Raw genomic sequence first — 115,343 nt, 5'->3', positions numbered from 1 at the left:
ACCCACCCTATACCGGAACCTTGTACAACCCGGGCGTCGGGGTTGATTACTGGATCTGGTCACTCACACTGGCATCTTTGGGCTCAACGCTCACCGGCATCAATATTGCTGTCACGATTTACAAAAAACGTGCACCCGGCATGAAACTTTATTACATGCCACTCTTCACCTGGACCGCGCTGTGCACCGCTATCATGATGATTTTTGCCATGCCACCACTCACCGTAGTGACGCTACAGCTGGCGCTGGATCGCTATCTCGACTTTCATTTCTTCACCAATGGTCTGGGTGGCAATCAGATGAACTTCCTCAACATGTTCTGGCTCTTTGGCCACCCTGAAGTCTACATCCTGATTTTGCCTGCCTTCGGTGTCTATTCCGAGATCTTCTCAACCTTCTCCGGCAAAGTTCTGTTTGGCTATAAATCATTGGTGTGGGCAACCATGTCGATTGCATTCCTGTCATTCTTGGTATGGCTGCACCATTTTTTCACCATGGGCCAATCGGGCCACATCAACGCGGTATTCGGAATTGCCTCCATGCTGATCGGCATTCCTACCGGAGTCAAAATCTACGACTGGATGTGGACCATGCTTCGCGGTCGCGTACGCTTCAGTGTCCCCATGATTTATTCGTTAGCGTTCATCTTTCTGTTCGTGATTGGCGGCATCACCGGCATCATGCTGGCCAATCCCATCCTGGATTATCAGGTACACAATACTGTTTTTCTGGTGGCACATTTCCACAATATGGCCGTACCAGGCGTGCTATTTGGCATGCTGGCGGGTTATACCTTCTGGTTTCCCAAAGCATTCGGGTTCCGCCTGGACGAGCGCTGGGGGAGAATTTCAGCGTATTGCTGGATTTTTGGCTGGATGGGGGCGTTCTTCCCGCTGTACATTCTGGGGTTGATGGGGCTACCGCGCCGCAGTGTTGCTTACGAACAGGCTAGCTACGTGCCACTGGAAATCGTGGCATTTGTGGGCGCTTTGCTGGTTGCGGCAGCGCTCATGGCGCTTGTCATTCAGTTATGGGTTTCAATCAAGCATCGTGAAGAAAACCGTGTTTTTGTAGGCGATCCATGGGACGGTCGCAGCCTTGAATGGGCCACATCAGCACCACCGCCGGAGTACAATTTTCCGGTTGTTCCCAGCATCAATGATCGCGATGCTTTCACGGCTGCCAAGGAATTTGGCGTCGGCTACCAGGAGCCCGATACATACGTCAATATCGAAATACCGCAAAACAGCGCAATGGGCCCGGTATTTGGTGGCACCAGCTTCTTGTTGGCATTCGGGCTGGTGTGGCAAATCTGGTGGCTCGTGATCCTGACAGGGTTAGTAACGATTGGCACCCTGGTGGTGCGTGGCTTTCAGCGTGACACCCTGAAAATTATCCCGGCAGAAACCGTCTGTCGGGCACATCGGCACTGGATTCAGGCCGCACGCTCGGCGCAGCCGATCAAGCGCAGCCAAGAGCATACGGCCGCGAACAAAGGGCGCGCCGCGCTTGAAACCGTAGAGGTGTCCACATGATCTCAGAGCTTTTCAAGCGCGTGGAGTTTTACCTTGACGCACGTCAGAACAAGGAGATCTTTATCTACCCGGGTCTGAACCTCGGAGCTGAACATTCGAATGTGCATACCCAGGCCGAAGCAACTGTATTTGGCTTCTGGGTGTTCCTGATGAGTGACGCCATTATTTTCGGAATGGCTTTTGCCACCTACGCTACCTTGCTGCAAGGCACTGCCGGCAGCCCCGGCCCGCGCGAGCTGTACCACTTGGGCCCCATCTTCATCGAAACGCTGCTGTTACTGACGAGCAGCTTTACGTTCGGTATGGCGTCAATCGCCATGAAATACAAGCACCCGACATCGCATCTGGTCGGCTGGCTGCTGGTCACACTGGTGCTTGGCGTAATTTTTCTGGGGATGGAGCTGGATGATTTCCGCACCATGTTTGCTGCTGGCGGCTTGCCCACGCAAAGTGGCTTTTTATCGGGTTTCTTTGGTCTCGTGCCACTGCACGGCTTGCATGTGACGGCAGGCTGCATTTGGCTGGTTTGCATGCTGGGGCAAATCGCCGTTCATGGCCTGGATAGCGAAACTAAGCTGGGGCTACTCAGACTGGCACTGTTCTGGCATTTTCTGGACATTGTCTGGATCTTTATTTTTTCGGTAGTTTATCTGGGGGGATTGGCATGAGTAAACCTGTTACCCGGATACCTGCGACTAACGCGCTCATGACTAATAAGCGACGTGATTTCATGTCTTATGTGTGGGGATTTGGCCTGGCGCTTATTCTCACACTGGTGCCTTTTGCGCTGGTGCAGTGGCAAGCCACGACACGTGGCTCGTTGTTAATAATCATCGCAGTGCTGGCAATGGTGCAGACCGTGGTGCACTTTCGCTTCTTCCTGCACCTCGGCCGCAAGCGCAAGCGTGAGGATCTGCTATTGGTCTTGTTTTCTACTTCATTACTGATCATCATGGTGGCTGGCACCATCTGGATCATGGCCAATCTTGCCGAGCGCATGACACCCATATAGCAATCAGCTGTCATGCCAGGTCTGCCATTTGCATGTCGATAAAATCAGTTTTTCTTGCCAATGACGGTGGAATAAATAACGTTTTCCATCGGATTGTTATCGGCTGGCAGACAGTCGGCGTGAGCATAACGAATCAGGCTGGGCCAACATTTGTGTGTGTAATCCAATGCTTCATCAGATACGCTGCGGTTCGCGGTTTACAGGTGGGTTTGCATGAGGGGTAGTTTAAGCAGTAATCTCCCTGAGTCTCCCCACATCGAAAAAGAAGATCAAACATGACACTCGATTCGGAATCATCTGCCGGTAACAGGCAAGGATCACGTAACGAGCAGGACACACCCCCCCGCCTCACTGCTGCTTTATGCCTAACTGCCCTGGGTGTGGTCTACGGTGATATCGCTACCAGCCCTCTATACGCGTTTCGCGAAGCGCTGCACAATATGGCGTCCGACTCAAGAACGCCTGAAAGTATCCTGGGTATCCTGTCATTGATTTTCTGGGCATTGATTATTCTCGTTTCGATCAAGTATCTACTAATTATCATGCGCGCAGACAACCACGGCGAAGGCGGTATTCTGGCTCTGCTGGCACTGTTGCGCCCCTGGCGCGGATCGTCACAACACCAGCGCAACGTACTGATTGTCCTTGGATTGTTTGGGGCGGCGCTGCTCTATGGCGACGGCATGATCACACCGGCGATTTCGGTACTCAGCGCCATGGAAGGGCTGGAAGTGGCAGCACCACAACTGACATCCTACATAATCCCGGCGACCACCGTTATTCTGGTGCTGCTGTTTTTGGTACAGAAGCGAGGTACCGCACGCATCGGCAGAGTCTTCGGCCCAATCATGCTGGTATGGTTTGCAGTAATCGCCTTGCTCGGATTGAGTGGGATCATTCGCTACCCGCAGGTGTTGATCGCGGTCAACCCCTGTTATGGGGTGGATTTCTTCATTGACAACGGCTGGATCGCTTTCCGAGTCCTTGGCGGCGTGTTTCTCGCCCTGACCGGCGCCGAAGCTCTCTACGCAGACATGGGACATGTTGGGCGAGCACCGATCCGGCTAATGTGGTTTGCCCTGGTACTGCCAGCCTTGTTATTTAATTATTTCGGGCAGGGGGCGCTACTATTGCTCGATCCGCATGAGGCGCAACCGTTTTTTCGCTTAGCGCCGCCATCATTCCTATATTCCCTGGTGGGCCTGGCAACGCTCGCCACTATCATTGCCTCTCAGGCGATCATTTCAGGTGTATTCTCGCTGACCCGGCAAGCGATTCAGCTTGGGCAGAGTCCACGGCTGACATTGGTGCAAACCTCCTCGGAGGAAATCGGCCAGGTCTACGTGCCTGCAGCAAACTGGTTCATGATGATTGCTGCCGTATGGCTGGTACTACACTTCCGTTCCTCGGATAATCTCGCGGGTGCCTTTGGTATCGCGGTATCAGGTACTATGGTGATCACTACCATTCTGGCATTTTTTGTGATGCGCGAACGCTGGCACTGGAACATCCTGACCGCAGTAGCAGTGACGGTGGGGTTCCTGATAATTGACCTAGCCTTCTTCAGTTCAAATCTACTCAAAATTACGGATGGTGGCTGGTTCCCGCTGGTCATAGCCGTGTTTATATTTACCCTAATGATCACCTGGCAGCAGGGACGCCAGCTTCTCGTGCAGCGGATACACAAGGAAACCGAGTCGTTCCAAGATTTTCTCCAGCGTATCGTGATTGATCCTCCTCTGCGTGTGTCCGGAACAGCGGTTTTCCTCACTATCCACCAGCACGATACACCGCCAGCGTTACTCTACCAGTTGACTCACAACAAAGTCTTGCACGAGCAAGTGGTCCTGGTTACCGTAATTACCGAGGAGGTGCCGCGTGTGCCGGCAGCAGAGCGCCTTGAAGTCATGGAGCTGTCTTCCGGTTTTCACCGCATCATTGTGCACTATGGATTCATGCAAAGTCCGAATGTTCCGGTGGCGCTGCGAGCATGTGAAACATTGGGATTGAAGATTGATCTCGACACCACGACCTATTATCTTAGCCGTGCCTCGTTGATCCCCACCGACGAACGCCCCGGAATGGCGCTCTGGCGAGATCGCCTGTTTGCATTTATGTCACGCAACAGCGCCTGGCCAACGGCGTTCTACCATCTGCCGCCAGAGCACGTGATCGAGCTCGGCATACAGGTCGAGCTGTAACACGGTATTATTTAGCGCAATGCATCCGCTCCAGGCGATAAAGCAGCAGGTAGTTGAGGTGTAGTTGCAGGAATGATCTAGGCAAGCAAATATGGCGATGTACAAGGGCCTCCACGCAGGTTTTGAGTCATCAGACAAATGCCGACAGGTTGGCTATACTCTGCAGCCCTAAAATACCAGCAACCCGGCCACAACTGTAATTACCCGAAATATTTGAACAAGGAGAATAGTGATGAGTGAAAGGCTTACCAAATCGGCCGCTCGTAATATTTTCTACGGCGGGACGGCTTTCTTCCTGCTACTTTTCATTGCACTTTCAATCCACACCCATCTATATATCGTCAACAGTTCGACTGATCAGGCAACACTCACGCCCTCTGTTGCGCAAGGAAAACGGGTATGGGAGCACAATGCCTGCATCAATTGCCATTCGCTACTGGGTGAAGGGGCTTATTTTGCGCCAGAACTGGGTAATGTCTGGGTACGTTATGGCGGACGTGAACATCCAGAAGGTGCAAGAATGGGATTGAAGGCCTGGATGAGGGCCCAGCCAACTGGTGTGCCTGGCCGTCGCCAAATGCCGCAATTCAATTTAAGCGAGCAGGAGCTGGATGATCTGATCGATTTTCTTGAGTGGGTCAGTCGTATTGATACACAAGGATGGCCTCCAAATACTGCAGGCTAACCCACCTGAATTACTATCACACGAAGGGAAATGCTCATGAAATATTCAACCCAGAAGCTTGCTTATCCATATTTCATCGCCGCACTGGCACTGTTCGCTGTTCAGGTATTAGCTGGTGTACTCGCCGGTACCGCTTATACCTTGCCCAACTTAATGGCAGAAAGTCTGCCATTCCACATTATTCGCATGATTCACACTAATGCCCTGCTGGTCTGGCTGCTGCTGGGTTACTTCGGGGCAGCTTATTTTCTGATTCCCGAAGAAAGTGAACGCGATATTCACAGCCCGAAAATTGCCTGGCTGCAATTGTTTATCTTTGTCTTCGCTGCACTGGCTGCCGTGGTGAGTTATCTGATGGGGATACATGAAGGCCGGGAGTTTCTGGAACAGCCTTTATGGGTCAAGGTGTTGTTAGTAGTTGCGTTCCTGTTATTTCTGTACAACGTCTCTATGACAGTCCTCAAGGGACGAAAAACCGTTGTCTCCACAGTTCTGCTACTTGGCATGTGGGGAGCGGCACTGTTATTTCTATTTGCCTTCTATAATCCGGACAACCTCGCGCTCGACAAAATGTATTGGTGGTATGTCGTGCATCTCTGGGTGGAAGGCATATGGGAGTTGATCATGGCCTCCATGCTTGCTTTTTTGCTGATCAAGATGACTGGCGTGGATCGCGAAGTGATTGAAAAATGGCTGTATGTGATTGTCGGCCTGGCGTTGTTCAGCGGATTGCTGGGTACTGGCCATCACTACTACTGGATCGGCACACCTGGTTATTGGCAGTGGATCGGCAGTCTGTTCTCGATTCTGGAAGTACTACCCTTCTTCGCCATGGTGTTATGGTGTTTCCACATGGTGTATCGCAGCGGACGCAATCACCCCAACAAGGCCGCCATGCTCTGGAGCTTGGGCTGTCCAGTAATGGCTTTTTTCGGTGCAGGGGTATGGGGACTAATGCACAGTTTCTCGTTCATAAATTTTTACAGTCACGGTACGCAAATCACCGCTGCTCACGGACACATGGCGTTTTATGGTGCCTACGTCATGCTTAACCTGGCTTTCTTCACCTATGCCCTGCCACAATTGCGCAACGTGCAACCATATAACCAGATTTTAAATATGTGGAGTTTCTGGGTGATGACTGCTTCCATGGCGTTCATGACCTTCACCCTGACGTTTGCCGGGGTACTGCAAACGCATTTACAACGGGTTATGGGACTGGGATTCATGGAAATTCAGCAGCAACTGGATTTGTTCTACTGGATGCGGTTGCTGTCCGGTATCGTCTTCGTTATCGGCGTAATCCTGTACATTTACGCCGCGTTGGGGCCTGTCAAAAACCAGGTGTCACCCTCCCTAAACTTGCGGGCAGCCAACAAATGAAACAGTTGTTAGCTACTCCGGGAATATAGCTGTGACAGCTGCTACGACAACAGATTTTCCATTTTATGTCCCGATCGGCAATGAATGTGAGTTGTTTGAAACCGCCTACCGGCAACGCTTGCCACTGTTACTGAAAGGGCCAACCGGCTGTGGCAAAACCCGCTTTGTCACTCACATGGCTGCCCGGCTACAGCGGCCGCTTTTTACGATCTCTTGCCATGATGATCTGACCGCAGCTGATCTGACTGGCCGTTTCCTGATCAAGGGCGGAGAAACAGTTTGGGTGGACGGACCGTTGACCAGCGCCATCCGCGAAGGCGGCATCTGTTATCTGGATGAAGTTGTGGAAGCACGCAAGGATGTAACAGTCGTACTGCACCCCCTGACAGATGACCGGCGCATGTTGCCGTTGGAACGTACTAATGAAGTATTGCAGGCACCAGATAGCTTCATGCTGGTCATCTCCTATAATCCCGGCTATCAGAACATTCTTAAATCACTCAAACCCAGTACACGGCAGCGGTTTATCGCCCTGTCCTTTGACTTCCCTCCACCGGAAATCGAACTGGAAATTATCACCAGTGAGAGCGGCCTCGCCAGAGAACATTGCACTGCACTGGTCAATCTGGCCACCCAACTGCGACGGCTGAAAGAAATTGATCTGGAAGAAAGTGTTTCCACCCGGTTGCTGGTGTACTGCGCCACGCTGATGGCGGCCGGGCTGGATCCTCTGCAGGCAGCACAAGCTGCACTGATCGAACCATTAAGTGATGAACCGGAAGTGCAACAAGGTTTGTTTGAACTGATCCACGCTACTTTCGGTTAAGCGCCATGTGGCAATGGCTGGAGCTGGAAGAACAAATCGGCCGTCTCTGGCACCGACTGGTTGGCCAATCTGAGAGTAGTTATCCACACTACCCTTCAGCCGCCGTTTCGCTGGAATCCATTCATGCAGCGTTGCGCACATTTTTTCATGGTATGGGTGGTGATCATGGCTTGTTACTGAGCGCCACAATGCCACAAACGGCACGCCATCGCTTGAGCTGGAAACAGCGCCTGGGGCATCATCAGGAAAAATTACCGTTGGCAGTACTTCGTCCGGAACGATTACACCTCCCAGACAAGATTGGCTTGTTCCCGGAAGCATCACTCAACCGGCAACTCTACTTCTGGTTAGTCGCTTTCTTTGCGGTGATGGATAAATCTGTCATGCCAGAAGATGATCCACTCCAAGCGGATCTTTATTTTCTCCAGCGTGCCTGGTTAACCAGTCTTGCTATCTGCCAACGCTATCCCGGACTGAAGAAAACCTATCAAATATTGTGTTCTCATTTACTGAGAACACGTCCACTCCGCTCACTCCCGGCACAAGAGCACGTTGTAGAATCCATCGTACTTGTCCTGCTTGGGCAGCCGTGTCTTGATCCGGCAGCAATCAACTTGCTTACACGTATCCAGCAACCTGAACTGGATTTTAGCGATCTACGCGCGGACAAAGGCTATCACTCGCTCCTGCCGGTACCATTATGGGGTGCGATAGAAGCGGGCTCACCATCAAGCACTGCCCGGACGTTGCCCGCTGATGAAGATCGAGCTGATCATGCTGCCAATCAGGAAGATCATCGTAGCAGAAAAGCCCAACGGAGAAAATTTGACCAGAGCGAGCGGGATGATCCCTTGTTACTGAATCGCTTTGAAAAACTGATCACCTGGTCGGAAATGGTGAATGTCAACCGACCGGTGGAGGAGGAGGATGAATCGACTGCACGGGAGGTGGCGGATTCAATGGAAGAACTGGCCGTTACCTCCCATCGGCAGCGTGCTGCCACGGTGTTGAAATTTGATCTCGATTTGGCACCGGAAGATACCGATCCGGCCAATCTCCTTGCGGAACTGACTTATCCGGAATGGGATTACCGTCGCAAGCAGTATCACGCTGACCATTGTCGAGTGCTGTGCCAAATAGCCAGTGAAACCGGAGAGCAATGGGAACCCAGTGATGGTGCTCGGCGGCAGTTTCGCCGAATTCGCCGCCAGTTCGAAGCATTACGCCCCCGTAGGGAAATTTTACGCGGCCAGCCGGATGGCGCAGAACTGGATTTGGATGCACTAGTACGCGCCCAGGCGGATCAGGCCGCTTATGGCATGGGTACAGATCGGCTCTATCTTGCTGCACGTGAACAAGCACGGGATCTGGCGGTCGCAGTGCTGGTGGATGTTTCTCTCTCCACAGACAGCTGGATTGGCGGACGGCGGGTGCTGGATATCGAGAAAGAAGCACTGGTTGCGCTGGCCACCGGCATTGCCGCTTGTCAGGATCGTTTCTCGATTCATACCTTTACCTCACGCCAGCGCCATTTTGTGCAAATAACGACTGTGAAAGATTTTAACGAACCTTTCAGCAGCCGGACATTGCGCTGCATTGCAGCATTACGGCCAGGGTACTACACCCGGATGGGCACAGCATTGCGCCATGTCAGCCAGTTACTGGCGCAACGACCAGAACGTCACCGCCTGATTCTATTGCTGACTGATGGCAAACCCAACGATCTGGATCATTATGAAGGTCGCTACGGCGTTGAAGATACGCGCCAGGCGGTTATCGAAGCCCGGCGGCAAGGGTTGAAACTGTTTGGTATCACCATCGACCATGAAGCACAAGCTTATTTTCCTTATCTGTTCGGCTGTGGTGGCTACGCCATCATCAATCGGCCGGAACGACTCATCAAAATTATTCCGGCACTCTATCGGCAACTAACTGGTTAGCTTGTATCTCACACAATAAAACTCTCCCGTACTGTGCAATCATTGTATCGATTCCCACAGGTTGATAGATTGGCGATAAAGCAGCAAACAAAGAATTTTCTAGTGGATAATAATGACTAAAAAATCATCTATCTGCCTATCACAATACTTTGAACGAATTGGCTATCAGGGTGTGGCAGAAAATACACTGGAAGTATTGCATGCACTGACCCGTGCACATACGCAGACCATCCCGTTTGAAAACCTGGACGTATATCTGAAAAAACCGATCCATCTGGAAACAGGAGCGTTGTTCAATAAATTAGTGCTGGCAAAACGTGGTGGGTATTGTTTCGAGCAAAATGGTCTGTTCTTACAGATACTGTTGCAGCTTGGATTCAATGCACGCCCACTGGCGGCACGGGTACGCCTGCGAGTGACCGATCGTTCAGAGATGCCAGCGCGTACCCACTTGTTGATCGGTATCGATCTGAATGGTCAGCAATGGATAACCGATGTCGGTGTAGGGGGTTATTCGCTGACACGAGCTCTGCTGTGGCAGGAAAATCTGGAGCAGGATACATTACATGATCGTCGTCGGCTGATCCATGAATCCGGACGCTGGTTCCATCAGGTTTGGGTGGATGATCGCTGGCTGGACATATATGAATTTGGGGGCGAGCAAATGCCGATCAGTGACCAGAAAGTAGCTAACTGGTACACCAGCACATACCCGGATTCAAGTTTTACGAAGCAGATCATGGTAGCGCGTGCTTTACCGGACGGTGGACGTCTTTCACTACTGGATGGAGAATTCAAACACCGCTATCCGGATGGCCGCGTTACAGCACACCGCGTAACACCCGATGAATTGAAGAATATTCTGCTGGAACAATTTGCCGTACGTTGGCCAGAAGAATGATAGAAAATCAATTTGACAGTTTGCTACATATGAGCAAGACAGTCGGGCAATCGATTCTCACTTACACCAGCTGTGCATCCACCGATATTCTGGATCTAGCCTCGCAAGCGGATCAACAGATCAACGTGTTGCAGAACATGAGCCGACAGGCAAGAAGGCAGAATCTAGCATAATGCACCTGCCGAATGCTTCTTTCATAGCTTGAAAACAGGGTGTTCGGAAATACTTGGCCATGATGGGATTTGTATCCATGAAGTAACGTGCCACATCTAGCATACACGCCCTGAATTCAGCCGCTGTAGGTGGCCAGCTGGAACGAGAAGTTTATACGTCGTTGACCTTGCGAAGGACTACGTGCACCCAGTTTCCCCGCGATTTCTCAAACAACTCAGTTGCCTTGTGTGAAAAGAATGCAAGCTTTGTAGCAATACGCTGAGCAACATTTCTCCTCGGTGGTAGAAGCAAGCGATGCCCACAATGGATACATGCTTCTTCCTGGTCATAGGTACCATATGGATTACCTGCGAAATCCATGAGGGCAGTCGAGAGCGAATTTGTCTGCGAAGTGGTTACACCGCAAAAGGAAATGGCTTCAACTGCGCAACTTCGGAACAATTCCGTGATCCGCTCCTCATCAAAGGAATTTACATGACCCCAAGGTGGATTTTTCCCCCCACAAGAGTAACAGGTCGTTCGCCCTACTCTGATGTCTTGTTTGTAGGGAACGCCAATCAGTATTTGATGACTGGCAACCCTTTCAATCTCTTGACAGACTTTATGCAGAACCGGCGTCGGCACGTGCTCCAGAACCTCTGCACAAAACACAAAATCAAATGAATTGTCGGAGAACTGTATTTCTGTTGCGTTTCCCTGAATACACTGAACTCTTGGATGGAAAATATTTGGTTCAGTTAGATCAAGTGCAACGACCGTTTCAAAACGATCCGCCATCAATAGTGAGAAATGCCCGTCTCGGGCCCCTATGTCCAACGCATTTCTTCCTGCCATTGGCATTAGACGAAGAAGGTCTGCAGTTCGTTGCCGTTCCAAAGAAGAAGCGCGATATTCAGCCAAGTGCATGATTATCCTCGGTTCATTACGATGTGTAACGTAATGTACAAGACATTTTGTCTGGTAACCCTGTCTATATCTAATGTCTTATAACTTTGTAACAGATCAACCAACATCTTGTGTGTAATCGTAAAGTGCGGTTTGGTTAACTGGTTGTTGAAAAGCCCCTGTAAAACCCAAGGGTAAGTGTCACAGGATACTCTGCCTCTCCCGCCTATTTCATTGATGTATCCTGGTCACCACACATCAGTACTATCCATTTGATCGTCTTTGCTACACTTCTCAGTTCTCAGTGGCCTATTAATCGTCTGACGGTATCTAGCAATAACTCGTTTTCAGGGTGTTCTTCCAGTGCTGTTTGCCAGATTTTTTCAGCATCCTGTTTGGCACCAGATACCCAGAGTAATTCTCCGTAATGTGCTGCAATCTCGGGGTCAGAGCGTGTATCAAAAGCAAGTTTTATATACTTAATCCCTTTTTTCGGATCGCCCATCCGGTAATACACCCAGCCCAGGCTATCCAGAATATAAGGATCATCAGGGGAGAGCTCAATTGCCTTCTGGACCAGCGCCAGTGCTTCCGGCAACTGCTCTCCTCGCTCAGCCAGGCTGTAACCCAGTGCATTGTAGGCATGGGCATTATCTGGTTTCAGCTGGATTAATTTACGCAGATCCCGTTCCAGCACATCCGGTTTGCCGATCTTGTCTGCCATCAAGGCGCGATCATAAAGCAGCTCGACCTGTTCTGGATATTTCCGGAGATAGGCATCCAGCAAATCATACGCCCCCCGGAAATCATTATTGTCTCGCAGCAACTGTGCTTCGGAGATCAGCAACTGTGTACGTTGCTGCTCATCCGAAACCTGGATCGTCTTCAGATAGCGTCTGGCAGCTGCCACGCCATCCCGTTTTGCCAGCAAATAGGCATAGCGCACATGCGCCGAAATATAACGATCTCCACTTGTCACCTTTCGGTAAGTATCCATTGCTTGCGCATCACGCTGCGAGATCTCATAGACACGTCCCAGATTGAAATGAATCGTATCAGCATCCTCGAACCCCAGTTGCAAGGCGCGTTTGAAATACTTTTCGGCGTTTTCCAGATCATCCAGCTCGGCGGATAACAGACCGATTGCCAGCGCGATATCCGGATTGGATGGATTGGCCTGCTCCAGTTTCTGAAATTGCTCACGCCCCCGATCAAATTCCTTTTTCTCCATCAGCATGCGAATATAAGCAATTCGCATATCATTAGCTCTGGGAAACCGATCAAGATACTGGTTGTAAAAAGCCTGTGCTTTGCCCGTATCAATTTTCTGCAGAATCTGTCCCTGGTGTACGGCGGCCATTTCCCATTCCGGTCGCAGCTTGAGCGCCTGGTTCATGGCTTCTGATGCCAATTTGAACTGATTGGCAACCCATGCAGCCTGTGAAACAGCAAAATGGGCTTCTGGCAGATCAGGGTACGGTGCTGCAAGCTGTCGAATGAGCTTTAGCACTGCCTCCTTGTCTGGATGGTGAAACAGAAGCTTGTTAAGCTGCATAAAAGCTTTATCGACGGTTTCCGGCTCAAGCACAAGCAGCCGTTCAATATGAGGGCGCACTTTATTCAGTTGGTTAGTTGCAACAAACAGCGCTACAGCTGCCTGATGCGCCTGTATGGAGTTTGGTTCCAGTGTTGCCCATAAATCGATAGCTTCCCGCGCTTCATCGAAACGTCGCGCTCGCAGTGCGATATCAGTCGCATGCTCTGCGATTCCCGGGTCACGTGTTTCCTTTGCCATCCGGATAAAACTTTCCACCGCAACGCTTGGCTGATTTCGCTGCAAAGCAATCTCTCCCTGCAGAAAATCAAAAAGAAGATCGGCAGTGAGTTCAGTAGCGGGCGCTGCATTCTCGGGCACCCCGGAATCACCCACAACTTTATTTCCTGTCTTGGGAAGCTGGGTACATCCCGCCACGCCCAGCAACGTTGCTAATAACATCGTCAAAATAACATTCATCTCGTATCGGCCTTCGGCAACTATTTATCTATACTAAGACTTTCAAGCAACAAGCCTGGTTCTTGTGATTACGGCATATTCAGCCGGTTTCAATATTATTTACTTAAAAAGATGATTACTGATCAGCCGGTTGATCCACAAAATTTTGCGGTGACGGATGGGTGTTTATATCCGGAGCAGGCTGATCGTGCGTAAATGGATTAAGTGAAACACTTGGAAATTCTGGCATCAAGGCATACTGCCCGGCACATTTTTTAGATCACCGGTCTGTTGCGCTCCCTGTCCTCCGGTGCCACTGGCAGCCAGGGTAAATTTCCAGCTCTGATAACTCTCGGCATTTTCAAACGCAGCATAATCCGCCGGGAAACCGGCCCGCTTGATTGGTACATCTGTCGAAAAACTGTAAATACCGATGATTCCTCCGCCCTCCTGCCTGATCAGACCCCAGTTGTGGCTGCCGGTCATCGGATCATAGTAAATTTTTCTAAGATGTCGTTTAACAACCGGAGAGCGCTCATCTTTAAGTAATTGTTCCAACGATTCCGGGTAGCGCCCGGCACCTCCCCCGGTAGTTTGGGAATCGTTGTAATAAGATTCAATCGCCCGCCTAAACTGACCTCCCACAAACAGTAATTCCTGCTCCTTCTCCCGCCTGGCCTCTGTTTGCCAGACCAATCCGGCTGCAGCCAGCATCACGCCCGCCAGCATAACAGCAAACAACATCCAGATATAAATATATCCCTGCTCTTCTCTGGTCTGTTTCATCACCATTTTTCATAAAACGTCCCGTCCAGCGCCTGCTTGTCAGAAATGGTATGTACATCAAATACGCCTTCCATTTCAGGATCAGGAGGCGGTATTTCCGCCCAGACATTTTCCTCAGTAATCGGGTCAACCGGTACCGCACGAATATAGCGATCCTCAACCAGCTGATTCAAATCAGCCGGATATTTGCCAGTATCGGCATAATATTTATCGATAGCATCACGCAAAATACCGAGATTCTGTCTGAGCACCGTTTCCTTCGCCCGATCAACGGATGTAAAGTAACGTGGCGACACAATGGTGAGCAAAATGGCAATAATTGTCATGACAACCAGCAGCTCAATCAGTGTAAACCCACGCTCACGCAACCGCATAAAATGTCCGTCAGGCTGATCTGTATAAACCAGATTATGACCACTAAAAAACAGCTTTGAACGATTTATGACAAACTCATCGGAAAATTTTACCATTGGTTATAAGGAATCCCGTTCAACCCCACCTTTTCCGACAATGAATAAATATCGTAAACATCGTCTCCTTCTTCGGGATGATCGGGTGAGCTGGCGTAACTGCGCTTACCCCAGGTTTCAGCAGCCATTACATCAGAATCAGGAAACAGGGGATCACGCGGCAGCCGGCGCATAAAAAAGATTTTTTTCTTGTCCGGGTCCTTGGTATCGTCTACTCCTATCTCCAGATCTTCCAGTTTGCGGGGATAACCGGTTTCATCAGCTTTCTTCTCCACCCGCCCTTCATCCGCCGCCTGCTTGTAGACATCAATCGCTGTACGAATCTGGCGCAACGCGGTACGCAGCGCCTGCTCCTTTTCCCGCTTAGCGACCATTTCACCTAGCGGCATTGCAGCAGAAGCCAGGATTCCCATGATCGCCACCACGACCATCATTTCGATCAGCGTAAAACCTCGACAAACCCAAAAATGACGACTTCCCAGAAATATTTTTTGCACGATCGTTTTCAACGATATCTTTATTGAATCCGGATGGTTGCTGTCGGTGGCACATCTACTTCAACCGCATGCCCGGTTTCATCTCGCACCTGCAGATTCTGTAACGTGATTTCAGTTGAACCCGGATTTGTACTGATCACCTTGAAACGTAATACTGCTGTCATTCCAGTAGGTTGATCCCGTCCAAATTTCAGGTTGCGCATGCCGGATTTTTCTCCGCCATCTATCAGCTCCAGCGCCTCCGGATCATAGATCAGGTTCAACTCACCAGATAGCATGGAATTCAATGTCACCAGCCTGACAGTGGCGGTAAATTCCCGCCCCATTGCCACGCTTTCCGGTGCCCGTAATGTCAGTGAAGGTGACGCAACACTTCCTGCCTGGGCGATAGCTTCTTCAAACGGATCAGATTCCGTTCCAGGTAATCCGGCAGATCGTACTGCTTGGCCAAACGCAGCATAGCCACCAGCTGATGCACTGCCCGAGGATTCCATGGCCAGTGATTGCGGAGCTGTTTTCCGGATAGTAACGGGAAGTTTTCCGGCAGCACTGGCTGTGCCGGAATAAAATTCACTCTCAAAATGGTTGGGCTGGACGACATTACGGATAATATGCGGCGTGATCAGCAAAATTATTTCGGTTTTATTATGTTTTCTGACCTGTTTGGAAAAAATATCCCCCAGTATCGGGATCTCGGTCAATCCGGCAATACCCGATTTTACCCGACTCAGATCGTCCTGAATTAATCCGGCAAGTACCTGTGTTTCCCCATCGCGCAGTTCCAGCACCGTTTCTGCAGTGCGCGTACCGATGACAATAGCTGTGGCCGCATTATCTCCCCCTCCGGATCTCTTCTCGCCCAGATTACTGCTGACCTCCAGTAATGCTTTCAGCGTTACCTCATTGTTAGTCCTGACAACTGGTTCAACCTCAAACTTCAATCCGACATCAATATAAGTCGCTGAAGCAGCTGACCCGACATTAGCAGTATTGGTCACGGTGAACACCGGCTCCTTGTTGCCGATATGGATTTTTGCTTTTTCCCGACTTTTAACGCGAATGCGGGGGTTGGCCAGCACATCTGCATTAGTCAGTGTCCTGCCAAAATCAATTTTTGCCTGGTTACTGATGGTGAAACTCCGCAGACCTTCGAATCCCGCATTCTTGATCATGCTCATTTTCACCACTGAATCAGCGGCCACCTGGGCAGGTGCACCCGCTCCGGGGATGGCGCTAAATGTCACTGAAGTAGGCATATTCGGCCCCAGCTCCAGTGTGTTGTCACGCTTCACTTCCAATACAACCACATCCAGCATCACCTCGGGATCAGGGAAATCATTGATTGCAACCAGGCGTTCCACTAACCGGATCATCTCCAGCGTATCTCTGATCACAAACAGGTTGAGTTTTTCGTTAACGTAGATATCACGCGCCTTGACCAGCCCACGGATCATAGCCACCATCTGTTTGACATCAGTATTGGCAACGTGGAAGCTGCGCACTACCAGCTCCTGATAGTCCTTTTGTTTGGCCGGCGTATCCGGATAAATTAACAGCGTATTGCTGTTTAACACCTTGTAGGCGAGCTGGTTGGTCAGGAGCAACAATTTCAGCACATCTTCAATGGAATTGTCCCGTACAAACATCGAAGCCGTTGCTTCCTGCTGAACATTGCGATCAAACACAAAATTGATACCGGCCGTGCGGGAAATAAGTTCAAATATGGCTTTCAGTGGTGTGTCACGAAACTCCATGGTAATCGGCTTGCTGAACTCGGAGATCAGGGATAACTCGGACGTCTCGGCCCGTGCAATCCGTTCACTGAGCGCCTTGATCAGCTGCCTGGCTTCGGATTGCATGGGATTATTTGCCAGCACCCCCCTTACAATTTTTTCCGCACCTTCCACGTCATGATGCGCAAGCGCTTCTTTTGCCTGATTCACCAGCACAATATGACGGCGCTCCAGCTCAACTGCTTCCAATCCTTCCCGGGCACGTTCATTATTGACACTGACACCCAGGACTCGTTGATAATCCAGTTCCGCCTGCTCCAGATTGCCTGCCAGCCGGAAGCTATCTGCCTCGAATAAAATCTGGCCAATGATGGAATCACGTTCTCTAGCCAGAGTCGCGCCCACTTCCCTGTTATCTGGTTCCTCACGTGCAGCTTGCTCCAGCTTGCTCAGTCCTGCTTCCAGCCGACCTTCTGCGATCAGTTGTTTTCCTTCCAGAAAGGAGAGATTTCGTGTCATTTGTGTTGCACAACCAGTGATCAATGCAAACAACAGCAGCACAAAAAAATTTCTCCCTCTATTCATGACACCCTTTATGGACAGCTCTAATTGATAAGCAGTGTTTGCCTGACACCCAAAGGAAGATAAATCAGTTCAACTGCATCTTCCTGAATCCGGTCAACCCGGTATTCCGCATTGATCCTTTCCCCCACACCGGCAACATAATTTTGATCTGCCTGGGCCAAAAATACTCGGGTTTTTCCTTCCGCAACCACTCGACCCAGATATTCAAACTGTAATGGTGGCGCAGAGGGCGCCGGTGGCTGCCGCCTGATTTCTTCCTGCCTGGATTGGAGAATTTGCGGGGTAAAAATGCTATCTGTAGCAGTACGTTTCGGCGCCCAAGATGTCACAGCAAATATATCATCTGCCCTGGCACTAAATTTTCGTTTCCCCAATTGATCGACCGGCAGTGTTTCACGGGTTTGCCCAACAGTGCGCTTGTCGCCTGAAGAACCAGATACCGGCTGTACTGCCTGTGCGACATCATTCACAACCTGCTCACTCTCATCATCAACCAGCAATGCTGCTAGTACAGTAGCCGCCAGAGCACCCCAGAGCATCCATTTCCGATAAGCCGTGCTGGCCATATCAGATCCCACAATCAGATTCAGCAACTGACAAGATACATCCTGTAGATAAGCGAGGCTGTAAGCACCGCACAATGCTGCAGCTCATCCAAGCAGCCATTTAATCAGCGCCTTCCTAATAGTCATTCAGATAAAGGTACATATTCAAGCGTGCCTCCACGCGGCCAGTCTGTACGGTTTCACGTTTAATCGTGATATCCGCCAGCGCCAGTGTTGGTATCACCTGCAACGCTTCCGCAATAAACGCACGAATCCCAGGGTAAGTTCCGCGCAATGGTAACTGAATCTCATAACGGATCAGTTTGGATTCTTTTTCCATTGTCAGCCGGTAATCGCTGCTGTTCAATTCCACCCCACCGTCTCGCGCAATCCTGTCAAGTTCACTGATCCAGTACGGGGAGGAATCACTGCGCGGAAGAAAATCATAAAAAACCTGCAAGGCTTGGCTATCACTCAACCCTGCCTGCTTCACAGAATCAGGTCGCTCCTGTTGTTGTACCGTTTGCACCCTGTTTTTCAGTTCCCTCAAGGTCTGCTGTTGTGGCAATACGGCCGCCATAAAAAACACCAGCGTCAGCACAAGCAGTCCCGCTCCTGTCTTGCCGACAGCACCCAGACAGGTAACGTGCCAGCGTATCCTGATCAGCCAGTTTTCTAAAATAATTCGTACCACGTTGCCATGATTGAAAAAACAATAGGGTGATACGGATCATCCTGCCTGGTTTTATAACTGGCCAGATACGTATTCCTAAATACCGGCTCCTGTTCCAGTGCCTGAACATATTCCACCAGGCCAGCAAGATTTCTCGCTTCGCCTGAAATACGGATAGCACGCCCGGATACATTGGGCTGCAGCGACAGCAGTGCAACTTCCTTACTGGCGGCCAGCTCCAGTGAATCAAACAACGCTTCCCAGGGAAAATTGAGCTGACGCAGAATATCATTTACCTGTTTGAGTTCCTGCTGTGTAGCTTTGTTGATACGCGCTATTGGCGTTCTGGGTTGCCTGGTATGCTTCTGCTGCTGGGTAATACGTACCTCACGCGCTTCCCAGTAAGTGATCTTCGACATGGTTTGCTTAAGCTGATAAACCGCGCTCAGCAGCAATGCAACGCCTAACAACAGCAATATATAACCGACCACCGGGAACCGCTGTCCGTGATAGGGGAAATTCAGCTTCAGACTACGCATGATGCTGCCTGTCATCCACCCTTTTTATCCACGGGAAATGTGCAGGTGCAGGATAGCTTTCATCCGGCAAGTGCACAAATTGCCAGCGAGAACCATGCCCATCAGGAAGTGGCCCGACCAGTTCGGGAGCAAACACATAAACCTGCTCTGTCAGTTGACCTGAACCGGACATGATCGACTCCTGTGCCAGTGCCGATAACAGTTCTTCCTCCAGATTCTCCACTATTCTCTGATTGCGTACACCGCGCCACACGCCATCAAGCGATGAAACCAGGCAGAAACGCCCCGATTCCACCAGAACAAACCATATCTGCTTGTCATTCAGCTGCTTTGACCAGTGATCCAGTGCCGCAGCAAGATAGGGCTCTATGTGCACAAGTAGCGTTTCATGACGCCGTGCCAGTGTTTCCAGTTCTACTTGCAAATCACGGGCAATGGCCGCGCACAATGTCCCGCCGTGGGGATCCCATGTGCCAAGGCTAAGCGCCCAGTTATCAACATGCTCACCATAGATTTCACGCATCTGGAAACCAGCATAAGCCATCAGCTCATCCGGATTCGCCAGTGAAGGCTGTGGTGCAATAACACCATAACGAACAAAGTAATTGGATAGCGTGATGCGCAGTTCAGCACCTCGTCTGAAACTGTCATCCACCTGCCCGATCATCTGCTCCAGCATTTGCAAGGGGACCTGCCACTGGCTTACAGCATTCGCCTGACCACAGGTACCTGACTGCCTGAAGCGCTGTATGGGTTTAATCCCACGGGCAAAACCCACCAGATTGACCCGGCCGGGTGCCAAGAAAACCTGCATACGGTTACGCCACAACCGTGACACGATTAGCCTCCTGTAAGCTGGTTTGCCCGGATTTCACCATATCCAGCGCTGCTTCACGCAAAAAATGGGTGCCATTCAACCGGGCAGCTTCCTTGATCCGGCGGATGGGTGCCTGCGCGATAATTAGCTCGCGGATTTCATCGTTCAACAGCAAGATCTCGGCAATGGCGCTGCGCCCGCGATAACCGCTCCCCCGGCAGTGCCCGCAACCTTTTGCAGAGTTGAAATCAAACTGCTCTGCCTGTTCCAGGGGAATTCCTGATTCTTCGATCATCTGATGATCCGGCTGCTCAGAAACCATGCAATTTGGACATAACAAACGTACCAGCCGCTGTGCCACGATACCGTTCAGCGCCGAAACAAAGCTGTAGGGATCTACCCCCATGTGCGCAAACCGGCCAATTACGTCAAACACATTGTTGGCATGCACTGTGGTAAACACCAAGTGCCCCGTCAACGCGGCCTGAATGGCAATCTGTGCGGTTTCAGCATCACGGATTTCTCCCACCATGATCTTGTCGGGGTCATGCCGCAAAATTGAACGCAGCCCTCGGGCAAACGTTAACCCTTTTTTTTCGTTAACCGGTATCTGCAGCACACCAGGTAACTGATATTCAATCGGATCTTCGATGGTGATGATTTTGTCCTGGCCGTGGTTAACTTCTGAAATGGCAGCATAGAGCGAAGTTGTTTTGCCGCTGCCGGTCGGCCCGGTTACCAGCAGCATGCCATACGGTTCCGCGCTGAGGCGGCGTATGCTGGCAATAGCAGTGGCATTGAATCCCAGCTGATTCAGTGTCAGCCCTTCAACATGATCGGTCAGTGCCTGACGATCCAGAATTCGCAGCACCGCATCTTCCCCAAAAATGCTGGGCATGATCGACACGCGAAAATCAATTTCCCTGCCCTGGATGGAAACTTTGAAGCGGCCATCCTGAGGAATGCGGCGTTCGGCAATATCCAGATCCGACATTACCTTGATGCGGGAAATCACCTGTTCAGCCAGATCCGCCCCCTGCATCGTACCGATGCTGGTCAATACACCATCAATCCGGTATTTGATAGACAGCGCACCCGGTGTGGTTTCAAGATGAATGTCACTGGCCTGCGATTTATGTGCATCGTACAGGGTTGAATGCACCAGGCGCACCACCTGGCTGGTACCTTCATGTATCGTTTTGAGCGACAACTCCTCAATCCCGGTTTGAATCAGGTTTTCCCGGGTAGAAGACAGAACATTGTCCATCGCCCGCATGTTCTGCTCCTGCTGAGCGAAAAAGGCAGCCAGATCTGCCGGATGTACCAGATACCACAGCGCATTGACCGGCACATATTCTTCCACCCAGTCACGCAGACCCGGCCGAAACGGATCACTGACGGCAAGCAGATATAATTGATCCGGTTTTTGCAACAATACACACTCATGCTTGACCGCCTGAGCAAAAGGCAACTTGTCAAAAGCCGGGTATAACGCATGCAAATCGCTCATGGAGAGCACCGGCATACGCAGCGCTCTACTTAGTGCAGCTATCAGTTCATCCGGTGTGCTCTGCCAGGTTTCTTCCAGCACCTTGATCAGCGACGTGCCATGGATGACAGCCTGTTCCTGTGCCTGGCGGAGTTGGGTTGTATCAATTACCAGTTGATCTGGCAGGGCGACCTGCGTCTGCGTCAATTGATACTCCCGGCCAGCTCAAAAATCGGCAGATACATGAGAATGATGATGCCGCCGATGACGGTTCCGATTACTGCCATCAACAGCGGCTCGATCAACTTGGTGGTCCACTCAACCCAGCGCCCAATTTCCTCATCGTGAAAATTGCCGATACGCTCCATCATGTCGCCCATCATGCCGGTACGCTCACCCACCCGCAACATACGGCTGCCCACTGCAGTAGTCAGTTCTGCACGCTGCATCGCACTGGAAATCGTGCTACCTTCACGAATCAGTGTTGCAGCAATTTTTACACGGGGACGAAAATGCGGTTGCAACAGATCACTGACCATTTCCAGCGCCTGTGTCACGGGAATCCCACCACGCAGCAGCATGCCCAATGTTTTATAGAAACGGGCAAGCTGGTAAACCCGCATCCGCTCGCCAATTGCCGGAATGCGCCATAGCGCTTGCAGCAGGTGTGCTCGAACCTGCGGTTGCGAAAGTGTGTAAAGCACTGCGGTCAGCATAACCGTTACAGCGCCTGCTAACATCCAGCCATTCTTTTGCACCAGATGCCCCCATTCGATTAACAGCATGGACATCCAGGGTAGATCCGTACCCATATCTTCATAGATGGCACTGAATTTTGGCACGACAAACACCAACAGAAAAATGGCCACCAGCCCCCCCAGCACCAACAGCAAAACCGGATAGATGGATGCACCCACCAGCTTCTTGCGAACCAGATCCATTTGCGACTGGTAAATGAGATAACGTGTCAATGCTTCTGCCAGATCTCCCGTTTGCTCGCTGGCGCGAATCGTGGCGACGTACAGCGGCGGAAATGCTTGCGGATGAGATTCCAGCGCACGTGAGAGTGTCATCCCTTCATGCAATCGCACCAATATCTGCTGCTGCAATTCGCGCACCGTACTGTCTTCTTCTTTTTCAACCAGGGTTTCAATTCCTTCTACCAGATTCAGGCCGGCTGTCAGCAAGGCAAGCAGTTCCTGGGAGAAATTGGATAATGGAAACCGCGAACGCGGCCTGGAAAGCAAACCTGAGAAATTCCGCCGGATATTCAGTACTACGCCACCCTGAGCGCTGATCTGATTGCGAACATCAGCTTCGCTGGCTGCCTCAAGCTCAAGCAACACAGCGCCCTTTCCAGCCAGTAAAGCTTTTACCGTGTAGCGCATCAACGGGATTGAATACGGCTACCAGTTGGTGATATCCGCATCTTCACCGCTACCACCTGGCTGACCATCCTTACCAAACGAGAACAAATCAAAATCACTCTGTGTACCCGGATATTTATACTGATAAGGCTTGCCCCATGGATCTGGTGGCAAACGTTTACTCAAATAGGGCCCCTGCCATTTCGGTTCGTTGGCGGGCGCAGCGAGTAGTGCGTTTAACCCCTGCTCGGTGGTGGGATATGTTCCGACATCCAGCCGATACTGATGCAGTGCCTTTTCCAGAGAATCTATCTGTGCCTGGGCCATTTTGACTTCAGATTTACCCACCTGTGAAAAATACTTGGGGCCAACATAAGCCGCCAGCAGGCCAATAATCACCATGACAACCAGCAATTCGAGCAAGGTGAATCCGCGTTCATAAACCACACGCAACCGGATGTTTGATACATGCTTCATATTTCGATGATCCTTGAATTTGGATTTTTCCGGAAAACTCTCCGGAAGAGCGTAAACAAGCACACAGACAAGCAAAAGAAACGTGATCTGAAAATCGGGGATACCAGCAAATTTAACGGGTTACCAACACAAAACCGGAAGTTGCATGATGTAAAGCGATGACAGTAGCATAATACTATCCTTGCAACCTTTCTCATCCCCGCATTTAATGACAATCGGGAATGGAAGCGCACCCCCCATTATCACAGCCAGGTTCTGACATTTTTGTGCTTAATATAGTAGAGTTGCGTTCCATCATGGTCAAGCAGGAAAATATGACATTTGTTCCCGGGATTAAATTACATCCATCAGCTCACTCGGAACGTCTACACACTTTCCGATAAACCTGAAAGACTCTACAGATGAAATTACAGTTTACGAAAATGCACGGGCTGGGAAATGATTTCATTGTCATTGATGCAATCAGCCAGCCAACCTCCCTCACTTCCCTGGATCCCACCACGATCCGCCGGCTGGCGGATCGTCATTTCGGCATTGGATTCGATCAACTGCTGATTGTGGAGCAGGCCAGGGAAGGAGGAGATTTTCGCTATCGTATCTTCAATGCCGATGGTGGAGAAGTTGAACAATGTGGCAATGGCGCCCGCTGCTTTGCCCGTTTTGTGCGTGACTACAGCCTGACTGACAAAAATACAATTCGCGTGGAAACCGCACGCGGCATTATCACGCCGACGATCGAAAATAATGGTGAAGTTTCCGTCAATATGGGGATTCCCCGGTTCGATCCGGCGCAAATTCCTTTTATTACGCAGCAGCGTGCCCTCACCTATCCGTTGCACATCAATGACAGGGAAATCAAAATTTCTGTCGTTTCAATGGGCAATCCGCATGCTGTACAGATCGTATCCGACATCGATTCGGCGCCAGTTACAAGCGAAGGTCCTTTCATCGAATCACATCCACTTTTTCCTGAAAAGGTTAATGCTGGCTATATGCAAATTGTGGATCGCACACATATCCGGTTGCGCGTTTTTGAAAGAGGAGTCGGAGAGACCCTGGCTTGTGGAACAGGCGCCTGTGCTGCAGTAGTTTGCGGTATTGCACGCGGTTTACTGGATCCCGAGGTGCAGGTAGCCATGCGTGGCGGCTATCTTCGTATCTGCTGGGAAGGAGAAAATCACCCGGTCTGGATGACCGGGTCGGCTGTTACCGTATTTGAAGGCACAATTGATCTGTAAACACCTCCTTGTTCTATCATGCGCACACTGATCACCTACATCATGGTCTTTCCAAGGCGCAGTGCATTCGTGCTGGTTGCGCTGCTGCTGGCGGGTGCCGCTGAAGCCCTCAGCCTGACTGCGCTGCTTCCCCTGCTATCCATCGCAGTAGGAGAATCGATTGATTCCAAAATGGGGCAGCTGGTTGTCAATATGCTACATGAGATCAGGCTGGAACCTACGCTGGAAACCATTCTGCTGGTTATCGTTGGTGGCATGTTCCTCAAGGGTGCCATTCTGCTGCTGACCAACCAGCAGGTCGGTCATACCGTCGCCCATGTTGCTACCGCGCTACGACTGGATCTGATCAAAGCGCTGCTTGCCAGCCGCTGGCAATACTATCTGCGCCAGCCCGCCGGGGCACTGGCAAATTCAATTGCTACCGAAGCCTATCGTGCCGCCAACGGTTTTGAGCACAGTGTTAATGTACTGGCGCTGGCAATTGAGGCACTGGTATACAGCATCGTGGCCTTGTTCATTTCCTGGGAGGCGACGCTGGGATCGCTGATCATCGGAGCAATCCTGTTTGTGGTATTGCACCGGCTGGTCAGGGCAACCAAACGCGCCGGTAATAAGCAGACTCATCTACTGCGTCATTTGCTGACCTATCTATCTGATGTGCTCGGCTCGGTGAAATCTCTGAAAGCAATGGCACGTGATAATGTGGCCGACGTTATTCTCCGCGAACAAACCCGGTTGCTGGAAAAAGCCACGCGTAAAGAAGTGACCAACCGTGCAGCTCTGCTAGCCTTGCAGGAACCCATTCTGGCAGCTCTGACCGCAAGTGGCCTCTACCTCGCACTGGTCATCTGGAAATTGTCCCTGCCGGAAGTCATGGTCATGGTATTTCTGCTGACCCGGGTGCTGGGATTACTGAATAAAACCCAGCGCCGCTATCAGCAGCTTGTGGCACAGGAAAGTGCCTACTGGGCCTTGCGCAGTGCTGCTGAAGAAGCGCGCATGGAGGCAGAAAGATCAACTGGTACATTGATACCGACCCTGGAACAGGGTCTGTATCTGCGACATATTGCCTTCAGCTATGAACGAAAAACCATATTCAGTGATTTGAATATAGAAATCCCGGTTCATTCGTTCACCGCTCTCATTGGTTCTTCAGGTGCAGGCAAAAGCACATTGCTTGATCTGCTCTGCGGACTGGCAGAACCGGAATCCGGTGAAATCCTGATTGATGGCGTATCCTTGCACAACATTGATCTGCGTCGTTGGCGGCATATGATCGGCTATGTTTCCCAGGATACGGTATTGCTACATGACACTATCCTGAGCAATATTCTCGTGGGTGATTCCGCTATCAGCACTGAGGATGCGGAACGCGCGCTCAGACAGGCTGGTGCGTGGGATTTCGTCAATTCACTTCCCGATGGGATTCATACTATTGTCGGAGAACGCGGCGGCATGCTGTCCGGAGGACAACGACAACGCATTGCCATTGCCAGGGCACTGGCGCATCAACCGAAACTGTTATTGCTGGATGAGCCCACCAGTGCACTGGACCCGGAAAGCGAACGTATTATCTGCACAACACTGCAAAATCTATCAAATGAATTCACGATCATCGCTGTTTCCCATCAGCCTGCTGTGATTAACGCAGCAAGCCGGGTATTCATTGTCTCGAATGGCAAAGCAGAATTATTGTCGGACAGCGGCCTGCCCGCTGTTACGGATTTGAAAGAAGGGATTTGATCCGATCAACTCGTATAGCATAGACCTGACGCTTGATCCGCATCGGCAAATCCGTATCTCCAGCATGTGATTGACTGAGCTGCATGGCAATAGCACCTGCATCGACGCTATTTGCAGCCTGTAGTGCCTTGCTTAAATGCTCCGCCTGCGGATAGGGTTGATCAGCAAAACCTGATCGGCCGTGAAAATCGCTGGCACATGCCTGCAGAAAAGCCTTGAAGCGCGCTTTTTTGCGATAGGCATCGGTTGCCTGCAACATATCGGCAATGGTGCCGGGGCGTAATTCCAGTGCCCGATGAACGTCGCCATGAAAACGTGCCACCAGTAGCGCCAGATCCCTGGATTCTCGCGGCACCCGGACACGCTCACACAAGTCCATGACCAGTTCCACACTGCGCGCTTCGTGGCCGATATGACGCGGCCATTCATCAGGAGGTGTCGTGCCTTTCCCCAGATCATGGGTTAATCCGGCAAAACGCACCTCAAGGGGGTATTGCTGCGATGCGGCATAATCAATAACCATCATGACGTGAATGCTAGTATCAATTTCAGGATGCGCATGTGCGGGCTGCGGCACGCCGAATAACGCATCTATCTCGGGCAAAATACGGGCAAGGGCACGACATTCCCGCAAAACGTGGAACATACGCGAAGGATGCTGCTCCATCAGGCCATTGGCTATTTCCTGCCAAACCCGCTCCGCGACCAGCGCCTCCGTCTCACCGGTATGAACAATCTCTTTCATCAGTTCAAACGTTTCCGGTGCGACCTGAAAACCAAAGCGGGCAGCAAACCGAGCAACCCGTAGCACTCTCACGGGATCTTCAACAAATGCCGGACCAATATGACGCAGGATACCTGCCTGCAAATCGGCAATCCCGCCAAACGGATCAATAATATTGCCGGCTTCATCTTTTGCTATGGCATTGATTGTTAAATCGCGCCGGGCCAGGTCTTCCTGCAGCGTCACTTCGGGCGTGGCGTAAATCGCAAAACCCTTGTACCCTCGGGCGATTTTTCGTTCAGTCCGCGCCAGCGCGTACTGTTCGTGTGTTTCAGGATGCAGGAATACCGGGAAATCCTTACCTACCGGACGATAGCCCAGGCGGGTCATATCTTCCGGCGTAGCACCCACCACCACATAATCCTGATCCTTGACAGGTAAGCCCAGCAGTTCATCACGTACTGAGCCTCCTACCCGATAAATCTTCATGTCCGATACATCAGCGCTTCGGTGCAACGATCCCGAGCCGTTGTTTCAGAGTTGGCCGATCAAGTTGTTCAAAATTACTGGCATAGTACATCGAATTGCTCAATACCACTTTGACATAGTCGCGTGTTTCATTGAACGGAATGGTTTCGGCATAAATTGCCCCTTCCAGAGGGTGCGTATCCTTCCATTGCTTTGCCCGGCCAGGTCCGGCGTTATAGGCAGCTGCAGCCAGCAGTGGTTGATCATCCAGCTGATCCAGCACATGCTTCAGATAATAGGTGCCTAACTGGAGGTTGGTATTGATGTCCGTGACCAGACTGGTATGAAAATCACGCACCCCCAGTTTGCCGGCTACCCACTTGGCAGTGGCCGGCATCAGCTGCATCAGGCCGATTGCACCAGCGCCGGATTTAATATCCGCGATAAAGCGGCTCTCCTGTCGTATCAGCCCGTATACAAACGCCTCATCCAGTTGCTGCTGTTGCAGAACAGGGCGCATCTGCTCACGATAAGGCGCCAGATAGCGCAAGTTGAAATCATGATGGCTAACCGTTTTGATTGCAGTATTGATTGCACGGTCATAAATACCATAACGCTGGGCCACTTTGGCCGCTGCCAGCAGCTGCGCATCACTGAAATGCTGCACTGTCCAGATCCACTCGCGGTTCGCCTCCACTCGCTGGTTCATCCGATACAGTGCCAAAGCTCGACGGATCCCTGGATTTTGTTCCATGCGATGAATTTCCCGAGGCTTGACCTGATATTCGGTGGCCGGGACGCTGAGCATCTCACCCAACTCTTCCCTAGCCATCTGTCCATAGAAACTGTGTTCATGACTCAAGGGAATCAGCAAAGCATTGGCTTCCACATTCTTTTTGCTGATTTTCAGCGCACGCGCACGCCAGTAACGCCAGACATCTTCCTGCTGCATGGCGGCAGGCATTTGGCTGATGCTGTTCAGTAAGATCTTCCAGTTTCCTTCACGCAGTGCTATCCGTGCTTTCCATGCATGTCGGGTTTCAGACAGTGGATAGGCATGCCTGCCCCGGGCGGCCTCCATGAACCAGTTCAGAGCGCGCGCATCCTGCCTGATTGCAGCCCAGTAGGCAAGATTTCCCATGAAGTAAGATTGATCTGCTTCAGGAAACTGTCCGCGAATTTTATGCCAGCGGGCAAATGCCTGATTGGTCTCGCTGCGCAGCAGGCGTAACAATGCGAACAATACGATTTCCCGATCCGCGCGGGATTTAAACGTTGCCTGTCGATCAAGGAAACGTCTGGCATCTTTGGCAGCAGCACCCAGTTTCTGTAAATCAAGCGCCTGCTGACGTGGCAGGTATTTGTTTATGCTTTTGGCCACGCCGGTATTGCCGGCTTCGAAAGCCAACCTGATCCGAGTCCAGACATCCTCCGCCGAGATTGCGCCGGCTCCAATTAATGAATCGAATACAGTCACGCAACTGGCTGGCATATCGCGCCCGGTAAACCAGAGTGAGCGAACCTCTGTGCTCGCTGTTTTATCTCCCGTGGCGAGCCGGTGTTGCAATGCATAACATTGCAAACTGTCTTCCCGGTTGACCAGCTTTGGGTATTCCTCGGCAAACGTCGTCCACTGCTGACGTTTGCCGAGAATCTGCAGCCAGTCTCCCCGCAATCTGTCTGCCACAAAACTGCCATCGTAACGAGCAAGAAAAGCCCTGATTGTGCCTGTATCCACTGTAGTCAATGATAGTCGCAGCTGGAAATATTCGGCATAAGGTGACAACACATGGCGCTTCATATGCTCGGCATATTCGGCAACCCGCGCCGCATTACCCATCCGGAATGCTTCCCGTATTTTCAGGTAATCCTCATCCCCTCCTGCAATAAGCAGTTGCGTCCAGAACACCAGCAATAACCCGGCAAGCACTTTACTCATGACCTACCCATCCATTTAAAACCATGATCAAGATTGAATCCGATAGTGCAATCAGCCGATCTATTTACAAACCGATTGCAGCCAACCCAGCCTACAGAGGAAACAACACATTCATGTCACAATAAGAAGGAGCATCGTTCATCTATTATTGCCAGAACCAATCCACTCAAAAAGATGCGCAGTACTTTTCGTGATCAGATAACGCCTTGTGCCAGCATTGCTTCCGCCACTTTCAAAAATCCGGCTATATTCGCGCCATCCACATAATTAACCACGCCGTCATTCTTCTTGCCGTACCCGATACAAGAACGGTGAATGGCGCGCATAATTTCATGCAGGCGCATATCCACCTCGCCACTTGTCCAGGAAAGCCGCATGGCCTGTTGGCTCATCTCCAGACCTGAAGTGGCTACCCCTCCGGCATTGCTTGCCTTACCGGGTGCAAACAGTATTTTTGCATATTGGAATCGTTCTATCGCCCCTGCAGTACAAGGCATATTTGCACCCTCAGCCACACAACTCACCCCATTCTTGACCAGTATCGCAGCATCATTATCATTCAACTCGTTCTGCGTCGCACATGGCAAAGCGACATCCACCGGTACATTCCACGGTTTTTCGCATGAAAGGAATTGCGCGCCCACTCTTTCGGCATACTCGTTTACACGCCCGTAAAAGCGATTCTTGACTTCAGCCAGAATCGCCAGTTTCTCCGGCGTAAAGCCGGCTTCATCCACCACCGTGCCACTTGAGTCGGAAACAGTGATCACCTTGGCTCCCAGCGACATCGCTTTGTCAATGGCAAACTGTGCTACATTTCCGGAACCGGACACGGCCACGCGCATGTCCTTCAATGAACGGCCGACATGATTTAGCATCTCTTCAGCAAAATAGACCAGCCCATACCCAGTTGCTTCCGGCCGCAGCAAGGATCCACCAAAACTCAATCCTTTGCCGGTAAACACGCAATCCGCCCGGTTAGTCAGTTTCTTGACCATGCCGGCCATATAACCAACTTCCCTGCCACCCACGCCAATATCCCCGGCGGGCACATCTGTATCCGCCCCGACATGCCGGAACAGTTCAGTTGCATATGCCTGACAGAAGCGCATGATTTCTCCGGGACTTTTACCCTTGGGATCAAAATCCGATCCACCTTTACCTCCACCCATGGGTAAAGTTGTCAATGCGTTTTTAAAGGTCTGCTCAAAAGCAAGAAACTTGAGAATGGAAAGATTAACTGACGGGTGAAACCGCGTGCCCCCTTTGTATGGCCCGATTGCGGAGTTATATTGAATGCGATATCCCCGATTGACTCTGACTTCGCCCCGGTCATCCACCCACGCTACACGAAATACAATCATGCGTTCCGGTTCGATCAGCCGGTCCAGCAACCCCTGCTCAGCGTAGCGGGAATGATCAACGATAAAAGGCCACAAACTTTCAATGACTTCTGAAACAGCCTGCAGGAATTCCGGCTGCCCCGGATTCCTTTCAGAAACATAATTCTTGAATTCCTCGATACTGCTGTATTTCATTTTCCATTCCCCTCAGTAAATAATATCCCAGGCAATCGCACAAAAAAAATCGGCCACCACATCCCCTGCATTGCACCGATAATCATCGCAAAATTTCACAGATTTAGGGAAAGATTACACACCATTTCTGAAATAATCCTGGAAGGGTAAAAATGTGTTGCTACAGACAGTAATCAGCGTTCATACGCCAGAGCAGGCGCCAGCCATCGCTCTGCTTTTTCCAGCGTCCACCCCTTGCGTCTTGCGTAATCTTCAACCTGATCCTTGCCGATTTTGCCAACCGCAAAATACTTGGATTCGGGATGGGAAATGTAAAAACCAGACACAGCAGCAGTCGGTACCATGGCAAAGGATTCCGTCACGATAATCCCACTCCGTTTTTCCGCTTCAAGCACAGCAAACAACGGTCCCTTCTCGGTATGATCAGGACAGGCAGGATAGCCCGGTGCCGGACGGATTCCCAGATATTGCTCGTCGATCAACTGTTCATTGTCGAGGCTTTCATCTTTCATATATCCCCAGAATTCCCGTCGTACCCGTGCATGCATATGTTCCGCAAACGCTTCAGCCAGACGATCAGCCAATGCTTTCAATATAATCGCGCTGTAGTCATCATTCTCAGCTTCAAAAGCACGTACGCGCTCATCAATACCGAAACCGGAGCTGACAGCAAACAAACCGATGGTGTCATCTATCCCGGTCTCTCGTGGCGCAATAAAATCGGCCAGTGCCAGATTGGGACGCCCCGAGGGTTTTGCCGTCTGTTGCCGCAAGGAATGCCAGGTCATGATCACTTTGTTGCGACTGCGGTCGGCATAAATCTCGATATCATCCCCGTTGACGGTATTGGCTGGAAACAGACCGATAACAGCGTTGGCTGCAAGCCATTTCTGCTCGATAATTTTTCTGAGCATCACCTGTGCATCCCGGAACAGGTTGCTGGCTGCTTCTCCGACGACCTTATCCTGCAGGATTGCCGGATAGCGCCCATGCAATTCCCATGCCTGGAAAAAAGGCGTCCAGTCAATGTACGGAACCAGTGTTTCCAGCGGATAGTTGTTAAGTGTGCGCAATCCGAGAAAACCCGGAGCAGGCGGTGTATAACGGTTCCAGTCGGTTTTGAATGCATTGGCCCGAGCTTCCTCGAAAATCAGCAATTTGGAAGGCCCTTTCTTATTTTTGTGCTGCTCCCGGTTCTTTTCCTGCTCGGCTTTGACCTGTTGGATGTAGCCATCACGCATATCCTGTGACATCAGATTACTGCATACGCCGACCGCCCGGCTGGCATCGGGTACCCATACAGTCACCCCGCTGTAATGGGGCGCTATCTTGACTGCTGTATGCACACGTGAAGTAGTGGCACCTCCTATCAATAAGGGAATGGTGAACTGCTCGCGCTCCATTTCTCTGGCGACATGCGCCATTTCCTCCAGCGAAGGTGTGATTAAACCGGATACACCGATCATATCGGCCTGCTCACGACGTGCTGTTTCCAGAATTTGCGCACTGGGAACCATGACACCCAGATTAACAACCTCAAAGTTATTGCACTGCAGCACTACTGAAACAATATTCTTGCCGATGTCGTGTACATCTCCCTTGACGGTGGCAATCACCAGTTTGCCCTTGGGTTTATTGTCGCCGGAAATCTTTTTCTCTGCCTCAATGTACGGCAACAGATAGGCAACCGCCTGCTTCATCACCCGTGCTGACTTGACTACCTGCGGCAAAAACATTTTTCCTGCACCAAACAGGTCACCCACTACATTCATGCCATCCATGAGCGGGCCTTCGATCACCTCGATCGGCTTGCCGCCCTGACTGTCAATCTCCTGCCGGATCAGCTCCGTATCCTCAACGATATAGGTATTGATCCCTCTGACCAGTGCATGAATCAGGCGTTGTCGTACCGGTTCATCCCGCCAGGCAAGATCTTCAACCTGCTCTTTTTTCTGACCCTTGAAATTTTCTGCGAACTCTACCAGGCGTTCGGTTGCATCAGGTCGCCGGTTGAGCAGCACATCTTCAACATGCTCCAGCAGATCAGGGGAGATATCCGAATAAACCCCTAACTGGCCAGCATTGACGATCCCCATGGTCATGCCGGCCTTGACCGCGTGATACAAAAATGCAGTATGAATGGCCTCGCGGATAGGTTCGTTACCACGAAACGAGAATGAAACATTGGACACACCACCACTGATCTTGGCGTAGGGCAGCGCTTCCCGGATGAGGCGGGTGGCTTCGATAAAATCAACTGCGTAGTTGCTGTGTTCCTCGATACCTGTGGCAATGGCAAAAATATTCGGATCGAAAATGATATCCTCAGGTGGAAAATCGGCCTGTTCAATCAGGGTATGGTAACTGCGGGTGCAAATATCCACCTTACGCTGCAAGGTATCCGCCTGGCCACTTTCATCAAACGCCATGACAATCACCGCCGCCCCGTAGCGGCGCGCCAGCTTGGCATGCAGCAGAAATTCCTCTTCACCTTCCTTAAGACTGATGGAATTAATGATTGCCTTACCCTGAATACATTTCAGGCCAGCTTCAATCACTGACCACCTGCTGGAATCAACCATGATCGGTAAGCGACTGATATCCGGTTCGGATGCGACCAGATTCAGAAAAGTCACCATCGCCTTTTGCGAATCCAGCATGCCTTCATCCATGTTGATATCGATGATTTGCGCACCGTTCTCCACCTGGTTGCGTGCGACCACCAGTCCTTCTGCATAATTGCCACTAAGCACCAGTCGGGCAAACGCTTTGGAACCAGTGACATTGGTACGTTCTCCCACGTTTACAAACAAAGAGCTCTCATCAATGCTGAGTGGCTCAAGGCCGGAGAGCCTCAACTTCTTGGGAATATCAGGCAGCTTACGTGGCGGGATGTTCTGCACTGCTTCTACGATAGCGGCAATATGTTCCGGTGTCGTACCACAACACCCGCCGACAATATTGACAAACCCTGATTGTGCAAAATCCTTGATCAACCGGGCGGTATATTCCGGGGTTTCGTCATAACCGGTTTCAGCCAGTGGGTTGGGCAGGCCAGCATTGGGATGAGCGCTGGTATAAACCTCGGAGACATTCGACAACTCTTGCACATAAGGGCGCATCAGTTCTGCTCCCAGCGCGCAGTTGATTCCCACTGACAGCGGGCGTGCATGTCGCACCGAATTCCAGAAGGCTTCCGGAGTCTGCCCGGAAAGATTACGTCCCGACGCATCGGTAATTGTGACCGATATCATTACCGGCAGACGCAATCCGTGCGTCTCAAAATACTGTTCAATGGCAAACAGTGCAGCCTTGGCGTTCAGGGTATCGAAGATGGTTTCGACCAGCAGGATATCGGCCCCCCCGTCAACCAGTCCGCTCACCGATTCGGTGTAACTTTCAACTAAATCATCAAATGTGATGGCACGAAAACCAGGATCATTGACATCCGGCGAGAGCGAGGCTGTTTTAGTCGTAGGTCCAATCACACCAGCAACAAAGCGAGGTTTGTCGGGCTGTTTTGCTTCCATAGCACGCGCTTCTTCACACGCCAGACGCGCACCTGCCACATTCAACTCATACACCAGATCCTGCATGTGGTAATCCGCCATCGACGGTGCATTCGAGTTGAACGTGTTGGTTTCGATAATATCGGATCCAGCTTCAAGATAAGCGCGATGAATAGCACGGATCACTTCCGGTTTGGTCAGGCAAAGCAGATCGTTATTGCCTTTGAGGTCATGCGGAAAATCAGCAAAACGCTCACCCCGGTAATCCGACTCACTCAGCTTGTAACTCTGGATCATCGTACCCATGGCACCATCCAGCATCAGGATACGTTCGGCAAGTAATTGCTTCAGCAAATCAGCACGATCAGGCATTGTCATAACAGCTCTTTAAACAGGAATTTTTAGTCAAAATAAACACGGCAGCTGTGCGTGCTCACTGCGGAAATGCGTCCAGTCGGTTACGCAAACGGTGCAGGGTTTCTTCTTTACCAATCAGCTCCAGCACTGCATCAATCGCCGGAGTTTGTGCTTCACCCGTGACCATGACACGCAGCGGCATCGCCAAATGGGGAAACTTCAGCTTATGTGAAGAAACGGTCTGCTTGATTTCTTGATGAATCGCTTCCCGCTTCCATTCAATCCGCGCCAGACGATCAATCAGGTATTCCAGAACCGGACGAATTTCAGCGGTAAAATACTGTATTCTGAGCGTTTCGGCAGGTTCGATGGTTTGAAAAAAATAAGCAGATGCGTCGGCCAGCTCTTCTATCGTGCTAACACGCTCCTTCAGCAGGCTGATAATCTTAAACAGATTCTCTTCTCCCGGCAGGCTGTATTTTCTTCCCAGCAAAAAGGGTGTAACCAGTTCCATCAACCGGACATCATCGGCAACTTTCAGGTAATGCTGGTTCAGCCAGGTCAATTTTTCCGGATTGAATTTCGCCGGTGAACGATTGATTGCTGCCAGATCAAACCATTCAACTAATTGTTCCTGGCTAAAAATTTCCTCATCCCCGTGTGACCACCCGAGTCGCGCCAGATAGTTGATCAAGGCTTCCGGCAGATATCCCTGATCCCGGTAATGCATCACGGATACCGCGCCATGCCGTTTGGATAAACGCTCACCATCTGCACCAAGAATCATCGGCACATGTGCGTATTGTGGAATAGTCGCACCCAGTGACTTGAGGATATTGATTTGACGAGGAGTATTGTTGACATGATCATCCCCACGGATAACGTGTGTAACACCCATATCGAGATCATCCAGCACTACTCCAAAATTGTAGGTAGGCGTGCCGTCACTTCGCATTAACACCAGATCATCCAGCTCATGATTGGCTACCGCGATCCGACCCTTAACCAGATCATCAAATACCGCATACCCCTCACGCGGTGTTTTAAAGCGTACTACCGGCGTGACACCAGCTGGTGGAGTCTGCTTGCTATCGCGCCAGCGGCCGTCATAACGCGGCTTCAGCCCAGCCAAACGCTGCTGCTCACGCAACACATCCAGCTCTTCCTTGCTGGCATAACAGCGATAAGCAAGTCCCTGCTTGAGCAATAGCTCCGCAACTTCCTGGTAGCGGCTCAACCGTTGCATCTGGTAGTACGGCCCCTCATCATAATCAAGCCCCAGCCAGGCCATTCCATCGAGAATCGCCTGCACGGATTGCTGGGTAGAACGCTCAAGATCAGTATCCTCGATTCTCAGAATAAATTTTCCACCTTGTTTCCGGGCAAACGCCCAGGAAAAAAGTGCAGTGCGCGCACCGCCAATATGCAGATAACCGGTTGGACTGGGAGCAAAACGTGTTTTTACCATCTGACTAAAATTAGAAGTTGTATACACAACCGTTTACGCGGCTGTTTCCATACCCGGAAATCCTTGCCAATTTCTCTGGTTGAAATATTTTTTTGAGCTGGAGCGCAAGAAGACTGGTAACAAAATGCTCTTTCCCGCAGCCTTTGTTTTTTTGATAACGATGCCATTATGTTACCATGAACGGCGCATTTCCCTGTCTCTCCGGATGGTTCGATTATCCTGGCATCTACTAACTTCGACCATCAATCCTGCAGGTGTAATCCGCTTATTTGCTTCATTATTCGTCACCCGTTGAATCGGATAACATTAGAAAATGTTTTTTTTCGCACGCTTTCTGGGTTGAGCTGAGGATTGATTTGGTAAACGTTTTTTACGAGGAAGCAGGGACTCTCAAAGTCGGCAATATCCTGGCTGACAACACCACCTCGCTGCAAATTGAATCCATCCATGGAAAACGCTCCAAGATCAAGACTGGATCGGTTCTGCTGCGCTTTGAAAATCCACCCATACACGAATTCATGCAGCAGGCACAGGAAATGGCTGCTGACATTGATGTGAATTTTTTATGGGAATGCTGCGAAGAGAACAATGAATTCACCGGGCAGGAACTGGCGAACGATTATTTTGGCCATACGCCCAACTCTGTTGAAATCGCTGCTATCACAATCTTGCTGAGCCAGAATCCAATCTATTTCCATAAAAAAGGAACCGGCCGCTACAAGGCCGCCCCCCCCGAAATTTTGCGAGCCGCACTGGCCAGCCGCGAAAAAAAACGATTAGCCGAGGAAAAACAGGCTGGTTATGTGCAGCAACTGGTGGCATTCGAGTTACCTGATACATTCAGGCCATTGCTGGATGATCTATTGTACAAACCGGATAAAAACACAATTGAATGGAAAGCACTGGAAGCAGCCTGTGCAGCCACCAGGCTGAGTGTCCCCAGATTGCTGGAGCAATGCGGCGCCATTCCTTCAACGCATGATTACCATTTCAACCAGTTTTTATACGAACACTTCCCGGAAGGAACCGGCACGGATTCCCTCCTGCCTGATTTCCACCGCGCGGATCCGGAAGATTTTCCGCTGGCTGCAGTCACAGCGTTCAGTATTGATGATGCTGCCACAACAGAAATCGATGATGCCTTTTCTGTAACGCCGCTGACATTTGGTAGTTTCCGCATTGGAATACATATTGCCACGCCCGCGCTGGGTGTTGCACCGGACTCACTTCTTGATAAATTTGCAGCAAAACGCCTGTCAACAGTTTATCTGCCTGGCCGCAAAATCACCATGCTTCCGGAAAGTGTGATTCAACATTTCACACTGAGCGAAACGCGCCGTCGCCCGGTACTCTCGTTATATCTGGACGTGGCGGATGACTTTACTGTCACCAGCACATTCAGCCGGATAGAAACCATCGAAGTTTCTACCAACTTACGCCTCGATGTACTGGAACAACAGTTTAACGAAACTACCCTGCGTGAAAATCAGGCAAATTATCCTTTCGCTCACGAATTAAGAGTGCTCTGGGATTTTTCCAGCAAAATGGAGAAATTACGCGGCAAGGATCAGGATATAAATAGTGAAAAAGTGGATTACAGTTTTGCTATTGAACAAGATCGTGTTTCAATTTCTGAACGGCGCCGAGGCGCACCCATCGATAAAGTCGTGTCAGAACTGATGATTTTTGCCAATGCCGAATGGGGCAAGCAACTTGCAGATGCCGGCTTCGCCGGGATTTATCGCAGCCAGGGAAATGGCAAGGTGAAGATGAGCCTTTCTCCCGCGCCGCATCAGGGACTGGGGGTATCACAATACACCTGGAGCAGCTCCCCCATGCGACGTTACGTGGATCTTATCAACCAGCGTCAGTTGATTGCGCTGGTATCGGGTAATCCACCCGCCTATACCCGGGAAGATGATGCGTTGCTGATCACCATGCGGGATTTTGAAATGGCCTATGCAACCTACGCAGAATTTCAGCGCGGAATGGAACGCTATTGGTGCCTGCGCTGGCTATTGCAGGAAAACATCCATACAACCGGTGCGGTCGTTGTGAAGGAAAATCTGATTAAACTGGATCGCCTGCCACTGATAGCCCGGGTACCTTCACTGCCCGATCTCTCCCCGGGCACATTCGTTACCGTCGGCATTTCGCAGATTGATCTGCTGGATCGCACGCTCAATGCCAGCTTTCTTGGCAAGCGTGAAGACTGATAATCAATGCAGCACACGGTAGTTCCCGGTTTCTCCATGCAACCCGATCGCAAAATTTCCCTGGCACTACTGATTTCGCTGCTGCTGCATATGGCAATTGTTGCCGGCATATCACTCAATCCGCCTGCGCAAAAGCAGACCAAGATCACCAAATCAATAGATGTGGTGCTGGTCAACAGCAAATCCCCAACCAAACCCATAGATACCAAGGTATTCGCCCAGACCAATCTGGATGGTGGCGGCAATGTAGCGGAAGATCGCCAGGCCAAAACCCCTCTGCCAGTTTTGCCTGGAGTAAAGCCGATGACGGATCTCACCGCAGCCACTCAAAAAACAAAACAACTGGAAAGCAAAGTCAAAAAACTGCTGACCGTTGCCGAAAGCAAAGCCCATGTCACACAACCGCTTCCGCAGGCAAAACCGGAACCGGATAAACCCAAGCAGAGTCAACCTGCCACCACCAATCCAGATAACTATAGCGATTTACTGCAGCGCAGCCTGGAGATCGCCCGCCTGGAAGCACAGATCGCAAAAGACCACGAAGCCTATCAGAAACGCCCGAAACGCAGGTTTATCGGCGCACGTACACGCGAATATCGTTTTGCCCGCTACCTGGAAGACTGGAGACTCAAGGTGGAACGCATTGGCAACCTGAATTACCCGGAAGAAGCCAGAAGAAAAAAACTGTACGGCAGCCTGCAGCTGACCGTAGGTGTACGCTCTGATGGCAGCCTGGAATCAATCGGGATTGATCGCTCTTCCGGCACCCAGATACTGGATGATGCCGCCATTCGGATTGTCCGACTGGCCGCACGTAACGGATTTTCTCCCTTCCCGCCTGATATCAGCCGGGATACCGATATCCTGCATATCACCCGTACCTGGGTATTTTCCCGCTCGGATAAGCTGCTAAGTGAATAGCAAAATTCTCAGAAATACTTAAAATCAGTCGCAATGGATACTTACGCAGTCATAGGCAACCCGATCGCACACAGCAAATCACCGTTTATTCATACCCAGTTTGCGCAGCAGACTGGACGCAGCATGCGCTATACCACCCTGCTGGCACCATTGGATGAATTTGAACGCACTGTCACCACTTTCCGAGAAAATGGTGGCAAGGGCTTAAACATCACTGTTCCCTTCAAGTTTGAGGCTTATGCACTGGCTACCCGGCTGACGGATCGCGCCCGGGCCGCGCATGCAGTTAATACTTTCAGATTCGGACGGAAGAATGAAATACTCGGGGACAATACCGATGGTGTCGGTTTGGTGCGTGATATTGAAATCAACCTGGATTTTGCTTTGGCGGGTAAACATGTTCTGCTGATGGGCGCCGGTGGCGCTGCCAGTGGTGTCATTCTGCCACTGCTGCAACAAGAACCCGGCCTGCTGGCTATCGCCAATCGCACACCTAACAAAGCAATCGCATTGCAACAGCAATTTGTGAATCATGGAAATATTACTGGTGGACATTATCAGGATTTTATCGGGCAACAATTTGATCTCATTATCAACGCCACTTCAGCCAGTCTGCACAACGCACTCCCTCCCATCCCCGCAGATCTGTTCCATGGCACTGCGCTTGCCTACGATATGCTGTACAGCAGCAAGTTGACACCATTTCTGGAATTTGCCAGCACGCAGGGGGTTACTAATCTGGCTGATGGCACCGGTATGCTGGTCGAACAAGCTGCCGAATCCTTTCTGCTTTGGCACGGCATCCGCCCTGAAACACAGATCGTCATCCGACAACTCAGAGATGAATTGCACCCCCATGCCTCGTGAAACTGACCAAAGCATCCCGGCCGGCCACACCTAAACCAGGGTTAATCAGCACCTGGCTATTACGCCCGCTGCTGCTGCTCCTGACAATTGCGTTACTGTATCAATCCTGGTTTCTGCTGCACATCGTCTACTGGCGCACATACCACCCAACCACCAGCGCATTCATGCAAGATCGCCTGGAAACCATGCGCCGGCAAAACCCGGCTGCAAAATTACAGCATCGCTGGATAGATTACGAGCAGATTTCCAATCATCTCAAACGAGCAGTCATCGCCACTGAAGATGCTCGTTTTATGCAACACCAGGGATTTGACTACAAGGCAATTGAAGTAGCCTGGAAAAAGAACCTGAAGCAACGCAAACTGGCTGCTGGCGGCTCAACCATCAGCCAGCAACTTGCTAAAAATCTGTTTTTATCGAGTGAAAAAACCGTATGGCGTAAATTGCAGGAGACCCTTATCACACTGATGCTGGAAGAATTTCTGAACAAACGGCGTATTCTGGAAATCTACCTGAATGTCATTGAATGGGGAGAAGGTGTATTCGGTATCGAAGCTGCAGCGCACCACTACTTTGGAATGCCTGCATCATCTCTTGCACCTGAACAATCCGCCTGGCTGGCGTCAATCATCTCCAACCCGCGTTTTTATGATATGCATCGCCAATCACCCAGATTGCTCAAAAAAGCCCGGATCATTCTGTCACGCCTGCCGACAGCAAAAATCCCGTAAAAAAACAGGAACAAAGTTATGACACACGCAATACTGCCAGCCATCACGAACCAGGCTGAACGAACAACCTCGCCTGATACGAAACACACACACCGATACCCGCTATGGTTGCTGCTTCCATGCTTGCTCCCCATACTGCAAGGCTGCCTGTCACCGATCACACTGCAACACGCAGTCAGCACCTACGACGAGGCCACTACCAATGCGATTTCCAGACAACTATTGACGAACATCGCTCGTGCACACCACCATCAGCCAATACACTTTACCGGCGTCTCAAACGTAGCAGCCACCTTCGATTTTCGCTTCAGTGCCGGTGTCACTCCTGCGCTGGGCGGACTATCTGGAAACACACTGATGCCGATATTTGGCGGTAGTGTGGCAGAAAACCCCACTATCAGCATTGTCCCGATCGAAGGTGAAGAATTCACCCGGCGATTACTGACCCCTTTCCAGCAGAGTAAATTCATGCTTCTCTTGCGTCAGCGTTTCGATATCGACTTGTTGCTGCGGCTGATGGCACAGGAAGTGCGTATCCATGATTATCCGTCACCAACAATCTATCGTAATGATCCATCCGACACGACAGGCTATGAGATGTTTCGCAAAGCGGTACTGCACCTATCAGCGATTCAGGATCAAAATCAACTCCAGGCTGAGCCTCTCAGTCTGGAACATGATTGGACGTTGCCTGTAGCATCCGTATCTGCCGAAGGATTTCATACGCTGGAAAAGAAGTTTTCTATCCATCATGATCAAAAAAAGGGACTATTTATTCTTCGTCAGAAAAAGCAGGGACCGATCCTCATTACCAACTACGATCCCGGCAGATTATCTGAGGAAGAACGCGAACAATTAAGTGAAGAAGCAATGAAATGGGATCCCAATGATGTTGCATTCGATATTCGCCCTGGTGGAACAGGCGAGAAATGGCCAATGAGAGGTATCTTCCGGCTGCGAAGCTTCCATGCAATCATCAGTGCGCTCGGACGTTCGCTGGGTGATGAACCGGAGCGTCATGTGGAAAAAGATCCACGCACCCCCCCCATCCTCCGTGACGAAAATCCAGATGCCACGATGGCTCTTCTCGTGACAAACGCCCCACCACCAAACGCTGATCTCTCAATCCGTTCGTATGGTAAATATTACGCAGTGAATAATCAGCAACCCCATACTCGCTGGAATCGCGATGCTTTCCAGATGCTGTATCTGCTATTTCAGATGACAGTTACCGACCTGCCACACACCAGCGTTCCCGGTATCACCATTGCCAAATAATCAAAAGTGAGAAAATCATCCGCTCCTGCAAGACTGCTTGCCGGCAGCCGCAATTTATTGAATTGTCATTTGAGGCAAGCTCAAGAAAAAATACAGCAGTAACAAATCACGCTGCCTGTTGTGTAACGATCCCGTAAAAATTCCATGCTAAAATAAAAAGCAGTTACGGGCGTGCTATCGGGCCCGAATAATGCCAGCTTCCCTGTCTTCTCCGCACCTCGCAGCTTATGTGTTTTGCGCTGCAATAGTTATTGCATTCACGAGAAAACCCGGTATTTTTGCCACTGGTACCTGACTGCAACAATAATGAGGGTAGAAACAGGGATTGTTTATCTTTACTGCCGATAGCATTCCGAACATCCCGAAAAATTTCACGGAGTCATTTTTCCCTGCCCATTTCTCAACTGATATTTCCGATATCAGATAATCATGCAGCGGATGCACGTACTTCACTGATTCTTATAATGGCTTCCAGCCAACAAACACGACTACTGATTCAGCCATGACGGAAGAACACCACGAAAATCAGGATGAAAACCTGGAAAGCAAACTGCAGAAAATTATCTACCTACTGCAGAAATACAAACTGGTAGAAGGTTTTGTTCGGCTGCAGGATACTCCAGAGCCGGAGTTGATTGAATCGATCATACAAAAACAGAATCTCGCCAATCTGCGGGAGGCACTGGATAAGCTGCACCCGGCAGATATCGCCCGTATTCTGGAGATGCTTCCACTTGAAGATCGCCTGATTATCTGGGGATTGGTCAAGGCTGAGCATGATGGTGAAGTGCTGCTTGAAGTCTCTGATGCTGTTCGCCAGACGCTGATTGAGGATATGGACAGCGAGGAGCTGGTTGCTGCGGCAGAACAGCTGGATGCAAACGAAATTGCCGATCTGGCGCCAGATTTGCCCAGCGATGTCATGGATGATGTTTTCCGGGCACTACCCATGGAAGAGCGTGAACAACTACGCGCAGCCATGTCCTACTCCGAAGATGCAGTGGGCGCGCTGATGGATTTTGATGTTATTACCGTGCGCGGAGATGTGCGCATCGAAGTTGTTCTGCGCTACTTGCGCCGGTTGGGTGAATTACCGGATCACACCGATCAGCTGTTTGTAGTGGATCGCAATGAACACCTGCAAGGGACTCTGTTGTTGAACCGATTGCTGGTTAGCGATCCGGACACTACGGTAACGGAAGTCATGACACGCAAAACAGTCAAATTTCTACCGGACGACAAGGCTGAGCAGGCTACACATGCATTTGAACGTTACGATCTGGTAACAGCAGCAGTTGTTTCTCCGGAAGGAAAACTGTTGGGCAGGGTAACTGTCAATGCGGTCATTGATTTCATGCGCGAAAAAGCTGATCTTGAAACGCGCAATCAGGCTGGATTAAGTGAAGAGGAAGATTTATTCGCACCCGTCTGGAAGAGTGTCCGCAACCGTTGGGCCTGGCTGGCGATTAATCTGGTGACGGCATTTATTGCTTCGCGCGTGATCGGACTTTTTGAAAACTCAATCGAGAAGCTGGTAGCACTCGCTGCGCTCATGCCTATCGTTGCCGGTGTTGGCGGTAACTCCGGCAACCAGACCATTACCATGATTGTGCGCGCCCTCGCGCTGGGGCAAGTCAGCCAGGACAGCACCCTCAAACTGATTACCAAGGAAATCAGCGTCAGTATCGTCAATGGCATTGTCTGGGGAGGGCTCGTGGGGTTATTTACCTATGCCATCTATCAGAATATACAGCTTGGCCTGGTAATGTCGCTTGCCATGCTGCTAAACCTTCTTCTCGCTGCATTTGTCGGGGTACTCATCCCGTTAACACGCCGGAAGTTCGGACGCGATCCGGCGCTTGGTTCCAGCGTCATGATTACTGCCGTCACCGATAGTGGAGGATTTTTCATTTTTCTGGGGCTGGCAACACTTTTTTTGCTGTAATTTTCCAGAATCACCCGTTCTGCTTAGCACGAGCGCTCTTGCCCGGAAATACTGACAGATAAAACTTGTAGGCCAGATGTGGCAACAGGCGATACAACGGCATGCGCAGCCAGTGGCTGCGCAAGTAGAGCAACAAACGTGCGAGTTCTACCCATTTTGATGGTTGATCAGGATGTTGCGGCAGCAGCGCCAGCGGCACACAATCATGCATGATGCGCAATGTCAGCCAGCCAGGTTGATGATTTAACTGTTTTTCCAGCTGCTCCGGAGCCGATGAGTGCAGTAATAAACGACTGAAATAGAGGCTGTAAAAAAGTGGCCTACCCAGTCCAAGCCGGTTGGCACGGTCGATCAGCTTCTCCCGGAAAGACAACTGTTGCTGGCTGAAAAATTGCAGAATTTCATGAAAATCCAGCAAATGGCGCAGATCATCAGCCAATTCGTTGTTCTGAAACAGATTGACTGCGCAATGTAGCAGCATGTCTTCCGGGCTCAGAACATAAACACCTTTATCCTTCACTTTGATTGCCGCTTCCCGAAACGGCAGTGGATCAATTTTCAGATTGCCCAGCGGCGAGGAAAGCGTGTGATGCACATCTACCTCAACCCCGCGCTCAGGATGCACCAACGCAGGAATTTCATGGCTCCACTCACGGTAATAGCGTTCGTCATAATCGGTGAGCACGTGGCGCTGCCAGCCTTTTTTCGACAGCATGGATTCAATCTGACCGAGAGCCTCCTTCGATACCAATAAATCCAGATCAGCAAAGATGCGCCCGGCCGCGTTCGGAAAATCTTGCAGCTGATACGCCATGCCTTTAAGTACAATGATCCGGATCTCTCGGCCATCCAGCGCCCACAGCACTCGATTCAACTCCCAATTTACCGATTGCTGCTGTTTTTTAGCCTGAATCAAACTGGAGCGCAACAAGTTGGCAGCCCGCTGCGGAATTTTATCCAGTGATCCATTTTTTTCCAGCCGGGCAGCAAGGTAACCAAGTAACCTTGCGCGTCTTGCCACGCGCAACAGCAACTCCCATTGCAAATGACTGTAATTAACCAGGGTAGCAGGCCGGATAATTGCTTCCAGCAGTAACTGGTGATGATCTAGCCTGACATCAACCTTAAACTCAGCCATCGGTCAGTTCATCCAGTGCAACCAATGCACTGTCAAAATCGGAATACACCAGTTTGCGACACTCGCAACCCCGAACCAGGCGCGTCACCGCATCAAATGCAGCTTCTCCCAGCACTTCGTAGTTAAATGCATTTGTTGCAAGCAACAGAAACGCCTCGGATTGTGGCAAAGACTCCAGCCGCAAGGCAGCACCAGCTACCCATTTTGGGAAAACAATCCAGCGGGGTTGGGCAGCCTCATCTGCCCGCTCAATACTTGCTTGCGGTGGGCGTATATGCGCAACCGTGCCCTTCAGCGTGCCAGGTATTTCCGGCCCCAGCACAGCTTCCGGCAGATAATGACGAATAATTTCAATAGATTGATTTTTGAGTGGCATCAGCCGGGGAAGTGGGAAAAAATCACCGGTTTCAGGAGCCATCAATCCGAATTCATCAGAAAACAGACGATAACCACGGTGCATGAGCATAGCGCTCAAGGTTGTCTTGCCGCTGCCCGGCCAGGCTGGCAGCAGCAGCACATGGCCATTACGTTCCACTGTGGCGGAATGAAACAGCAACAAATGATTGATGCGCATGGCAATGACAAGATTCACCCCCCATTCCAGGGTCGCCAGCGCCTGCTCCACGGGCACAGGCGGAAATGGGGAGCGGCCATCAACTTCGAATCGGATCAATCGCGCCAATGGCTGTCTGATCGAATGTTTGGGAATGACTCGGACATGAAATTCAACAATCTCGTCCTCTTCCGCCAGCGAATAGTGAGAATACATCTGGTGAAGCTGACGAATAAGTAATGGTAACCGGGTTTGAACAGACAGATTGAACGGGCCCATCTTTACCCGCAGACCTTGTCCAATAAGCAATGCATGAAATTCATCCAGCGACAGCTGCCCGACTTTCACTCGCTTTCTTTTACTCTTTCGATTAGCCCCAGCGCCTCATAACGCTGTAAGATCTGGGCAACTTGCCTGAGAAATTGCGCATCAGGCTGTAATGTAAAATATTCCGACAGTTTCCGGCAAAGTACCTCAAGCGAGGTAGGGGATTGATCAAGCATTACAAGAATCTGCAACCCCATTTCATTCAGAAAATGGGTTTTCTCGGATTCCGGTTGGAACACGGTAAATTCACTCTCCCAACTTTCTATACGCAGTAGTGAAAAACGAGATGAATACCAGCTATTCATTCAGTCTACCATCACCGCCAATTATTATAGATCGGTGAAAAATCCTCTGCCTTGAAGGGAAGTAAATGCAGTCGCTGAAATCAAAATGCCGCCGCCTGCTTGACAATTCTGTGCCTGTGTTTCCAAATCTTGCGATGCTTCACCCAAGACTGCTGTCGGATTCATGCCTAAATCATAAGTGGAGCTACTTTCTTCAATAAGACCATCTCCGGGATTGACGCACACGATTCGTGCTTGTTCCAGATCATTCATCTTCTTGGCCGCCGAATCCAGATCTGTAACCGCGCCTACCAGATTACTCGTCCGTGCCAGTGCCGCCCCACTATGTAAGGTCATGATGACTGGAATGGTAACGGTACTTTTGAGTAACCGTCTGCGGGTCGGTTGAGGAGGAGAAACAGCCGTCGTCTGTTCACCAACTGCATCCTGTTTCAATTGTTCCGGTATATTTTTTTCCGACATGTTCAGTCACCTCTCATGCAAAATTTCAGGAAAGATCAGTTGCCAGTATAACAATAGCCAGCAAAAAATAGGTTCTTAATATGTCCTTAATTCTATTAACAAGCATATCTCATGCCATATCCAAATAGTATTTTTTATATCAGGGAAAACAAAAAGATAGCTTTACTTACCCATCTAAAAAATTCCTGGCTCACTGGAATGTAAAAAAATTCGACACTCGAATGTTTCAAAAAATAGCAACTTGTCTCAACAATAGATCAGTTGGAAATAACCTCACCCGACTTTTGCAGCCAGCAGCATTTCTGTTTTTAGCTGATGATCCGCTTCCCGGTGTTTGTAAAACACATAGTACAGCACGGGCAATACCAGCAAGGTCAGAATCGTCGAGGAAAGGATGCCGCCAATCACCACTGTAGCCAGTGGACGCTGCACCTCTGCACCCAAACCGGTTGCCAGTGCCATAGGAATAAATCCGACTGCATCAGTGAGCGCGGTCATCAGCACTGGCCGCAACCGTGTCAACGCGCCAGCCTGTATGGCCTCCATCAGGGCAAACCCATCCTGGCGCAGTTCCCGGATGAATGTCAACATCACCAGCCCGTTCATCACGGCGATTCCCGACAGCGCAATAAATCCGACTCCAGCAGAAACGGACAGAGGGATATCCCGCAACCATAAGGCAAGTATCCCGCCTGTTAATGCGAATGGCACGCCGGTAAAAACCAGCACACCATCCCGAAAATTACCAAACATGGTGTAGAGCACGATGAAAATCAGTACCAACGCGACCGGTATCACAATTTGCAGACGTTCCGCCGCCGAAATCATTTGTTCAAACTGCCCGCCCCACGCCAGCCAGTAACCCGGAGGTGTTTGTACTTTTTCATTTACCAGTGCCTGCACTTCCTTGACGAAAGAACCAAGATCACGCCCGCGTACATTGGCAGATACCACTACCCGGCGTTTCCCGTTCTCACGGCTGATCTGGTTCGGTCCCTGCGCAACTTCAAAATCAGCCACCTCGCCCAGCGTCACAAAGGCAGCCGATCCTGCTGATGGCATCTGGCCAGCCAGAATCCCCTCCTGTACTCCAGACTGAACCGGCAGACCAATCGGCAGGTAGCGTAATGCTTCGATGTCGGTGCGTAACGATTCGGGCAGCCGCACCTGTAACTCAAAGCGACGATCACCTTCAAAAATCAATCCTGCACTTTTACCGCCGACTGCAATGGCCACGGTATCTTGCACATCGGCCACATTCAGCCCATAACGTGAAATATTTGCGCGATCAGCTTGAATGGATAACATCGGCAACCCGGTTACCTGTTCCACTTTTACATCCGCAGCACCCGGCACAGTTGCTACCAGCGCTTCAATACGCCTTCCCACAGCGAGCAATTGATCCAGATCGTCACCAAATACCTTGATCGCCACATCCGCCCTCACCCCGGCGATCAATTCATTAAAACGCATCTCAATTGGTTGGGTAAATTCGTAATTGTTGCCTGGCACCTGTAGTACAGCTTTTTCCATTGCCGCAATCAGCTCATCCTTGGTTCGATAGCGGCCAGACCATTCCGATGGTGGCCTCAGCATGACAAAAATATCGGCCACACTGGGTGGCATCGGATCTGTTGCGACCTCGGCCGTCCCAATCTTGCTGAATACCTGCTCCACTTCAGAAAACGACAGGATAGTTTTCTCCAGCTCTTCCTGCATGGCGACAGAAGTAGAAAGGCTCGTCCCGGGAATCCGGATCGCGTGCAACGCAATATCACCTTCATTCAGATTAGGCACAAATTCGCTGCCAAGCCGGGTTACCAGCAATACCGACAGCAACATTACGACCACTGCAACCGTTATCGTCAATCCCTGATTACGCATGACCGACACGAGCATTGGCTGGTAGATACGTTTGCACCACACAACGATCCAGCTTTCCTTTTCTGTCACTTTACCAGTCAGAAACAGGGCAATCGCTGCTGGCACAAAGGTAACCGACAAAATCAATGCACCTAACAATGCTGCCACCACAGTAAACGCCATGGGATGAAACATTTTGCCTTCAACACCAGACAAGGCAAAAATCGGCAGATAGACGATCATGATGATCACCTGCCCGTAAATCAGCGCACGCCTGACCTGCTGAGTGGCTGTAAAAACCAGTTTCAGCCGTTCTTCCCGGTTTAATGTCCGCCCCAGTCTGGCCTGTTCATGGGAAAAACAACGAATACTGTTCTCAATAATGACAATCACGCCATCCACAATAATGCCAAAATCCAGCGCACCCAGACTCATCAGATTAGCGCTGACATGATTGGCAACCATACCGCTGAATGTAAACAGCATCGACAACGGGATAACGAGTGCGGCAATTATCGCCGCACGGATATTGCCCAGAAACAGGAACAAGGTCACGATGACGAGAGCGGCTCCCTCGACCAGATTACTGGCCACGGTATGGATCGTGCCATCAATCAGAGTAGTCCGATCGTACACCGGGACAGTCACCACCCCGTCAGGCAGCGAACGATTGATTTCTATCAGCTTATTGGCAACAGTATGTGCTACGGCACGACTGTTCTCACCGATCAGCATGAGAGCAGTTCCCAGCACCACCTCTTCACCATTGCGGGTAGCCGCGCCTGTACGTAGCTCCTTGCCAATCAGAATGTCAGCTACATCCTTGATGCGTAACGGTGTGCCCTGCCTGCTACCCAGCGTAATCTCGCCAATCTCATCCAGATTAGTGACTTGCCCCGGCAAACGTACCAGATACTGTTCGCCCCGTTTCTCGATGTAACCCGCCCCCAGGTTAAGATTGTTGCGCTCAAGCGCCGCCACGATTTCCTGCAGGGTCAACCCATAGGCGATGAGCTTTTCCGGATAGGGTGTGACGTGATATTGCTTGACGAATCCGCCGATGGTGTTGATCTCCGTTACCCCTTTCACCATGAGCAATTGTGGCCGGATGATCCAATCTTCTATTTCGCGCAGATCTGCAGCAGTGTAGGCGGTGCCATCCGGCTTGCGTGCATCCGGAGTACTTTCGACCGTCCACATGAATATTTCCCCTAAACCAGTGGAAATCGGCCCCATTGAAGGCTTAACACTAGCAGGCAGTTGTCCTTGCGCTTCCTGAATACGCTGGCTAACCAGCTGGCGGGCAAAATAAATATCTGTCCCTTCCTGGAATACAACTGTCACCTGGGATAACCCATAGCGCGACAATGAGCGTGTGTAATCCAGCCCGGGCAACCCTGCCATGATGGTCTCGACCGGAAAGGTGATCCGCTGCTCGACTTCCATGGGTGAATAGCCAGGTGCGGCCGTATTGATCTGTACCTGCACATTGGTAATGTCCGGCACGGCATCAATCGGCAATCGCTGGTAGCTATGCAAACCCAGTATAGCCATCGCCAAGACAGCCAGCAGTACCAGCCCGCGATGCCGGATGACAACCTGAAGAATTCGTTCAAACATGAAAGAATCTCCCAATCAACCTGCGACTATTTCTGAAAATAGAAAATATATATGCAGCAATCAAGGCATCAAAAAAAATAGCCAGGTGACATAAACAATTAACTGACACCTTCTCAGTGTTCATGAGTGGCCCCTGTCTTGCCCAGCTCCGATTTGATGATGAAGCTGTTGCCCGCAGCGTAGTGCTCTCCAGCAAACAAGCCTTCAATCACTTCGACCATTTGGCTATCGCTGCGCCCCAGTTTTAGCGGGCGCATTTCAAAGAAATCACCATAGCGACCAAACACCACCGACTGGTTATCCAGTGTCTGTATTGCTTCCAGCGATACAGCTACCGGGACTTCGACTGCTTCGATCTGCAAATCGGCCTTGACGAACATACCAGGACGCCATTGTTCATCCCGATTATCGAGCTGTACTCGGGCAATGGCTGTGCGTGTCTGTTCATCAAGCAATGTCGTCACATAAATCACCTTACCTTCCTGCGTCAAATCATAGGTATTCGCGCGGATAACAGCACGCTGGCCTGTATGAACCTGGTGCAGATTCCGGGGGAATACCCTGACAGCCGCCCAGACTGTGGAAATGTCAGCAACGATATACGCAGTCTTATCTTCCTTGACGACCTCTCCTGTAACGATTGCTTCATCAATGACAATTCCGGAAATAGGAGAACGGATTTCATAATGCGCAATATTTTCCCAAGATAATCCGGATTCTGGCTGTACGCCCAGCGCCCGCAAGCGCTCAGCTGCCAGCTGGGTTGCTATGCTGGCTTCTTCCCGTTGCTGTTGTGCTACAAGATAATCCTGTTTTGCTGTAATTTTTTCCCTCCACAATTGCTCTTCCCGATCATAGATTGTTTGTGCCAGCACCAGGCGCTTGCGGGTAAGCAGGTATTGACTGCGCAAATCGGCCAGCATGGCACTTTCCATGATCGCAAGCACCTCTCCCTTTTTCACTCTTTGTCCGTGATGGCGTTTAATCGACACCACCATGCCGGGTAAACGCGGCACAACATGCACGATATGATGTTCATTGAAAATGATTTCACCCGGCAGAGTAATTTTAGAGTGAATGATGGCGGGACCAGCCGTGGCCAGTTCAATACCGTTGCTTTGCATCGCCGTATCGGACATTTCCACACGCGCTTCAACCTCGCTGTGATGCCAACGATAGGTTTTGTCCTGATACTCAGCGACAATTACCATCTCGAAAGAATGAGGTTCTTCCACTTCCTGATCACTAACCAGATAGTCACTTTCCGTCCTGAAGTGAAACAGTTGCACCGGCCTGCCAAGACGGGACAATGCAATCGTTACCTTTACTTCAGCCGGTGCCAATGGTTGTTTTTGTCGATAGGGATAAAGCCTGAATTGTGGAAACGTGCCACTCTCATGAATAGTCAACTCAAGACTTAAATCATCTTCCGAGAACAGCTCCCCGCCCTTCGGCCCGATCACTGATTGATGTTCAGCAACGCTCCCAACAGAATGAGGCGATTCCTCGGCATCCGGTAGCCTGGATTTATCCTGGATCAGCAGCAACGCTCCCAGCAAAATGCCAACCAGAATAACCGCCACAATGGGTAATCGTCCGCTAACGTTCATTGATTACGCTCCTTCCCTTGAGTATTGAGCCTCGTATAATCTGCAGCTGAATCAGCAAGCGGCGCTGCAATCAACTGCTCGATGATATTGACCAGACGCTGGTAGCTGGCCAGTGCCCGCACATAAAGAATGCGATTTTGAAAAAAGGCACGTTGGGCATCCAGCATTTCCAGAAAACTGAATTTACCCAGCTGATAACCCCGATTGGTAATCTCAAAGGCATTCTGCGCACCTGGCAACACCTCATCATGCAATACCTGGATTTCATTCCGGGCAGCCAGCAGATTCTCGTAGTTACGCGCAAATTCAGTTCTAAGTTGCAATTCAACTGAGGCGCGTTCATCCATTGCTTTATTCAGGCGTTGGCGGGCTTCCAGTTCATTTCCCTGATTACGATCGAAAATTGGAATAGGAATAGATATATCCAGCACAGCAGTAGTCTTGTCTAGACTGAAATAGCGCTGAATACCTGCACCAACTGTTACATCCGGAATTTTATTCGCTTTTTGCAACTCGACTATCGCCTCACGCTGCGCGATATTTTTAAGGCTTTGCAGCATGATTGGGTTTTCTTCAAGACGTTTTATCAGCTGATCAAATTCCGGTATCTCAACAAATGATTCCAGCTCTCCCAGAGCCTGGCCAAAGCGCGGCTCCGCCTCTCCCCAGAGAAGGGCCAACTTTGCCCGCGCCGCTGACAAATTGCGTCTACCCTGTTCCAGTTCAATACTCGCAGCGGATAATGCCACCTTTGAACGAGTAGCTTCAATAGGCGGCGCTTTCCCCGCTTCGACCCGTTTAACAACTGTTTTCATTGCCTTTTGCATCAGACGCAAAGTGTCGTCCATCACTCTTACATGCACCTGATTTTCCAGCACATCAATAAAAGTATTAGCAGTACGGGCAACAACTTCCAACCGTTTGGCGGCATAAGCCTGATCGGCTAGCTCCTGCCCCAGTGTTGCCACATTCACCCGGGCAGATCGCTTACCACCAAGCTCAATCAACTGACTGATACGGAAAGTTGTAAACCTTTCTATATTCGGGTTGGAGGAATCAATACTTTCTGCCCCAACACTGAATTCAGGATTTTTCAGCAAACCGGCCTGTAATTTTGTCCCTTCATAAGCAGCCACTTCTCTGGAAAAAGCTGCCAGTTCAGGATTATTCTGCAAAACCTGCTGCAACGCCTGACGCAAGGTCAGATCTCCACCTTTCTCAGCCGATATATTGATGACTGGATGGGTATCGGCATAAGCCATGCCATGCCCCAAGATAGGTATAATTCCCGCAAAGAATGATACAAAGATAAGCACCATCTGCCTTGTGCGAAGTTGTCGCAATATTGCCTTCGCTGTCTGATACTCAATCACGATTATTCTCCATGAACAGTCATGCCGTAAGTACACACCGGATATCACGAAAACAACCTCAATATTCAAAATACAAGGCTATTTCTGCAACAGCGTCGGACGGCATCCAGATAATCATCCGGCATGCCGAAACCGCCATACCGGTAAAAAATTGACTCAGGAGAAAAAGCGGGGAGGACGAAAAAAGGGATCAGGAGCCGATTCCGGGAAAGCGTTGACCACACTTTCTACCATCACTTCCCTGGTGGCAATAGTGACTATCTGCAAAGCTGAGTGCAAATAGAAAGGTTGAAACTGGCCGGCAGCATGCAGGCACAAATGGGTAGCAGCATCCCAATCTATGGTGCTATCAAGCGTTTGATGTAATTCAAGATGTTTATCGGGGTACATCAGAAACAACTCCCCGTGATGCAGATGAGCCAGTTCGTGTGTGAATATCTTACTGTTGAATGACCATCCAAATGTATTTGCCAGCATACTGACAAGAAATGTCAGAACAATGAATCTGGCAGCAAGAGGTTTATTCATTTGAAAAACATCGGCAACCATCAATTAGCAGCTGGTAAATATAACATAACACGTAAATTCGAGCATTCGTCATCTCACGATTAACAATAGAAAACCAGAAAAACCATTCGACTTTCTCAAGTAAGAGCCCAAGTAGTTACAGTATCTCCACGCCTTCCATCATTAACATCTCCACCAGCGCTATTAACGGCAACCCGATCAACGCATTGGGATCTTCCCCGGTTATACGTTCGATCAGGGCAATACCCAATCCTTCTGCTTTTGCGCTACCCGCACAATGGTAAGGCTGTTCTCTCGCGAGATAACGCTCAATTTGATCATCATTCAACTCGCGATACTTCACCGAGCAAGAAATAATACGCGCTTGCAGACAAGCTGTACGACTGTTAAATAAACATAGCGCTGTATGAAAAACAACCTCCCTGCCACGCATCAAGCGCAGTTGCCGAACAGCATTTTCATGATTCAGTGGTTTGCCCAATTGTATTTTATCCAGCGTAGCAACCTGATCTGCCGTGATAATGAGTGCATCAGGAAACTGCTTTACCAATGCATGCGCCTTTTCTTTTGCCAGGCGCAGTGCTGTCGCATCCGGCGTCTCTTCAGGCAAGGCAGACTCATCAATGGCCGGATTTGCAGTTTCAAAAGGGATTTGTAAATGCTGAAGCAGTTCACGCCGGTAAACCGAGCTGGAACCTAGCACAAGCCGGGGGTAAATAGTGCGACTTTTCAAAATATTATAGTAGTATACTGAATTGTAATTTTGACACTTTTCCATAAAAAATATAACATGCGCGCCTTATGTCCGACCAACTTGTTATAGATACGCTGGATTTTGTCCGCAGCAGCAGATTACTTCAAGGAAGTATCCCTTTAATTAACCTTGAACGACTGTGCAGTTATCTGGTAAATACATCAGGAGAGCTAGTCTATCTGATCTCCGGGCTGTTTGATGAGCGTAATAGGCCGATGCTGAAAATATCAATCAGTGGAAGCATTGGTTTAAATTGCCAGCGCTGCCTGGGAAAAATGGAATATGAGCTTGACTTGGAAACAGGACTGCTTCTGGCCAGAAGTGAAGATGAGCTGTCACGTTATGACGAAGATATTTTCGTGGATGCGATTTATGCCTCGAACGAGCTGAGTGTTCTGACCCTGGTAGAGGATGAAGTTATTCTTGGCCTGCCGATATCTCCCCGTCATCAGGATACCGGGTGTTGTCTGTCAACCGAAACCGGAATACATGCAACCGCCACAAAGGAGCATCCTTTTACTGTATTGGCATCGTTGAAACGAACACACTGAATTGATATTTTTTGGAGTTAAATTATGGCTGTACAACAAAATAAGAAATCTCCTTCCAAGCGTGGGATGCACCGTTCCCATGATGCATTAACCAACCCGCCACTCGCGATCGAATCGACTACCGGAGAAACACATTTACGGCATCACATCAGCCCAAATGGTTTTTACCGTGGGAAAAAAATAATTAAAACTAAAAACGACGATTAATGACCCCAGCTGGTTCTTCATCATATCTGCCGTCCACCCCTTTTTGACACGTGAGCATAACAGTAGCAATTGATTGTATGGGTGGTGATCACGGCCCGCATGTCACAGTCCCGTCGGCTGTTGAATATCTGCGTCATGACCGCGACACCAACATTATCCTGGTTGGCAGACCAGAGATCCTCACGAAGGAATTGAATGCGCTTAACATATCGCCTGACTCGCGACTCAGGCTGTATCCGGCAAGCGAGATCGTCAGTATGGATGAACATCCGGCTATCGCCCTGCGCAACAAAAAAGACTCTTCCATGCGTGTAGCGCTTAACCTGGTCAAAAACGGTGAGGCGCAAGCATGCATCAGCGCGGGAAATACGGGAGCATTGCTGGCAACCTCGCGTTTTGTACTCAAAACTATCCCGGGAATAGATCGGCCCGCATTGGCAGTCGTTCTGCCTACTATTTCAGGACATACCTATGTGCTGGATCTGGGGGCCAATGTCAACTGCACAGCTGAACACCTGTTCCAGTTTGGTGTAATGGGTGCAACACTAGTTTCATCTGTCGAGAACAAGCCTAATCCAAGTATTGGACTCTTAAATATTGGTGAGGAAGATATCAAGGGTAATGATGTTGTCAAACAGGCAGCGGGGTTATTCCGTAGCAGCGGCCTGAATTTTTACGGCAACATTGAGGGGGATGATATTTACCGTGGGACGACCAACGTCGTAGTATGCGATGGTTTCGTTGGCAATGTCGCGCTCAAGACTTCGGAAGGATTGGCTCAGATGCTGGCCAGTTATCTGCGTGAGGAATTCAGGCGCTCTTTATTCAGCAAGCTGGCAGGGTTGGTAGCTCTGCCGGTGATCAATGCCTTCAGGCGTCGCGTCGATCATCGACAGTACAATGGCGCTAGCCTGCTGGGATTGCGTGGTACTGTCATAAAGAGCCATGGATCAGCCGACAGTTTTGCATTTCGCTGCGCTATCAAACGCGCTGTAGATGAAATACGCGGCGGCACATTACGACACATAGTCGAACATATTGAAACACTGCGATACAACATCGAGCAAAACATTACACAACCGGCATCAGTAGAGTGAGCAACTGAACATGGCTATGTATTCACGCATAATTGGTACTGGCAGTTATCTGCCGGAAAAAATCCTGACCAACCTGGAGCTTGAGTCCATGGTTGATACCAGCGATGAATGGATACAGACACGGACTGGCATCAAACAACGTCATATTGCTGCACCGGGCCAGATGGCCAGCGACCTTGCTTTGGAGGCCAGTCGAAATGCCATCAAGGCTGCAGGTATACAGGCAAGTGATATTGATCTGGTAATTGTTGCAACCACAACGCCGGATATGATTTTCCCAAGCACAGCTTGTATTCTGCAAAGTAAACTCGGCATATCCGGCAGCCCTGCATTTGATGTTCAGGCCGTCTGCAGTGGATTTATTTATGCCTTGGCTACGGCGGACATGTTCGTCAGCTCTGGAAAATCCCGTAATGCACTGATAGTTGGCAGTGAAGTGTATTCCCGGATTATGGATTGGAACGACCGCAGCACTTGTGTTCTATTCGGGGATGGCGCAGGCGCAGTAGTTCTTACCCGAGATCAGAAGCCGGGAATTCTCTCATCCCATTTACACGCGGATGGAAGCTATAGTCAGGTTCTTTCAGCCCCCGCTTCTATTCATTCCGGAAAGATACAAGGCACACCCTTCATCACGATGGAAGGCGGTACGGTATTCAAATTTGCCGTTAAAGTCCTGGAAGAGGCGGTACTGGAAGCATTGCGTGCGAATGATCTACAACCTTCCGATATCGACTGGCTGATCCCTCATCAGGCCAATATCCGTATTATCACCTCAACAGCAAAAAAGCTGGGTATACCCGAAGAGAAGGTAGTAGTGACTGTCACACAACACGGCAATACTTCAGCTGCTTCTGTGCCGCTGGCACTGGATCAGGCAGTACGCGACGGACGTGTCCAGTCAGGCCAGCATGTTGTGCTGGAAGGTGTGGGAGGTGGATTCACCTGGGGATCAGTTCTGGTACGCTGGTAAAACATGAAGATTGCTTTTATTTTTCCCGGACAGGGATCTCAGTCAGTCGGCATGATGGATGGTTATTCTGAACTTCCATCAATACGTGAGACGTTCAATGAAGCATCAGATATTCTGCAGCAGGATCTGTGGTCGTTAGCCAGCAACGGACCAGCAGACAGTTTGAATCTCACAACCAACACCCAGCCTGTCATGTTAACTGCTGACGTGGCCATCTACCGGGCCTGGCAACAGGCAGGAGGTGCCCGACCACATTATCTGGCTGGCCATAGTCTTGGCGAATATGCTGCGCTGGTAGCTGCCGAATCGCTTGGTTTGGGTGATGCTCTGAAACTGGTTCGTTATCGCGCAGAAGTCATGCAGGAAACTGTTCCTGAAGGAACAGGAGGCATGGCAGCCATTGTCGGGCTGGATGATGATACTGTTTCTTCAGTATGCGCTGAAGTAATAAATATGCTGCCAGATACATCACTGGAGCCTGCGAACTTCAATGCCCCTGGCCAGGTCGTCATCGCTGGCCATTCTCAGGCAATTGCACAAGCAGTGACACTCGCAAAATCAAAAGGAGCAAAATTAGCAGTTATACTGCCGATGAGTATTCCTTCACACTGCTCACTCATGCAACCGGCAGCCGAGAAATTTGCACTTCTGCTGGGAAAAACCACATTCCAACCTCCTCGGATTCCTGTCTTGCACAACGTCGATGTCCAGCAGCACCCCGAAACAGCTTCTATTCGCGAGATACTTGCGCGCCAGCTTGATAATCCAGTTCGCTGGACAGAGACAATTCAAGCCATTGCAGCACTAGGTGTAAGACATGTTGTGGAGTGTGGTCCAGGCAAAGTACTATCCGGTCTGACGCGACGCATTGATAAAAATCTGGAGAATGTTGCGCTAACTGATTCCCACTCCTTTCTCAAAACGGTAGAAGTATTGAAATAGTACGTCAGTAATGCATCATCAGAAATAGTTTTCTCATCAATTCATAAACTCCCGGAATGATACTGGAACATAAAATTGCACTGGTAACAGGAGCGAGTCGCGGCATCGGCAAAGCTATCGCCCTGGAACTGGGAAAGCACGGAGCAACTGTTATTGGCACTGCAACCTCTGAAAGCGGAGTTGACTATATCAATCAGTATCTGAGTGAGGCCCATGTATCAGGCATGGGTCTGGTTATGGATGTCAGCAATATCGAGCATATTAGTAATGGCATTGAAACCATACAAAAATCGTTGGGTAATGTTGCAATACTGGTCAACAACGCCGGCATTACGCGTGACAACCTGCTTGCCCGTATGAAGGACGACGAATGGGATAGTGTCTTGCAGACCAACTTGAAATCCGTGTTTTGTTTAAGCCGCACTGTCCTGCGCGCCATGATGAAAGCACGCAGTGGCCGCATTATTAATATCTCGTCAGTAGTCGGTACTATCGGGAATCCCGGACAGACCAATTATGCAGCGGCCAAGGCGGGAATGATAGGTTTCAGCAAATCGCTTGCAAAAGAAATTGGCAGCAGAAATATCACTGTAAACTGTGTAGCCCCTGGGTTTATAGATACCGATATGACCCGCTCACTCTCATCAGATCTGCAGCAGTCACTTATCCAGCATATTCCTCTTGGGAGATTAGGTCGCCCGGAAGATGTTGCTGCGGCTGTCGTTTTCCTGGCTTCCCCGGCTGCAGATTATATTACTGGAGCCACACTACATGTAAACGGTGGAATGTATATGGAATGACCTGATTTCTGATATTTCTAGCAAACCCTTTCAAAACCATGGAACATTCAATATTTTTTGTAGCAATAAATGGCATCTGGCCTACATGACCGGGCAGATTTTGCCGGTTGTTTGAAATTTGTTAAACTTGCGAGAGTTTTTTACCTGATAAGGATGGGTATATCAATGGATATTACTGAAATAGAACAGCGTATCAAGAAAATTGTAGCCGAGCAGTTAGGTGTTAACGAGTCAGAAGTTAAGAACGAATCCTCTTTCGTCAACGATCTGGGAGCGGATTCACTTGATACAGTTGAGCTCGTCATGGCACTGGAAGAAGAATTTGAATGCGAAATTCCTGATGAACAAGCCGAAAAAATCAATACGGTTCAAGAAGCCATTGATTTCGTAGCTGCTAATTCAACTCAGTAAGAATAATTTTTCAATGATTCAGCGGGGTTGTTTTGTCCAAGCGTAAAATAGCCATTACCGGGTTAGGAATTGTCTCTCCTGTCGGCAATACGGTTCCCGAAGCATGGGGAAACGTAATTGCCGGGAAATCTGGTATTACACAAATCACACGTTTTGATATATCGGACTTTTCCTCAAAAATTGCTGGGGAGGTCAAAGGATTCGAGATAACAGAGTATCTCTCTGCTAAGGAGGCGCGCCGTATGGATATTTTTATCCAGTACGGGATGGCAGCGGCCATTCAGGCTGTTAAGGATGCCGGAATCAGTGATGTAACCAAATTCGATGCTGAGCGTATCGGTGTTAATATCGGTTCCGGAATCGGCGGCCTGCCCATGATTGAGAATACCGATGCAGCCTATCATGCGGGTGGTCCCCGAAAAATATCTCCCTTCTTTATCCCCAGTACCATTATCAACATGGTGGCCGGTAATTTATCCATCATGTTTGGGTATAAAGGACCCAATCTTGCCATTGTTACTGCCTGCACCACTGCCACACACTGCATTGGCAGCTCTGCCAGAATGATTGAGCATGGTGACGCGGATATTATGATCTGTGGTGGCGCTGAATCAAGCATAACTCCGCTGGCTGTTGGGGGATTTGCCTCCGCCCGCGCCCTGTCATCAAACAACGACGATCCGGCGGCAGCAAGCCGGCCGTGGGATCTCGAAAGAGATGGATTTGTCCTGGGAGAAGGCGCAGGTATCCTAGTCCTGGAAGAGATGGAACACGCCAAAAAACGTGGTGCAAAGATTTATGCAGAGTTGGCCGGATTCGGTATGAGTGCGGATGCTTATCATATGACAGCCCCCTGTGAAGACGGTGAAGGTGCTGCTCGCTGCATGAAGAACGCATTATCTGATGCGCAGTTGAATCTGGAAGATATCCACTATATCAATGCACATGGAACATCAACGCCTTTGGGTGACATTGCAGAAACAGTTGCGGTCAAGCGTTGCTTTGGAGCACACGCCGAAAATCTGGCAATCAGCTCCACCAAGTCGATGACCGGACATTTGCTAGGTGCGGCAGGAGGTGTGGAAGCAATTTTCTCTACTCTGGCTATTTTCTATCAGATTGCTCCACCCACCATTAATCTTGATGATCCTGATCCCGAATGTAATCTGGATTATGTACCTAACACTGCCAGAGAAATGAAAATTGATGCCGCGCTGTCAAACTCATTCGGATTTGGTGGAACTAACGGTACATTAGTCTTTCGAAAAACCTAAATATCATTTCCCGTATTTCCGGGATGTGATATTTAGGAGTAATCGAAATACATATGAAAATAACTGATTACGCTTTCCGGAGAAATATCTGGCATGATCAGTTAACCGAATACCTGAGTGTGCTGACATGCCTGAATCGACACGTTCACTACGTTTTCTGAGTTTCGTTCTTTTAGTCATTCTGGTTGTCAGCACACTATTTTCCATATGGTTCTACCGCTTGGTCACAACACCGGTAAAACTTCCAGTCATACCCTATGAATTTTCGATCGAACCCCGAGGTAGTCTGCGTAATATCGCTCAACAATTAACCGATGCGGATATTCTCCCCAATGCATGGTCTTTCATACTCCTTGCACACATGACAGGATATAACGCATCGCTCAAAGCAGGCGAATACGAGCTTACCAAAAACTTATCGCCACTGGATCTGCTGGAATACCTCACTCAGGGAAGAGTCAAGCAACATACTGTTACTTTTCTTGAGGGATGGACTTTCTCGCAATTTAGAAAAATACTGGATGAGCACCCGGCTATCCATCATGTATCAAGCGAATTCAGTAATTTAAAACTACTGGAGCTGATCGGAGCAAAAGAACCGGGCGTTGAGGGTATTTTTTTCCCGGATACTTATTTTTTTACCAAAAACAGCAGCGATCTGACAATTCTGAAACGTGCTTACCATGCCATGCAGAGACACCTTGAAACAGAATGGATTTCAAGACAAAAATTACTCCCGTTGAAGAATCAATATGAAGGTCTGATTCTTGCTTCGATCATAGAGAAAGAAACGGGAAAAGACAATGAGCGCGCCTGGATTGCAGGTGTGTTTGTCAATCGTTTACGCCACAGCATGAAGCTCCAGACTGATCCAACAGTAATTTATGGCATGGGAGATAAATTCGATGGGAATCTGCGAAAAATCGATCTGCAGACCGATCATGCATACAATACCTATACCCGGATCGGCCTACCCCCTACCCCCATTGCCATGCCGGGACTGGCCTCCATCCGGGCAGCTTTTAACCCTGCTATTACTGATAAGCTCTACTTTGTTGCCAAAGGTGACGGAACTTCGCACTTCTCATCTACACTTGAAGAACATAACCGTGCTGTTCTGAAATACCAGAAAAATCGTCCATAGAATATCCTGATCCTGAATCAAGATGATCTTTCTCTAATACGTTGTCACCCCCGGGAAGCCAACTCTAAACCCATGTCAACAGGCCCCGGGAATAACTTGAGCTTAACATGCGATTTTCACTCATTATTCCTACCCTGAACGAAGCTGGAAATATCGACCCCCTACTAACGAGTATTTTCTCTCTTGATAACCTGGGAGATCAGTTTGAAGTCATTATCGTGGATGACAGTTCCACGGATGGCACTCCTGACAAAGTCAAAAAATGGCAAGACACTCATAACGTACGCTTGATTGAAAGACATGCACGACCCGATCTAACCGCTTCCATTCTTGACGGAACAGCAGCCGCCAAGTATGAAGTTATTGCAGTCATGGATGCTGATTTGAGCCATCCACCAGAACGATTGGCCTCACTAATCCAGCCGATTCTGGATGACACTCACGACATAACGATCGGCAGTCGTTACATAGCTGGTGGCGATACTATCGGCTGGCCTTTCTATCGTCTCTGGCTATCCCGGGCAGGGGGCTGGCTTGCACGCACTATTTGTGATGTAAATGACGCAACTTCGGGTTTTTTTGCTTTCCGAAGAGAGTTGATCAAAAACATTACAGAAAATGCTCGCGGCTATAAAATCCTGCTGGAACTGCTGATGACAGGGCGTGAACAACTGCGTGTAAAAGAAATCCCAATCCACTTCCACAATCGACTGCACGGAAGCTCCAAGCTCTCCCTTTCACATCATCTTACTTATCTGCAGCAACTCATCACACTGGCTGGTGGCACTGTCTCTTTCTACACAGCAAGCCGCTTTGCCATGGTTGGATTTCTGGGTGTCTTTGTTGATGTATTGATTTTTCAATGGATGACCGGGCAGGGCATCAGTCTGGCAACCGCACATATTTCCAGCTTCATCGCAGCAGCCAGCTTCAATTATGCTTTGAATACCAAATGGTCATTCCGGCTGCATCATTCGGGACATTTACATTGGAGCCAGTTCTCTCGCTTCCTGATCGTTGGAATATTTGCAATGCTCCTGAGAGGAGCCGTTCTGGCCTGGCTGGTCTATACCTGGAATATATCAAGTGAATGGGCTATTTTCCCTGCGATTATCGCAACAGCTATTGTAAATTACCTTGGATCCGCTTTTTACGTATTTCCACGAACCAAGCCCGCTGTTTCTACCGATACACGATGGCGCATTGCTGCCGTAGGTATTGTCTGTTTCGTCATCCTGCTGCGTCTAGTTTACATGAGTGTGGCGCAGCTGATCCCAGATGAAGCTTATTACTGGCAATACGCACAACATATGGATTTGAGCTTCTTTGATCATCCGCCGATGGTGGCGTGGTTGATCTGGCTGGGAACCACACTGGCTGGCCAGAATGAATTTGGAGTAAGAATCGGCGCCTTCTTGTGCGGGTTGATCGCAATGGCTTATTTATACGCCCTTGCACGCAACCTCTACGATAAATCTACCGCTATGCGCTCAGTATTACTGCTTGCCATCGTACCCTTTGGCTTTGCAGCAGGACTGGCAATGACACCAGATGCACCACTGGTTGCTGCTTGGGCTGCCACACTTTACTACATGGAGCGGGCCTTGCTCGCAAATCAGAACCGGGCATGGCTCGGGGTAGGTATTGCTTTCGGTCTTGGGATTCTGTCCAAATACACACTTGGACTGCTTGGCATCGCTGCACTGGTTTTCGCTATCCTGGATCCGGTTGCGCGCCGCTGGCTGTTGCGCCCACATCCCTATGTAGCTGTATTAATTGCGCTGATACTGTTCAGCCCCGTGATCATCTGGAATATGGAAAATGACTGGGCTTCCTTCTTGTTTCAGACCAACAGGGTCGGCAAGGCACATCACGAATTTGCAACGCCTAAGTTAATGCTGCAAATTGCAATTATGCTTACGCCAGTCGGACTGGTCGCAGCGATACTCGCATTGCGTTCAGTGTTTCTGAGCTATCCCCAGACAGCCCGTAAATCTCTTTTCATTGGCATATTCACTGGAGTCCCACTAATAGTTTTTCTGATAGCCAGCACTTTTGGTTCTCTGCGCTTCCACTGGACCGGCCCACTCTGGTTGGCGTTGATACCCACCATGGCCTGGATGATCGGACAAAAGAATATATTCAAGAATATCTCGGGATGGCTGAGCACTGCCTGGCAGCCAATGATCACCGTATCATTACTGACCTACGCTTTCATTTTGCATTATGTCACGCTGGGAATACCTGGACTCCCTTATCAATTTCTGAGCGAGCATTATTTCTGGAGGGAAACCACAGCAGAAGTCGAAAAAATTGCTGATGAAATCAGGCAAACAACAGGAGAAGCACCAATTGTGGTTGGCATGAGCAAATGGTCAATAGCCAGTGCGCTTGCGTTTTACAACAATAATCACCCTACTCTTGATATCCGATCTCGCAATCTATTTGGCGAACACGCCGCCATGTACAGTTTCTGGTACCCGTCCGAATCCCCTACTAACCGGCCCATTCTGCTGATCGGGATGAAACGGCAGGCATTGGAATCAGGCTCAGCCGAAGGAGATTTTGAAAGAATGCTGATAAAATCCGGAAGTGTGAATACTCGTGAAATCTATCGGTATGATGGTGTTTTATTGCGCACTCTTTATTATCGTACTGCAGAAGGCTATCGTGGCAATCTCACTTCATCATCAATACCTGTTTCTGTAGAAAACAGGTAGCTGCTTTAGTGATTATGGCCAAAAAATAGCCCTATCAACCATATCGTGCTGATTCCCATAACGATAAGTGTGACCTGTTGAACAGTTGCACCGATCTCAGGGCGCTTATGCAAGCTAGGGATCAGATCAGACATTGCCACATAAATCATGCTTGCTGCAGCAAGAGCAAGTATTGGGGCAATCAGATGATCCAATTGATGCAGCATAAAATACCCCAGTAACCCTCCAAACACAGTTGCTGTACCGGATAGCAGATTGGACCAGAGTGCTCCCGCTCGTGTAAACCCTGAATTGAGCAAAATAATAAAATCCCCTGCTTCTTGTGGAATCTCATGTGCAGTAATCGCAATAGCCGTAACCATTCCCAGTTGAATATCAGCCATAAAGGCTGTTGCAATCAGGATACCATCTACAAAATTATGAAAAGTGTCACCCAGTATAATCATCATGCCACTGCGGCCGTGATCATGAACACCTACCACCCCTCTGCCAGCTGCAGAAACCACCTGCGATGTGGGTTCATGTGCTTCACATTCTGATAAATGGCAATGGCGCCATAACAAAAGTTTTTCCAGAATAAAAAAAACAAGAATACCAAGTAACAAAATAAACGTCAGTTGTTTCGGCGTATCAGTGAGCTCCAATGCTTCAGGTAACGCATTCAGAAATGCTGCTCCAAGAAGCGCGCCGATAGCATATGAAATTAGTATATTGATCCACTTATCACTACGGACATTTAAAGCAAATAATGCTGCAAGTCCAATGCTCAGTAAACCACTTGCTACGCTGGCAAGCACAATCCAGGTTAACACTGACATAAATTATGTTTCCAGATGGGTCAGAAATATGCAGAACGGGCACACTATATCGCTCACGGATTTATGTGCAATCGAGCATCAGTAAGGAGGAAGGAAATTCGTCAAGATTTTTCAGGCCAAATCCATGCTCAGGAACTGTAAAACAAGCGGGTACTTCACATGCCCCCATCTTGGCGAGTATTAAACAAGAATTACTTATCAGGAAACTGCGTCATCCACAATAAACCAGCCATCCTTCCTGTTTTACGATCACGACGGTACGAATAAAACTTTTCAGGATTGCTGTACGTACATAAATTACCACCATAAATTTGGGAGACCCCGGCATGAGACAGTCTTTGGCGTGCCAGATCAGAAAGATCCGCATACCATTTTCCTTTTTCTTTTCCTGGGAAAAATGCCCGTGCTGCCTGAAAATCATACTCGGTAAATATCGTTCGCACCTCGTCACCAACTTCGAAGTGCTGTGAACTGATTGCCGGACCAAACCACGCGATTATTTGATCACTATGACTGAATTCGCGTAATGCCTGAACTGTGCTTTCGATAATTCCCTTGGCCAGCCCACGCCACCCAGCATGGGCAACGCCCACTACACTACCTGCCATGTCACACAACAATACTGGAAGACAATCTGCCACCAGAACTGCACACACCACTCCGGGATATCGGCTCATTGCAGCATCCCCCTCAAGCGCTTCACTATCAGAATCTACCCAAATTGCCCTGGAACCATGAACCTGGGTCAGCCAGCGGGGATGATCTGGTAAATATTGGCGCAACTGGTTTCGATTTAGTTGAACAGCGTGTGGATCATCATCGACATGAACCGCCAGATTTAGGCCAGTATAAGCTCCTCTTTCGGTCACAGCCGCCCCAGTATTACGAGTAGTAAACATGGCGCAAACATTTGCGGGAGAAGGCCAATCCGGTACAATCCTGTCAATCATTAACCAAGAATTCTTGTCATTCAACTACTCTTAACAAATACAGGATTTAAATTTAGTAATCGCATCCACTCACTGTGTCACAGTGGGATACAGTTTAGAGAAGGTCTCACAAACCCGGCTAATTTGTTCAGTAGTATGCGCTGCATTAATGCTGCAACGTACCAATGACTTTCCTTCCGGAGCAGCAGGAGGCAATACTAGATTTACATAGATATCGTGCGCCATCAATCCGTTCCACAGGGTCAACGCCCGTTTAGGGCTATCAAGTAAAACGGCTACTATAGGTCCGGGCTCCGGTCCCAGACAATACCCGGTTTCTTTTAGGCAGGAATAAAGCTGGTAAGCATTCTTCCATAGCTGTTCACGTAATGAAGACCCATCACGCAATAACTGCAAGGCAGCACGTGTAGAAGCAATTGTTGCTGGGGAAGGGGAAGCTGTAAATATGTACGGATGACTTACATACCGAAGCTGGTTAAGCTGAGGATGATTACTGACACAAAAGCCACCGATACCACACAGACTTTTACTAAAAGTTCCGGTTATAAAATCAACTTCGTTAATCATCCTGGATTTTTCCACCAACCCTTGCCCGGTTTCTCCAAGAACACCAAGTGAATGCGCCTCATCAAGTAACAAAGTGCTCTGGTAGACATTTTTCAATTTCACAATCTCTGCCAGAGGAGCCTGATCACCCAGCATGCTGTAAATACCTTCAATAATGATCAGTGTATCACGGCTGCGATCACCCAGCCTGCGAAGGCGTTTCTCAAGATCGATTACATCATTATGGCGAAAACGGATAACATCCGCTCCACTCAAAATACATCCATCATAGATACTGGCATGTGCATCCCCATCAATCAGCACAACATCACCAGCCCCCGCCAACCCGGAAATGGTTCCCAGATTAGCTTGGTAGCCTGTTGTAAAAACAATACATTCGCGGCAGTGATAAAACTCTGCCAACTCACGTTCCAGCGCCCGATGCCCGTAATAATTACCATTGGCCATACGTGAACCGGTGGTGCCAGTACCTTCCTGATCAATAGCCTTATGAGCAGCCTCTCTGCATTCAGCAGAAAAGCTGAGCCCAAGGTAGTTGTTCGTACCCAGCATTAATACTCGACGCTCCCCGATTCTGGCTTCCGTCGCAGAGTAGGATTCATCTATGGGGATACCAAAAGCAGCGAGACCCTCAGGTAATTGTGCTTTCCTTGCTGCTGCAGCTGCATCAAGTTTTTCCAGCAGATTCATTATGATGATAATTTGATTTTATAAATCAGATTGGCAAGATCCTGAACCGTCAGGACGTCCACAAGCGCATTCAACGGAACTGATATATCAAACTGATCTTCAATTTCCATTATGAGATTCAGCAGTTTGACCGAATCAATCGCAAGATGTGTAATGAGATTAGTTTCTGGAGATATCTCCGCTTCAACATCTGTAAAACAAGCCAGACGCTGACAAAGCAGTTCAGTAATTTGTGTTTGGGTTATTTTAGACATGAGATCAATCCCGGAACAGTGTATATCGACAAATTTATTTCCGGATCGAGAAACATGAAGACGCAAGAAGCCTGAACAAAATCAAGGTACATAAAGGCTATATATTGTCGCATGAGGTGTTTTCAAATGCTTCAGGAATAAATATTGTTACATTTTGACAAGTGATGGCAATACTGTTTGTAATTTAATTGTCGGATGCCAGCCAACTAGCTCTTTTCTCAGGAAAGAAATATCACAGGTCCAATCAGAATGTTGAAGTTCCATCACTTTCCCTGGTGTCAGCATTGGAGTGTAATTCAAAAGATGGGCCAGCCACAAATTAAAACGAGCCAACATACATATACTGCTTGCCGGTATCTGGAAACAACGCACCGGTTTTCCCAGAGCTTGCTGTGCGATCATGGCTATCGACGTATAGTTGTACCCATCTGATGTACCGTCATCAATTGCATAAATACCACCCACGGGACAGGTTGTCTCAAGCCAGTAATAAATAGCAGCAACCAAATCATCAACATGTATCAAGCCGAAACGATTATCCGGATCTCCAGGAACAGGGAGTATACCGTATCGCATAGATCGAAAAAAAGGTAGCATTGCTTTATCACCAGGGCCGTAAACTGCAGCCGGCCTGTATATAACAGATGCTAACCGTCCAGAAAATCTTGGGATCTGTTCTTCGGCCTCAAATTTGCTTCGTGCATACCAGGAAAGAAGTGGTTCACGCGCTGCCAGAGAAGAAATGTGTAAAAATCTTGAGCAAGAAGTTGAGTCAGAAGCTGCTCGTAATATATTTTTCGTTCCAATTACATTAGTCTGATAGAAATCAGACCAGGATTTTCCTTTGACCACACCAGCACAATGTATAACAGCTTCAGCACCAGAAACAAGATCACGCAACGCATTACAGCAACTAAGATCTCCAGAAATCCACTCTATGAATGGACTATCTTTCTGTGAAGATGTACGTCTTGCTAATGCACGGATTTTCCATCCAGATTCAACCAGCTTAGCGATAAGTATGCGGCCAATAAATCCTGTAGCACCTGTTACTGCAACAGTTCTAACCATAAAAGCCACCGGATGCGAGAAGAAACCCTTTGACTCCTTCCCCTAAATAAATAAGCAGATTTTACTGATGAAGAACCAGCTATTAGCCGACTGTATAACTGGTAGTAGCAGGCTGTTCCATATTTGTACGCCGCAAAAACCCCTGCCGTGCCGCAAAGCGTGATAACTTTCCTGAAGATGTTCGTGGCAAAGTATGTGGAGACACCAGCTCAACCAGGCAACTTACCCCAAATGCCATATATACCATCTGCTGAAGCCTGTTAATGAGTGCTTGTCGATCTACTGCTGAAGCCAGTCTGCATTCCACCACCAAAACGACTGACGTCGAGCCATCTTCATTATTGATTCCAAAAGCAGAAGCTTCACGGGTTCTGACTTCCGGCTGCTGTTCAGCCAACTCTTCCACATCCTGCGCTCGAATATTTCTACCATTAACAATAATGACATCTGTTCGTCGCCCTGTGATATATAAATCACCTTCAAACAAAAAACCAATATCTCCAGTATCTAACCATCCATCTGATCTGATAGCTCTGGCAGTCTCTTCTGTATTATTAAAATAGCCGTTCATCACACTTCCCCCTTTGACTAGAATACTACCCACCATCAAATGAGGCACCTCCTGATCAGCGTCATCGACAACTCTGATTTCATGGCCTGGCAACGGACGTCCACAATTCACAAACTCATTAAATTTCCTGCCATCTGCCTGAACTCTTACTGCTATCTTTTTTTCGATCAAAGTCTTGGCATCCACACGTAAACTTTTTACTCCCTGATTGATATCAGGGAAAGACACAGCCAAAGTAGATTCAGCCAGACCATAGCAAGGCAAGAAAGCATCTTCATTAAATCCTGCTGCTGAAAACTTAGCCGAAAAACTTTTCAATGTATCGAGCCGGATCATCTCAGCCCCAACACCAGCGGCACGCCAGCAACTTAAATCTAGATCTATTAAATCAGAAACGCGCGCACGCAAAGTGCATAACTTGAGACCAAAAGGCTGACTAAAGGCAATAGTACAGCGATTACGACTGATTAATTTAAGCCATTGCAAAGGACGAACAGCAAAATCCCGGGTTGCCAGATAATCAACGGATAACTGGGCAGCCAAAGGAGCCAACACTAAGCCAACCAAACCCATGTCATGGTAAAAAGGCAGCCACGAAGCGCATCGATCACCGGGTCTCACATCAAGGCCATTGCAAACAATACCACGCAGATTAGTCATTAAAGCTCGCTCAGTAATGACTACTCCTCTCGGCAAACGAGTACTACCGGAAGTAAATTGCAGATAAGCCGTTTCATCCGGGGCATTTGGAGAAAGCGCCACATCAGCTTCAGGCAGTAGATTCAATTGCTCAGGCGTGCCACTCCATTTGAGTTCACTGCTTCCCAGACTCCCAACCACCTCATTGAGAAACTCAATAAAATCAAGATTAGCTATTGCAACGCTTGCCCCGCTGCCCTCAAGCATTCCTTTTAACTGCTGTACATAAATCGCACGGCTACCAAGATTAACGGGTACCGGCATAGCGAATGGAACAAGGCCCGCAAACCGACAGGCAAAAAACAGCTCAACAAACTCCGGAGTAGTATCGGCAACAAGAGCAACGCGGCTGTTGCGTGCCAACCCAAGGCCAGACAGCCGTCTTGCAATTATTTTTGCATTGGCGCATAAATCTTTGTATGTAAGTACAGACTTGAGATTACCTTTTGCGTCATAGAAGTTATGTCCGGTTTCTCCTTGTGCCGCATACTCAAGCGACTCCACCAATGTTGTAAAATCAGCTCGTCTCTGGCTCAACAAATTAATTGTGGGCGTTGCCGAAACAACACTTGCTTCGGAAGATAGGGAATTACCTTCTTGCGCTGGCGGAACATCCAACTTGGCTATTATCGAACTCAAAATCTTCCCCTAGAAATATTTTATGGCCAATTTGCTGAATAGATCAAATGCGCGCATTAAGAGTTAATCAGTTTTAGCCAAGATAATCAAAAGCCTACCTTGCTCCACGCACCGTATTCACTTCATGATATGTATGGGCTGCGAGCTTATAGAAGCGCTGTTTAACTGTCAAGACAACACCAAGTTTAGTGTTGCTTTATAGCAACAGTCACTTCTAAAATAAACGTTTATACAGCATGCTTACTCAATTCATCTAAATGGTCACACACTGTGTTCTACGGGATGGGGCAGCTACTGCACGAAGGCAATAAATTCACAACAAGCGCAACATCACAGATCCGTCCATAGTGACCATTCCTCACAGAATTTTTCTGTAGTGTTTTGCAAAGAACTTGGTTAAAAATTCCTTAAATAGCCATACTTTCTGTGATTCATCAACGTTAAACAGATACATCTGTACATACTCATTTGTAGTATTCTCGCGAATATCATATAGACAATGTCATAAATTCTTACAACTAATACTTTTAAATATTTAGACGCAGGTAAAATAACCGACCTGCTATTAAAACGGAAATAGACTTGATGATGCTATGACCATCAGGTAAACAACACGACATAAAATGAAACAACAAAATATACAGACACTTAGGATCAGCTCATTGCTGCTGCTCATGATGTTGTTACTTATGCCTTGTGTTTATGCTGACAGCTGGGTACGCCCACCCGATGACATAGACATTTTTGGGCAAATTCAGACAGTTACAGCCAGTCGTTCTGAAACATTACTTGATGTGGCACGTCGTTATGACATTGGCCAGGATGAAATGATGCTGGCCAACCCCAATGTAAATCGCTGGCTGCCTGAAGAAGGGGAAAAAGTTATTTTGCCACTGCGCTTTATCATTCCTCAGGCTGAACGTACCGGGCTTGTAATAAATCTACCGGAAATGCGGCTTTATTATTTCCCCAAACTAATAAAAGGGCAAAAACCGGAAATTATTACTCATCCTGTCAGTATTGGCAGAATGGATTGGAACACACCGCTGGGTAAAACCACTATCGTCAGAAAACAAAAAGATCCTACATGGACTCCCCCCCAATCACTCCGGAAAGAGGCAATAGAGGAAGGCAGGCCTCCGTTATTGGATGTCGTTCCAGCCGGACCGGACAACCCTCTCGGGAAATACGCACTCTATCTGGGCTTGCCCGGATATCTCATCCACGGCACCAACAAGCCGCTTGGTGTAGGGATGCGTGTCACACACGGCTGCATGCGTCTATATCCGGAAGATATCGAGGAACTGTTTAATCTTATTCCTACGGGTACGCCGGTACAAATAGTCAATCAGCCGATCAAATTGGGATGGCAGGGTGATCTCTTATACATCGAGCTTCACCCACCATTGGAGGAGGAAAATATTGCACCTCTCGACTTTAAACAAGAAATCCATCGCACAATTTTGGAATTCTTCGAAAGAACATCCAAGGATACTGATGGTAGAATGACACGGAATATCAGAATCAACCAGCAAGCTCTGGAGTCAGCAATTCAAGCCAGAGATGGCATACCCACCTTAATTTCTGAGGATTAACAAGAGATTGATACTCAAATATATTTAACATCCAATATTTCATATTCCCGGATGCCACCAGGAGCTTGAACTTCAGCCACATCTCCCGCATATTTACCAATTAATGCCCGTGCAATAGGAGAGCTGATAGAAATCTTACCTTCCTTGATATCAGCTTCATCATCTCCTACAACCTGATAGGTAACTGCCGTATTAGTATCCAGATCCACGAGATCAACAGTTGCACCAAATACACATGCACCATCTGCATTCAATGCTGCAGGATTAATAATCTGGGCATTAGATAGCTTACTTTCCAACTCCGCAATACGCCCTTCTATGAATCCCTGTTTTTCTTTTGCAGCATCATATTCAGCATTCTCGGACAAATCTCCATGGGAACGAGCTTCTGCAATAGCAGCAATTATTGCAGGACGATGAACTGTCTTCATTTCATGCAACTCAGCACGCAACTTCTCTGCACCAGATTGCGTAATTGGAATAGCATTCATAACTTAATTTCTCTTTCTATGAAAAACAATAAAAAACAGAATCTGTTAAATAACAACAAATCTTTTTAATGTTACGAATTAAGAATACCTAGCCACATCTGATTGAAGAAGTAAGGGATTAATTACCAGAAATAACTTTAAGCAGGAATTCGTAAAACTTCAAGAAGTATTGTTGCCTAGGAGACAAGATTTTGCAAACGATAAACCCGCAACTCCTGGCAGCTTGCCATGCCTGTACAGGCAGCACGCGCACCAGCAACCGTTGTGTAATAAGTCGTTCTGGCCTGCAAGGCGGCACGCCGAATTGAATACGAATCACGCACAGCACTCCTCTTATTGGAGACCGTATTGAGGATTAGAGAGATTTCACCATTCTTGATCATATCTACAATATGCGGCCGACCCTCAGCCACTTTATTGACAGTCACAACTGACAATCCAGCTTGAGATAGGCTGTATGCCGTACCTTTCGTAGCATAAATCAAAAATCCCAATTTGATCAATCTCGCAGCGATCGAAACAACCTCCGACTTGTCACCATCCCTGACACTGATAAACACATTACCTGAAACAGGTAATTGAACACCTGCTGCAAGCTGTGATTTAAAAAATGCTTCTGCAAAGTTTTTACCGATCCCCATTACCTCACCAGTTGATTTCATCTCCGGCCCAAGTATGGTATCGACTCCTGAAAACTTAACAAATGGGAAAACAGCCTCTTTTACTGAAAAATAGGTTGGGTGAACTTCTCTGGTAATGCCCTGATCAGCCAATGTTCTTCCCGCCATGCAACGGGCTGCAATTTTAGCCAGCTGCAAACCCGTCGCTTTAGAAACAAAGGGAACTGTGCGCGATGCTCTGGGGTTAACTTCCAGTACATATACAACATTATCCTGTATGGCGAACTGTATATTCATCAGTCCTCTGACATTCAGCGCACGTGCCATGGCCCCGGTTTGCCTACGTAACTCATCTTGCAGGGAAGTGGAAAGACTAAAAGGAGGTAATGAACAGGCAGAGTCGCCAGAATGAACGCCAGCCTGCTCAATATGTTCCATAATCCCGCCTATCAGAACGGTTTCTCCATCAAAAATTGCATCAACGTCCACCTCAATCGCATTGTTAAGATAATGATCCAACAACACAGGTGAATCATTGGATACCTTCACAGCCTCCTGCATATAGCGCTCCAGATCACGCGCCTCATGCACAATTTCCATAGCGCGCCCACCCAATACATAGCTTGGCCTGACGACAAGCGGATAACCAATGTTATCCGCTGCTGCTAAAGCTGCTCCTGGCGTGCGTGCGGTAAAATTAGGGGGTTGCTTGAGTCCAAGACTCTGCAACATCGCCTGGAATCGCTCACGATCCTCTGCACAGTCAATCATATCCGGGCTCGTACCAATAATAGGCACTTCATTTTCTTCTAGCTCACGCGCCAGCTTCAGCGGAGTCTGACCACCATATTGCACAATGACACCAAACGGCTTCTCTACTGCCACAATTTCCAGCACATCTTCAAGTGTAAGAGGCTCAAAATATAGCCGATCCGAAACATCATAATCTGTTGAAACGGTTTCTGGATTACAGTTAATCATGATTGTTTCATATTGATCTTCACGCAATGCCAAGGCTGCATGTACACAACAATAATCAAATTCAATACCCTGGCCGATACGATTAGGCCCACCACCCAGTACCATAATTTTCTTTTTGTCAGATGGGCGAGATTCGCACTCCTCCTCATAGGTTGAGTACATGTAGGCTGTCTGCGTATCAAATTCGGCCGCACAAGTATCTACTCGCTTGTAGACCGGGCGTAAGTCCAGCTGATGTCGCCTGGCACGCACCTTGCTCTGGCTGGTATCAAGTAGCACTGCTAAACGCCGATCCGAGAAGCCACTGCGCTTCAATTGGCGCAGTTCACTCCGGTCTAGCGTAGCCAGCTGCCTATCCGCAAGTGCTTGCTCTTGCCTTACTAGATCTTCAATTTGCACCAAAAACCAGGGATCAATTCGGGTAAGCGCATGAACTTCATCAAAAGGAACATCGCAGCGGAAGGCATCAGCGACATACCATAACCGCTCTGGCCCCGGGTGGCTTAATTCAGCCTTAATGATCTCGATATCTGCAGTTTTTTCATCTAGTCCATCCACGCCGGTTTCCAGCCCACGCAATGCCTTCTGTAGTGATTCCTGAAAAGTGCGGCCAATCGCCATGACCTCACCTACTGATTTCATTTGTGTCGTCAGACGATCATTCGCCTGTGGAAATTTCTCGAACGCGAAACACGGCACCTTGGTCACCACATAATCAATAGTTGGCTCAAACGAGGCCGGAATAACACCATCCGCTATATCATTACCCAGCTCATTAAGTGTATAGCCAACCGCCAGCTTGGCTGCAACCTTGGCAATAGGAAAACCTGTCGCTTTCGAAGCCAGCGCAGATGAACGTGATACTCGTGGATTCATTTCGATCACAAGCATATTTCCATTTTCAGGATTAATGGCAAACTGGACGTTGGAACCACCCGTTTCCACTCCGATTTCCCTAAGCACTGCAATGGAAGCATCACGCATGCGCTGATATTCTTTGTCTGTCAGTGTCTGGGCAGGCGCAACAGTGATCGAATCACCCGTATGAACACCCATAGGATCAACATTCTCGATGGCACAGACAATGATGCAGTTATCCTGTTTGTCACGGATAACTTCCATTTCAAATTCTTTCCAGCCGATAACAGATTCTTCAATCAGCAATTCCCGTGTGGGTGAAGCCTCCAAGCCACGCTCACAGATCTCTACAAATTCCTCCCGATTATAGGCAATACCGCCACCACTCCCCCCCAACGTAAAAGAAGGTCGGATAATAACCGGGTAACCAATCACTGCTTGCGCCCGCATAGCCTCTTCCATACTGTGCGCCATAGCTGAACGCGCCGATTGCAACCCTATCCGCGTCATCGCCTGCTTGAATTTTTCACGATCCTCCGCCATATCAATGGCTTCACGGGAAGCGCCAATAAGCACCACGCCATATTTTTCCAGCACGCCATGCCGAACCAGGTCCAAGGCACAATTGAGCGCAGTTTGCCCACCCATGGTCGGCAGCAATGCATCCGGTCGTTCTATCTCGATTACTTTTTCCACTACCTGCCAGGTAATCGGCTCTATATAGGTAGCATCGGTCAACTCCGGATCAGTCATGATCGTCGCCGGATTGGAATTAATCAGAATGACACGATAACCTTCTTCTCGTAATGCCCGGCAAGCCTGCACACCGGAATAGTCAAATTCACATGCCTGACCGATAACAATCGGCCCGGCACCAATAATGAGGATGGATTTCAGATCGGTACGCTTAGGCATTTAAGTAGAAGATTGTTCTGATGACTCAGGCTGATTGCTTGTTTTCCGCCATCCAACTGACGAAACGACTGAATAAATAATCAACATCCTGAGGTCCTGGGCTGGCTTCAGGATGTCCTTGAAAACAGAAAACAGGATGATCTGTCAGCTCAAAACCCTGAAGACTCCCGTCGAACAACGAACGATGAGTAACGCGCGCATTGGCAGGCAAGGTGTCAGTAGCAACTGCAAATCCGTGATTCTGGCTGGTAATCATCACTCGGCCGCTATCAACATCCAACACTGGGTGATTAGCACCATGATGACCAAATCGCATCTTGATCGTTTTAGCACCAATCGCTAAAGCAATCAGCTGATGACCCAGACAGATTCCAAATACAGGAATTTCGCTTTCCAGCAACGCACGTGTGGCAATGATCGCATAATCACAGGCCTCCGGATCACCCGGGCCATTGGAAAGTACTACCCCATCAGGCCGGGTGGAAAGAATTTCCTCAACCTTAGTCTGGGCAGGATAAATAGTAACGTGACAGCCTCGCTCAACCAGCTTACGCAGAATCGTACGCTTGACACCAAAATCCAGCACAGCAACCTGGTATTGACTCTCACTTGCAGTTCGACAACCTGTTTCCGGAGCCCACTCACCTTCACTGAATTCCCATGATTGGTTACAGCTAACCACGCGCGCCAGATCCATTCCAGCCAGACCGGGAAAAGCCCGTGCCTGTTGCAAAGCCTCGACTTCATCGATATGGCCAGCCATGATGCAACCCGCCTGAGCACCCTTGATTCTTAAAATACGTGTGAGCTTGCGAGTATCGATCTCAGCAATAGCCGGAACGTTATGCTGCTTGAGAAAATCTGGCAATGATTGGCGACTGCGCCAGCTGCTAGCAATGAGCGGTAAATCTCGAATCACCAACCCTGCCGCATAAATGACTCTGGAATCTATCGTAGATTCAATATCTTCGTCATTAACACCGGTATTGCCAATATGTGGATAAGTCAGTGTAACAATCTGACGACAGTAAGATGGATCGGTAAGGATTTCCTGGTAGCCGGTCATGGCCGTATTGAAGGCCACTTCCCCAGTAGTCACACCTTCGGCACCGATTGAGTCTCCATGAAAAACAGTACCATCAGCCAAAACGAGTACAGCGCGCGGACGGTTAGACACAAGACTCCCCAATGATTTGTAGCAAAATGCAGACAGACAGAAAAAAAGCGGCTCGAATTGGCCCCACACCGCTATAGTTAATTATACATGAGATACAGGAGCTTTTCCAGAAACCACTCACCCTTTACATGAGTATCGCGCCACCTGCCAAAGAAATAGCACTACTGTTTTCGGCAAAGCTTCTTACTAGATTATTTGGCAACAATATTGAACACGCCAAAAATACAAAAATTACTCAAACTACCATCCCATTATGGCGCAACAGCGCATCAATTTTTGGCTCACGTCCGCGAAACGCAACAAATGACTCAAGCGCAGGACGGCTACCGCCTACAGCAAGAATTTCATGCCAGAAACGCTCGCCGGTCTTCGCATTAACCACTTGGCCGACACCATTTTCCTCAAACAGACTATAAGCATCGGCAGACAATACTTCTGCCCATTTATAGCTGTAATAGCCGGCTGCATAACCCCCAGCAAATATATGTCCAAAGCTGCTCGGAAACCGGTGGAAGGCTGGCGGAATAATAACTGCTACCTGCTGACGGATTTTATCCAGACGCTGCAATACGGTCTCATTGCCCAGTGGATCAAAATCAGTGTGCAGATGCATGTCAAACAAGGCAAATTCGATCTGACGCAAAGTTTGAAGACCGCTCTGAAAATTCTTGGCTGCGAGCATTTTATCGAATAACGTGCGTGGTAACGGATCACCAGTTTCCACATGTGCAGCCATATCGTGCAACACCTCCCATTCCCAGCAGAAGTTCTCCATGAACTGGCTTGGCAGCTCGACCGCATCCCACTCGACGCCGTTAATACCGGAAACCCCCAGTTCATCCATCTGTGTCAACAAGTGGTGCAATCCATGGCCAAACTCATGAAACAGTGTAATGACCTCATCATGCGTAAACAACGCAGGGCGCAAATGGCCATTGATCGTCACTGGTGCAGAAAAATTACAAGTAAGGTAAGCAACCGGCACCTGGATTTCAGAACGACCGATTTCCGGCACTTCAATTCGTCGCCGTGTTACGGCATCATCCATCCACGCTCCTCCACGCTTGCCAGGACGCGCATAAAGATCCAGATAGAATTGCCCCAACGCATTGCCTTCACTGTCAGCAATATCGAAAAACCTTACATCCTGGTGCCAACGCTGAACATTACGCGCCTGCTCTGCTTCACTGATATGTATGCCGTACAGTGTTTCCACCAACCCGAACATACCGGACAACACCTTATTTTCCGGAAAATATTGCTTAACTTCCTGATCAGAAAAAGCATAACGTTCGATCCGCAGCTTTTCACTAACATAGGCAATATCCCATGCCTCAAGTTGGGTCAGCTTTAGTTTATCAGCTGCAAACTGACGTAGTTCCGCCAGATCTCTTTCCGCATAGGGTCTTGCTTTAGTAGCCAGTTCATTCAAAAAATCCAGCACCTGCTGTGGCGTTTCTGCCATCTTGGGGGCAAGGGATACCTGCGCATAGCAATCATAGCCTAGCAGGCTGGCTTCTTCCTGACGCAAACGCAGGATCTGTTCGATCAAAGGCATGTTGTCACGCTCCCCAGTCTGATCTGGAATGACTTCAAGCTCACTAGCTCGCGTTGTATATGCCCGGTACATCTGTTCACGCAAACTGCGGTTATCTGCGTACTGCATAATCGACAGATAGGATGGAGCATGTAGCGTGAATTTCCAGCCCGGCACAGTGATTAAGGTATCTTTAGCTGCTGCTTCACTGGCTGCCTGCAATATATCTTCCGGGATTCCGGCCAGCTCACCTCGATTTTCTATCAACAGGGAAAATGCATTGGTTGCATCAAGCAGGTTGTCACTGAATTTTGCACTCAATGCTGACAGCTCTTCCTGAATTTGCATAAATCGTGCTTTATCTTCAGGTGGTAACTCAGCCCCGCCCAACCGAAAATCCCGCAATTGGTTTTCTACAATTTTCCTGCGCGCCTGACTCAAATTATTAAACGCTGGATCTGTTCGCAACTGCTTAAATTTCTCAAACAATACCGGGTCTTGTGATAACCCGGCATAGTACTGCGTAACACGCGGCAGATTGGTATTATAGATTTCACGCAATTCCGGATTATTCATGACTGCGTTCAAATGTGTCACCTGCCCCCATGCACGCGATAGACGCTCATTCACATCCACCATTGGCTGTACAAAATCCTGCCAATCCGGAGCTTCTGATGTATTCTTGACCGCATTCATCACTGCGCGGCAATCACGCAACAGCTCATCTATAGCTGGTGCAATATGTTCATTCCGGATTTCCTCATAATGTGGCAACGTGGAAAAATCGAGTAACGGGTTCTTCATATCAGTTATATATTCCAAGGATTTATTATTAATCTATAGTCTCAGGATAAGTGCTACCAGCCATACACAACATGCCCGCCAATCAACGTAAACCGAGTGCGGCCACATAACTCCATCCCGAGAAAAGGCGTATTCTTACCTTGACTTTTCAACTCAGCATTACTGACAACCCAGTACGCATCAGGATCAAAAATACACAAATCGGCTGGAGCACCAGCCACCAATTGCCCGGCATCAATTCCCAGTATACGAGCCGGATACGACGTAATTCTTGCCAGCGCTTCCGGTAACGACAATCTGTTTTCCATTGCCCATTTCAGCGTAAGCGGCAGCAATAACTCCAGTCCGGTTGCGCCAGTTTCGGCCTGGGCAAAGGGCAGCAACTTGGCATCATCATCCACGGGCGCATGATCCGAGCAGATCGCATCAATCGCCCCATCCATCAGCCCTGCGCGTAATGCATCCCTATCTGCCAGGCCTCTGAGCGGCGGCATGAGATGACAGTTCGCATCAAAAAAGCCAATATCCATATCAACCAGATGCACATGATGGATGGAAACATCACAGGTTAGCGGCAGACCTTGCTGCTTAGCTGTACGTACCAGTGCTACGCCTTCGGCACTGGAAATACGGCATAAATGTGCACTGGCACCGGTTTCTTTCATCAGGGATAAAATATCCGTGAGCGCAATTGTCTCCGCACACACAGGTATTGCCGGCAATCCTAAACGAGTGGCAACCTCCCCATCATGGGCAACACCATGATTGGCCAGATACATATCCTGAGGACGCAGCCAGACCTTGAAACCGAAAGTAGCAGCGTACTGCATGGCTCGCATCAATACATGCAGGTTGGCAATCGGTGCATCTGCCTGGCTGAAAGCAACACACCCGGCATCATGCAACTCAACCATTTCCGTTAATCGTTCACCTTTAAGCCCTTGAGTCAGCGCTCCTACCGGGTAGACTCGTGCCCGATCAAGATTGCGCGCACGATGCTTCAGCATCTCCACCAGACCCGGTTCATCCAGTGGTGGATCTGTATCTGGGGGGCATGCGAGGCTAGTTACTCCTCCTGCTACTGCCGCTTCCAACTCCGACTCCAGAGTGGCCATATACTCAAGCCCAGGCTCGCGCAAGCGTGCTGATAAATCAACCAGACCGGGGCATACAACCAATCCGCTTGCGTCAATCTTTCGATCATCATGAAAGTGTTCAGGCCGAGAATCAATTGACACAATCCTGCCTTCAGCCAGATACAGATCGCCAATACGATCCATCCCGCTGTCAGGGTCAATCAGACGGCCATTTCGGATACAAATATGCATAGAGGATACGAGCGTTAATTTCCGGCGAGAATCGACATGACCGCCATGCGGACAGCAATACCAAAACCCACCTGGGGTAAAATGACCGACTGGGAGCCGTCAGCCACCTCCGAATCAATTTCCACCCCACGATTCATCGGGCCAGGGTGCATCACAATTGCATCAGATCTGGCTAACAAAAGTTTTCCCGGTGTTAGTCCGTAATACTTGAAATATTCTTCGGTACTGGGCAAATGCGCCGATTCCATACGTTCATGCTGCAATCGCAGTATCATCAGCACATCCACATCTTTCAAGCCTTGTGTCATGTTGTGGTAAACATGTACACCAAGCCGCTCAACCCGGGCCGGCAACAAAGTCTTGGGTGCAATCACACGGATTTCCGGTACTCCCAGTGTTGTTAGTGCGTGAATCTGAGAACGCGCCACCCGGGAATGCAGAATATCTCCAATAATTGCCACACGCAGTGTATGAAAATCCTGTTTGTAACGACGGATTGTAAACATATCAAGCAATGCCTGCGTAGGGTGCGCATGCCATCCGTCACCGGCATTGATAACATGAATTTCCGGACCGACATGACGAGCGATCAAATGCGCTGCACCACTCTGGTTGTGGCGCACCACAAACATATCCGCATGCATGGCAGACAGGTTATCCACCGTATCCAGTAAAGTTTCCCCTTTGGTCTGGGATGAAACTGCCATATTAAGATTGATTACATCTGCTGAAAGGCGTTTTGCCGCAATTTCGAAAGTTGTGCGAGTGCGGGTACTTGGCTCAAAAAACAGGTTGAATACCGATTTACCTCGCAGCAGGGGAATTTTCTTGACATCCCGCTCTGTCACACCGATGAATGATTCCGCTGTATCAAGGATATGGCGCAAAATCGCAACAGGCAACCCCTCTGTTGTAAGCAGATGCTGCAGCTCCCCATTTTTATTCAACTGCGGATGTATACTCATTACGCAGGAATCCTGAAAGAATTACAACAATACATATCTGTTTCAAATATCAACAAATAAAATCCGTTCGCACAAAACAGTCTGGGCCATCTGGATAACTACAGCATAATCCGCAATTCAAAGCAGACCAGCAATGTTGATGAAAATACAAGGAAGGTAATCAGGTGAACTCTCAGAACATACATTACTCACTTGCTATGCTACGCAAATCCAGGCTCAGTTTTCCATCATCTGCCTGCCTCAGTTCAAGCATGCTACTTTCCGGCAAGGCCAGTACGGCTCCCGTATACCGCGCAGCAATCGGCAACTCCCGTCCGCCACGATCCACCAGAACAGCTAGATGGATACTGGATGGACGGCCATAATCAAACAATTCATTTATCGCAGCACGGATAGTTCTACCTGTATAGAGCACATCATCTACTAGAATGATATGGCTATTTTCAGCTTCAAAAGGGAGTTGGGAGGGTCTGACCTGTGGATGCAGGCCAATTTTACTGTAATCATCACGGTAAAAAGAAATATCCAGCACCCCCACCGGCTGCGCGATCTTTAATGTCTGATGAATACGCCTGGCCAGCCAAGCCCCTCCGGTATGAATACCCACAATAGTCGTATTGTCGGTGACATCCAATCGGATTTTTTCGATAAGCAGTGTCAGTAGCTGCTCGGCATCAGGAAGCTGCATGAGATGAATCAAAGAAAGTTTGAAGGATATGTTGTGCTGCAATCTGATCAAGCATTGGCCGCTGTTTTTTGCCTGTAATGCCTACTTCTTCCAACGTCAAACGGGCAATCGCTGTCGTATAACGCTCATCTTCCATCGCCACCGGAATTCCAAATCTCCCTTCCAGCCGCCTCGCAAAACGTTGGCATAATCGGGTTATCTCATGTTCAGCACCATCAGCATGAACCGATAACCCCACCACCAGCAAAACCGGCTGCCATGCCTCGATTAATTCAGCAATCTTTTCAAAACGAGGTTTAGTCATCACCTGGTCAATCGTCGTCAGAGGATGGGCCAATCGCAATTCATATTCGCCAATAGCCACCCCTATACGCCGCACACCAAAATCGAAAGCAAGCACAGTACCAGATAAAATAACACTTGCCACGTCAGCTATAGTTTCTTCGGCCGAATCAGGCATGACCAATTTCATTGGATAAATTAAAAAAATCAATCCCCAGTAATTTCATGGCAGCGGGTAGTCGCTCTTCAAAAGAGAGTTCAAACAATATTCGGGATTGAGCGGGTACAGTCAGCCAGGCATTCTGCGCCAACTCCTGTTCGAGTTGCCCAGCCGCCCAGCCTGAATAACCGAGCGCAACCAGGATTTTCTTTGGCCCCTGACAATCAGCAACTGCTTGCAAAATATCAATAGAAGCGGTTAGACCAGTCGTCACATTAGAAGACAACGTAAATCTCCACGCCCCAACCGGCTCATGCAATACAAATCCGTTATCGACTTGCACCGGACCACCCAACAATACCGACAGATTGGAAAGAGCGGGATCCTGAGGGGACATACCTAATTGCGTCAGCAGTTTTTCTACCGATAAATCAGTCGGTCGATTCACAACCAGGCCCAAAGCACCTTGTTCGTTATGCTCACAAATATAGGTTAACGTTTTGGCAAAGAACGAGTCCTCCAATCTCGGCATAGCAATCAGAAAATGATCGGTCAGGTTGATGGCTTGCATTGCGATATCTATAAAAATTTACCGTACTTATACCCAGTACGCAGTACGTGTCATGATTCCAGAGCTGAATTTCATGACAGCTTTAATCGGCACAGGCAATGGGCCGCCTCCATACGAAACCGCCATGGTAGCATGGCACGCTTCATCGACTTTCATCTGCGACACGATGGCCCGGCTGCGAACATCCTGATGAGGCAATCGCTGCAAATGATCTGCCAGATGCGCTTCAACCTGACGTTCTGTCTCAGCCAGAAAACCAAGATTCCATTTATCTCCAAGCGCACCTGCCACTAACCCCAGCGCAAAGGATCCTCCGTACCACAACGGATTCAGAAAACTTTTATGCCCACCCAGCTCTGCAATTCGGCGCTCTGTCCAGGCAAGATGTTCCGTTTCCTCACGTGCAGCCTGATCCAGTGCTTGACGCACCTGTTCATTGCGTGCCGTCAGTGCCTGTCCCTGATAAAGCGCCTGGGCACAGACCTCACCTACGTGATTAATACGCATCAGTGCTGCAGATTCACGTTTTTCAATCTCACTCAGTCCATTCTCAGGCAGATCCTTCCCCGGAATTGGACGCAAAGTAGCCGCAGGAGCCAGCAATGTACGCAGAGCGTTATCAAAACCGATAATCAATTTATCAACATTCAACATAAAAATTCCTCCATTAATCTCTTTTGCCCGTCTTAGAACCTGTTTAAGGTTTCGATCAAGGGATGCAGTGCAAGGCAAAATTGAACGAGAAAGCAGAGCATACTTGAAGTATGTGAGCATTTTGAGTTCAATTTCAACACCGCAATGCACCCTTCAGTGAGATATTGAACAGATTCTTACGCCAGAACAATCTATTTTTCATTTTATACGCATTTGCCGTGCAAGCAACGTTACCGGATGCAAAACCTCTATATTTCTTCCTTTTCTCGCCAGCCCGTTGGCAATATGCAAGGCACAACCGATATTCGCCGTCACCAGGCAATCAGCCCCGGTCTGTTCAAAAGCTTGTAATTTTTCAGCAAGCAAAGCTTCTGCAAATTCGGGCTGATCAAGAAAATAGGTACCGGCCGCACCACAGCACCGATCGTTACCAGGCAGTTCCACCATTTCAATTCCCGGAATATGTTGCAGCACAGAATACAGACAGCCTGAAGCACACAGTGTATTGCGTAACGTACAAGGTTCATGCACCGCTATTTTTCGCGACAAAGGCGCAAAACTGATTTCACCCCATTCCCACGCATCGAGAAATTGACTGATGTCCATTACCGGCACAGAAAACCCGGCATCTTCTAATTGTGACGAATACTCTGTCAATTGAACACTACAACCGGAAGCAGTGCTAATGACTGCCTGAATATTCATCCCCTCAAAAGCACGAATATTTTGTTGGGCCAGCGACATTGCCGCATCAACCTGGCCACTATGTTGATAAAGCGCTCCACAACACGTTTGCGCATTTGGCACATGCACTGTATAGCCCAGCTGGTTCAATATGGATATGGTTGAAAGCAGTGTTTCGGTATCAATCAGCCTTGCAATACAACCCAGAAACAACGCCACCTCGCCGCGCAGAGAACCCTTGGCTGGGTACGAGTCACGCCATATTTGTCCCGGCAGATTACGTGTTGTCAGAAATAGCAGAGACTGAGTCAAGGCACTTCTTTTCAGCACATTCAATCGTAACAACAACGACAGCAAACCACTCCCGACCAACAGACGCAATGCTGGCCGCAACATGTCAAATCGAGCAGATTTCACAACCAGCTCTTGTTCCAGCAAATCCCTCAGCCAACTCTTTCCACTTTGATTTTCTTTTTGAATAAAGGATGAGTTCTCGTGAATCATGACACGCGCATTATCAATCAAGCGGCCATAAGCGACGTTACTTGGACACACTCTCTCGCAGGCACGACAAGTAAGACAGCGATCCATATGCTGAACAAATCTCTCATTCAATGGAATGTGCTTATTAGCAACCCCGCTCATCAGTGCAATACGTCCTCGCGGAGAATCCGCTTCGGAATGCGTCAGGTGATAAGTAGGACAATGCGGCAAACACAATCCGCATGCCACACAACGATCGGCCTCTGCAAGCAGCTCCTTAATCAAGTAATAACTCTGATCTGAATTTTTCATGGTTTTTACAGCTATTTCATTAGAATCAAATCATTGTATTGCTCACGATACACTTTTACTTGAATAATTAAATTAATATCACCGATTACCTTAACCCGGCCATGATCCCCTTCATATACACAGTCAGCGGGTGGCAACTTAATTTATTACTTGCTAAGTATATGAAAATTGCCATAGAATTACGGGTTTTAGTTAACAAATAACCACTTTATACAAGGGGCAACATGGTAGTAGTAAGACTGGCACGAGGTGGTGCTAAGAAGCGTCCTTTTTACAATATGGTAGTGGCCGATTCCCGTCGCCATCGGGACGGAAAATTTATAGAACGTGTGGGATTCTACAACCCTCGGGCTACGGGTGGTGAGGAAAGTTTGCGTATTCAGATGGATCGCCTGAACCATTGGCAATCTCAAGGAGCACAGCTATCCAGTACCGTCTCCAGGCTCGTTAAACAGTTTGGCAGACAACAAAAACCTGCCTAATCAGCAGAGTGAAGTCGGGCTTCTCATAAGCGAGGAGCCAATGGTTGTGTTGGGTCGGGTTATTGCTCCACACGGGATTAGAGGCCAGATCAAGGTTACTCCTTTCACCGAGTATGTTGATGGATTGATGGAATATCCTACATGGTGGCTCAGCAATGATGAAAAAAGCTGGAAAATAGTACATCCGACCTCTTTCTCTGTTCACGATAGCTTGCTGATTATTACGTTGGAAGAATATAGCGACCGAACGAATGCCTCTGAGCTGAAGGGGTTACTAATTGCCGTACCACGCAGTCAACTCCCTCAACTATCGGAAGATGGAAAAGAGGGCTACTACTGGTCAGATTTGATTGGGATCAATGTTGTTAACACGCAAGGCGAATTTATCGGAACTGTAGCCGGCTTATTTGAAACAGGAGCAAATGATGTATTGCGCATTCAGCTCCCTGGCGGCAAAGAAGAATTGATTCCTTTTGTAGATCAGGCCGTCAGGCAAGTAGATCTGGGATCACGACAAATCATGGTGGATTGGGAACTGGATTACTGAGCATTGTATTATGCCGTTTGAATTTGACGTCATTACATTGTTGCCCGACATGTTTGATGCTGTCACACAATACGGAGTAACAGGCAGAGCAAAAAAAAATAATTTATATCATCTGCACACCTGGAACCCGCGCGACTACGCCACAAACCGTTACCGGACGGTAGATGATGCACCTTATGGTGGAGGCCCTGGCATGGTCATGATGGCTGAACCGCTGGATCGGGCCATCACAGATGCAAAAATTCGGCAGACCAGGAATGGAACTAGCAGAACCAGTGTCATTTATCTTTCCCCTCAGGGCAAGCGATTGGATCATGAAAAAATTCTGAAGATTTCCAAACGAACTGGAGTCATATTGCTCTGTGGTCGTTACGAAGGAATTGATGAAAGATTAATAGAAGATCAGGTAGATGAAGAAGTTTCAATCGGAGATTATGTAATATCTGGTGGAGAACTGGCGGCCATGGTCTTAATTGATGCAGTGATCAGGCAACTACCTGGCGCATTGGGTGATACGCAATCAGCCAGCCAGGATTCTCACGTTGATCATCTGCTGGAATATCCGCACTATACTCGACCTGATATCTATAAAGAAAAACTAGTACCAGAAGTGCTGCTGTCCGGTGACCATGCAAAAATAGAGTGTTGGCGCCTGCAACAGTCAATTGGTAGAACTTGGCTAAAAAGACCTGATTTGTTAGTAAAAAAATATCCAGAAGGCCTCCCTGGCAAGGAAAAGAAATTACTGGAGGAGTTTAAGCAATTACAATGTTTGACGATTACCAACCAGGCGACAGATACAATAAAAGAACAGGAGCAATGAAATGAACTTGATTGAACAACTGGAACGTGAAGAAATAGAAAGGCTGGGGAAAATAATTCCCGATTTTTCGCCGGGCGATACACTCGTGGTCAACGTAAATGTCGTAGAAGGTGATCGTAAACGCACCCAGGCCTTTGAAGGGGTTGTTATCGCCAAACGCAACCGTGGGCTCAATTCTTCATTTATTGTGAGAAAAATATCCAGTGGGGAAGCAGTAGAGCGCACATTCCAGACTTACTCCCCTCTTATTGCAAGCATGGAGGTCAAACGACGTGGCGCAGTACGTCGAGCAAAACTCTATTACCTGAGAGATAGAACCGGTAAAGCTGCAAGAATCAGGGAGAAATTACCTGCACGCAGAGTTCAACAAAAAAGTATTGCCGCAGTGGAGTAATTTAACTACCAGACTTGAAAGTGCAGGTAATTCTGATTGCCTGCACTCTGTGCATCCACCTTATAGTGCGTACTACTCCAATGAGAAGTACAGACTGAGAAATGGATTAAACTTCAACCACCCAGTAACTTCTTTATTTTCTCAGGTGGCCGCCCCAGTACTGCACTATCCCCGCGAATCACAATTGGGCGCTGAATCAGATCAGGATTGGCTGCCATCAGTTGTAATAACTCCTCATCATTCGCTGATTCTGAACCTTTAGCAAGCGGTTCATCTGCACGCAACAACCCTCTTGCCGGAATACCCAACTTATGAACAATCTCGCGCAACATGCCGACGGTCAACTGGGTATCGTAGTAATTAATACTGTCAAATTCATTACCACTTTCCTTAAGAATAGTTAGTGCTTCACGGCATTTGCTGCAGGTGGGTTTTTGATAAATAGTTATTTTATCACCCATAACATCCACCTCATTTAATTCCACATTCCCTGGAAATGGCAGCATAGGCTGCACTTGATCCTTTTAAACCGAAAGTATCAGTTGTTGCCGTCCCCTGCGCAGAAACCCCGTTAACCACCATCTGATTGCCCCCACGTATTGCTGACATTAGTTTGTTATCTGTTGCTGAATCAGATGTCCAGGCGGTTTCATTCTGAGTAAACAATTTGAAACGCTGGCCGCCGATACTGACTGTCACTTCGCTGTTTGGTTTATATGAGTAACCAGCAACGAAACTGAACACATTTTTGCTCTTCTCAGCGGGACGATGGGTGATAAGCGCATAAACACTCCCGCGCTTGGTATAGGTACCTTCCTCCTTACTGGGTTTGCTGACCATATAACAAACCTTGTTACTTTCCTCCATATACACATAGGCGATCCAATCACCAAATTCCCCGATTGATTTTGGTTCAACCGCATGTGCTGCAATACTCGTCATAAAAAAAACAGCTGACAATATCAGTATTTTTGCGAACATCCATCTCATCGTATAAAGCTCCATAATTATCGCAATACCTCGACTCGCCGATAATCTGCTAATCACACCCTTCCATTTTATAAATGTAATACCCTTTCTGCTTGATCGCCTCAATCACCTCATCAGGCGCTTTCTGGCTGTGGCAAAAACGGCATTCCTCACTGGTTACTGCCGCACCCTCTTCTCCAATCGAAGCAAGCCATTCCTTGGCAAATTCAATCGCCTTCTGATCATCCCTCACATCAGTAAACACATCAAAATGCATAGTGTGTCCGCGCTTGGATTTGACATAGGTATCGTACACATGGATCTGCATAAAAGTTCTCCTGACTGATTAATAATAGAAAGACAAATAATTCAAAGCTGTATTATGCCATTTTTCTGCGCGCCACGATAACGCCATCACGCGTCGGATTAATAAAGGCATCAAACTCCGGATCTTTACAAATTAGCTGATTATGCTCTCTGATGGCTTCAATCCAGCCTGGTTTAATATCTGAAGAGACATCCACGGCCACTCGCCCACGCCCTAATACGTTATCAGCAATATATAACCCACCAGGGCGGATGCGTTCTTTGGCTATTCGCCAGATATCCGGATATCCTCCCTTATCCGCATCGTTGTAGCAGATATCGAATATCCCATCAGTCTGTGCAAATATATCCTGAGCATAGCCCGTGCAAAACTTCACCCGCTCCCATATTCCAACGGCAGCGAGATATTGCTTTGCTCTTTCCTGATTAACCGGATTGCTATCTGTACAGACAATTTGACCATCAGGCCCAACCGCCTTGCCAAACCAATAGGCGGAATACCCGTACCCGCTACCGAACTCGAAAACTCTATGTGCACCTATCATTTTTGCGAGGATTTCCAATGAAATCCCAACGAGCCTGCCTACAATCGGAAAATTTTTCTCCCGGGCGAATGCTTCCATTTCATCGAGAGTGGGGTGATCAAACTGCTCCGTCAGGGTGTACATATAATGTTCAATCACCGGATTAACAGGAATCAATCCATCTGGATTATTAACAGCAGGTGGTTGCGGGATTGGCATTATCGAGCAATACTGGAAACTTTACGAATTCCATCCTTAATTTGTGGATTCTTTTGATCAATCAGATCAAGGCTTCCTTCATACCTCTGCCAGCAAACAGCTATGGCAGTCACTACGAGTAAAAATGGTGGAATACGATTAGTTATAAGAAAAGTATCAGTTAGCCCGGACAGAAAAATAAAACACACGATTGCACTGCCCAATAAAGTCATCCGGGATTGCCTGAATGTTTTGAACCAGCACCATAATAAGAATACAAAAACCAATATACCAAGCAATCCCAGATGTACACCAATTTCGATTAACTCATTATGAAAATGTCTTGCTTCATGAAATTCGGATAAATTTCTGTAAATTCCCTGCTTATAAGTTACATAACCATCTTTAAGATACTGCTTTGCCATGCCGGAGCCATGCCCTAACAGCGGACGCTCAGCAATACCATGCAAGCCAATATCCCAGATCGCCAACCGGTAACTCACGCTGGTTTGGTAATCCCCCTGTTGAAATGATTGCAGATCCGCACTAACCTGTTGCGCTCTTTCATGGAAAACATCACTATTAACAGCAAACAGCGCGGCTATAATCATCATCGAAACCAGACCACCCACGAGCATTTTTCTCTCTGATCGGTACCGCAGAACAACCATCAACAGCAGCGCTAATAATGTTGCAAGCAAAAAACCTCTGGAACTCTGATTAAACTGAAGAAACAACAACAAAGCCATCAGCCATAACAACACTGCCAAAAATCTACCCCCCCTGTCTAATGCAACCCAACCTCCAAAAACAGCCAGAATGACACCGATTCCCAAAGCTGCCGAGTAGTGCAAATAGAGCATGCCAAATAAAGGAATTCCCTGCATATCCTGTATTAGCCAGTTATAGCCACCCAGTACCACCATAACCGAATAGCTACTAGCCAATCCGCCAATCGCCCAAGGAAGCCGCTCCTTATTCAAAAGTGAATATAAAGGGAGAAACGTCAACAAAAGAAAATATTTCTTCCATCTATCCTGGAAAGCCACGGCAGGATCACTCCACAACAAGCCGATTACCCATACCCCGCAAAAAACCAAGATACCCAAGGCCAGAGGCTCCTTTACCAGGTCAAAAAATCTGGACAATCCTCCGTCTAGCAACCAGACAAAAACCAGCAGACCTACCCCCCAATATATAAATCCCTTGGGCCATAATGCAAAACAAAAAAATACCAGTGCAAACCGCACCAGCAATTCACGCCAGCTCAACACAGCTCCATCACTAAAAATATATTCCTTAAAATCAACAGCTTGCCACGTATTTATAAATCTTCTCTATTCTGACGATATTGCAGTTACTTCTTCAATATTGCTCACTCAAGAGAGAGGGGATTCATCAAGTAATAGCTCTTTTACTTCCAGTCTGAACACACGGCTCCAGATGAGCAGCAGAGTACGCAATAAAAATGGAACATCATCCATCATCCAGATAGCAGAGATACGCCTATCTGTGCGCCACCAGCGCCTAAGGGTAATCCAGATTGCTGCACTTAAACGCAACGGCTGACTATACATCTGCAGACATAGCAATGCGGGTGATCGCGCCGAAGTAAACCAATGTACATAGCCTCCCTCGCGAAATACATTCTCCATTGCAACCAGAATAGGCAAAGGAAAATCTGCAAGTGAACCGTTAGTCGAAAACAGCAGGATATTTTGCCGGGCATCAGGATAACGTGAAAGATACAAGGCACGGTTACGTCGTGCGAGTTGCTTCTTTGATTGTCCATTACCAAACGACCCCCCTTTCTTATGATAAATGTAGGCACCAGAATGTATACCGAAGCGCCATCCATGAAGATCAAGCCGGCGGCCAAGATCAATATCTTCATAATAACCTCGCCCAAACGCTGGATCAAAGCCACCGATTTCCTGAAAAACATCACGGCGGATCAGTATGGCGTGTCCGCGAAGATAGTAATTGGGTATATAGCCTGCTTCCCGCAGCATATAGCGCCCAAGATCATATTGGGCATAACTGTTACCGGCAGGAACAATGGCCGCTAATTCAGGGTCAGCGGCGAATGTTGCGCATAACAATGGCAGGAAATCCTGACTGACTTCGGTGTCCGAATTAAGGATAAATACGTAGTCAGCGTCAGATCGGTTGACTGCTACATTTACTGAAAAACCAAAGCCCTGGTTTTTCTCCGCATGGTAAACATCAACACAATCATACGGCAGGTTATCCAGCATCTCCCTCGTTTCGTGGCCAGACGCATCATCCTGAACGATAATGCGTCTAATGGACTGATTAAGATGCGCGACAATGGAATCAATACAGTGCCGTGTCAAATCGGGGGCGTTATAAACCGGAATAACGACATCTATTGTTTTGTCAGCAGGTATTTCAAATTTCCTGATATCTATCATCCTCTATCTCCGGTATGTATCAGCAGCAGTCGCAGGACAACAGAACCCGGATGATCTTTTACCATAATGGTTGCACTGTTCAACAGCATATCCAGCCAAGCGATAGACGAAAGAGCTGTCAAATAAACCTGTGTTATTATGCAAAACATTGACAAGGAAGGATTAAGGTTACCTGCAAGAGTGGCATTATACACAGTGCATAATATCTATGAATCCGGCAAATCAGCCGCAACACACTGCAAAAAAATATTTTATTCGCTCCTGCATAGCTGCATATTTAGCCAGTCACTTTTCCCATAACTATGAAAACAATCGCCATCATTCCGGCACGCATGGGTTCTTCGCGTTTTCCCGGAAAACCGTTAGCGCAACTGTTGAACTGCACCATGCTGGAGCATGTTTACCAGCGTGTTGCCATGAGCAAATCGCTGAGCGCAACTTATATCGCCACCTGTGACGAAGCCATCCGGCAGGCAGCCATCGCTTTCGGCGCGCCCGTCATCATGACTGCAGACAGCCACGAACGAGCCAGTGACCGCATCGCGGAAGCAGCTGCACACACCGATGCTGATCTGATCGTCATGGTGCAGGGTGATGAGCCAATGACGCATCCTTCCATGATCGACACCGCCGTCGCACCTTTCCACAATGATCCCAAACTGGAATGCGTCAATCTGACGAAGCGAATCGACGATGAAGCCGATTTTCGCAGTCCCAATACCATCAAAGTGGTCACGGATCAGCAGGGAAATGCGTTATATATGACCCGTCAACCCATTCCGACACTGGCCCCCGGTGGCTTTGGAGCAACTGCTACTTACAAGCAGGTCTGTATCATTCCTTTTACACGCACCTGTCTGCTTGAATACAGCCAGTTACCGCCCACCCCGCTGGAACGCCTCGAATCAATTGATATGCTGCGCCTGCTGGAACACGGCCGCCACGTCAGGATGGTGGAAACTGAATACGATACACAAGCAGTTGATACCGAGGCAGATCTGGCGCGTGTTGCACAGCTGATGGCTAATGATCCCCTACTGGGCAAATATCAAAGAACCTGACTGGAGCGCTTATGTCACTGAAAACCCGCCTTGCCCGCTGTGAACTGACCATTGGTTCATGGATCACGCTCGGACATCCCTCAATTGCTGAGATCATGGCCAAAGCCGGTTTTGACTGGCTAGTGCTGGATACCGAACACAGCGTACTGGAGCTAAGCGAAGTACAAGCCCTTATTCAGGTGCTGGATGGCCAACAATGTCCAGCAATCGTACGCTTGACCTCCAATCATCCCGATCAGATCAAGCGCGTCATGGATGCCGGTGCAACCGGAATCATGGTGCCAATGATCAAATCTGCAGAAGATGCTCGCGCTGCAGTCGATGCCGTTTATTATCCGCCTGAAGGAAACCGGGGTGTAGGGCTGGCACGTGCCCAGGGCTATGGCTCAAGTTTCCAGGCATACCAGCAATGGTTACGTAACAACGCGGTTGTTATCGTGATGATTGAGCATATCCGAGCTATTGAAAACATCGATGCCATTCTGTCCACTCCCGGTATTGATGCTTACATCATCGGCCCTTATGATCTATCCGGATCAATGGGGCGACCGGGTGAGCTGGATCATCCCGATGTACAGACAGCCATTCAGCAAGTATTGCAAGCTGGTATCCGTCATCACAAAGCAGGTGGCATCCATGTCGTTGAACCCGACTTAGCCGCATTGCAGCAACGGATTAAACAGGGATTCACATTTCTGGGATACAGCCTCGATATCCGCATGCTCGATTCCCTCTGCCGTACTCACCTGAACATGATCAGAACACCGCTATGAGCAAGATCGTCATTTCCACCTCCTCTTTCGATTTTGACCACAACCCCGCCATACAGAGACTGCGGGCACAAGGCTTCACCGTCACCGGCAATCCTTACCGGCGCAAACTCACCGAAGATGAAATTATTGATTTACTCAGTACGGACACCGTCGCCCTGCTGGCGGGAGTTGAACCACTGACAGAACGTGTGCTGACAAGCGCCAGCGCCTTGCGGGTCATCGCACGTTGCGGCACCGGCATGGATAGTGTTGACCTGAAAGCTGCTCAGCAAAGAAATATCAAAGTTTCCAATACCCCTGAAGCGCCTGCTCAGGCTGTTGCAGAACTGACACTGGGGCTGATGCTTGATTGCCTGCGTCAGATCAATCACACCGATCGTTCCGTACGCGAAGGCGAATGGCCACGCACACAGGGACGGCTGCTGGCTGCACGCACAGTAGGCATTGTTGGCCTGGGGCATATTGGCCGACGGGTTGCCAAACTGTGTCAGGCATTCGAGGCAAAGGTCATCGCACATGACCCTCATCTGCAACAGGCACCCGGTGGTATTGAACTCGTTTCATTGAATACTTTGCTTGAACAGGCTGATATTGTGACACTCCACTTACCCTACTCTCCGGATGTTCACCATTTAATTGATGCCGAAGCCATTGCGCGTATGCAACCGGGAACAATTTTCATCAACGCCGCCCGTGGCGGGTTAGTCGATGAAACCGCTTTATGCACAGCGCTCAATTCAGGGCACATTGAAGCGGCTGCACTGGATAGCTTCGAGCAGGAGCCCTACCAGGGTCCTCTGCGCGAATGCAAACAGGCGGTACTGACTTCTCATATCGGATCACTTGCGCGAGAAACACGGCAGCGCATGGAAATCGAAGCGGCTGAAAATTTGTGGCGTGGAATGGTCGAAGCAGGGCTGATCAATGAGTGAAGCAATACAACCGGGACAAATTGCAGTTGTACTGGGCGCAGGCGGTTTTCTGGGCAGCCACGTTGCCGATGCCCTGTCCAATGCAGGCTATCAGGTGCGTCTGTTCGATCGCCATCTCTCCCCGTTCCGGCGGCCTGATCAGGAAATGATCATTGGAGATTTGATGGATATCAACCAGGTATCCAGCGCCGTTCAGGGTGCAGCGGTTGTCTATAATTTTGCCGCTATCGCTGATATTGATGAGGCCAATGATAAGCCTCTGGCCACGGCCAGCATCAATGTCATCGGTAACATGCATGCACTCGAATCAGCCCGGCTGACGGATGTACAACGTTTTATCTTTGCCAGTAGCATTTACGTTTACTCTGAATCCGGCTCGTTCTATCGCGCCAGTAAACAGGCCGCCGAGCGCTTCACCGAAACCTATCACGAACGCTACGGACTGGAATACACCATTCTGCGCTATGGATCACTCTATGGCCGACGCTCGGACAAACGCAACGGCATCTATCGTATGCTGCACGAGGCCGTGCAACAACATTCCATTACTTACCATGGCAGCGGGGAATCCATCCGGGAATATATTCATGTCGAAGACGCTGCCCGCATGAGCGTACAAGTGCTTGCTCCGGAATTTGCCAACCGCCACCTGATCCTGACCGGCCAGGAAAAAATGCGCATTCGCGATGTCATGACCATGATCTCGGAAATGATGCCGTGGGATGTCGCACTGCATTTGGATCAGGACAAACCAGGGCATCATTACCAGATTACGCCGTATGCATTTCAGCCCCGTGTTGGTCACAAACTGGTGCTCAACGAGCATGTTGATCTTGGACAGGGATTGCTCGACTGTATCCAGGAAATTCACCAGCAGATCGATCATGGCCACGAAGAAGATAGTGCAACTCCTTCCTCCACGGATAATCCAGCATGAACATAACCACCCGCCAGATTGACTACTGGCAAGCCATTATTTTTGATTTCGATGGTGTCATCGTAGAATCCGGGGATATCAAGGCACAAGCCTTTGCCGAACTGTATCGCCATCATGGTGAAACGATCGCACAGGCCGCAGTGGATTATCACCGCACCAACGGTGGCATGTCACGCTACCTCAAATTTCATTATTTCCAGCAAAATCTGCTAAATAACCCGCCCCTTACTAAGGAAGAAGAGCAGGAACTGGATCAACGATTTTCCAAACTGGTCATGAATGCAGTCATTGCTTGTCAACCGGTCGCGGGTGCAGAAGTACTGCTGCACAGAATGGTGGAGCAGATTCCACTGTTCGTCGCCTCTGGCACACCAGAAAATGAACTGCGTACGATCGTCGAACGGCGCAGCCTGTCACGCTACTTTACTGGAGTACACGGCTCTCCCCGATTCAAGGAAGCGCTGGTAGCGGATATTCTGTCAGCCCACCCACTTGATCCCGAGCGCGTGTTGATGGTGGGCGATGCGCTGGTGGATTATGAAAGTGCTCACCAGAACGGTGTTGCATTTCTTGGCCGCGTCCGCCCAGGCGATGACAACCCCTTTCCGGAATCAGTTGAAATTGTTCCTGACCTATGTCCACTAACCACTTGATCGAACGTCACGTTTTCAACGATCTGTCCTCATTATCTGAGGCATTGGCAAAATCAGCTGCCATCACGTTGCGTACTGCAATCACACAACACGGCCAAGCCAGTCTGGTGGTTCCTGGCGGAAGAACACCCACTGTTTACCTTCCCCGGCTGGCACAAATGAACCTCCCCTGGCAACACGTCTTTGTAACGCTGAGCGATGAACGCTGGGTAGAATCAACCAGTGAGCAATCCAACGAACGGCTGGTACGTGAGCATTTTCTGCAACACATGCAGCAACAACCTCGTTTCATTCCCCTCAAAACCAAGCACGCTCATCCTGATCAGGCAGTCGCTGACCTCAATACGCACTTATCCAGGTTACCCTTGCCATTCAGTCTGATCATCCTTGGTATGGGGGAGGATGGACATATCGCTTCTCTGTTTCCTGGCATGACGCTGGATATGAATTCAGCCAATCTGTGTCAGCCTGCCACACCACCCGCTGCTCCTTCTTTGCGTATCAGCCTGAGCCTGCGCGCGCTTATCAACAGTAGCCGCATCATCTTGGTCATTACAGGGAAAGAAAAAAGACAACTGGTTGATCAGCTCATTGCATCCCCTGATCCAGCTATACCGTTTGTCCAGCTGATGCAATCCAGATCAGTAGAATTGTTCGAAATGGATTAACAAAACACCAAGCGAATTGAACGTTGAAAAAATTTCTTCATCGCTACCTTTATAAAAAACCTGCCCAGAAACTCGCAACGCAAATCAGGTCGGTAGTTAATTCTCTGGGTAACGCCGTGCCGATAATAGTTGTATCTTACAATAACAGCATTTATGTCGATCATTGTGTACGGCAGCTCAATGCGCGATTCATTAAACCGATTATTATCGACAACGCGTCAACAGATACCGGAACGCTCGCCGCTCTTTCTGAAATCGCCACGACAGGAAGAGCCTTTGTCGTGCGGTCTGCAATCAACATGGGTGCACGTACCGGGTTTCAGGAAGTAATTTACGATGTCTTGCCGGATATATTCGGTTATACCGATCCGGATTTGCTGTTTAATCAACACTTACCGGCAGATTTCATTCAACAGCTTGTCAATGTTTGTGATCACTTCAAATGCTTTAAAGCAGGTTTTGCCCTGCCTTACCAGATTAAATACAGCCTGACTGATCGCCTGATGAAGTCAAGAAGTCTGGGTAAAATTATTCCTCACGAAAAATTTGTGACGGTATCACAATGGGAATCGCGGTTCTGGAATAAACCACTCAAGTATGATCAATTGGAAGTGTACGCTGCGCCGATTGATACCACTTTCGCGATTTATCACAAAAAATACTATCAAGGCGATTTTTTTGATGCCATACGAGTTGCCGGTAATTTCTCCGCGCTACACATGCCCTGGTTTCCTGATCTGGATCTGCTGCCGCCACACAAACGATCGACTTATCTCAAAGGAAATAAATCATCCACCTGGGTTACAAAAGGCTAGACCCCAGTCCTTTTGACCTGTTGCCCGCCAGGGCTGCCTCCGTTTTGACGAAATATAACCATTAACAAAACACCGGATTTCACCATGCGCGAGATTGGGATCACCATCGGGTTGCTATCGATCAGCAACGTCTTCATGACATTTGCCTGGTATGCGCATCTAAAGGATTTAAGTAGCAAACCATGGCTGGTGGCAGCTCTTATCAGCTGGGGAATCGCCTTCTTCGAATATATACTACAGGTACCGGCAAACCGCATTGGGTTCAGTGTTTTATCCCTCGGGCAGCTCAAAATCCTGCAGGAAGTCATCACTCTGTCTGTATTCGTGCCTTTCAGCCTGCTCTACATGAAAGAACCACTCAAACTTGACTACCTCTGGGCGGGGTTATGTATCCTTGGTGCGGTGTACTTCATTTTTCGTGGTGAGATAGCAGATACAGGCAACTGATCAATAAGTCCCAAAAACCTAAAAAGACTTTTTGTCCTCCCGAGTATCACCATCAGCCACTACAGGAGGAGATATGACCCTCAGAAATCGGGCTGTTTTTATCAGCAATGCCCTGATCAGCTTCCACAGTTTTGGCAGCAACCAGATTGCCAAGCCAACAAATATAATAAACAAGATCAGAAATAATATCGGATGATTTAGGGCTGTCCACAGCCCACCAATCACTATTAAATCTTCACTGATCGAGGCAATCCAGTTAGATACGGGTTCGGGCGAGGTGTTGATCATCAGGCGCGTACCGGTTTTGGCAGCATGGCTGGTTGTCGCTGCACCACCGCCAAGTATGCCCGCTGCAATTTCCAATGCAGGAGAAACATCCCCCACCGCTCCCGCTGCCAGCATGGCACCCGCTGGAATACGCACGAAGGTCTGCAAGGCATCTGAAATGCTATCCACGCCCGGTATCTTGTCAGCAAAAAACTGAACGAGATACATAACGCCTGCCGCTCCGATAACAAAGGGATTTTCCAGCACCGCCAATTCATGTGGCAAGGCAACGTTGCCAGTGGCACCGCCCAGACCGAGTACCAACAATGCTGCATACAAATTGATCCCACTTGCCCAGGAGCTCCCCATGGTCAGGGCCAGTGTAGCGATCAGAGATTCATAGCCGTTCATTCAGCCACAGTTACTCTGCAAGAGATATCGCTGGCTGGTGCAGCATACGCTGCGCGAGCAGCCCGGCACCCAGCAAACCAGCTTTTGGATTCATCACCACATAAACCGGAATCTCGCGCACCAGTTCACTGTATCGCCCTTTGTTGCAGAATGCCTGGATAAAACCGGGTTGTTGCAAAGTTTGGATGATGCGCGGCGCAATGCCACCCGCAATATAGACGCCGCCCCGGCATAACCCCGTCAGCGCCAGGTTACCTGCATAAGCACCGTAAATCTTGGCAAACAGATCAAGCGCTTTTAGAGCAATCGGGTATTGGTGCTCGAAAGCCAGCCGAGTAACGGTTGCGCCATCATCAGCATCCAGTTCAATACTTTTCAAGTGAGCGCCTGCCGCCATATCGGCCTGCAAAAAATTAAAAATGTGAGTCAATCCCTGACCAGAAAGCAATCGTTCGATTGAAACCCGCTGATACTTTGTCATCAGATATCTGAGTAATTCAATTTGAATGGCGCTGGTCGGCGCAAAATCAACATGGCCTGCTTCGGTGGCAAGCGGTTCGTAGTATCGTCCACGCTTGATCAACCAGGCAACTCCCATCCCGGTACCCGCTCCCAGTACAACACGCATCGCAGAAGAAGAAGGTTCCCCGGCTTGCAGCATAACCAGATCATCCTGCGGCAGTACTTCGATAGAAGCTGCCATCCCCTCAAAATCATTGACAATTTTCACAGCAGAAATTGAAAATTTTTCCGCAAGGGCGGAGGCATTAATCATCCAGGGCAAATTGGTCAAGTGCACCTGTTGATCAACAATCGGCCCGGCGACTGCCAGACAGACAACAACCGGCTGACAGCCAGATTGCTTTAAAAAATCTTCCAGAATGCTGTCAAAATCACCGTACTGACGACTATCGTAACGATGCTCATAATGAAGCTCAACTTCCTCATTTTTTATCACAGCAGAACGCAGCAGGGTTTTGGTTCCACCAATGTCGCCGTATAACAGATATCGATCCATCAGTTATTTTCCTCCTGACATAATGATGACAAGATCATTAAAACATGCAACCCCATTGAAACACAGGCTCATAAAAAAGCCAGAAATCTCATGGTAGAAAAAGTAATGCGGACAGGTACAATAGATCTCCTGTTTCTCCAGCTTTGCTGTCAACGGGTCAGGCTCATCCGGATATTAATTCAGCGGTGCTCTTTGCTCACAAGAACATCTCTAAAAATCCGGTAGTGCAGGGTAAAAGCACACAGAGCGCAACAACGAGACATATCCAATAAACAGGCTAGGCGGTGCACGGCGTACAACACCGCGATTCGCCTGTAAAGCCAATTTTTAGAAGTGCCCACAATAAGAAACGGGGAGGTGTTGTATTGTGACAGATATCAATGGTGCAGGTGATTTACTGTTGAAAAGCACACATTTGCAGATCAACGACGTGGTAGCCGAATTACGGGATGTACGCACCACTGCGCTTATCAACCGACAAGGGCACCTCAGACCACCCCGGCTGCCTTCCCGCAAAGTGCTGGCCGGAATTATCGAAGGTCTGCGAACAGCATTATTCCCTAACCGCCTCGGTCCATCCGATCTGGCAGTGGAAGGTGTTGATCATTATGTGGGCCATATCCTGAATTCAACGTTACGCGCCTTGCTGGTCCAGATTCAGCACGAATTGCACTTCAATTCTGGAACCGAAGAACTCGATCAGGAAACTTACGCACAAGCAACGGAAATCACCCAAACGTTCGCCAAACGGCTGCCCGTAATCCGTCGGCTGCTCGATGATGATGTTCTTGCTGCCTATGAAGGTGATCCGGCTGCCCGCGGGATCGATGAAGTGCTGGTGTGCTATCCCGGTGTCGCCGCCATTACCTGGCATCGATTGGCGCATGAGCTGTATCAGTTGGGAACCCCACTGATCGCACGCATGATTTCTGAAATCGCCCATTCACAAACCGGCATAGAAATCCATCCGGGGGCACAAATCGGTGAAAGCTTCTTTATTGACCATGGCACCGGCGTCGTTATTGGTGAAACCACAGTTATTGGCAACAACGTGCGCTTGTACCAGGCAGTGACCCTTGGTGCAAAAAGTTTTCAGGTGGATGAACACGGTTCACTGGTGAAGGGAATCGATCGCCACCCCATTGTTGAAAATGATGTTGTCATTTATGCGGGAGCAACCATTCTGGGGCGTATCACTATCGGCAAAGGTTCCACTATTGGTGGCAATGTCTGGCTGACACGCAGTGTGCCTCCCGGCAGCCGCATCACCCAAGCACGAACGCATAACGACTGAAACACGATAAATCCATCGCTCCTCCACGACACAGACACCTCTTTCTTTTGTTGTATTCTATTTGCTGCAAACTAGTTTGCAGCAGCCGACCAATACGAAAATGAATAGCGCACAATCAGGGAATCTATTCTCACGGTTTTTTCCAGGAGAAACCAAGGCATACGCTCATCAGTGGTTTTTTACGGCAGCGTGCCTGCATGCGATATTGGTCATCCCGCTGACCATATTGGCCAGGTATGGTTACGGGCCGCTTATACTGGTCATGCCGGCAGGGCATGCGTTTGAAATGTTATTCGGCCTTGCGCCGGCGCTGATTGCCGGCTACTTACTGGGCCCCATGCCCGCCAGGCGCCTGGTATGGTTTCTGGGTTTCTGGCTACTGGCAAGAGTTGCTGACCTGATTGCTCCCTTTGCCTGGCCAACTTTGGCATTCAACACGCTATTTGTCATCCTGCTCGCCCGGCAGTTACTTCCCCGCCTGTGGGCTGCTAAAAAATGGCGTAACCGCTCGCTTGTTCCTTTGCTCAGTTTAATCTGCGCCCTCACAACCGTAATCCTGCTGGCCGGACGGCTTGATGCATACCTGCTGCATCGCTATTTAATCGATGAAAGCGTACAACTGTTCGCGTTGCTGATGTTATTCATCGGCGGCCGTATGCTGGCACCTGCCGCCGCGGGAGAATTCTATCGTCAGGGCATGGAGCTGACTGCGAGAGTGCAGCCCAATATCGAAGCCGGGTTGATTCTTACCATTGCCGCCGCATACATTTTGGCCCCTATTGCAGCGTCACTTTCCGGTGCTCTGCTGATCAGCAGCGGAATACTGGCAGGCATCCGCCTGTTCCGCTGGCAATTATGGCACTGTCGGGCACGACCGGATCTGCTCTGCCTCGGGCTGGGTTACGGCTGGCTGGCGCTGGGCCTGATCCTGCTGGGGTGGACAAAACTGAATGACGGTAACTATTTCAGTACCGCCGCGCACGCCATTACCGTCGGTGCACTGGGCACACTGGCAACAAACATCATCGTACGTGTCACACTATTGCACATCAAACAATATCCTTCACGCATCACGTTCATCGTGGTTATGACGGGATTCATGTCAATCGCCGCAATCACACGTATGGCGGCAGATTTCAGCAACTACCGGGAAATATTACTGACGGCAGCTGCATTAACCTGGAGTATTGCCTTCCTGTTTGCGCTCTACATTGTATTGAAGGGGTTTACTACACCACGTATAAAACCGGTCGTCAGAACCCTACCAACCGATGACGCCAGCAAAACCTTGCATAACGCATTTTCAGACGAGCAACATAATACAACAAAAACAAATACTCACACTTCCTGAAAGGCCTGTTCTATATCGGCAATCAAGTCATCAATATGCTCGATACCGACGCACAAACGCACCAGATCGATACTGACACCGGCTTTAGTCAGTTCTTCATCATTGAGCTGACGGTGAGTCGTGGTAGCCGGGTGGCAAGCCAGCGTCTTAGCGTCACCAATATTCACCAGCCGTTTGATCAGCCCCAGCTTGTCCATGAAACGAGCACAAGCCTCAAGCCCGCCTTTAATGCCAAAGCTTAGAATTGATGATGGAATACCACCATCCATGTATTTTTGTGCCAAAACATAGTCGCGACTGTCTTCCAGACCGGCAAAATTAACCCAGCCAACTTTTGGGTGTGCTTTCAAGTAGCGTGCAATCTCCAAAGCATTGAAACAGTGGCGCTCCATCCGCAGTGGCAACGTTTCAATCCCTTGCAGAATCAGGAAAGAATTAAAGGGGGAAATGGCCGCGCCCATGTTACGCAACGGGACAACGCGCGCACGACCAATAAACGCAGCCGGACCAAATGCATCCACATACACCACGCCATGATAGCTGGGATCAGGCTTGTTGAATTGTGGAAAGCGCGGACTGTCTTTCCAGGGAAATTTGCCAGAATCCACAATGATTCCGCCAATGCTGGTACCGTGGCCGCCCATGTATTTAGTCAGTGCATGAACAACAATATCGGCGCCATGCTCAAAAGGACGGCACAATACCGGGGAAGCCACAGTGTTATCCACGACCAGCGGCACACCCGCCGCATGTGCTGCTTCAGCCAATGCAGCAATATCCACCACATTACCAGCCGGATTACCAATCGATTCACAAAAAACCATCCTGGTCTTGTCATCAATCGCATCCGCAAAGGCAGCCGGATTACGACCATCCACCATGCGTACTTCAATCCCCTGATTGGGCAGTGTATGACAGAAAAAATTGTAGGTTCCGCCATACACCTGGCTGGTGGAAATGATGTTATCGCCCGCCCTGGCCAGCGTCTGTACACAGGCCGTAATGGCCGCCATGCCGGAAGCCAGCGCCAGCGCCCCCACTCCCCCTTCCAGTAACGTCACTCTTTCTTCCAGCACAGCAGTCGTCGGATTCATGATGCGCGTGTAGATATTCCCTTGCACCTTGAGATCAAACAGATCCGCCCCATGCTGGGTATCGTCAAAATAGTAGCTGGTGGTCTGATAAATAGGAACTGCGACCGAATGCGTCTGTGGATCACCGGCAAAACCGCCATGAATGGCAAGTGTTTCTCGCTTCATTACATTTTCCTCTTTCAAAATAAACTGGAGTGCCGACTGTTAGCCGGATGACATACAGGCAATCTTAAAGGAACCCCAGAATAAATCTATATTCGTTATTGCGGATACGCTGGTCTTGCACAATTTTCCATATACTTGTAACTGCATGCAGAAGAATGATCCGTGATTGGAACTCTCTCCGCACACCAATCAAGGATAAAGAATAATAGGCTCGTGATCTGTCACATCTTTTCGGAATTTATGACTTTGTATTACTATGAACATCAGCAGTCAGGCAGGTTATGGCCGTGAAGAGCAATACAAGCAGCAAATCCACTTAAAAACAGGGAGGCAAGATGTTGAAATACAATCGAGTCACCTTGATTTCTGTGTTATTGGTCTTCTTTTCCTCGGGAGTATATGCGGCAGGATGGGAAGAAGTGAAAGTGTCCGCACAAACCATTCTGGATGATGACGGTAACTATAAAGATATTCAACCTGGTTGTGCATTCAGTGATCCACAGGAGCAGTTTCATTTTTACTACCGGCAAGGAACCAAACCGCAAACGCTCATTTATTTTAATGGCGGGGGTGCCTGCTGGAATGGTGCAACCTGTCTGACTTCGCTGACCGTTCAAATCACTCCGACAACCCGGCCTGTCTATAATCCTTCACTTGCGGCTGAAAATAGCCCTGAAGGAGCGGGCGGGATAATGGATTACACCCGAGCAGACAATCCACTGAAAGACTGGAACATGGTTTTCATCCCATATTGCACCGGGGATATACATATTGGCTCAAACGACGCAATCTATAAAGATCCATCAGGCATTATCAACAATGGCAACGATGTGGTAGTACATCATCGTGGTTTTGATAATTTTATGGCGGTACGTGAATGGTTGAAACAAAGACCGGATCGATCGAATACCGAGCAAGTGCTGGTATCAGGATCCAGTGCAGGCGCTTACGCTGCCTTAATGAATTTTCCCCGGATACATAGCATTTATCCGGGCAACACGAAAATATCACTCCTCTCCGACGCAGGGACAGGGGTCCTTACCAACAATTTTATAGGCACGGTTTTCAAACCTGATGGTCCATGAGGTACTGAACACACGCTCGCAACCTGGGTACCAGGCATCAGCCGGATTAGCAACTATAACGCCCTTAATTTTTTCACCAATCTGGCAACTGGTATCGAGCACCATTTCACAAAGAGCAAGTTTGCATATGTCACGACCGCCTGGGATGGCGTTCAAACGTTATTTCTCAACATCATGAGAAAAACAGATCAGGGAATTAATGATCCCAATCAATGGCCGAATGTAGGATCTGTAACTGCTGTTGAGTGGAATCTGCGAATGTTGACTACATTGAACGCCAATGCACTGATCAATGGCAACTCGAAATACTACATCAGCGCAGGAACCTACCACGTTGGATTGTTGGATGCATTTGCCCCGGGTGTTTTCTATACTGAAAAAAGTGCTGGTGGCATCTACTTGAAAGACTGGGTCAACCGGCTGGTGGTCAATAACAAGAAATATCCTCTGGTGAACTTGATGTGCAGCGGCACTTGTGGCGCACCGCCATTCCATTGAGGAAGTAATCAAATCAGGATTCCGTATCCTTCGACTGCTTTCGTTATAGAAAGTACGGAGGATGTCGGAAAAACCAGATTTACTGTAATACCTATCTATCGGGGCACTGAATGCTCACGCAACCAGGCTTCCAGTTCTATTGCCGGTACCGGCCGGTGAAATAGATATCCCTGATAATAATCGCAGTCATGCTGGCGCAGGAAAGCCAGTTGCTGCTCTGATTCAATCCCTTCTGCCAGGACACCCAGCTTTAGCCCGCGTGCCATGGCGATAATCGTTGCAGCAATTTCACGATCATTGGGATCATCCGCCAGATCGCGCACAAAACGCTGATCAATTTTTAACTTGTCGATGGGAAAGCGCTTCAGATAAATCAATGATGAATAGCCCGTACCAAAATCATCGATCGCCAGATGAACTCCCAGTGCCTTCAGCTTGTTTAGTGTTTCAATTGATTGCTCCGCATGCTCCATGAACATGCTCTCGGTCAATTCAAGTTCCAGGTAATCAGCTGGAAGTTGCGTTTCTTCCAGTATCCGCTGCACCATGCCGACCAGATTTTCTGACTGAAATTGCCGTACTGACAGGTTAACCGCCATAACAAGCGGGGACAAACCAGTATCAATCCAGGCACGAGCCTGCTTGCAGGCGGTGCGCAACACCCATTCTCCCAACGGTACGATCAACCCTGTTTCTTCTGCAATGGGTATGAATTTTCCCGGTGGCACCATGGCTTTGCCTGGTGGTTGCCAGCGTACCAGTGCTTCCACCCCGACCACATAGCCGGTACGCGCATCTACCAGTGGCTGATAATGCAAGATAAGCTCCTCGGCTGAGAGGGCGTAACGTAAACGATTTTCCATAATCAATCGCTCGTTCGCCGCAACACTCAAAGCTTTCGTATGGTAACGATAGGTATTGCGGCCCTCTTTTTTCGCCTGATACATGGCCATATCAGAGTGCTGAATCAACTCTGTCGCATTGCTCGCATCCTCCGGGAACAGGCTGATGCCGATGCTGGCATTGATAAAGATCTCATGTCCGCTCGGCAGCACGAACGGAGAGGTAAGCAGATTGATCAGGCTTTGCGCAACAAATGCTGGATCACCCGGATCACGGACATCTTCCAACACCAGCAAAAACTCATCCCCCCCCAGGCGCGCCAGCGTATCTTCTTCACGCACCCGCTTCTTCATGCGCTCGGCCAGTTTGATCAGCAGCTCATCTCCGACTGGATGGCCCAGGCTATCATTAACATTTTTGAAACGATCAAGATCAATATAGAGCACGCCAACCAGCCGGCCATGTCGCTGCGCCCGCTCTATGGCATGATGCAGCTGTGACTGCGCCAGCAGGCGGTTGGGCAGACCGGTCAACAGATCGTAATGCGCCAGTTGTGCCAGTTGCGCTTCGGACTGTTTCATTTGTGAAATATCGGTAAATACACCGACATAGTTGCAAAGCTGGCTTTCATCACAATGCGATGGATTGACACATACTACGTTGATCGTCAGCCATTGTGGATAAATCTCACCATTTTTGCGCCGGTTCCAGACCTCTCCACTCCAGTGCCCGGTTGCCTTCAAGGTAGACCACATTTCCTGGTAAAACGCCTTGTCGTGCAGATCTGATTTAATAATCTTGGGATTTCTGCCCAGTACTTGTGCTTCACTGTAGCCGGTAATCCGGGTGTAGGCCTGGTTGACCGCAACAATATGCGGTTCCAGATCTGTAATCACTACTCCTTCGCGAACAGATGCAAATACCGTGGCGGCAAGCCGCAGAGCTTCTGCTGCATGAACCTTTTGTACAGCCAGCGCCGTAAAGGAAGCAAATTCTTCAATCAACTCCAGATCAGCAGGAGTGGGTTCGCACGTCTTATGATGATAGATGGCAAAAGTACCCAGCACATCGTTGTGCTCATCCTTGAACGGCAAGGACCAGCAAGCATGCAGATCGGCCTTGCGTGTCACATCCAGAAAATGCTGCCAGTACGGATGGTGATCAATATCAGATACGATGACCGTTTCACCCCGGAAGGCAGCTGTACCGCAGGAGCCCGCTCCTTCACCAATCTCCAGACCATTAACTGCCGCATTGTAATCATCTGGCAGGCTGGGCCCGGTGCCATGTCTCAGGTGGCCTGTACGTTTATCCAGCAGCAAGATGGAAACCAGCATATTTGGATTGATTGCTTCGAGCTGTTTGGCAATATCCTTCAGAATCACCGGCAACGGCTGGTTGGTTACAATCAGATCCAATGCTGACTGCTGCGCCTGCCTGATCAGTTCAGTCCGTTTTCGTTCACTGATATCCAGACAGGTACCGACAACTTCATACGGTCTGCCATCGGCATCCTGAATAAGCCGTAACTGATCCAGCAACCAGACGACTCGCCCATCGCGATGATAAAAACGGTAATCATGCACCAGTTGTCCCTCGGACATCAGAATTGACTGGCGCGCCACTGCCTGATCCCGATCATCCGGGTATAAATGTGAAATCCACCAGTCAGGAACACATACTTCTTCCGGGGTATAGCCAAGTATCTGCTCAACGTTCTCACTAACCCAGACAAGTCGCAGCAAATCCCCTGTAAAATGCAGGTTGTACAGAATAACTGGGCTGGCTGCCAGCAAATGGGAGAGGCGCAGATTTGCCCGTTTTGCGTTGACTCGCTCGCGCGCCAGCTCTGCCAGCCACTGCGCCTTCTCCAAGGTAGCGAGAATCTTGGAGAGATAGTCTTTATGCTTGATCAGATAACCTTCCACCCCTGGTAATGCACCTGACGCATCGGTGGCATCCTGCTCGGTTAGCAGCACAATAGGAATATCCAGTTTTCGCTCTTTGCGCAGCAGCCTGATAAATTCAAGACCATTCGTACCTGGTGGGCAGTAATCGACCAGCAGTACGTCGAAATCGGCAGTTCGTCCCGGGCCAGCGGGTAAAAGCGCCAGCGCACTCTGCATATTCGTCACCGTAGCCAACTTAATCTCAGGTGCCTCCTGTGCCAATGCACGTTGCACGCTATCAGCATCACTCTGACTGCACGCGATATAAAGAACACGCATTATTGTTGTTGACTCAATTGATCAAATCGCCCCAGTAAATCATCATCTGTTATGCCACGCCCATAAAGCTATCAAAATTGACCGGCTTGAATAATATAAGAAATGACCCTGGAATCACAGGTATATTGAATACCCCTGTCGCTTCGCGACAACAGTAATGACACCCCGGCAAGTACGAACTTGTCATGACATCCTGATAAAACCAGAACCTGTGATACTCCAGGATGTCTGAGAAATATATTTGTTAAACCGCACTAAAAAATGAAAACAATTATTACTACATTAACCACCCTGATAATAACAATGGTTATTACCGTCTTTGCAATGGAGAATACTGTGACATCCAAGCCTGTAAAATCAAATCAAACTACTGATTCAAAATCAAATTATATTGTTCTGGGCATGGGTTGTTTCTGGGGTGCCGAGAAACGCATGGGAGAACTGCCCGGGGTGGTTGATGTGGAAAGCGGCTACGCAGGTGGTGATCGCGCCGGTGCAGGTTATCAGGATATTCTGAATTTTGAACGCGCGTTACGTATTGGCAGAGCAGCCGGGCGCAATCATGCCGAAGTGGTCAAAGTGACGTTTGATCCTGAACAAATATCACTGGAAGGCGTGCTGGCAAAATTCTGGGAAAGCCATAACCCCACTCAGGGCGATCGTCAGGGCAACGACATCGGCAGCAATTACCGCAGCGCCATCTACTATCACAACGAAGAGCAGAAGGCCATTGCACTGTCCACACGTGACGCCTACCAGCAGGCGCTGATTGCAGCCGGTTACGGTCAGATTACGACTGAAATCCTGCCACTGAAAAATTACATTACTGCAGAGGAATACCATCAAAATTATTTGAAGAAAAATCCGGACGGTTACTGCGGGCTGGGGGGAACAGGCGTGAAATACCCTGCTTCTGATCAAAACATTATCCAGGACGATATATCATCTGCTCCAACAATCCATCCCGCACAATCACTGGATGGCAAGGATCTGAACTTTGACCGGCAGCTGGTGGTGTTTGAATCAGAAAACTGCGAATTTTGCGCACAGTTCAAACAGGATATCCTCGACCACTGGCAGGCAGACGTTCCCATGGTCGTGACAATGAATGCCAACCCGCCTGCCAATTGGGCACTGGATAAACCTCTGTTTGCCGCACCCACGATCGTACTGTTCAAGGAAGGTAGGGAAGCGGCCCGCTACACCGGTTATACCGGAGAAAAGGAAAAATTCTGGCAGTGGCTCGGGTTTCAATTATTGACACCGGAACAACAGAAAATTGCTTTCGAGCAGGGGACCGAGCGCGCTTTTACTGGCTCCAATTTGGATGAAAAACGTCCGGGCAGGTTTGTTGATCCGATCACTGGTGCTACACTATTTCGTAGCCAGACCAAATTTAACAGCGGAACCGGCTGGCCCAGCTTTATTGAACCCGTTGCAGGATCCGTCACCTATCACGAAGATAATTCCGGTTATCTGCAACGGATTGAAGTGCGCAGCGCCAGCTCCGGCATTCACCTCGGCCACGTTTTCAATGATGGCCCTCCCCCCAGCCACAAACGCTATTGCATCAACGGCAATGTCCTGAAATTTGTTCCGGATTGATAATTCATTCCGTTGCAGATAAATCCAGCGTCATCTTGTCTGTAGTGAATAGCTGATTCGTGCGTTGAATGTTTTACGGTACGATTTAGCTGCACTACTGTACATGCATCCAGTTTAACTGGCCGATATATAAGCACTTAATTTTCTTTTACCCCTTTTCCCATCTATCTGCTCCATATGCAACAATCAGTACAAAACCAAGCCCAACCAGAGCCAGCGATGCTGATTCCGACACAATAAACGCTCCAATGGTTCCACTTTTGCCCAATCCAATGGTGTCTGTGTTCTCAATACCCTAACCTGCGGCGCCTGATCGAGTAAAGTCACCCACCAGTTGCATGTCGTTCGCGACAGTACAGGAGACACCCAAATCGGCACATCGTTGATTGACAGGATTAAGTGCAAAGAAGCCAGAATAATCATCCAGGATGAGACAACTATCGGCTCTTGATGGATTCGATAACATCAACAACGTACTTCTGATTAAATCCGGCGACGAAAGACCAGAACAAGAGCTTTGCATACTCAGATGCACCGTCAGCGTGCTGGTGAAATACGGCCTCAAAACCCCGAGGAATCTCTCCAACATCTACTACAATTCTTGGAAAAAGCTCTCCGCTTATGATGCCTGATACGAATAACGTATACAGCACGCATGCCAGAATGCCGCCAACAAAGGAAGGTACAATCAGCCCAAGCCACGATGTCGATAGTTCCCTGACTTCTATGTCAGTAAGGCTAGACAGGTTTCGATGCACCCCGACATATCCTCCGATATTCCCGGCGATGAAAGTAAGAAATGGTACGGTAAATGGATTGGCATACATGGATAGGGCAATGGACAATGTCAGCAAGATAACAAAAATCAGCAAGAGCTTGCACCACACGACATTCAAAGCTTGCTGACGAGTCATAAAGATTCCTTTTTTGCTGTGATGCCCAGTGCTGGAAATCAACAGAATCACTTTGTAACGCCGGCTGAATTAGCCAGGCAACGCTAATGTAAAGAATACGCTTGTCTTTCAAGGTTGTCAGGATGACCTCATCAAAAAAACACGGCCAGCACACTGCAGATCAATAACCCATGCACACTGTTTTCGCATGGGCAAGCCGGCAGGCCATCCCACGTGCAGTTATTTTGCAGCTGCCAAAGCCGACTGAAAACTTTTCCCCCTGCAGCATTGGGGCAAAAATTCATAGCTTGCCTCCAAACACCCAAAATGATTCATGAATAATTTGGGTTGAAACCAGAGGCTTTAAGTGGGTTAATAGTTGTTTAAAACTTTTTTCTCATGGCTGATCATGTCTACCACACCTGTTACTTACCTCGCTGATTACCGCGTACCCGAATTCCTGATTGAAAAAACCCATCTGACCTTTGAACTGCATGAAGGCCATACCGATGTCAGCAGCCAGCTAACCATTGTCCACAACCCGAAAAGCACAAAAGTTGACTATCTGGTACTGCATGGTGAGCAACTGGAGTTGCTTTCTCTGGCAATTGATGAACGCCCACTTGGCTCCGGGGATTACCAGATCACTCCACAAAATCTGACCGTTTACAACGTGCCAGAACGCTTTGTCCTGCAGTGCAAAACCCGTATTTATCCTGAGAAAAATACCGCTCTGGAGGGGTTGTATCGCTCAAGTGGTATGTATTGCACGCAATGCGAAGCGGAAGGTTTCCGCAAGATTACCTACTACCTGGATCGCCCTGATGTCATGAGCGAATTTGAAACAGTCATCATTGCTGAGGAAGGTGCTTTCTCGACTATGCTGTCCAATGGTAATTGCCTGTCTGATACCGTGCACACTGGCAAACGCATCGTTCACTGGCACGATCCTTTCAGGAAACCCAGTTATCTGTTTGCGCTGGTTGCAGGTAATTTAGTCTGTCTGGAAGATCACTTTTCTACCCAGTCAGGCCGTCAGGTTTTGCTACAAATCTATACCGAAGCAAAAGACAGCGATAAATGCCACTTCGCCATGCAGTCATTAAAGAAAGCCATGCGTTGGGATGAGCAAATCTATGGCCGGGAATACGATCTGGATCGTTTCATGATTGTCGCCGTGGATGATTTCAATATGGGGGCAATGGAAAACAAGGGGCTAAACATATTCAACACTTCCTGCGTATTGGCGCACCCGGCCAGCACTACCGATGCGGCCTTCCAGCGCGTGGAAAGAGTGATTGGCCATGAATATTTTCATAACTGGTCCGGCAACCGCGTAACCTGCCGCGACTGGTTCCAGTTGAGTCTGAAAGAAGGCTTGACCGTTTATCGTGATTCGGAATTTTCAGCAGACATGAACAGCCGTGCAGTCAAGCGCATCGAAGATGCCAATGTGATACGCAGCGTGCAATTTGTTGAAGATGCCGGTCCAATGGCACACCCGGTACGGCCGGATTCCTATATGGAAATATCCAATTTCTATACCGTAACAATTTATGAGAAAGGCGCTGAAGTAGTGCGCATGCTGGCCAATATTCTGGGGCCGGAACAGTATCGTCGCGCCACTGATTTGTATTTCAGCCGCTTCGATGGCCAGGCAGTCACCTGCGATGACTTTGTGCAATGCATGGAAACAGTATCCGGCAAGGATTTACGCCAGTTTCGTCTGTGGTATTCACAAGCCGGCACCCCGCAACTGCATATCAGTGACAGCTATGATGCTGCCCGTCAGCAATACAGCCTGATCGTTCGCCAGCATACGCCCGCAACACCCGGACAAACAGAGAAAAAAGTACTGCACATTCCGCTCAAAATCGCTCTCTATGGTGGCAGGGGTGCACTTGCTTTGATGATTGATGGACAGAACAAAGGCACAGAAACCGTACTGGATATTTGTCAGGAACAGCAGACTATTGTCTTTGAGCAGGTGACAGAGAACCCGGCACCGTCTTTATTACGCGGCTTTTCAGCACCAGTGAAGATTTTCTACACTTATCAGTTAGCACAATTGCAGCAATTGATTCTATTGGATAGCGATGGCTTTTGTCGCTGGGATACCATGCAAAGCCTAATGCGCATGGTGTTGTGCAAAGCCATCGACGGCAAGGATAACCATACAGAACAAGCTATGCTGGTGGATACGCTCAAACAATTGCTGGCTGACCATGCATCCATGGATGCGGCGTTATTGGCCTGTATGCTGGATTTACCCAGCGAGCAGTATCTGGCCAGTTTGTACGATAAAGCCAACCCGACAGCGATCAGTCAGGCCAGAACGCAATTACAACAGCAGCTTGCCACGCAGTTACAGCCAGAACTGCTGGGTTGCTATCAGACTTTGCAGGACAAAGCGCAAGGGTTATCCGCACCAGCGATGGCAGCACGCAGTTTGCGTAACCGTGCGCTAGCCTATTTGCTGCACATTGATGATGCACGCTACCGCAATCTGGCACAGCAGCAATTTACCCGGGCAGACAACATGACCGATCAATTCGCTGCTTTAAGGGTACTGGCTCATGCTGAACACGCCGAATCAGCCGCACAAGAAGTGCTGCAGGCTTTTTACCAACAATGGCAACACGAAACACTGGTAGTCAATATGTGGTTTCAGGTACAGGCCACCCGACCTTGGGGCAATGTATTGCAGGCAGTACACAAACTCTTAAATCATGCAGCATTTGATGCCCGCAACCCGAATAAATTGCGTGCCGTGATCGCTGCTTTTGCCAATCAGAACTTTGCCAGTTTTCACGATCGTTCTGGCAAAGCCTATCAATTCCTGGCTGACCAGATCGCCGACATTGATCAACGCAACCCGCAAATGGCCGCCCGCTTGCTGACACCATTAACACATTGGCATCAATTTATTGACGAGCACGCCACACTCATGCGTGCAGCATTAGAATCCCTCGCACAACGGGAATTGAGCAAGGATGTATATGAAGTCGTCAGTAAAAGTTTGAACTAAGAACCTGTTTATAATCTGTTTCTCACCCCTGATAATAAATAGATGAAGAGACCAAAATACGCCAGCGACATCAGCCGAGAGAAGTTTGCCGAGATAGAGCCATTACT

General features: G+C 48.9%; 101 protein-coding genes and 1 pseudogene (1 of these 102 running past the window's edge). 46 read left to right on the top strand and 56 right to left on the bottom strand.

What is annotated here, in order from left to right:
• The 3 genes in view from BM331_RS07890 to cyoD are tightly spaced (each overlapping or abutting the next) and all read left to right on the top strand, a layout consistent with a single transcriptional unit that may run on beyond the window.
• Nucleotides 1-1,535, top strand: the 3' portion of a protein-coding gene (locus tag BM331_RS07890) for a cbb3-type cytochrome c oxidase subunit I (protein ID WP_074928641.1). The gene continues 577 nt to the left of window position 1, outside the view; only the last 1,535 of its 2,112 coding nucleotides appear in the window; its start codon lies off the left edge, out of view; the stop codon is at nucleotides 1,533-1,535.
• Nucleotides 1,532-2,203 carry a cytochrome c oxidase subunit 3 gene (locus BM331_RS07885; RefSeq protein ID WP_083414718.1) on the top strand — a complete coding sequence of 224 codons (672 nt, stop codon included), beginning with the start codon at nucleotides 1,532-1,534 and terminating at the stop codon, nucleotides 2,201-2,203. Before BM331_RS07890 ends, BM331_RS07885 begins: the two co-directional genes overlap by 4 nt.
• A complete protein-coding gene (cyoD, locus tag BM331_RS07880) occupies nucleotides 2,200-2,547 on the top strand; it encodes a cytochrome o ubiquinol oxidase subunit IV (RefSeq protein ID WP_074928640.1) in 348 nt (115 codons plus the stop codon). Before BM331_RS07885 ends, cyoD begins: the two co-directional genes overlap by 4 nt.
• A 44-nt stretch (nucleotides 2,548-2,591) precedes the next feature.
• On the opposite strand, the pseudogene BM331_RS12395 reads toward cyoD, so the two are convergent.
• Nucleotides 2,592-2,723 (bottom strand): annotated as a pseudogene (locus BM331_RS12395) (IS66 family transposase); the annotation flags it as partial.
• A gap of 99 nt (nucleotides 2,724-2,822) precedes the next feature.
• Between BM331_RS12395 and BM331_RS07870 the strand changes: the two are divergent.
• The 6 genes from BM331_RS07870 to BM331_RS07845 all read left to right on the top strand — a co-directional run bounded on the left by BM331_RS07870 (nucleotide 2,823) and on the right by BM331_RS07845 (nucleotide 10,483).
• The gene (locus BM331_RS07870; protein ID WP_074928638.1) at nucleotides 2,823-4,748 is read left to right on the top strand and encodes a potassium transporter Kup; all 1,926 of its coding nucleotides are present in this window, start codon (nucleotides 2,823-2,825) and stop codon (nucleotides 4,746-4,748) included.
• 232 nt (nucleotides 4,749-4,980) lie between these two features.
• Complete coding sequence (locus tag BM331_RS07865) at nucleotides 4,981-5,433, top strand: c-type cytochrome (RefSeq protein WP_074928636.1); 453 nt, start codon at nucleotides 4,981-4,983, stop codon at nucleotides 5,431-5,433.
• 36 nt (nucleotides 5,434-5,469) lie between these two features.
• On the top strand, nucleotides 5,470-6,816 hold the full coding sequence (locus BM331_RS07860) for a cbb3-type cytochrome c oxidase subunit I (RefSeq protein WP_074928680.1): 1,347 nt from the start codon (nucleotides 5,470-5,472) through the stop codon (nucleotides 6,814-6,816).
• Between the two features lie 31 nt (nucleotides 6,817-6,847).
• Nucleotides 6,848-7,642, top strand: a complete 795-nt coding sequence (locus BM331_RS07855) for a CbbQ/NirQ/NorQ/GpvN family protein (protein ID WP_218154569.1) — start codon at nucleotides 6,848-6,850, stop codon at nucleotides 7,640-7,642.
• 5 nt (nucleotides 7,643-7,647) lie between these two features.
• Nucleotides 7,648-9,582 carry a nitric oxide reductase activation protein NorD gene (locus tag BM331_RS07850; RefSeq protein WP_074928633.1) on the top strand — a complete coding sequence of 645 codons (1,935 nt, stop codon included), beginning with the start codon at nucleotides 7,648-7,650 and terminating at the stop codon, nucleotides 9,580-9,582.
• Nucleotides 9,583-9,694: 112 nt separating this feature from the next.
• On the top strand, nucleotides 9,695-10,483 hold the full coding sequence (locus tag BM331_RS07845) for an arylamine N-acetyltransferase family protein (RefSeq protein ID WP_074928631.1): 789 nt from the start codon (nucleotides 9,695-9,697) through the stop codon (nucleotides 10,481-10,483).
• A 324-nt stretch (nucleotides 10,484-10,807) separates the two neighbouring features.
• Here the strand turns inward: BM331_RS07845 and BM331_RS07840 are convergent, their stop codons facing one another.
• The 13 genes from BM331_RS07840 to gspG all read right to left on the bottom strand — a co-directional run bounded on the left by BM331_RS07840 (nucleotide 10,808) and on the right by gspG (nucleotide 23,513).
• Entirely contained in the window at nucleotides 10,808-11,563 is a 756-nt protein-coding gene (locus tag BM331_RS07840; protein WP_074928629.1) for a class I SAM-dependent methyltransferase, read from the bottom strand.
• A 280-nt stretch (nucleotides 11,564-11,843) separates the two neighbouring features.
• Nucleotides 11,844-13,556, bottom strand: coding sequence for a tetratricopeptide repeat protein (locus tag BM331_RS07835; protein ID WP_074928627.1), 1,713 nt, complete (start codon nucleotides 13,554-13,556; stop codon nucleotides 11,844-11,846).
• Between the two features lie 228 nt (nucleotides 13,557-13,784).
• Complete coding sequence (locus BM331_RS07830) at nucleotides 13,785-14,321, bottom strand: hypothetical protein (RefSeq protein WP_074928679.1); 537 nt, start codon at nucleotides 14,319-14,321, stop codon at nucleotides 13,785-13,787.
• Entirely contained in the window at nucleotides 14,321-14,791 is a 471-nt protein-coding gene (locus BM331_RS07825; RefSeq protein ID WP_083414717.1) for a type II secretion system protein, read from the bottom strand. The genes BM331_RS07830 and BM331_RS07825 overlap by 1 nt, the downstream gene beginning before the upstream one ends.
• Nucleotides 14,785-15,288, bottom strand: coding sequence for a type II secretion system protein (locus BM331_RS07820; RefSeq protein ID WP_074928675.1), 504 nt, complete (start codon nucleotides 15,286-15,288; stop codon nucleotides 14,785-14,787). Before BM331_RS07820 ends, BM331_RS07825 begins: the two co-directional genes overlap by 7 nt.
• A gap of 20 nt (nucleotides 15,289-15,308) precedes the next feature.
• A complete protein-coding gene (locus tag BM331_RS07815; RefSeq protein WP_074928625.1) occupies nucleotides 15,309-17,606 on the bottom strand; it encodes a FecR domain-containing protein in 2,298 nt (765 codons plus the stop codon).
• 20 nt (nucleotides 17,607-17,626) lie between these two features.
• A complete protein-coding gene (locus tag BM331_RS07810) occupies nucleotides 17,627-18,172 on the bottom strand; it encodes a hypothetical protein (RefSeq protein WP_074928673.1) in 546 nt (181 codons plus the stop codon).
• 115 nt (nucleotides 18,173-18,287) lie between these two features.
• The gene (locus tag BM331_RS07805; RefSeq protein ID WP_074928623.1) at nucleotides 18,288-18,845 is read right to left on the bottom strand and encodes a hypothetical protein; all 558 of its coding nucleotides are present in this window, start codon (nucleotides 18,843-18,845) and stop codon (nucleotides 18,288-18,290) included.
• Nucleotides 18,827-19,378, bottom strand: coding sequence for a PilN domain-containing protein (locus BM331_RS07800; RefSeq protein WP_256214858.1), 552 nt, complete (start codon nucleotides 19,376-19,378; stop codon nucleotides 18,827-18,829). Before BM331_RS07800 ends, BM331_RS07805 begins: the two co-directional genes overlap by 19 nt.
• Nucleotides 19,356-20,201 (bottom strand): hypothetical protein, encoded by an 846-nt coding sequence (locus BM331_RS07795; protein WP_074928620.1) that lies wholly within the window; start codon nucleotides 20,199-20,201, stop codon nucleotides 19,356-19,358. The genes BM331_RS07800 and BM331_RS07795 overlap by 23 nt, the downstream gene beginning before the upstream one ends.
• Nucleotides 20,182-21,876, bottom strand: coding sequence for a GspE/PulE family protein (locus tag BM331_RS07790; protein WP_074928618.1), 1,695 nt, complete (start codon nucleotides 21,874-21,876; stop codon nucleotides 20,182-20,184). The genes BM331_RS07795 and BM331_RS07790 overlap by 20 nt, the downstream gene beginning before the upstream one ends.
• The gene (locus BM331_RS07785) at nucleotides 21,873-23,057 is read right to left on the bottom strand and encodes a type II secretion system F family protein (protein ID WP_074928617.1); all 1,185 of its coding nucleotides are present in this window, start codon (nucleotides 23,055-23,057) and stop codon (nucleotides 21,873-21,875) included. The genes BM331_RS07790 and BM331_RS07785 overlap by 4 nt, the downstream gene beginning before the upstream one ends.
• Before the next feature lie 18 nt (nucleotides 23,058-23,075).
• Nucleotides 23,076-23,513, bottom strand: a complete 438-nt coding sequence (gspG, locus tag BM331_RS07780) for a type II secretion system major pseudopilin GspG (protein WP_074928615.1) — start codon at nucleotides 23,511-23,513, stop codon at nucleotides 23,076-23,078.
• 401 nt (nucleotides 23,514-23,914) lie between these two features.
• Here gspG and dapF point away from each other — a divergent pair, with 401 nt between their 5' ends.
• Nucleotides 23,915-24,751, top strand: coding sequence for a diaminopimelate epimerase (gene dapF, locus BM331_RS07775; protein ID WP_074928614.1), 837 nt, complete (start codon nucleotides 23,915-23,917; stop codon nucleotides 24,749-24,751).
• Nucleotides 24,752-24,769: 18 nt separating this feature from the next.
• Nucleotides 24,770-26,494, top strand: a complete 1,725-nt coding sequence (locus BM331_RS07770; RefSeq protein WP_074928612.1) for an ABC transporter ATP-binding protein — start codon at nucleotides 24,770-24,772, stop codon at nucleotides 26,492-26,494.
• Here BM331_RS07770 and BM331_RS07765 read toward each other — a convergent pair.
• The 5 genes from BM331_RS07765 to gltX form a co-directional block, all read right to left on the bottom strand.
• Nucleotides 26,469-27,707, bottom strand: a complete 1,239-nt coding sequence (locus BM331_RS07765) for a multifunctional CCA addition/repair protein (RefSeq protein WP_074928611.1) — start codon at nucleotides 27,705-27,707, stop codon at nucleotides 26,469-26,471. The genes BM331_RS07770 and BM331_RS07765 overlap by 26 nt on opposite strands.
• Before the next feature lie 10 nt (nucleotides 27,708-27,717).
• Nucleotides 27,718-29,625 (bottom strand): lytic transglycosylase domain-containing protein, encoded by a 1,908-nt coding sequence (locus BM331_RS07760; RefSeq protein WP_074928609.1) that lies wholly within the window; start codon nucleotides 29,623-29,625, stop codon nucleotides 27,718-27,720.
• Between the two features lie 194 nt (nucleotides 29,626-29,819).
• Entirely contained in the window at nucleotides 29,820-31,163 is a 1,344-nt protein-coding gene (gene gdhA / locus BM331_RS07755; protein WP_074928607.1) for an NADP-specific glutamate dehydrogenase, read from the bottom strand.
• Nucleotides 31,164-31,336: 173 nt separating this feature from the next.
• Entirely contained in the window at nucleotides 31,337-35,050 is a 3,714-nt protein-coding gene (gene metH, locus BM331_RS07750) for a methionine synthase (RefSeq protein ID WP_074928605.1), read from the bottom strand.
• A gap of 55 nt (nucleotides 35,051-35,105) precedes the next feature.
• Complete coding sequence (gene gltX / locus BM331_RS07745; RefSeq protein WP_074928603.1) at nucleotides 35,106-36,497, bottom strand: glutamate--tRNA ligase; 1,392 nt, start codon at nucleotides 36,495-36,497, stop codon at nucleotides 35,106-35,108.
• A 356-nt stretch (nucleotides 36,498-36,853) separates the two neighbouring features.
• Between gltX and BM331_RS07740 the strand changes: the two genes are divergently transcribed.
• The 6 genes from BM331_RS07740 (at nucleotide 36,854) to mgtE (ending at nucleotide 44,455) form a co-directional block, all read left to right on the top strand.
• Nucleotides 36,854-38,713, top strand: coding sequence for a ribonuclease catalytic domain-containing protein (locus BM331_RS07740; protein WP_074928671.1), 1,860 nt, complete (start codon nucleotides 36,854-36,856; stop codon nucleotides 38,711-38,713).
• A gap of 6 nt (nucleotides 38,714-38,719) precedes the next feature.
• A complete protein-coding gene (locus BM331_RS07735) occupies nucleotides 38,720-39,634 on the top strand; it encodes an energy transducer TonB (RefSeq protein ID WP_256214857.1) in 915 nt (304 codons plus the stop codon).
• 33 nt (nucleotides 39,635-39,667) lie between these two features.
• The gene (aroE, locus tag BM331_RS07730) at nucleotides 39,668-40,501 is read left to right on the top strand and encodes a shikimate dehydrogenase (RefSeq protein WP_074928600.1); all 834 of its coding nucleotides are present in this window, start codon (nucleotides 39,668-39,670) and stop codon (nucleotides 40,499-40,501) included.
• The gene (mtgA, locus tag BM331_RS07725; RefSeq protein WP_083414716.1) at nucleotides 40,498-41,232 is read left to right on the top strand and encodes a monofunctional biosynthetic peptidoglycan transglycosylase; all 735 of its coding nucleotides are present in this window, start codon (nucleotides 40,498-40,500) and stop codon (nucleotides 41,230-41,232) included. Before aroE ends, mtgA begins: the two co-directional genes overlap by 4 nt.
• Nucleotides 41,233-41,250: 18 nt before the next feature.
• Entirely contained in the window at nucleotides 41,251-42,510 is a 1,260-nt protein-coding gene (locus tag BM331_RS07720) for a hypothetical protein (protein ID WP_256214856.1), read from the top strand.
• A 502-nt stretch (nucleotides 42,511-43,012) separates the two neighbouring features.
• Nucleotides 43,013-44,455 (top strand): magnesium transporter, encoded by a 1,443-nt coding sequence (gene mgtE, locus BM331_RS07710; RefSeq protein ID WP_074928597.1) that lies wholly within the window; start codon nucleotides 43,013-43,015, stop codon nucleotides 44,453-44,455.
• A gap of 10 nt (nucleotides 44,456-44,465) precedes the next feature.
• Here mgtE and BM331_RS07705 read toward each other — a convergent pair whose 3' ends face one another.
• From BM331_RS07705 to BM331_RS07665, 9 genes are all read right to left on the bottom strand, one after another.
• A complete protein-coding gene (locus BM331_RS07705; RefSeq protein WP_074928595.1) occupies nucleotides 44,466-45,593 on the bottom strand; it encodes a nucleotidyltransferase domain-containing protein in 1,128 nt (375 codons plus the stop codon).
• Nucleotides 45,586-46,494 carry an HprK-related kinase A gene (locus BM331_RS07700; protein WP_074928593.1) on the bottom strand — a complete coding sequence of 303 codons (909 nt, stop codon included), beginning with the start codon at nucleotides 46,492-46,494 and terminating at the stop codon, nucleotides 45,586-45,588. The genes BM331_RS07705 and BM331_RS07700 overlap by 8 nt, the downstream gene beginning before the upstream one ends.
• A complete protein-coding gene (locus BM331_RS07695) occupies nucleotides 46,491-46,778 on the bottom strand; it encodes an HPr-rel-A system PqqD family peptide chaperone (protein ID WP_074928591.1) in 288 nt (95 codons plus the stop codon). The genes BM331_RS07700 and BM331_RS07695 overlap by 4 nt, the downstream gene beginning before the upstream one ends.
• A gap of 24 nt (nucleotides 46,779-46,802) precedes the next feature.
• Nucleotides 46,803-47,240, bottom strand: coding sequence for a hypothetical protein (locus BM331_RS07690; protein ID WP_074928589.1), 438 nt, complete (start codon nucleotides 47,238-47,240; stop codon nucleotides 46,803-46,805).
• Between the two features lie 273 nt (nucleotides 47,241-47,513).
• Entirely contained in the window at nucleotides 47,514-50,723 is a 3,210-nt protein-coding gene (locus BM331_RS07685; protein WP_074928587.1) for an efflux RND transporter permease subunit, read from the bottom strand.
• Nucleotides 50,724-50,836: 113 nt separating this feature from the next.
• Nucleotides 50,837-52,333: an efflux RND transporter periplasmic adaptor subunit gene (locus BM331_RS07680; RefSeq protein WP_074928585.1), complete on the bottom strand. Its 1,497-nt coding sequence runs from the start codon at nucleotides 52,331-52,333 to the stop codon at nucleotides 50,837-50,839.
• Nucleotides 52,330-53,706: a TolC family protein gene (locus tag BM331_RS07675; protein ID WP_256214855.1), complete on the bottom strand. Its 1,377-nt coding sequence runs from the start codon at nucleotides 53,704-53,706 to the stop codon at nucleotides 52,330-52,332. Before BM331_RS07675 ends, BM331_RS07680 begins: the two co-directional genes overlap by 4 nt.
• A gap of 156 nt (nucleotides 53,707-53,862) precedes the next feature.
• A complete protein-coding gene (locus BM331_RS07670) occupies nucleotides 53,863-54,234 on the bottom strand; it encodes a hypothetical protein (RefSeq protein ID WP_074455441.1) in 372 nt (123 codons plus the stop codon).
• A gap of 136 nt (nucleotides 54,235-54,370) precedes the next feature.
• Entirely contained in the window at nucleotides 54,371-54,967 is a 597-nt protein-coding gene (locus BM331_RS07665) for a Maf family protein (protein WP_074928664.1), read from the bottom strand.
• 68 nt (nucleotides 54,968-55,035) lie between these two features.
• Between BM331_RS07665 and BM331_RS07660 the strand changes: the two genes are divergently transcribed.
• The 10 genes from BM331_RS07660 (at nucleotide 55,036) to BM331_RS07615 (ending at nucleotide 65,107) form a co-directional block, all read left to right on the top strand.
• Nucleotides 55,036-55,539, top strand: a complete 504-nt coding sequence (locus tag BM331_RS07660) for a YceD family protein (RefSeq protein ID WP_074928583.1) — start codon at nucleotides 55,036-55,038, stop codon at nucleotides 55,537-55,539.
• 24 nt (nucleotides 55,540-55,563) lie between these two features.
• Nucleotides 55,564-55,746, top strand: coding sequence for a 50S ribosomal protein L32 (rpmF, locus tag BM331_RS07655; RefSeq protein WP_074455387.1), 183 nt, complete (start codon nucleotides 55,564-55,566; stop codon nucleotides 55,744-55,746).
• A gap of 50 nt (nucleotides 55,747-55,796) precedes the next feature.
• Nucleotides 55,797-56,843: a phosphate acyltransferase PlsX gene (gene plsX, locus BM331_RS07650; RefSeq protein WP_074928581.1), complete on the top strand. Its 1,047-nt coding sequence runs from the start codon at nucleotides 55,797-55,799 to the stop codon at nucleotides 56,841-56,843.
• Between the two features lie 16 nt (nucleotides 56,844-56,859).
• Nucleotides 56,860-57,816 (top strand): beta-ketoacyl-ACP synthase III, encoded by a 957-nt coding sequence (locus BM331_RS07645; RefSeq protein WP_074928663.1) that lies wholly within the window; start codon nucleotides 56,860-56,862, stop codon nucleotides 57,814-57,816.
• A gap of 3 nt (nucleotides 57,817-57,819) precedes the next feature.
• The gene (gene fabD / locus BM331_RS07640) at nucleotides 57,820-58,758 is read left to right on the top strand and encodes an ACP S-malonyltransferase (RefSeq protein WP_074928580.1); all 939 of its coding nucleotides are present in this window, start codon (nucleotides 57,820-57,822) and stop codon (nucleotides 58,756-58,758) included.
• A 56-nt stretch (nucleotides 58,759-58,814) separates the two neighbouring features.
• On the top strand, nucleotides 58,815-59,558 hold the full coding sequence (gene fabG, locus BM331_RS07635; protein WP_074928578.1) for a 3-oxoacyl-ACP reductase FabG: 744 nt from the start codon (nucleotides 58,815-58,817) through the stop codon (nucleotides 59,556-59,558).
• Between the two features lie 171 nt (nucleotides 59,559-59,729).
• Nucleotides 59,730-59,969, top strand: a complete 240-nt coding sequence (gene acpP / locus BM331_RS07630) for an acyl carrier protein (protein WP_143032835.1) — start codon at nucleotides 59,730-59,732, stop codon at nucleotides 59,967-59,969.
• 32 nt (nucleotides 59,970-60,001) lie between these two features.
• Complete coding sequence (gene fabF, locus BM331_RS07625) at nucleotides 60,002-61,243, top strand: beta-ketoacyl-ACP synthase II (protein WP_074928576.1); 1,242 nt, start codon at nucleotides 60,002-60,004, stop codon at nucleotides 61,241-61,243.
• 127 nt (nucleotides 61,244-61,370) lie between these two features.
• Complete coding sequence (gene mltG / locus BM331_RS07620; protein ID WP_074928574.1) at nucleotides 61,371-62,387, top strand: endolytic transglycosylase MltG; 1,017 nt, start codon at nucleotides 61,371-61,373, stop codon at nucleotides 62,385-62,387.
• Between the two features lie 107 nt (nucleotides 62,388-62,494).
• A complete protein-coding gene (locus BM331_RS07615) occupies nucleotides 62,495-65,107 on the top strand; it encodes a glycosyltransferase family 39 protein (protein WP_074928571.1) in 2,613 nt (870 codons plus the stop codon).
• Nucleotides 65,108-65,112: 5 nt separating this feature from the next.
• Here BM331_RS07615 and BM331_RS07610 read toward each other — a convergent pair whose 3' ends face one another.
• The 6 genes from BM331_RS07610 to BM331_RS07585 form a co-directional block, all read right to left on the bottom strand.
• Nucleotides 65,113-65,925 (bottom strand): ZIP family metal transporter, encoded by an 813-nt coding sequence (locus BM331_RS07610; protein ID WP_074928569.1) that lies wholly within the window; start codon nucleotides 65,923-65,925, stop codon nucleotides 65,113-65,115.
• A gap of 191 nt (nucleotides 65,926-66,116) precedes the next feature.
• The gene (pgeF, locus tag BM331_RS07605) at nucleotides 66,117-66,875 is read right to left on the bottom strand and encodes a peptidoglycan editing factor PgeF (RefSeq protein ID WP_074928567.1); all 759 of its coding nucleotides are present in this window, start codon (nucleotides 66,873-66,875) and stop codon (nucleotides 66,117-66,119) included.
• Between the two features lie 69 nt (nucleotides 66,876-66,944).
• Nucleotides 66,945-68,132 (bottom strand): serine palmitoyltransferase, encoded by a 1,188-nt coding sequence (spt, locus tag BM331_RS07600; protein WP_074928564.1) that lies wholly within the window; start codon nucleotides 68,130-68,132, stop codon nucleotides 66,945-66,947.
• Nucleotides 68,132-68,386 (bottom strand): acyl carrier protein, encoded by a 255-nt coding sequence (locus tag BM331_RS07595; protein ID WP_074928562.1) that lies wholly within the window; start codon nucleotides 68,384-68,386, stop codon nucleotides 68,132-68,134. The genes spt and BM331_RS07595 overlap by 1 nt, the downstream gene beginning before the upstream one ends.
• Nucleotides 68,387-68,533: 147 nt before the next feature.
• On the bottom strand, nucleotides 68,534-69,457 hold the full coding sequence (locus BM331_RS07590; protein WP_074928560.1) for an NAD-dependent epimerase/dehydratase family protein: 924 nt from the start codon (nucleotides 69,455-69,457) through the stop codon (nucleotides 68,534-68,536).
• Between the two features lie 82 nt (nucleotides 69,458-69,539).
• Entirely contained in the window at nucleotides 69,540-71,366 is a 1,827-nt protein-coding gene (locus BM331_RS07585; protein WP_074928558.1) for a fatty acyl-AMP ligase, read from the bottom strand.
• Between the two features lie 623 nt (nucleotides 71,367-71,989).
• Here BM331_RS07585 and BM331_RS07580 point away from each other — a divergent pair.
• On the top strand, nucleotides 71,990-72,961 hold the full coding sequence (locus BM331_RS07580; protein WP_074928556.1) for a L,D-transpeptidase family protein: 972 nt from the start codon (nucleotides 71,990-71,992) through the stop codon (nucleotides 72,959-72,961).
• Between the two features lie 14 nt (nucleotides 72,962-72,975).
• Here BM331_RS07580 and greA read toward each other — a convergent pair whose 3' ends face one another.
• The 11 genes from greA to BM331_RS07525 all read right to left on the bottom strand — a co-directional run bounded on the left by greA (nucleotide 72,976) and on the right by BM331_RS07525 (nucleotide 86,471).
• Nucleotides 72,976-73,452, bottom strand: coding sequence for a transcription elongation factor GreA (gene greA, locus BM331_RS07575; protein ID WP_011633575.1), 477 nt, complete (start codon nucleotides 73,450-73,452; stop codon nucleotides 72,976-72,978).
• A 176-nt stretch (nucleotides 73,453-73,628) separates the two neighbouring features.
• Nucleotides 73,629-76,826, bottom strand: coding sequence for a carbamoyl-phosphate synthase large subunit (carB, locus tag BM331_RS07570; protein ID WP_074928554.1), 3,198 nt, complete (start codon nucleotides 76,824-76,826; stop codon nucleotides 73,629-73,631).
• A 25-nt stretch (nucleotides 76,827-76,851) separates the two neighbouring features.
• Nucleotides 76,852-78,003 (bottom strand): glutamine-hydrolyzing carbamoyl-phosphate synthase small subunit, encoded by a 1,152-nt coding sequence (gene carA, locus BM331_RS07565; protein ID WP_074928552.1) that lies wholly within the window; start codon nucleotides 78,001-78,003, stop codon nucleotides 76,852-76,854.
• Nucleotides 78,004-78,238: 235 nt separating this feature from the next.
• Nucleotides 78,239-80,344: a M3 family metallopeptidase gene (locus tag BM331_RS07560; protein ID WP_074928550.1), complete on the bottom strand. Its 2,106-nt coding sequence runs from the start codon at nucleotides 80,342-80,344 to the stop codon at nucleotides 78,239-78,241.
• Between the two features lie 53 nt (nucleotides 80,345-80,397).
• Nucleotides 80,398-81,672, bottom strand: coding sequence for a dihydroorotase (locus tag BM331_RS07555; RefSeq protein WP_074928548.1), 1,275 nt, complete (start codon nucleotides 81,670-81,672; stop codon nucleotides 80,398-80,400).
• 14 nt (nucleotides 81,673-81,686) lie between these two features.
• Nucleotides 81,687-82,637 carry an aspartate carbamoyltransferase catalytic subunit gene (locus tag BM331_RS07550; protein ID WP_074928546.1) on the bottom strand — a complete coding sequence of 317 codons (951 nt, stop codon included), beginning with the start codon at nucleotides 82,635-82,637 and terminating at the stop codon, nucleotides 81,687-81,689.
• Between the two features lie 184 nt (nucleotides 82,638-82,821).
• Nucleotides 82,822-83,325: a bifunctional pyr operon transcriptional regulator/uracil phosphoribosyltransferase PyrR gene (gene pyrR / locus BM331_RS07545; protein ID WP_074928544.1), complete on the bottom strand. Its 504-nt coding sequence runs from the start codon at nucleotides 83,323-83,325 to the stop codon at nucleotides 82,822-82,824.
• Nucleotides 83,312-83,785 carry a Holliday junction resolvase RuvX gene (gene ruvX, locus BM331_RS07540; protein WP_074928659.1) on the bottom strand — a complete coding sequence of 158 codons (474 nt, stop codon included), beginning with the start codon at nucleotides 83,783-83,785 and terminating at the stop codon, nucleotides 83,312-83,314. The genes pyrR and ruvX overlap by 14 nt, the downstream gene beginning before the upstream one ends.
• The gene (locus tag BM331_RS07535; RefSeq protein ID WP_074928542.1) at nucleotides 83,778-84,338 is read right to left on the bottom strand and encodes a YqgE/AlgH family protein; all 561 of its coding nucleotides are present in this window, start codon (nucleotides 84,336-84,338) and stop codon (nucleotides 83,778-83,780) included. The genes ruvX and BM331_RS07535 overlap by 8 nt, the downstream gene beginning before the upstream one ends.
• A gap of 27 nt (nucleotides 84,339-84,365) precedes the next feature.
• Entirely contained in the window at nucleotides 84,366-84,992 is a 627-nt protein-coding gene (coq7, locus tag BM331_RS07530) for a 2-polyprenyl-3-methyl-6-methoxy-1,4-benzoquinone monooxygenase (RefSeq protein ID WP_074928540.1), read from the bottom strand.
• A gap of 198 nt (nucleotides 84,993-85,190) precedes the next feature.
• Complete coding sequence (locus BM331_RS07525) at nucleotides 85,191-86,471, bottom strand: (Fe-S)-binding protein (RefSeq protein ID WP_074928539.1); 1,281 nt, start codon at nucleotides 86,469-86,471, stop codon at nucleotides 85,191-85,193.
• A gap of 224 nt (nucleotides 86,472-86,695) precedes the next feature.
• Between BM331_RS07525 and rpsP the strand changes: the two genes are divergently transcribed.
• The 4 genes from rpsP to rplS are packed head-to-tail and all read left to right on the top strand — an operon-like array spanning nucleotide 86,696 to nucleotide 88,717.
• Entirely contained in the window at nucleotides 86,696-86,953 is a 258-nt protein-coding gene (rpsP, locus tag BM331_RS07520) for a 30S ribosomal protein S16 (protein WP_011633564.1), read from the top strand.
• Nucleotides 86,954-86,993: 40 nt separating this feature from the next.
• Nucleotides 86,994-87,500, top strand: coding sequence for a ribosome maturation factor RimM (gene rimM, locus BM331_RS07515; protein ID WP_074928537.1), 507 nt, complete (start codon nucleotides 86,994-86,996; stop codon nucleotides 87,498-87,500).
• 10 nt (nucleotides 87,501-87,510) lie between these two features.
• Nucleotides 87,511-88,323, top strand: a complete 813-nt coding sequence (gene trmD, locus BM331_RS07510; protein WP_074928536.1) for a tRNA (guanosine(37)-N1)-methyltransferase TrmD — start codon at nucleotides 87,511-87,513, stop codon at nucleotides 88,321-88,323.
• Nucleotide 88,324: 1 nt separating this feature from the next.
• Nucleotides 88,325-88,717 carry a 50S ribosomal protein L19 gene (gene rplS / locus BM331_RS07505; protein WP_074928534.1) on the top strand — a complete coding sequence of 131 codons (393 nt, stop codon included), beginning with the start codon at nucleotides 88,325-88,327 and terminating at the stop codon, nucleotides 88,715-88,717.
• A gap of 113 nt (nucleotides 88,718-88,830) precedes the next feature.
• On the opposite strand, the gene BM331_RS07500 is transcribed toward rplS, so the two are convergent.
• From BM331_RS07500 to BM331_RS07475, 6 genes are all read right to left on the bottom strand, one after another.
• The gene (locus BM331_RS07500) at nucleotides 88,831-89,178 is read right to left on the bottom strand and encodes an arsenate reductase family protein (protein WP_074928658.1); all 348 of its coding nucleotides are present in this window, start codon (nucleotides 89,176-89,178) and stop codon (nucleotides 88,831-88,833) included.
• Between the two features lie 10 nt (nucleotides 89,179-89,188).
• Nucleotides 89,189-89,659, bottom strand: a complete 471-nt coding sequence (locus BM331_RS07495; protein ID WP_256214854.1) for an invasion associated locus B family protein — start codon at nucleotides 89,657-89,659, stop codon at nucleotides 89,189-89,191.
• 97 nt (nucleotides 89,660-89,756) lie between these two features.
• A complete protein-coding gene (locus tag BM331_RS07490) occupies nucleotides 89,757-90,014 on the bottom strand; it encodes a DUF2024 family protein (protein ID WP_074928530.1) in 258 nt (85 codons plus the stop codon).
• Nucleotides 90,015-90,066: 52 nt separating this feature from the next.
• Complete coding sequence (locus BM331_RS07485) at nucleotides 90,067-90,756, bottom strand: O-methyltransferase (RefSeq protein WP_074928528.1); 690 nt, start codon at nucleotides 90,754-90,756, stop codon at nucleotides 90,067-90,069.
• Complete coding sequence (locus tag BM331_RS07480; RefSeq protein WP_256214853.1) at nucleotides 90,756-92,006, bottom strand: O-antigen ligase family protein; 1,251 nt, start codon at nucleotides 92,004-92,006, stop codon at nucleotides 90,756-90,758. The genes BM331_RS07485 and BM331_RS07480 overlap by 1 nt, the downstream gene beginning before the upstream one ends.
• 108 nt (nucleotides 92,007-92,114) lie before the next feature.
• Nucleotides 92,115-93,170 carry a glycosyltransferase family 2 protein gene (locus tag BM331_RS07475; RefSeq protein ID WP_074928527.1) on the bottom strand — a complete coding sequence of 352 codons (1,056 nt, stop codon included), beginning with the start codon at nucleotides 93,168-93,170 and terminating at the stop codon, nucleotides 92,115-92,117.
• A gap of 302 nt (nucleotides 93,171-93,472) precedes the next feature.
• Here BM331_RS07475 and BM331_RS07470 point away from each other — a divergent pair, with 302 nt between their 5' ends.
• The 8 genes from BM331_RS07470 (at nucleotide 93,473) to BM331_RS07435 (ending at nucleotide 99,456) form a co-directional block, all read left to right on the top strand.
• On the top strand, nucleotides 93,473-94,231 hold the full coding sequence (locus BM331_RS07470) for a 3-deoxy-manno-octulosonate cytidylyltransferase (RefSeq protein WP_074928526.1): 759 nt from the start codon (nucleotides 93,473-93,475) through the stop codon (nucleotides 94,229-94,231).
• 11 nt (nucleotides 94,232-94,242) lie between these two features.
• Nucleotides 94,243-95,004 carry an HpcH/HpaI aldolase family protein gene (locus tag BM331_RS07465; RefSeq protein WP_074928524.1) on the top strand — a complete coding sequence of 254 codons (762 nt, stop codon included), beginning with the start codon at nucleotides 94,243-94,245 and terminating at the stop codon, nucleotides 95,002-95,004.
• The gene (locus BM331_RS07460) at nucleotides 95,001-95,936 is read left to right on the top strand and encodes a phosphoglycerate dehydrogenase (RefSeq protein ID WP_074928522.1); all 936 of its coding nucleotides are present in this window, start codon (nucleotides 95,001-95,003) and stop codon (nucleotides 95,934-95,936) included. Before BM331_RS07465 ends, BM331_RS07460 begins: the two co-directional genes overlap by 4 nt.
• Nucleotides 95,929-96,873: an NAD-dependent epimerase/dehydratase family protein gene (locus BM331_RS07455; protein ID WP_074928521.1), complete on the top strand. Its 945-nt coding sequence runs from the start codon at nucleotides 95,929-95,931 to the stop codon at nucleotides 96,871-96,873. Before BM331_RS07460 ends, BM331_RS07455 begins: the two co-directional genes overlap by 8 nt.
• Nucleotides 96,870-97,526, top strand: a complete 657-nt coding sequence (locus BM331_RS07450; RefSeq protein WP_074928518.1) for an HAD family hydrolase — start codon at nucleotides 96,870-96,872, stop codon at nucleotides 97,524-97,526. The genes BM331_RS07455 and BM331_RS07450 overlap by 4 nt, the downstream gene beginning before the upstream one ends.
• The gene (gene pgl / locus BM331_RS07445) at nucleotides 97,508-98,194 is read left to right on the top strand and encodes a 6-phosphogluconolactonase (RefSeq protein WP_074928516.1); all 687 of its coding nucleotides are present in this window, start codon (nucleotides 97,508-97,510) and stop codon (nucleotides 98,192-98,194) included. The genes BM331_RS07450 and pgl overlap by 19 nt, the downstream gene beginning before the upstream one ends.
• Nucleotides 98,195-98,217: 23 nt before the next feature.
• Nucleotides 98,218-99,009 (top strand): glycosyltransferase family 2 protein, encoded by a 792-nt coding sequence (locus BM331_RS07440; RefSeq protein WP_074928514.1) that lies wholly within the window; start codon nucleotides 98,218-98,220, stop codon nucleotides 99,007-99,009.
• Between the two features lie 84 nt (nucleotides 99,010-99,093).
• Nucleotides 99,094-99,456: a DMT family protein gene (locus BM331_RS07435; RefSeq protein WP_074928512.1), complete on the top strand. Its 363-nt coding sequence runs from the start codon at nucleotides 99,094-99,096 to the stop codon at nucleotides 99,454-99,456.
• Nucleotides 99,457-99,474: 18 nt separating this feature from the next.
• Here the strand turns inward: BM331_RS07435 and BM331_RS07430 are convergent, their stop codons facing one another.
• Together BM331_RS07430 and glk are read right to left on the bottom strand one after the other, a co-directional pair.
• Entirely contained in the window at nucleotides 99,475-100,134 is a 660-nt protein-coding gene (locus BM331_RS07430; protein ID WP_074928509.1) for a DUF4126 domain-containing protein, read from the bottom strand.
• Nucleotides 100,135-100,144: 10 nt separating this feature from the next.
• Complete coding sequence (gene glk, locus BM331_RS07425) at nucleotides 100,145-101,152, bottom strand: glucokinase (RefSeq protein WP_074928507.1); 1,008 nt, start codon at nucleotides 101,150-101,152, stop codon at nucleotides 100,145-100,147.
• Nucleotides 101,153-101,519: 367 nt separating this feature from the next.
• Between glk and epsC the strand changes: the two genes are divergently transcribed.
• Both epsC and BM331_RS07415 read left to right on the top strand, forming a co-directional pair.
• Complete coding sequence (gene epsC, locus BM331_RS07420; RefSeq protein WP_074928505.1) at nucleotides 101,520-102,446, top strand: serine O-acetyltransferase EpsC; 927 nt, start codon at nucleotides 101,520-101,522, stop codon at nucleotides 102,444-102,446.
• A gap of 100 nt (nucleotides 102,447-102,546) precedes the next feature.
• The gene (locus BM331_RS07415) at nucleotides 102,547-103,797 is read left to right on the top strand and encodes an NnrS family protein (protein WP_074928654.1); all 1,251 of its coding nucleotides are present in this window, start codon (nucleotides 102,547-102,549) and stop codon (nucleotides 103,795-103,797) included.
• Here the strand turns inward: BM331_RS07415 and BM331_RS07410 are convergent.
• Nucleotides 103,785-105,056, bottom strand: a complete 1,272-nt coding sequence (locus BM331_RS07410; protein ID WP_074928503.1) for an O-acetylhomoserine aminocarboxypropyltransferase/cysteine synthase family protein — start codon at nucleotides 105,054-105,056, stop codon at nucleotides 103,785-103,787. The genes BM331_RS07415 and BM331_RS07410 overlap by 13 nt on opposite strands.
• Nucleotides 105,057-105,391: 335 nt before the next feature.
• Here BM331_RS07410 and BM331_RS12210 point away from each other — a divergent pair, with 335 nt between their 5' ends.
• The gene (locus tag BM331_RS12210; RefSeq protein ID WP_256214852.1) at nucleotides 105,392-106,141 is read left to right on the top strand and encodes a pectinacetylesterase family protein; all 750 of its coding nucleotides are present in this window, start codon (nucleotides 105,392-105,394) and stop codon (nucleotides 106,139-106,141) included.
• 174 nt (nucleotides 106,142-106,315) lie between these two features.
• Nucleotides 106,316-106,639: a hypothetical protein gene (locus BM331_RS12205; RefSeq protein WP_256214851.1), complete on the top strand. Its 324-nt coding sequence runs from the start codon at nucleotides 106,316-106,318 to the stop codon at nucleotides 106,637-106,639.
• 95 nt (nucleotides 106,640-106,734) lie between these two features.
• On the opposite strand, the gene BM331_RS07400 is transcribed toward BM331_RS12205, so the two are convergent.
• Entirely contained in the window at nucleotides 106,735-109,710 is a 2,976-nt protein-coding gene (locus tag BM331_RS07400) for an EAL domain-containing protein (RefSeq protein WP_083414715.1), read from the bottom strand.
• A gap of 261 nt (nucleotides 109,711-109,971) precedes the next feature.
• Between BM331_RS07400 and msrA the strand changes: the two genes are divergently transcribed.
• On the top strand, nucleotides 109,972-111,315 hold the full coding sequence (msrA, locus tag BM331_RS07390) for a peptide-methionine (S)-S-oxide reductase MsrA (protein WP_074928501.1): 1,344 nt from the start codon (nucleotides 109,972-109,974) through the stop codon (nucleotides 111,313-111,315).
• A gap of 437 nt (nucleotides 111,316-111,752) precedes the next feature.
• Here msrA and BM331_RS07385 read toward each other — a convergent pair whose 3' ends face one another.
• Nucleotides 111,753-112,229, bottom strand: a complete 477-nt coding sequence (locus BM331_RS07385; protein ID WP_074928499.1) for a hypothetical protein — start codon at nucleotides 112,227-112,229, stop codon at nucleotides 111,753-111,755.
• A gap of 388 nt (nucleotides 112,230-112,617) precedes the next feature.
• Here BM331_RS07385 and pepN point away from each other — a divergent pair, with 388 nt between their 5' ends.
• A complete protein-coding gene (gene pepN, locus BM331_RS07380; protein WP_074928497.1) occupies nucleotides 112,618-115,236 on the top strand; it encodes an aminopeptidase N in 2,619 nt (872 codons plus the stop codon).
• The last annotated feature ends 107 nt before the right edge of the window (nucleotides 115,237-115,343 follow it).

This window comes from Nitrosomonas eutropha, from assembly GCF_900116685.1.
Taxonomy (GTDB): domain Bacteria; phylum Pseudomonadota; class Gammaproteobacteria; order Burkholderiales; family Nitrosomonadaceae; genus Nitrosomonas; species Nitrosomonas eutropha_A.
This window is presented reverse-complemented; position numbering and strand designations above follow the sequence as displayed.

What these genes read in the sequence shown, in the direction of transcription:
- BM331_RS07670 (WP_074455441.1), bottom strand. Translation starts at nt 54,234, where the DNA reads ATGAATAAACCTCTTGCTGCCAGATTCATTGTTCTGACATTTCTTGTC.
- BM331_RS07410 (WP_074928503.1), bottom strand. Translation starts at nt 105,056, where the DNA reads ATGAAGCGAGAAACACTTGCCATTCATGGCGGTTTTGCCGGTGATCCA.
- BM331_RS07660 (WP_074928583.1), top strand. Translation starts at nt 55,036, where the DNA reads ATGTCCGACCAACTTGTTATAGATACGCTGGATTTTGTCCGCAGCAGC.
- BM331_RS07610 (WP_074928569.1), bottom strand. Translation starts at nt 65,925, where the DNA reads ATGTCAGTGTTAACCTGGATTGTGCTTGCCAGCGTAGCAAGTGGTTTA.
- cyoD (WP_074928640.1), top strand. Translation starts at nt 2,200, where the DNA reads ATGAGTAAACCTGTTACCCGGATACCTGCGACTAACGCGCTCATGACT.
- BM331_RS07840 (WP_074928629.1), bottom strand. Translation starts at nt 11,563, where the DNA reads ATGCACTTGGCTGAATATCGCGCTTCTTCTTTGGAACGGCAACGAACT.
- BM331_RS07770 (WP_074928612.1), top strand. Translation starts at nt 24,770, where the DNA reads ATGCGCACACTGATCACCTACATCATGGTCTTTCCAAGGCGCAGTGCA.
- BM331_RS07845 (WP_074928631.1), top strand. Translation starts at nt 9,695, where the DNA reads ATGACTAAAAAATCATCTATCTGCCTATCACAATACTTTGAACGAATT.
- greA (WP_011633575.1), bottom strand. Translation starts at nt 73,452, where the DNA reads ATGAATGCTATTCCAATTACGCAATCTGGTGCAGAGAAGTTGCGTGCT.
- BM331_RS07580 (WP_074928556.1), top strand. Translation starts at nt 71,990, where the DNA reads ATGAAACAACAAAATATACAGACACTTAGGATCAGCTCATTGCTGCTG.
- BM331_RS07705 (WP_074928595.1), bottom strand. Translation starts at nt 45,593, where the DNA reads ATGGCTGAGTTTAAGGTTGATGTCAGGCTAGATCATCACCAGTTACTG.
- BM331_RS07535 (WP_074928542.1), bottom strand. Translation starts at nt 84,338, where the DNA reads ATGCAAGCCATCAACCTGACCGATCATTTTCTGATTGCTATGCCGAGA.
- BM331_RS07495 (WP_256214854.1), bottom strand. Translation starts at nt 89,659, where the DNA reads ATGACGAGTATTGCAGCACATGCGGTTGAACCAAAATCAATCGGGGAA.
- BM331_RS07555 (WP_074928548.1), bottom strand. Translation starts at nt 81,672, where the DNA reads ATGCATATTTGTATCCGAAATGGCCGTCTGATTGACCCTGACAGCGGG.
- gspG (WP_074928615.1), bottom strand. Translation starts at nt 23,513, where the DNA reads ATGAAGCATGTATCAAACATCCGGTTGCGTGTGGTTTATGAACGCGGA.
- BM331_RS07835 (WP_074928627.1), bottom strand. Translation starts at nt 13,556, where the DNA reads ATGAATGTTATTTTGACGATGTTATTAGCAACGTTGCTGGGCGTGGCG.
- BM331_RS12210 (WP_256214852.1), top strand. Translation starts at nt 105,392, where the DNA reads ATGTTGAAATACAATCGAGTCACCTTGATTTCTGTGTTATTGGTCTTC.
- BM331_RS07685 (WP_074928587.1), bottom strand. Translation starts at nt 50,723, where the DNA reads ATGTTTGAACGAATTCTTCAGGTTGTCATCCGGCATCGCGGGCTGGTA.
- BM331_RS07645 (WP_074928663.1), top strand. Translation starts at nt 56,860, where the DNA reads ATGTATTCACGCATAATTGGTACTGGCAGTTATCTGCCGGAAAAAATC.
- BM331_RS07815 (WP_074928625.1), bottom strand. Translation starts at nt 17,606, where the DNA reads ATGAATAGAGGGAGAAATTTTTTTGTGCTGCTGTTGTTTGCATTGATC.
- mgtE (WP_074928597.1), top strand. Translation starts at nt 43,013, where the DNA reads ATGACGGAAGAACACCACGAAAATCAGGATGAAAACCTGGAAAGCAAA.
- rplS (WP_074928534.1), top strand. Translation starts at nt 88,325, where the DNA reads ATGAACTTGATTGAACAACTGGAACGTGAAGAAATAGAAAGGCTGGGG.
- BM331_RS07850 (WP_074928633.1), top strand. Translation starts at nt 7,648, where the DNA reads ATGTGGCAATGGCTGGAGCTGGAAGAACAAATCGGCCGTCTCTGGCAC.
- BM331_RS07470 (WP_074928526.1), top strand. Translation starts at nt 93,473, where the DNA reads ATGAAAACAATCGCCATCATTCCGGCACGCATGGGTTCTTCGCGTTTT.
- BM331_RS07680 (WP_074928585.1), bottom strand. Translation starts at nt 52,333, where the DNA reads ATGAACGTTAGCGGACGATTACCCATTGTGGCGGTTATTCTGGTTGGC.
- BM331_RS07825 (WP_083414717.1), bottom strand. Translation starts at nt 14,791, where the DNA reads ATGGTAAAATTTTCCGATGAGTTTGTCATAAATCGTTCAAAGCTGTTT.
- metH (WP_074928605.1), bottom strand. Translation starts at nt 35,050, where the DNA reads ATGACAATGCCTGATCGTGCTGATTTGCTGAAGCAATTACTTGCCGAA.
- carB (WP_074928554.1), bottom strand. Translation starts at nt 76,826, where the DNA reads ATGCCTAAGCGTACCGATCTGAAATCCATCCTCATTATTGGTGCCGGG.
- fabD (WP_074928580.1), top strand. Translation starts at nt 57,820, where the DNA reads ATGAAGATTGCTTTTATTTTTCCCGGACAGGGATCTCAGTCAGTCGGC.
- coq7 (WP_074928540.1), bottom strand. Translation starts at nt 84,992, where the DNA reads ATGTTGAATGTTGATAAATTGATTATCGGTTTTGATAACGCTCTGCGT.
- BM331_RS07800 (WP_256214858.1), bottom strand. Translation starts at nt 19,378, where the DNA reads ATGACAGGCAGCATCATGCGTAGTCTGAAGCTGAATTTCCCCTATCAC.
- BM331_RS07810 (WP_074928673.1), bottom strand. Translation starts at nt 18,172, where the DNA reads ATGGCCAGCACGGCTTATCGGAAATGGATGCTCTGGGGTGCTCTGGCG.
- BM331_RS07430 (WP_074928509.1), bottom strand. Translation starts at nt 100,134, where the DNA reads ATGAACGGCTATGAATCTCTGATCGCTACACTGGCCCTGACCATGGGG.
- BM331_RS07885 (WP_083414718.1), top strand. Translation starts at nt 1,532, where the DNA reads ATGATCTCAGAGCTTTTCAAGCGCGTGGAGTTTTACCTTGACGCACGT.
- BM331_RS07695 (WP_074928591.1), bottom strand. Translation starts at nt 46,778, where the DNA reads ATGAATAGCTGGTATTCATCTCGTTTTTCACTACTGCGTATAGAAAGT.
- BM331_RS07525 (WP_074928539.1), bottom strand. Translation starts at nt 86,471, where the DNA reads ATGAAAAATTCAGATCAGAGTTATTACTTGATTAAGGAGCTGCTTGCA.
- BM331_RS12205 (WP_256214851.1), top strand. Translation starts at nt 106,316, where the DNA reads ATGAGAAAAACAGATCAGGGAATTAATGATCCCAATCAATGGCCGAAT.
- BM331_RS07595 (WP_074928562.1), bottom strand. Translation starts at nt 68,386, where the DNA reads ATGTCTAAAATAACCCAAACACAAATTACTGAACTGCTTTGTCAGCGT.
- BM331_RS07865 (WP_074928636.1), top strand. Translation starts at nt 4,981, where the DNA reads ATGAGTGAAAGGCTTACCAAATCGGCCGCTCGTAATATTTTCTACGGC.
- BM331_RS07400 (WP_083414715.1), bottom strand. Translation starts at nt 109,710, where the DNA reads ATGCGTGTTCTTTATATCGCGTGCAGTCAGAGTGATGCTGATAGCGTG.
- BM331_RS07760 (WP_074928609.1), bottom strand. Translation starts at nt 29,625, where the DNA reads ATGAGTAAAGTGCTTGCCGGGTTATTGCTGGTGTTCTGGACGCAACTG.
- BM331_RS07590 (WP_074928560.1), bottom strand. Translation starts at nt 69,457, where the DNA reads ATGGTTAGAACTGTTGCAGTAACAGGTGCTACAGGATTTATTGGCCGC.
- spt (WP_074928564.1), bottom strand. Translation starts at nt 68,132, where the DNA reads ATGAATCTGCTGGAAAAACTTGATGCAGCTGCAGCAGCAAGGAAAGCA.
- BM331_RS07765 (WP_074928611.1), bottom strand. Translation starts at nt 27,707, where the DNA reads ATGAAGATTTATCGGGTAGGAGGCTCAGTACGTGATGAACTGCTGGGC.
- BM331_RS07465 (WP_074928524.1), top strand. Translation starts at nt 94,243, where the DNA reads ATGTCACTGAAAACCCGCCTTGCCCGCTGTGAACTGACCATTGGTTCA.
- pepN (WP_074928497.1), top strand. Translation starts at nt 112,618, where the DNA reads ATGTCTACCACACCTGTTACTTACCTCGCTGATTACCGCGTACCCGAA.
- BM331_RS07615 (WP_074928571.1), top strand. Translation starts at nt 62,495, where the DNA reads ATGCGATTTTCACTCATTATTCCTACCCTGAACGAAGCTGGAAATATC.
- BM331_RS07450 (WP_074928518.1), top strand. Translation starts at nt 96,870, where the DNA reads ATGAACATAACCACCCGCCAGATTGACTACTGGCAAGCCATTATTTTT.
- pyrR (WP_074928544.1), bottom strand. Translation starts at nt 83,325, where the DNA reads ATGCAGCTTCCTGATGCCGAGCAGCTACTGACACTGCTTATCGAAAAA.
- fabG (WP_074928578.1), top strand. Translation starts at nt 58,815, where the DNA reads ATGATACTGGAACATAAAATTGCACTGGTAACAGGAGCGAGTCGCGGC.
- gltX (WP_074928603.1), bottom strand. Translation starts at nt 36,497, where the DNA reads ATGGTAAAAACACGTTTTGCTCCCAGTCCAACCGGTTATCTGCATATT.
- BM331_RS07490 (WP_074928530.1), bottom strand. Translation starts at nt 90,014, where the DNA reads ATGCAGATCCATGTGTACGATACCTATGTCAAATCCAAGCGCGGACAC.
- BM331_RS07690 (WP_074928589.1), bottom strand. Translation starts at nt 47,240, where the DNA reads ATGTCGGAAAAAAATATACCGGAACAATTGAAACAGGATGCAGTTGGT.
- BM331_RS07735 (WP_256214857.1), top strand. Translation starts at nt 38,720, where the DNA reads ATGCAGCACACGGTAGTTCCCGGTTTCTCCATGCAACCCGATCGCAAA.
- aroE (WP_074928600.1), top strand. Translation starts at nt 39,668, where the DNA reads ATGGATACTTACGCAGTCATAGGCAACCCGATCGCACACAGCAAATCA.
- rimM (WP_074928537.1), top strand. Translation starts at nt 86,994, where the DNA reads ATGGTTGTGTTGGGTCGGGTTATTGCTCCACACGGGATTAGAGGCCAG.
- rpsP (WP_011633564.1), top strand. Translation starts at nt 86,696, where the DNA reads ATGGTAGTAGTAAGACTGGCACGAGGTGGTGCTAAGAAGCGTCCTTTT.
- BM331_RS07385 (WP_074928499.1), bottom strand. Translation starts at nt 112,229, where the DNA reads ATGACTCGTCAGCAAGCTTTGAATGTCGTGTGGTGCAAGCTCTTGCTG.
- mltG (WP_074928574.1), top strand. Translation starts at nt 61,371, where the DNA reads ATGCCTGAATCGACACGTTCACTACGTTTTCTGAGTTTCGTTCTTTTA.
- BM331_RS07435 (WP_074928512.1), top strand. Translation starts at nt 99,094, where the DNA reads ATGCGCGAGATTGGGATCACCATCGGGTTGCTATCGATCAGCAACGTC.
- pgeF (WP_074928567.1), bottom strand. Translation starts at nt 66,875, where the DNA reads ATGATTGACAGGATTGTACCGGATTGGCCTTCTCCCGCAAATGTTTGC.
- BM331_RS07860 (WP_074928680.1), top strand. Translation starts at nt 5,470, where the DNA reads ATGAAATATTCAACCCAGAAGCTTGCTTATCCATATTTCATCGCCGCA.
- BM331_RS07550 (WP_074928546.1), bottom strand. Translation starts at nt 82,637, where the DNA reads ATGAGTATACATCCGCAGTTGAATAAAAATGGGGAGCTGCAGCATCTG.
- msrA (WP_074928501.1), top strand. Translation starts at nt 109,972, where the DNA reads ATGAAAACAATTATTACTACATTAACCACCCTGATAATAACAATGGTT.
- trmD (WP_074928536.1), top strand. Translation starts at nt 87,511, where the DNA reads ATGCCGTTTGAATTTGACGTCATTACATTGTTGCCCGACATGTTTGAT.
- gdhA (WP_074928607.1), bottom strand. Translation starts at nt 31,163, where the DNA reads ATGAAATACAGCAGTATCGAGGAATTCAAGAATTATGTTTCTGAAAGG.
- BM331_RS07830 (WP_074928679.1), bottom strand. Translation starts at nt 14,321, where the DNA reads ATGAAACAGACCAGAGAAGAGCAGGGATATATTTATATCTGGATGTTG.
- BM331_RS07415 (WP_074928654.1), top strand. Translation starts at nt 102,547, where the DNA reads ATGAATAGCGCACAATCAGGGAATCTATTCTCACGGTTTTTTCCAGGA.
- pgl (WP_074928516.1), top strand. Translation starts at nt 97,508, where the DNA reads ATGTCCACTAACCACTTGATCGAACGTCACGTTTTCAACGATCTGTCC.
- dapF (WP_074928614.1), top strand. Translation starts at nt 23,915, where the DNA reads ATGAAATTACAGTTTACGAAAATGCACGGGCTGGGAAATGATTTCATT.
- BM331_RS07500 (WP_074928658.1), bottom strand. Translation starts at nt 89,178, where the DNA reads ATGGGTGATAAAATAACTATTTATCAAAAACCCACCTGCAGCAAATGC.
- rpmF (WP_074455387.1), top strand. Translation starts at nt 55,564, where the DNA reads ATGGCTGTACAACAAAATAAGAAATCTCCTTCCAAGCGTGGGATGCAC.
- BM331_RS07870 (WP_074928638.1), top strand. Translation starts at nt 2,823, where the DNA reads ATGACACTCGATTCGGAATCATCTGCCGGTAACAGGCAAGGATCACGT.
- BM331_RS07485 (WP_074928528.1), bottom strand. Translation starts at nt 90,756, where the DNA reads ATGCCAATCCCGCAACCACCTGCTGTTAATAATCCAGATGGATTGATT.
- glk (WP_074928507.1), bottom strand. Translation starts at nt 101,152, where the DNA reads ATGGATCGATATCTGTTATACGGCGACATTGGTGGAACCAAAACCCTG.
- BM331_RS07560 (WP_074928550.1), bottom strand. Translation starts at nt 80,344, where the DNA reads ATGAAGAACCCGTTACTCGATTTTTCCACGTTGCCACATTATGAGGAA.
- BM331_RS07460 (WP_074928522.1), top strand. Translation starts at nt 95,001, where the DNA reads ATGAGCAAGATCGTCATTTCCACCTCCTCTTTCGATTTTGACCACAAC.
- BM331_RS07720 (WP_256214856.1), top strand. Translation starts at nt 41,251, where the DNA reads ATGACACACGCAATACTGCCAGCCATCACGAACCAGGCTGAACGAACA.
- BM331_RS07475 (WP_074928527.1), bottom strand. Translation starts at nt 93,170, where the DNA reads ATGATAGATATCAGGAAATTTGAAATACCTGCTGACAAAACAATAGAT.
- BM331_RS07455 (WP_074928521.1), top strand. Translation starts at nt 95,929, where the DNA reads ATGAGTGAAGCAATACAACCGGGACAAATTGCAGTTGTACTGGGCGCA.
- ruvX (WP_074928659.1), bottom strand. Translation starts at nt 83,785, where the DNA reads ATGCCTGATTCGGCCGAAGAAACTATAGCTGACGTGGCAAGTGTTATT.
- BM331_RS07785 (WP_074928617.1), bottom strand. Translation starts at nt 23,057, where the DNA reads ATGCGCTACACGGTAAAAGCTTTACTGGCTGGAAAGGGCGCTGTGTTG.